Genomic DNA, 115,343 nt, shown 5'->3' with positions numbered 1-115,343 from the left:
GTCTTTAAATTTAAAGACATTGTTGGTTCCGCTGGCTACAGTAGGAGGAACTCTGCTGTTTTCTGCCATCGGAGGTTTCATTTTGAGCCGTTGGACTTCGTTCGAGTGTATGGCAGTGGGAAGTGGTTTCGCTTATTATTCCCTGTCGTCTATTCTGATTACGGAAATAAAGTCGGCTTCCATAGGAGTACAGTTGGCTACCGAATTGGGAACCATTGCCTTATTGGCCAATATCTTCCGTGAGATGACAGCCCTTATCGGTGCTCCGTTGTTCCGTAAATACTTTGGTGAGCTGGCGCCTATTTCGGCAGCAGGTATCGGTTCGTCTGATGTCTCTCTGGCTACTATAGCTCGTTGCTCGGGACAAGACGCAATACCGGTGGCTATTGTGCATGGTATTCTGATAAATATCAGTATGCCGTTCTTTGTATCGCTGTTCTGCCGGATGTAGAAGCGTTGGAAGGGACGGATGAAAATGTGGGCTTACATGTAGTGTGCATGTAAGCCCACATTTTTTGTTTGTATGGGGATAAGTCTATTTTCTTTTATTCCCCGAAAATGGTTCTTTAAATTTCATTATTTATAGGGATAAATACAATTACGGTAATCGGTAATTTTGAAAATGAAAACAAGGTGGATAATTTTTTTACAACCTTGTTTTTGAAGCCTCATGGATTTACTGTATTTACAAGATGATGAACCCTATGAAAGCACATATATTACAAAATACAGCTAAACAACTGTTGTTGGATTTATTGAAAAATGATGTCCTGTTGACAGATCAGGATGTCATGGACAGGATGGAGGAAATTGTAAATACACATAAAAGAAAAGAGTGTGTACATCCCTTGAATTTTAGTCCGGTAGTGATAGACGATGATTGCAATATAGTGTTTCCTGAATTCAGTGATACTCCGTTGAAAATGCAATACTTATGGAAGACAATTTATATTTTTCTTCTTTTAAAAAAAGATGGGGTGAATTTTAACAAACTTTCTTTTTATAAAGATGACTTGTATCAGATTTATCAGTTTGTATCCAGAGAAAAGAATGTGGATGCCCGGAAAATAAATAAAACATTAGAGCGGCTGGCTTTGAAAGGTTCTAACGTCCCTCATGAAATCTGTTCCCGGATTCGCAGTATCTTGAGGAAAGTTGTACCGAAAGATGTTTTTCCGTACTATGATATTATGGTAAAGCGAGGTGGGGTACACTTTGTGCACCTTGATCGGTCTCTGCTGATAGTTAATAATGAGAAACTTTCTGAATTTCGGGATTGACAATGAACTGAATAACCGGAATATAAAAAATATCGGGGCTTGATTTTGTGACAGCCCCGATATTTATAAAAATCTGATAGTATTATTTAGGGATATTCAGTAAATGTCCCTAAAACGTAAGATGGCCTATAAAGTCGATAGAGTATAATCACTTTATATGCCATTATTCTTGCCCTTTTTCTGTGTTTTTCCATATAATCCTATCTGTTGGACATGACGTTTTGGAAGAAGTCTGATGACCTCTTCTGATCCTGTCTGTAAATTCATGTCATGCCGCTTTATCCGATCGGTTTCTGATCTTGTCTATCATCAGTATGGCATTTGCCGTATGTATTCCAAAGAAAATCCACAGGATTTCCGTCTTCCTGTTCCGTGCCTTTATCCTTGAGAGAGAATAATGCTGCTTTTGAGTGCCGAAGCTTCCTTCAAGGCGGGTGGCCCTTTCTTTTGAGAGTTCACTTCTGAGTACCTTCCTCAAGGACTCATCCTTTGCTGCCCTTCCCTTGCGCACAAATGAAGTGGATATTCCATATTTCGTACAAAACTTTCTGTTGGCATTATTGGCGTATATGGAGTCTGCAGCCACACATTTTACCCTCACATTCATGAGCTTCTGCTGCATACGGATACAGTCTTTCAGGCGTATACCTTCATTGAATGCCTTGAACGAGAGGTGTTCGATGAATGATATACCGTCTATCTGTATGTTGTTAACCTTTGCACCGAATTCAACAGATTTTGTTTCCTTTCCTCTTACTATTGGACGTACATAATGACGGTCAATACTGACGATGCGGTCACTGACTTTACGTCCTTCAAACATTTCCTTTTCCTGTACAAGAACCTTTCTGATGATGGAAAGACGCTTATGGTAATCCTGGGTATACCGGAGCAAGGCTCCGTACTCGCTATGAATCTCATCCCTCTGTATAAGGAGTTTTTCAAGAAGTCTGATCATACGGCGCTTGAGCATTCTTGTCCTTGAAGCCTTCCTTTTTCTTTTCTTACAGTAGGACAGATAGGACTCCGCTACATTCTTGTATTTGTTGCGGGGACGTCTTATGCCAAGCTCCCCACAATGCCTGCAGATACATCTGTAGAGCCATTCGAGGCTTTCCCATAGGAGTTTCATGTCCGTAGGGAAACGCATGTGACTTTCATAACACGTAGCATCTGTCATGCACACGTGAAGGTTCTCAAGATATGGTTTCCAGTGTGTGGCCAGTATCTCCTGAAGGGATTCAATGTCAAGACGGGATGCTATCTCATTACGGATGGCGCTTACTATCTTGTAGTTGGTTATGGGGGAAGACGGATCTATCATGATTCCGCAGAACATCTGGTAATGTATGTTCCCGTTAAGATGTTCCACCAACTGTCTGTCAGAGAAGCCGGTGTACGCCTTCAGGACCATGAGAGCAATCTTTGCTGAAGGACTGAATACGTTCCTGCGTCCAAGACGATTTTCAGACAGACCTATGGTCTTTACCATAACTTCAAAAGGGAAAACTGAATGAAGCCTGCCAAGTTCACTCTCATTAAAACTCTTGCGATATTTTTCCAGAATATCAAATTCTGTAAAACCCAAAGTAGGGTGAATTTCCGAAATATTTTGTATCTTAGCCATATCTTAGTTGGGGAATTTCCCCCGTTTTGGCTGCCAAACCTTATTTGCGGGGGAATACCTAAAGATACAAAAAAGCCAACTAATTTGCAACATTTTGTGTATGAATTAGTTGGCTAATTTTATACTATTTACTGAATGTCCCTATTTATGAGTGCTCCTGGCAGGAGCGAAAAACTTTATCTTGGTTATCAGTTAAAATAACCGTAGGATTTCCATTTTAAATACAATTTTATCGCACCGTATATTTTACCTATCATCATCGAACATGTGAATACGGTAGCATACATCATGGAAGTGCCATTTAGCAGTAGTGTAAGTACAATAATGATAAAAATTGAACTGCCTGTGGCATCACCTGCTTTGTCTCCAAATAAATCGGAATATGGACTTTCTTTTGATGTAAGATCTTGATGACCTTCAAAATGAGAGGGATTGCTTTTGGCAAGTGCCTGTTGGTTTTTAGATGGTAATATAGAAGCTACTGAAATCCAGGCATTGGGTAACTTATATATAAACATACCGATGAAGAACAAAAGAGAGAGCCACCACGATCTTAATATATGATGGTTCAGGTTATGCTCTGTTACGGTTGCTATCATTTTATTGTTCCATCCATACATTTGCATTGCCGTTATATCAGTCATATTACACATGGTATAGAATATGAGTATAACCAAGCATACAAATAAGAATAATGAAAACAGCGCTATAAGTAATAGGGATGTAATTTTTTTTGTTTCTCCTTGTTTGTATCCTCCACCTATCACATTTGTTTTTACGATTGTTGTTATAGTATATAGCAGGCATAAAAAAATCATGGCATAGCCTAAGGAACCCGTTCCAGCTATGAGAAAATTAAGGAAGTTGCATGGTATTTTAGTGAGCCATGAGAAAATGTATTTATGCATGAATCCATCCGATGGTAATATTTGCTCCTTGAGCAATGTTTCTGTAATCATTTCACCCAAGGAGGAGCCTTTGATAAAAATTCTTACGAACCAGTTGTTGTCCTTATATTTTGCGGTTGCTTCTTTTATCAATGATGACAAATCCATCAGGCCAGCTTGTAACCCATTTTGTTTGGCTTTTAACTGCATGTGCAGGTACTTGTCGGGCATGGAAATATCAATCAGACTCATAACTCCCGAATCATTTCCAACCTGTAAAAGTCCGAGGTCCTTAATAAAAGTTACCCAATAAATATCCTCCTCATCTATATCCGATGGCTTATGGGTGTCTATATATTTTTTATAAGGCTCTTCATCCAGTTTTTTTATTATCTGGCTGTTGTATTTTAAAATATCTCCTTTGTCAACAGACTCTACAGTCCAAAGAATCAGAAAGGCATCAGTATTTCCGTATGCCTGATTAATCATCGTATAATCTTCCGGCGACAATATATTGGCATTATCAAATATTAATGCCATTTTCTTACTGCCGATAGAATCGGAACCGAATTTATTCTGTGAATTTAGTTCGCCTGATGTATCTTCTTTTTCTGCTGTCAGGTCATTGCTGTGGCTGTCGGTCTTGTTTCCCTTGCTCACGAGAGTAAGATATTTGGATGATACATACGCATATTGAGTTCCGTATTTTATTTTTGCCCAACCGTCATTTATATTTACGACATTTACTTTTTCATTATTATAAAGTGCTCCTAATTTGGGAGCATCGGAGTCTGGTGTTGCCCTTACATTCAGGCTGGATTTGATTTTTACTTCATAAAGATCGTATTGTATTTCCGTTCTTTCCGTTTCTTTATGACAGCTTATGCACGACTCTAACACCAATAATGAGCAGAGTATGACAATTTTTGTTATGGAATAAAACAGTCTTGACATAATGAAATATTTTGGTTTCTTGAATGATTAAAACATAATTCTATCAGTTCATCAAAATCTTTGCTGCAACTGTTTTGAATTGCGGCATGGCCAAACCGATAGGAGCACCTATGTATGTAGGGTCGCAAATCAGATATTTCTTCTTGTCCAGCATTATATAATCGCCCTCTACCGGTTCGTCGAAGCAGACAGCTGTAGCAATATGATTGGGATAATCCAGTAATACTACATCCAGGTTGAGCAGGGTGCGTACCAGATAAGAATATAGTACAGAACGGTCTTCGCAGTCGCAATAAGGATAGTAGAACAATTCATCGACAAAGAATGGCTTTTCATATCCAAACTGCTCATGATCTGTCTTGTATTCGAATGCGGTCTGTACGAAGTTGATTAGCATATTGGCTGCTTCTACCTGAGATTTTCCTTTGATTAATTCTTTCAAGTTCGAAACGGCGCTTTGTTCAACTGTTTCGCTTACCGGTGCATTTACATAAACTGAAAAATCGCATTGCGGATAATTCCGATAGAAACTGATCAGGTCTTCATTTACCTGTGAAATCACCTTCATATCCGGGTATTTTTTGGCCTGTAAAGTCTTAGCTTTAATCTTTCCATTGAAGTCGGGCCTTTTTAAAAATCCCATGGACACCATGTACTGAGATTCTGCAAAATTTTTACCGTAGGTATAAATAGGAGTTCCATTTTCTACCTTTTTCCCCCATTTATAATACTTTTCTCCATCGATAGTCAAATATGTTGTAGCATAAATCAAATCGGTTGAAGCATACAACAATCCTAATTCCTTTCCGATTCTGGCCATCTTTACTTTGTATCCCGACTGGCATAAGATGAATGCCTGTAGCAAAGTAATACTGTTGTTGTCTGCAGAAGGCAAGAGTTTGGTAGCTACAGTTTGGGTCAACATCAGATAAGCATAGTCGTTCAAAGAATAATTGTCTTTTATATGCAGACAGGTATTCACCAAGGTACGGTAGTCTTTTTTACTTAACACTTCCCATCCGTCTGCGATTTCCCGCTCTGTAATTCCTTTTAAGTGTATACAGTTTTTCATTGATACTCCAATTTTGCAGGGAATGCCATAGAAATTGAAGGCCAGGGCTTCTTTTTCTGTCAAATCCGGTAGCGGATCTTTCTCTTTGACAGGCTTATTCTCTTCCGGGATATCAACTGGTTTAGGCTTTGGGGTGACAACAGGAATTTTCTGAATAGTATCTATCGGGATATGTACAGGCTTTACGGAAGGGTTGGGCTTATTGATTACAACAGGGCGGACTGGTTCCGGACGTTTGGGTCTGCTTTCTGTCTGTTCACTGTTGTAGGATTTCCAGTTTTCTTTCAAAAATTGAATAAATTCTCGGTTCTGTTCGCTCACAAAATCAGAAAATTCTTTTTGCTGCTGTTTGACGAACTCTTCAAATTCTTTCATTTCTGCTTCAATGCTTTGAGCACAAAGCATTTGTGGAAACAAGAAACAGATTCCACAAAGGAATAATGTTTTTTTTCTCATAATAAATCCCTATAATTTTACTTGTCATTACTGCTTGTCAGTGGAGAAACTTTCCAATCTACAATTAGTTTGTTTTGGTTTACTCCTTGTATCTGCGGAATAATTCTGACTATTCCTGTTGCTTTTTCGCGTGACAGGTCGTACATGATATTGCTCTGATAGTTATCCAGTACAGAGCTGATATTTGACTTTAAAAAAGAATAAGAGAACAACTGATCGGCCAATCCGACCACATATGCAGGCCAGAAAGCATATTTCATGTTATTCCCTTGTTTTACAGAACAATCATAGGCAGATGAATCTTTATACCAGCATCCCTTTTGTGGAGTGATTATGCGTTGTCCGTCGAATGAAGAGTTGATGACAGGATAATTCAGGTTTCCTTTTATTTCAAAACCGTCGGAACACTCTTCATTAGAGCCCATTTGTATCTTTATTTTATAATCTTTCTTTGCATATTTGTCGTCGGTATAAAGAACCATCCATTCACTTTGGGATGAGAAGGAAGAAAAGTCGGTATTGTCCGAATTCTGTTTCCCGGTACTGTAAAACTTAACTTGAACCAGAACTTCCCCAAACAAAGTTTGGTATTCGTTTATAATTTCGCAGGAAGAAGCTTCAAGCTTATGATTCATCATGATCAAGGATATTATCTTGTTGGAATGTCTTTCTACATTGTTGACAGATGATTCTGTAGATGAAAAAATATCTGAAAGCATCTGAATCTTCACTTGATTCTGAAGAGTAAACAGCCATAAAGCACGTTGAACGGCTTGTTCGCGTCCGTCTTCCAATGTCATACATGGATCTGAAGAAGAAATTACCACTCCTTCTCCCTGTGCAGTATACACCCATTCGGGTAATGAGTCACGTTGTCCGGTTACCCAATTTTCCTGCATATCTTGAGCATATAAGCACACTTCAGAAAAAAGAGAACATACACACCAAAGAAAGAAAAAGAATTTCAACCGCATAGATTCTATAAAAAAACAGATAGGTTGACAACCCATGATAATGGCTGTCAACCTATTTATAAAACATTTTAATTATTGTAATTTGCTCATTTCTTCTTCGAATACTTTTTTGAATTTTTCGTATTCAAAGTCGATTCTCAACTTGTCATCACTTTTAATTCTGTTTGCCATAGCTTCCATGATTTCATTTCCTGCCAATTCTACAGCTACATAAACCTTGTATTTGCCATCAGGAGTTTTCATGGTTTTTTCGCAGATAACGCGGACACCTGACAATTCCTGGCTTACAACCTGGCGTCCCAATGACTGATAACGGCTTTTTGCCTCTTCGTTTTCACCCTGCTGGTAAGAAGAAGAGTAATTGTCTGTTACCGCCTGCACCTTGATGTTGATGGCTTCTGCCAAGCCGGTACGTGCTTCTGTCATTGCTTTTTTCTTGGCAATATTCATATCGGTAGAAAGTCCCATTGCGCTGGCTCTGAAATATTCATTGTTTGTCATGAATTCCGGTCCGGAGCAAGGTACAATAACTTCAACATCTTGCGGAGTTTGAGTTACGGCCTGAGTACTGCCACATCCTGTTAAGCATGCTACTCCTAGAGCAGCCATTGCTATCATGCTAATCTTTTTCATAATCATATCGTTAGTTAATTATTCGAGATTTCTTATTTTTATATTTTCCCCAGATGCTGCCTTCAATTCCAATAAGGCAACTTTCGACAATTTGGGGACTTCTATCATTAATTCTGTCGGCACATTTGGCACAATCAGTGCTTTAACTGCGTAGGTACTTGTATCGGAACCCAACTTAATCCGCTCTATTTTTGCCTGTTCACCGTTTTCGTTTACGATGCACTGATTTAAAGCATATAGGCGGAGCGATACATCGTCATTGTTTACATTGATGATTTTACAATGTACTCTCGATTTGCTTCCCATGACAGAAAGGTGTGAGAATTCTACGAAAACTCCATCAAACCATTCCCATCGTGCAGGCTCCGGCTTTGCAGGCTTTGGTTCAACCTTAGGGGGATTGTTTTCCTGTACAGGAGGTGTGCTCGGTTGTGAGGGGAGTGGAGACACCTCCGGAACCTCTACGCTGATAACAGGCGAAGAGGGCTGAGGCTTTGGATTTTCCGGGAGATAATCTCTTACGGGTATCTCTCCACTTGTATCTATCTTCAATGACTTCAGCTGGGCAGGCAATCCTTTCTTCAACCGCTTTAGAAGTTCGCGTGCAACCATCGCTTTTGCCTGTGCCAGCGATTTGTTTTCGGGAACCAATGTCCGTACATCATTCAACGAATAATTCAGCAGAGTAGCATTGGTACGGTTGTCCAATATGCTGACAGATAATGTAGAGAAATATTCAACCATATTGTACAATTCGCCGGGAACCAAAGCTCCTTTCTTCAGATTGTTCTCCAGTGTTACTATAGCATCGGCCTGTCCAGGTGCTTCTACTATATCGAAATAGTTATTAGTCAGCATGCTTTTAACGCTTGTAGCCAGGCTGCGCAATTCATCATTACGGGTCTGAATGTAGGCGGTCAGTCTCTTTTGTTCGAGATTGACAGTCAAAGTAGCCTCCGGCATCATTGCCAAAGCCTTTTTGAATAAGACAGAATATTTGCCTTGAGTCAGTATCTTAAATGCATCCATTGCCAATGATACACGTACTTCCTGTTGTGCCTGCTTTGATGTAATGTTTCTGATATAGAACTTGGAAGTTCCATATTCATCTGTCGGTGCAGGTAAAGAAACATCACCTTCGTCCGACAAGAACTTTGCCTGAAGTACGATGTTCTTTAAAGGTCTGTTGTTTCGCAATACACGAACTTCAATCGGGTTCTCTATTCCCTGAAATGCTTTCCCGTTGATGGTAGCCGGAGAAACTGACAAAGTAACCCCGTTGAACGCACCGATCAAGGAAGCATACACTTCTGTTCCCAAATTGATGGTGTTTCCGCTGTACGAACATCCCAGTTCCATGTGGATGACAGGCTGAATCGCTTCCCATGCTTTGATTAGCAAGTCGATACCCGACATGATGTCTCCCTGTTCGATCATGGAGTTACCACGATACCAGAAAGCAAATCCGTCTTTCACCGCCTTTTGGCGTCGGGCTTCCATGTATTCTTCATAATCGAAGCGGTTCAGTTCGTAATAAACCCAATATTCGTTGCCGTTTTCCCAAGAATCTACCATACGATACTTCTCGATATTGGCCTGGACAGCAGAACGAATAGTTTCTGCATAAAGTTCTTTTATTGTGCCGTTGTCTTCGATTGTGTTTAACAGCGACGTAGAAGAAATCTGTATGCTGATCTCGGATGCCAAGTCGGCCAACGCTCTTTCCTTTGCCTTGCTGATATAACCCTTTTCAGAAGTTTTTGCCATACCAACCCCTGCGTAACCAAACTCATTGACAGGATGTTGTCTTACCCAGGAGGGAGCATTCTGTGCATGAGCAAGCAGGCCGATAAATCCTAAAACAAGCAGTAAGTATTTTAGTTTCATACTTTAAAATTTAATCGATTGTAACGTAAATCGTATTACCGTCAATTCGGATTTCACAAGAGATACCCTGTTCTTCCAGGAAGAATGCCAGGTTGTCTGCATACGTAGAAGCATCCAGCAGAAGTCCGTCTGAATCGTGTGTAGGAATCTGTATCGTATCGAAAATCAGGCTTTCTGCTACAGATCCCTGAATATGATAACGTCCGCCTTGTGAGGTTTTACGTACCCAGTTACGGATCAGCGAAGCGATACTTACATTGCTGCCTCCTACACGGTCGTTCAAGGTATTGATAGACGAATCCGACAAACCAACACGCAATGCTACCGTATTACCCTTGGTCAGCTTTTTGGCAAACTCTATGGAAATGTCTTTCAGGAAGCCGGACAACACATCTTGTGTTGCATAGGCGCACAAGCGGTCGAGCTCTGTGGTTTTGAAACGGTTGGTCCATCCGGAGCGGGAAGCCAATGTACGTCCGGTAGAAGTTTCGCGTGCAGACATAATCAGTGAAACTCTGCTGCCCGAAGGCGAAATATCTTTCTTTATGTCTACAATGACGTATACATCTGCTCCTGAATTGTTCAACAACTGACGGTCGTTCGAATCAGCATTGTTTGCTTCCCAGTCTAAAGACCGTTGTGCCATATCGGCCCGGGTTTCTACGCTGATGGTATTTACATGAAGCTGTTTGAATCCATTGTCTACCGCACTTACCGCCATACGCAAATCGAAGTCGGTGCTTAGTATTTTAGCGTACGACATATTGGTGTTCCGCTTGTAAGGAACTACCATGATGGTAGGCAAAGGAATCTCTTCCTGTGTTTCTTCCATTGTTCTGTTTTCCAACGGATTCTCCATCACCCTGTTTCGTACCATATCTTTGATGAGTGCATCAATAAGTACTTCCGCGGTTACTCTTCCTTTGTATAGGCCAGAAGACAGTTTTTCCGGTTTACCTTCTTCGGTACTGTTTCTGATGAAAAGCTGGTAACGGGATTTGAAGAACTGGTCTATATAATACGAATTCTCCTTTTCCAGGAAAGGCTTTCCATTGTTTATCCCGTCTACTCCATTTATAAACAAGGCGTTGAATATTGATTTTAAGGCATTATCGTATACCTCTTTTTTCTTTTCCGCCAGCCCCGAAGCATTTATTTTGGCAACGTTTCCATCGTTGTTGATACAAGAAACATCATTGGAGTATATTTCCTGTGCGGATAAACTGAACATGCCGGATAACAGCATGCAAAAAAATGCCAGATATCTCATTATGAATTAATTATTTTTATAATATGACTGAAAGTAGATTAGAATTCCCAAAATTCTTTTGCTCTGGAAACAACGATCAGTTTTGTTCCTTCTTGAATTTTCTCAAAGATTTCCTCATCTCCTTTGGTTACTTTGCACAACGAACGGTTAGGGCTTAGTACTTCTTTCACGTTCAATTGTCCAATTTCTACTTTCGAAATTTCTCCAGCAATATCCATTTCAGCAAAAACAGTGAGTCTTTGACCCTTCATAATACCTTTTGCTGTTCCTAAATCGATGAACACGGTTTTAGCTTTTTTCTTTTTTACCTCTTCTACCTGTACAATTGTACCTTCCATTTTAAAGTGCTCATCTACAAAATCCTCCATACTGTATTTAACATAGTCTAATGTCTCAAGGATGGCTTTTTCCTTAGTATCTCCAGTTCCTCCGGTCAGCCCTTCATGACTAAAGGTTTTGGTTCCTTTCAATGTTCCGTTTGATGGGTCTACGACTTTCAATGTATAAGAAACACTTCCTTTGTAATAGATTTTACCATCACTGTCTTTTTTCTGTGTAGCTGTCATGGATGCAATCTGACCTTGAATCAAATATTTGGCTCCCAAGGTCGTCATTTCTTCACTTCTTGCAGTAACATCTCCCATGGCAGATTCCTGCTGTCTGCGTAATGCTTCTTTCTTCAATGCTTCATCAGAATCTACGTCAATCAGAATAATACGTTTCATCTCATGAATACCTTCAATCACTTTGCTGCGTAAAGCTTCTGCCATTGTTTTTGAGATATTGCTGGAATGGGAAAAATAGTCAATATACACTTTTTCTTTTCCTTCTTCTGCATTTTGTGCGTACGTATACGATGCGATAATTCCCAAAACGATGAACAACAAAATTCTTTTCATATGCTTTTCCTTTTTAAAATTATTTTGAAAAATCATCTTCAGAAGAAACATAAAATAAATATTCTTATGTTCCTTTGTATAAAATTTACTATTATTATGAAGCGAAGTAAACAAAAAAACATACATGCACATTTCGGAAACAAGGTTGTTTTGCTATTTTAAAAACCTTGTGTAGGGAGAATAATGCTTTGATGTTATTTATATTTAGGAATACATACAATGATTAATAGAGGGTTGGGCTGAAAGAGGGAATTGGAAAATTGAAATGAATTGATATTTCCGGCGGTAATATAGGATATATATGCGAAACTGAAGAGTTTGTTTTTCTGATACTGCAGAGGAGGAATCTGAAAAGCAGCCCCCGACCATTGTAAAGTTCATGGTCGGGGGCTGCTTTATATAATAAGAATAAATTTTACCGGGGTATAACCTGTTTACAGATTGTATTATGCTTTTTGGTTTGCTGTTTACACCGGGAACTGTATATGCAATATCGTTCCTTTTCCGGGTTGGGATTCTATTTGGATAGTACCTTGAAGCTGGTGGATACGTTCTTTTATGCTTCGGAGTCCTAATCCGGATTCCAGTTCATTTTCCTCTACCAGAGTGACGTTAAAGCCTACTCCGTCGTCTTCGAAAATAATTTCAATTTGTCCGTCTTGCCGGCTGGTGGTAAGATACATGTGTTGTGCATGTGCATGCTTGATGGTATTGGAAACAGCTTCCTGTATGATGCGGTATACTTCCAGAATCTTTTCGGGAAGAAGAATGACATTTTTTACTTCCGGTGAAATATAGGAACTTATTTGAGGACTTCCCAATAAATTCAGTTTCTCGGTATATAGCAAAAGCATATCGTACAAGCTGATGTGCTCAAATTGAGGTGTAGACAACTGATGGGAAAGGTTACGTACATTTTTGCGTATTTGAGTAAGCTGTTCTGACAGTTGCTTCTGTTCGGATTGGTTTATCTGCATGTGAATAGAAAGAAGTTCATTGCAGATTCCGTCGTGCAACTCCTTGGATATACGGTTGTTGCTGTCTTCCAATCCCTTGAGGTATTGTTCTGTCATTTTTTTACTCATTTCACTGGCCAAAAGTCGGCTCTTGGCTTCCTTCTCTTTGATTTCTCCTTCGAGTTCCATCTGCTTCAGGCGGAAAGCAATCTTGCGTTTGCGCATGTGAATCATCAGGATAGCCGACAATAGCAGGACAAGTACCAATATACCGGCAATGGTATAGGTACGTATCTGATAACCGGTTTTTTCGATGGCTCTTTTCTCGTTTAGGCGGCTTATCTCAAGATCTTTCTCCTGTGTCTCCAGTTCTGCCTGAAATCCGGCAAGCCTTTTGTGATATTTGTCTTTTTGTCGGGCAATTTCCTTTTCATAGGCTTCTTTAGCCAATGAGGCAGATGTGGAAAGATTGTTCCGCTGTGCCTCTATCTCCGACAGAAGCAGCAGTGATTTGGAAAACAGTATATTGAGAGAGTCGGCTGTCCGGTAGAAGTCTGTTGCACTGGCAGCATAGCGGTAGGCTTGTATCAGTGAGTCTGTATTGTGGAAAAGGATGTAGCCGTACAGATAGTCGAAGTTGGCTTTGTTTTGGGGATTTTGGGGCAGGTCGCGATATCGCAGAGCCTTCCGGCAATACTGGAGGCTTTCGGCGATGCGTCCCGTCTCCTGAAGAGCTTTTATATGGTGGGTATAAAGATAAAACCGAATGCTTGCCGGAGAGTTTTCGCGCAGACAGGCTTCGGCTATCCGGAAGGTGTCGAGTGCAGCCTGGTAATAATGAGTGTTGCTCAGAAAGATACCGTGATTGCACAGACGTCCGAGGTAGTTGGTATGAGTCTTCATGGAGAGGGTATCAAGAGGATACGAAAACTGTTTGCGGGAGATGATAATGGCTTTGTCATTTTCATCCATGTCATTGTATAATGTGGACATGTTGGAAATGATGATGGAAGCAAGGTTGTAGTTTTGCTGGTTTTCTGCAATCTTCAATGTCTTCTGGTAAGAAGCAATGGCTTTGTCAAGCATAAAGAGGCGGCGGTAGATGACTCCTGACAGATTGTAGGCTTCCGACATCAGCGAAGAGTCGTTGAGTGCGACGGATTGTTCGATGGCTTGGTCGGCTGTTTCTTTGGCTTCCTTTATCTTGTTGTCCAGCCACAAGCCGTATGCCAGTTCGTAGGTCGCCATTGCTTCCAGCTCTTGTATTCTTTTCAGTGTTTTCGCATCGCGGATGGTTTCTCTCATCTTGGTAATTTCCTTCCGTATCTGTGCTATCAGCAGACGGGATTGGGGGAATTTATTTTGCGCATCAAGGTAGATGGCATACGTTACGTCCACATCCAGCGCTTCTACGGGATGGGTGTCGTAATCGATTTGTGTATGGGCAAGAGTATAGATGGAGTCTACCTTGGCGTATTCTCCGTTGTTGGCGTACGCGTCCATTTGTTTCACAAAATCCTGTGATATAGCCTGTGTGATACCTGTGCAAAAAAGCAGGATCAGTAATAAAATGTTTTTCATACTGTAATCCATCCTTTAATAAAAGCCATTCGCATGAGATGAGAAACATTGATGGCTCCGCTTTTCAATAATATGTTTTTACGCATCGTGTCGATGGTGTTTTTACTCAAATTCAATTCCTGTGCAATTTCATCGGAAGTCAGTCCGCGAGAGAGCATGTTGATGATTTCGTTTTCACGCGGGCTGGGGGTATAGCTGACCGAGTCGGCCGCAGAATGGTCTCCCAAAATGGAAAGTACCACATTGAGGGCAGAAGACGAATAGAACTTCTTTTGCTCCTCCAGTATCGAAGCTATCGCTTTACTTATTTCTTCTGTCTTGTCACTTTTGATGACGATACCCGATACTTCTCCTTTTATAAGAAGCTTGATAATCCAAAACTCCGTATGCATGGTATATACAATGACCGGAATGTGTATCTCTTTTTTTCTGAGGTAGGCCAATACATCCAACGCTGTCTTGTCGTGGAGCTCATAGTCCAGAATCAGAAGATCGGGGATGGTGTGAGTAATGTATTGGTAAAGTTCCGAATAATGATGCCCGGTGGTGATGCAATATTTCTTTTCTGTTGCAAGCAACTGTGCCAGTCCTTCGGCTACTACCGGATGATCGTCGAGTATATATAATGTAGGCTGTGTCATGAGCTTGTTTTTTCTTATTTTTACAAAGATGGGTAATTTTGTCAATTTATACAAATTAATGCATATAAACAATTGTAGTCTTTGAAGAAACTGAAATAAAGATTTGAACTTGAAGTGCACCCAAAAAGATTTTGGAAAAAACTCTTGAATTCTTGTATCAAATAATTAGGATATGTAAAACGAATCTTTTATTTTTGTTCAGCTATAAAAAATGAATACATATTAACTTAAAACATAAAATCATGGAAAATGAAGAATTGATTAAACAGTGTGCGGAAAAAGCACAGAAATGGCTGACACCTGCTTACGATGCCGAAACACAGGCTGAGGTAAAGCGCATGCTGGAAAATCCGGACAAAACAGATTTGATTGAAGCTTTTTATAAAGATTTGGAATTTGGTACTGGTGGTTTGCGTGGTATCATGGGTGTAGGCTCAAACCGTATGAACATCTATACAGTAGGTGCTGCCACTCAGGGCTTGTCTAACTATCTGAACAAATGTTTTGAAGGAAAGAAGGATATTTCTGTAGTTGTAGGTCACGACTGCCGTAACAACAGCCGTCTGTTTGCCGAAATCTCTGCAAATATCTTCTCTGCCAATGGCATTAAAGTATATTTGTTCGAAGATATGCGTCCTACTCCGGAAATGTCGTTCGCTATCCGTCACCTGGGATGCCAGAGCGGTATTATCCTGACTGCTTCTCACAACCCGAAAGAATACAACGGATACAAGGCATACTGGGACGATGGTGCACAGGTATTGGCTCCACACGATAAAGGTATCATCGAAGAAGTAAACAAGATTTCTTCGGCTTCTGAAATTAAGTTTGAAGGAAACAAGGAACTGATTCAGGTAATCGGTAAGGAAATTGATGACGAATACTTGCGTCAGGTACATACTATCTCTATCGATCCGGAAGTAATCAAACGCCAGAAAGATCTGAAGATTGTGTACACTCCGATCCACGGTACAGGTATGATGCTGATTCCGCAGTCATTGAAATTGTGGGGATTCGAAAATGTACACTGCGTACCCGAACAGATGGTGAAGAGCGGCGATTTCCCGACAGTAGTTTCTCCGAACCCGGAAAATGCAGAAGCGTTGTCAATGGCTATCGACCTGGCTAAAAAACTGGATGCAGATATCGTAATGGCTTCAGACCCGGATGCAGACCGTGTAGGTATGGCTTGCAAGGACAGCAAGGGAGAATGGGTATTGGTAAATGGTAACCAGACTTGCTTGATTTTCTTGTATTACATTATCAAGAACCGCATTGCAATGGGTAAGATGAAAGGCAACGAATTTGTTGTGAAGACCATTGTAACTACAGAATTGATCAAGGCAGTAGCCGACAAGAATAATATTGAAATGATGGACTGCTACACAGGTTTCAAATGGATTGCACGCGAAATCCGTCTGAACGAAGGTGTAAAACAGTACATCGGTGGTGGAGAAGAAAGCTACGGCTTCCTGGCAGAAGACTTCGTGCGTGATAAAGACGCTGTTTCTGCTTGTTCATTGCTGGCAGAAATCTGCGCATGGGCAAAAGACCAGGGCAAGACATTGTATGATATCTTGATGGAAATCTATGTAGAATACGGATTCTCTAAAGAAGTAACTGTCAATGTAGTAAAACCTGGTAAGAGCGGTGCAGACGAAATCAAGGCCATGATGGATAACTTCCGTGCTTGTCCGCCGAAAGAATTGGGTGGCTCGAAAGTGGTTTTGGTAAAAGACTACAAGTCATTGAAGGCTACTGATGCAGAAGGCAATGTAACCGACTTGCAGATGCCGGAAACATCAAATGTACTTCAGTTCTTTACAGAAGACGGTACAAAAGTTTCTGTACGTCCGTCGGGTACAGAACCGAAGATTAAGTTCTATATGGAAATTAAGGGTGAAATGCAGTGCCCGAAATGCTATGCCGGAGCTGATGCTGATGCTACAGAAAAAGTAGAAGCAGTGAAGAAATCATTAGGCATTTGATAAAAAGACTATGTAGATTTTTTTTCATAGTAAAAATTTAAGGTTAGGAAAGCTGTGCCACGTGAGTGGCGCAGTTTTTTTTTGTGTATAATGTTCTGTTCTTGTTCCCTGCCATAGGAAAATGAATATGATACAGGTCGTGTACAATAATCAGCGGTGTCGGCTGTGTATTCGGCGCAGTCGGCCGTAAAGACGACGGTGTCATTTTTATATCCGACGACGTCGGACGGAGTATTTCCCTGTCAGAAGAAAGTGTGTATACAGATTTAAGGTTGGATGAACCGGAATACCGTTTCCGAAATGTCTGCAATAATTTGTGCGTTTGTCTGGTCTGTTTCAGAAGAGTTGCAGACAAATACAGCCAATGTGTAGTAAGTACCGTCAGGCAGCAATATGAATCCTACATCGTTGCATCCAATCATTTCTCCTTTTTCATTCCGGTCTCCGGTTCCTGTTTTATGCCCTGTGCGTATCGATGTACCGGAAAAAGGCTTTGGGATACGGTCTTTCCCCGTTTCGCAAGTCAGCATGGTCTCCTTGATGAAATCCTGATTGGTTAAAGTAAAAAGCTGGCATTCTATAAGCTTATTGGCCAGACAAGCCGCAGCAAGAGGAGAAGTCCAGTTTTGGTAACAAAGGTTCAAGTCGCGGTGCATATCCTCTTCGGTTGCACAAATCCGGAAGTCATTAATCCCCAGTGAACGGATATACCGGTCGGTTGCTTCAGTTCCTCCTGTATATTCGAACAGGATATCACAGGCATTGTTGTCACTCAGTTGTAGTGTATAAGTCAGCAGTTCTCTGATTGGGAGGCTGATATTGCCTTGCGGATACTTGTCGCGCAAGGGACTGTAGGTATTGGGATGCAATTGCTCTTTACGGATATAGACCGGTGTGTCGAGCGAAAGCCCCTGCTTCTCAATATAGTTGATTACGGCCAATGCCTGATGCAGTTTGAATACACTCATCATGGGGTATTGTACATCGTTGTTTACGGTCAGAGTATCCTGTCCGTTGATGATAACAGCCACTCCGACCTGTGCTTTTTTACTTTTGATAAGTTGGCGGATTTGCTGTTGCAGTCTGCTCTGTTGTGCCTGTAAGCCGGAAAGACACAAGATTGTGCTGAATAAAAGGAAGAATATGCGCATTATTTATTTTTTTATATATTTGTTTTGGCAAAGGTATATTTATTTACTCTAATAAAGTGCTGTTTCACTTTCATATAGAGTGGATTGGATAAAATTTTTTTGAATAAAGTTTTCCAAAGTATAGATTTTTTGTCGTTTTTATATTGAAAATACTTGAATTTTATCTTGCCGGTAGGTTCGTATTTTCAAAAATTTTATCTTTGTATAACATAATAGACATATTTATGGAAGAGTATATTTTAACCGTTTCGATGACTGCTGAATCCCTTTATCGGGTATTTGAAGATGCTGTACGTATGGCTTGTGCCGGATATTATACGCCGGATCAAATTGATGCATGGGTAGAGAGAGCCGATTTACAACACTGGGAATCTCTTTTGGAATCCGGTTTGCATTTTATAGCAGCCAGACATATTTTGTCGGACGAAATCGTAGGCTTCATTTCGGTAGATTCTAATGGTTATCTGCATGACTTGTTTGTTGACCCTTTACACCAGTGTAGAGGAGTGGGAAGCCTTTTGCTGTATACAGCCGAAAAATTTGTCGTAGAATGTAAGTCTATTATGTTGGATGCCGAAGTAAGTCTTCCGGCTCGCCGGTTTTTTGAGAAACGGGGATTCCATGTACTGTGTACTCAAGAGGTAGATGTATTGGGAATAAGACTTGATAATTTTGTAATGCAAAAGTCCTTGGTCCTTCAGGGAAATGCTGAAAGCTATGACGAATTGTTGAGGCTTTGGGAAGTTGCCGTACGGCATACTCACCGTTTTTTGAATGAAGGGGATATTCTGTTCTATAAGTCAGAGATAATGAATCATTATTTCCCGATTCTTTCTTTATACATTATATATAATAGATTGGGCAATGCCATTGCTTTTATGGGACTGTCTGATGAAAAGATTGAAATGCTTTTTGTACACCCCGACGAACTCCACAAAGGATATGGCAGCATTTTGATTGATTATGCGGTACGCGAGAAAAATATATATCGTGTAGATGTAAACGAACAAAACCGGGAGGCTTTGGCTTTTTATTTGCATAAAGGATTCCGGATTGTGGGACGGGGCGAGGAAGATGATTTCGGTAAACCTTATCCTGTTTTATATTTAAGCGCGGAAAGATAACAGAAATGTTATATGATGTGCAGCGGGAGTAAATTTTCTATAGTTGTTTTAGAATGGATAATTTTCAAGGAATAGTATTAGGCAAGCAGAAAGACATGGAAAAGGAATTTCAGTCTTTTTTTATTCGTAACTTTCCGAAAGTGAAGAATTTTGCTAAAATGCTGTTGAAGTCTGAAGAGGATGCAGAAGATGTATCCCAAGATATCTTTCTGAAACTGTGGATGCAGCCGGAAATATGGCAGGGGAAAGAGGAGGCAGACAGCTATATTTATTCCATGACGAAGAATCTGATTCTGGACCGTTTTAAACATATCAGTGTGGAGCGGGAATATCTGAATATAGTAGTCCCCGATACCTTGCTTTCCGAACTGATGGGGGAGGATTATGTCCTCGAACAAATGTATTATAAGGACATCCAGTTGCTGGTACGCCTTACTTTGGAGCATTTGCCGGAGAAGCGGGTGCAGATTTTCAAGATGAGCCGTTTTATGCATTTGTCGAATAAAGAAATAGCGGAACGCCTTGATTTATCGGTCCGTACGGTGGAACATCAAATCTATTTAGTTCTTGCAGAATTGAAAAAAGCAATTTTTTTATATTTTTTCTTGAGTTTATTTAAGTAGTTGGTCTCGGTTATTCGTCTTATAAGTGAAAAGCACTTAAAATAACTGTTTAAATGAAAAATTGTATAAGACGAATTGTAGAGACCTTTGTCCGGAATGACTATTCGGAACAGACCAAGAAAGAGGTTTGGAAGTGGTTTGCGGACGAAGAGCATGCAGAGGAAAAAGAGCAGGCTTTACATATGTTATGGGAAAAAGCCGGCATGGAGAGTGCTCCTGCAAACATGAACGATTCGCTGAAAAAGATGAAGCAAAATATAGGGTTTCAAACGGAGACTCGCCGTAAGAAGCTCCTTCCTTCCTGGATTTGGCAGGCTGCTGCAGTTTTCTTTTTTGCCGTATCAACCGTGTCTATCACCTTGATGATTTATTTTAGTCGGATAGAAGATGTAGATCTGATAGAAAACTACACTCCGGTAGCTGATTTGCGTCAGGTGACCTTGCCCGATGGCACTGAGGTTATTCTGAACTCAAAGACTACCTTGCTGTATCCGGCTCAGTTTAAAGGAGACACAAGAAGTGTGTATTTGATAGGGGAGGCAGACTTCAAAGTAAAACCGGACAAAGAACATCCGTTTATTGTCAAGTCGAACGGTTTTCAGGTTACAGCATTGGGAACAGAATTTAATGTAGAAGCATATGCCGATGACGATTGCCTGACTGCTACCTTGCTGTCGGGAAGTGTACAGGTCGATTTTAATAATTTGCAGTCGCAGGTTATTCTGAAACCCCATGAACAACTTGTTTTCAACCGTAGCACCAAAGAACATCAGGTACATTGTCCCGATATGGAAGAGGTAACAGCATGGCAACGGGGAGAATTGATTTTCAGTGAAATGTCATTGGAAGACATTATCACCCGTTTGGAACACAAATACCCATATACCTTTGTATATAGTCTTCACAGCTTGAAGAAAGACCGGTATACATTCCGTTTCCCGGCCAAGACAACTTTACCTCAGGTAATGGATATTATAACACGGGTTGTGGGAGATATGGAATATCAGATAAAGGAGAACAAGTGTTATTTGATACAAAAAAAGAGATGACTTAAATATTAACCTTTAAAAACAAGAAAAACACGCCTATGATAAAAAGTATCCGGGAAGAGGCCCCAATTCTTCCCGGATATGAAATCTACATTCTTAAAGAATTAGCGTTTACTTATTTCTACGCTATGCAACGGTAAAATGAAGTAATAATCAATTAACTAATACTTAAGAAATGCCAACAAAAATACAAAATATAATGAATAAGCAGACAAGAAATAAGGTTCTTTCATTATTTTTATGTTTGCTTCTTGCTCCGGGTGCTACTTTTGCACAGCAGGACAAAAAAATTACTATTCAGAAGCAGAATATTTCTGTAATAGAAGCCTTGAAACAAGTAGGAAAACAGACTGGAATGTCTGTAGGTTACAACAATTCTCAGTTGAAGGGAAAAGAGAAAACCAATTTGAGTTTGCAGAATGTAGCCTTGGAACAGGCACTGGAAACTATTCTGAAAGGAACAAACTATACTTATCAGATTAACGGTCAGTATATTCTGATTGTAGAAAAAGCACAGAACTCAAACGCAAAACTTCAGAAAGTATCTGGTACTGTTGTAGATGCAAACGGTGATCCTCTTATCGGTGTAGCTATTCAGATAAAAGGTACTACTACCGGAACCATTACAGGTATTGATGGTGATTTTGCATTGGATGCACGCAAAGGTGATGTACTTGTAGTTTCTTACATCGGTTATGCTACTCAGAATATTACTGTGGACAAACCTTCTTTGGCTATCCGCATGAAAGAAGATACAGAGGTGCTGGATGAAGTCGTTGTAACAGCATTGGGTATTAAGAAAGAAGCAAAATCTTTGTCTTACAACGTACAACAGGTAAACAATAGCGAAATTACCCGTATCGCAGATGCCAACTTCGTAAACAACTTGAACGGTAAGATTGCCGGTGTAACCATTAACTCTTCTTCTTCGGGTGTAGGTGGTTCTTCACGTGTGGTAATGCGTGGTGCCAAGTCTTTGAATGGTAACAACAACGCATTGTATGTAGTCGACGGTATTCCAATGTTGGATATGTCTGCAGCTAACGGCCAGCCTTCGGATGCTTACGAAGGAGCCGGACTTTCCGGAGACCCTATCTCTGGTATCAATCCGGAAGATATCGAATCAATCTCTGTATTGAGCGGACCTTCGGCTGCTGCTCTTTATGGTAGTGCTGCCGCAAACGGTGTAGTAATGGTAACTACCAAGAAGGGTAAAGAAGGACGTACATCAGTAACTATTTCTAACAATACTACCTTCTCTTCTCCTTTGGTTCTCCCGGAATTCCAGAACACATACGGACAGAGCGAAACTGGTAGTTTCTATAGCTGGGGAACAAAACTGAAAACTCCGAGCAGTTATGATCCGAGTGATTTCTTCCAGACTGGTGTCAATGTAACAAACTCTGCCAGCCTGTCTACCGGTACTGCAAAGAACCAGACTTATGTTTCTTTGGGTACAACAAATGCCAACGGTATTATTCATAATAACGATTATGAACGTTACAATGCAACTGTTCGTAACGTAAGCAAGATGCTGAAAGACAAATTGACTCTTGATTTGAGCTTTATGATGAGTGAAATCAAGGAACAGAACATGACCGCTCAAGGTTTGTACTTCAACCCGTTGGTTCCGCTTTATCTGTTCCCTGCAGGTGATGATTTTTCTAAGATTCAGGCTTATCAGCGCTATGATGTAGAACGTAACTTGCTGACTCAGTACTGGCCATACAGTGACGGTCTGTCTTTGCAGAACCCGTACTGGATTACCGAACATATCACAATGCCTAATAACAAGCATCGTTATATGGCTACTGCATCATTGAAGTACGATTTTGCTAAGTGGATTAACGTAAGCGCTCGTGTAAAAATGGACCGCAACAATGAAACTCACGAACGTATGTACGATGCGGGTACCAATACGTTGTTTGCCTCTAAATATGGTTTCTATTCTAAGAGCAACATCGAAGGAAAGCAGGTTTATGGTGAATTGTTGGTAAATATCAATAAGTATTTCGCTGATAATACATTGAACTTGACTGCCAACATCGGTGCCAACTTCGAAGATAACAAGTATCAGTCTGACTATTTTGGTGGTAAACTGAAATCAGTAGCCAACTTGTTTACTTTCGGTAACGTAGATACAACTGAAAAGAATCTTGCCAACCAGTATGGATACAACATTAAGAAACGTGCCGTATTTGGTAGTGCACAGTTGGGATATAAGTCAATGGCTTATTTGGATGTAACAGCCCGTAACGACTGGTCTTCTACCTTTAAAGGTACAGCTACCAATTCATTCTTCTATCCATCTGTCGGTTTGTCTGGTATCTTTACCGATATCTTTAAATGCAGTACCGATATCATGCCGTATATGAAGGCACGTATTTCATACTCTGAAGTAGGTAACTCTCCTGACGTATTCCTGGCTATTCCGACTTATGCTTTGGTAGACGGAACTCCGGTTACCCAGTCTCGCCGACCGAATGCAAACCTGAAACCGGAACGTACCAAATCATGGGAACTTGGTTTCAACTTTGTATTCTTTAAAAACAAATTGAAATTGGATGCTACTTTGTATCAGTCTCGTACTTACAACCAGTTCTTTGAACGTACTTTGTCTTCTACAACAGGATACAAATCGGAAGTAGTAAACGGTGGTCGTGTTGATAACAAGGGTATTGAAGTTTCTTTGCGTTACGATGATCAGTGGGGTGACTTCGGATGGAGCTCATATTTGAACTACTCTCTGAACAAGAATAAAGTGGTAGAATTGCTTCGCGACTACGAAGATCCGTTCACTCATGAAAAGACTTCATTGAACTGGATTGATATGGGTGGTACAAGTATGTACAAGATGATTCTGACTGAAGGTGGTTCTATCGGTGATATCTATGTCAATACATTGCGCACAGACGAACACGGAGCTATTTATGTACACCCGGTAGATCAGGTAGTTGTTCCTGAATACGATAACTTTGTGAAGGCTGGTAACAGTGCTCCTAAGTACAACTTGAGCTGGGGTAACACCTTCTCTTACAAAGGCTTGTCTCTCGGATTCCTGTTGACTGCACGTGTAGGTGGTATTGTTGTTTCTCAGACTCAGGCAGTGATGGATTCATACGGTGTATCTCAGGCTTCTGCAGATGCTCGTGATATGGGTGGAGCAATTGTAAACGGTCGTCCTATCGATGCACAGAAATATTATACTACTGTAGGTGGTGCCGGTAATACTGGTGGTATTGGTTCTATGTATGTATACAGTGCAACCAATGTCCGTTTGGGTGAACTTTCATTGGGCTATGATGTTCCAATCAACAAGTATGTAAGTTGGATTCAGGGACTGAACGTATCATTCATTGGTAAGAACTTGTTCTTCCTGTATAGAAAAGCACCTTTCGATCCGGAACTGACTGCAAGTACTGGAACTTATTTCCAGGGAATCGACATGTTTATGTCGCCAAGCTTGCGTAACCTGGGATTCTCTGTGAAAGTACAATTCTAATCAACCTTAAAACTATAGAACATATGATTTCTAACAATATAAAATCTTGGAGAAAATTCTCTTTATTGGGATTGTCTTTGGCTTTGATGAATACATCATGTATTGATTATATGGACAATGTGAATCCCAATGAAGTTACAGAAGAAATGATGGGAGTGGACAACCTGAAAACAGGTGCGTTTTTCTCTCAGATGTTGCGTCGTGTAGTAATTATCAAAGATGGTGAGATGATGGACTCTGACTATCAGATTGCGCAACAATTGTCTCACGACCAATATGCAGGATATATAGCAGCAACTTTGGGTAGTACTGCACACAATGGACAGTATATTTTTCAGGAAAGTTGGGTAAATGCTACTTTCGACTATGCTTTTACTGGAATTATGGCTCCGTGGCAGAATATTCATAAGATTGCTACAGAACAGGGATTAGAGGAAGTCGATGCATTGGCAACAGTGGTAAAAGTTGCTGGTATGCACCGTATTGCAGATACTTTCGGCCCTATTCCTTATGTAAATTATGGAGCATCCAATCAATACGATCCGCTTGATAAGATTTATGAAAAATTCTTCGAAGAATTGGGCTCTGCAATCGAAATCTTAGGAAACTATGTGAGTGGTAACAGTAGTGCAAAATTGATGAGCGACTACGACTATATCTATGGTGGCAGTGTGGCTCAATGGGTAAAATTTGCCAATACATTACGTTTGCGTCTGGCTATGCGTGTAGCTTACGCCAATCCTCAACTGGCTCAGGAACAGGCAGAACTGTCTGTAAACAGCCCTTACGGATTGATTGAAACAAAGGCCGATCGTGCAGAGTTAAATCATGGTCTGTTATCTTACCACCATCCGTTGCAGGAAATTGCCTACAACTTTAATGCAGGTGACTGCCGTCCTTGTGCTTCTATTGTAGCCTATATGGATGGATTGAACGACCCTCGTATCAGTAAATATTTTACACTGACAGGAGATGGTGGATATAACGGAGTACGTATCGGTATCTCTACTTCAAACATGGCTAATTATCAGGGTACAAAAGTTTCTAATCTGAATATGGATGCCAGCACTACTCCGGTAGTATGGATGACTGCTGCTGAATCATTCTTCTTGCGTGCAGAAGGTGCCTTGAGAGGATGGAACATGGGTGGTGATGCTAAGACTTTCTACGAACAGGGTGTACGTGTTTCTTTCGAAGAAAATGAAGCTGGTTCTGCAGACAGTTATTTGGCAGATGATACTTCTACTCCGGAGGCATACGAAGATCAGGTAGGTAGCGACAACTATACATTCAGTACAGAGGTCACTCCGGCATGGGATGAGGCTGACGATTTCGAAGGTAAACTGGAACGTATCATCACCCAGAAGTGGATTGCATTGTATCCAGACGGTCCGGAAGGCTGGAGCGAATACCGTCGTACCGGATATCCGGAACTGATTCCTGTAGTAGTAAACGGAAGTAACGGAACTATTGATACTGAATTGCAGGTACGTCGCTTGCCGTATACTCGTGATGAGAAAATCAACAATGCAGAAGGTGTAGCTAGTGGTATTGCTGCTTTAGGTGGTGCTGACAATGGCGGTACTAAGCTTTGGTGGGACAAACGTGATCGTTAACCGAAAATATAACTCTAAATAAAACAAACGACTATGAAACTTAAACTTACAAGTATATTGGCTTTGGGTATCGGGCTTGCGGCTTTCTCCAGCTGCGATACAGAAGTGGAAAAGCTTGAAATACAAAAGTTGAAAACATACGATGAACAGTATTATGCGAATATCCGTGCTTACAAGCAGAGCAATCATGAAATGAGTTTCGCTTACTATGAAGCATGGTCTCCGATTGAAGGTGTGGAAGGTAGTAAAGATCCGGCTTCATGGGGAGAACGTATAATGGGACTTCCAGATAGTATCGACATTGTGAATTTGTGGATGGGTATTCCTACTCCAGAAACACATCCGGTAGCATATAGCGACATGAAGTATGTACAGGAAAAGTTGGGTACTCGCTTTGTGATGCATGCCGATGCTTCTCACTATCGTCATGTCTTTACTGTTGACGGTGTGGAATATGATATGGGTGGATCTCCAAATCCTTCGGATGAAGTGATGGCCGCTTATGCCAAATGGATTGTCAATCAGGTATTGGAACCGGGATTGGACGGTGTAGACGTAGACTATGAAGGATGGAATGGTAATGATATGTATCGTTTGACTGTAGAACTGGCTAAATATTTTGGTCCTCAAGGTTCTATTCCAAACAAACTGTTGATTATTGACTATTTTAATAGTGTTCCTCCAAAAGATTGTATTCCTTATTGTGATTATTTTGTACAACAAGCTTATAGTAATCAGGTAGGCTTCCTTACTCAACCTGCAGGATTCCCACCTGAGAAAATGATTTATTGTGAAACTTTTGGTGTATTCTATCTGGACGGTGGACGTTTGCTGGATTATGCTCGCTGGGAGCCGGAAGTAGGCCGTAAAGGAGGATGTGGTGTGTTCTTCTTAGGACGTAACTATTATTCTTCTTCTGGTATTCCTTACAACGAATTCCGTCAGTCTATTCAGATTATGAATCCTTCTATTAAAGAATAATAAACAATAAAAAGACTATGATGAATATACATACATTAAAGACTCTTTTATGGGGAAGCTTGCTTACCTTTTCTATGTTTAGCTGTGCAGAAGGGGATAGCTTCGATTATAATAAGAATGTGGTGTTGGTTTCGGGTACTGAAACCAACCCGGTTGTGAAATTTGTGGTAGAGGATACTCCTTCTTCTTATGCGGTAACAGCTACATCTACGAATAAAGTAGATGAAGATGTAAGAATCAAATTTGGTATTGATAATTCTTTAGTCAATGCTTACAATGAAGCGCATAGTACTAACTATTATCCTGTACCAGATGGTACTGTAGAAATAGAAAATCAGGATGTGGTGATAGAAAAAGGCAAGACTTTTTCTACACCGGCTACTGTAAAGGTGATTTCTACAGAAGGTTTGGATGAGGGACGTGTATACGTAATTCCTGTAACAATCCAACAGTCTGATGGTTTGGAGGTATTGGCTCCTTCAAAAACCATTTATTTACAGATTTCCCGTATCCTTCATTTTACTTCATTGAATATAAGTAATACAAACATGTATAGCAATTTTATCTTCCCTGATGATAAGATGCAATCTTTGTCTAACTTTACTTATGAAATTAAGTTCTATTCAGAGCAATGGCACTCTATCGCTCGTTTGTGTGCGTTTACTTCAAAAGATGAAAGCCGTTCAAGTATGTTACGCTTTGGTGAAGCTGGTATGGATGTAAACTGTTTGCAGTGGGTTTGTCCAACTGGTAGTGTTCCTTCTGTTACTCGTTTCAGTACAAATCGTTGGTATACTTTATCATTGACATACGATGGTAGTAAATTCTCTATGTATGTAGATGGTGTACTTGATGCACAAGGAGATGGTGATGGTCAACCTGTAGATTTCCAGCGTATTGAATTGGGTATGTCATGGACAAGTTATCCGTCTTCTCAATATTTTAGAGGACGTATCGCAGAAATGCGTGTTTGGAACCGTGCATTGACTCCTGCTGAATTGCAAATGGGACTTTGTGGTGTAGATCCAGCTTCTAATGGCTTGGTTGCTTACTGGAAGATGAATGAAGGAGAAGGACATATTTTCCATGATGCAACAAACAATGGCTATGATATGGACTGGTCTAATACTTGTCGTGAAATTAGAGAAGGTGCTGGTTTGACCTATGGATTGGATTATAGTCAGTATGTAGCATGGGATGCTGATGATATAAATAAATGCGTTCAGTGATTAAGTTTTCAAGTCTGAAAGCGAGGAGAAAATTGAATAATATATTGATTTTTATCCTCGCTTCCATTAAACAAAGAATATAACTATGAAAATTACAAAATATTTATGGTCTGTATCATTGCTTCTTGCCGGCATGTTTGGCTTTCACTCATGCGATGAAGAAACATATGATGTAACAGGTAATCCTGATAATTTGATTTTTTTGAAAACAAATTCTAATTTTGATATCTCGCGTTTTCCAACAGGTGGTGCAGAAACTGTAAGAGGGGATGAAGTAGTAGTAAAAATCCCTGTATTTGCAACTCGTCCTGTGGATGGAGAAGTTTCTGTTTCTGCAGAGATTGATGCAAGTTTAGTCGAGCAATATAATACTGCTAATTCTGTAGAATATTCTTCTGTGGATGAAAGTTTGATTGTATGGAAAAAAAAGACTGTTAAATTTTTACCGGGTGCATATGTCGCTTCAGACTCTATAGAATTTTCAATACCAAAAGAAAGTTGTGTGAATTTTGAAGAGAAATCATATCTCATACCGGTTCGTTTGACAGAATCTTCTGGCTGTAATATATCTTTAAATAATAGATATAGCTATGCTGTAGTGACTTGTGAATATACTTATATTGACTCTGAAGTTCAAGAAATGCCTGGAGTTGAGTTGACAGATAAATCTTATTGGGAAGTGACCTCTGATGATTCCTCTGCAGATTTATCGGTTTGTTTGGATGGAGATTTAGCTTCTTACACTACTTTTGGTCAGTTGCAAAACCCGACAGTAACGGTTGATTTGAAGAGTATAATGCATATTCAAGGTGCAAAAATATATACAGCAAATGGTTTTTCTGCTTATTTGAGTAATTTATCTTGGAGTGTAAGTTCTGATGGTGAAAGCTGGACGGATATTTGCGCTTTAACTGATCCTACAACTACTTCTGATGGGTATCGTATGGCATTATTGGGAACTTTTGATGCACGCTATTTGAAATTCTCTCTTAAATGGAGTTGGGGAGGATGGGGAGGTAGCTTCCGTCAATTGGGTGAAATAAGTGTTTACGTAGCAGAATAAAAAATCTAAAATAAGCAGAATGTTATCTTAGGTATAACATTCTGCTTGTATCTCTCTTATGAAAAAGATACTTTTTTATATAATTGCAATATTGTATTTTGTGAATGCCTATTCACAGACTTTTTCTGAAAGTCTGAAATTCCAGGAACGTTCTTTCGATTTTGGAAAGATAAAAGAGAAAGATGGTCTTGTTTCTCATGAATTTACATTTCAGAATGTAGATAAAAAACCGATAGCTATCAGCGGCGTATCCAGCGGATGCGGTTGTGTAAAGTTTGAATACCCTAAATATCCTATTAAACCGGGAGCAAGCGATAAGGTGAAGGTTTATTTTAATCCGGCCTATCGTCCTGGTTTCTTCAGCAAAGAAGTAGTGGTGATGACAAACGATAATAAAAACTATACCCGTATCTGGGTAAAGGGAACCGTAGAGCCCTATGAACATCCTGTTTCGGAGCGTTATCCTTATGAATATGGAGAAGGACTTTGGATGAACTTTGAAATAATGGCTTTTGGTTATATGAATGAAGGGGATAAAAAGAAAATGGATTTGAAGTTTGCCAACGATACAGATAAAGAGATGAAGCTTTTCTTTATTATTATAGATGGTAATACTGATGTGACGTTTACAAGTCCATATACCATGAAACCCAAGGAAGAAAAGACAATGCAGGTTACCTATAGTTATTCGGGAAAGTTCCCTCGTGTAACCAATGTCTATCCGGTAGTGAACGGAAAGACATTGGATAAACCGCTCAAGGTAATGTGCAGTAAACCATAAGAATCAATGAGAAAAAATAGTTTGTATTTTTAGGGCTATAGGTATCTATCGCATAGATAAGAAGATTGTTGTTTTTTGAGTTCAGGTTGATGCTCCCGGGAATAGATGAAAATCTGTTTCCTCGGGAGTTTTTTATTGGATTTAGTAATCTATTGGGGGAATAAGAAGAGAAGGTCTGTGAGTATAGTTTTCTGTGAAAAAATGTATATTATTCCGTATAAATCTTTATCTTTGAAAATCTAAGTTGATAATCGATGATTTTTGGGGGTTCTTCCGTACTTAAAGAAAGTAGGTTTATAAGAAAAGTTGTAGAGATAAGATGAAAAAATCCAACCGGTATCATATTTAGACAAGAACTGTTAACCTTTTACTAAATACATATAAATATTATGAAACACGTAAACAGATTTTATCTTCTTTTGGTAGGAATCATACTGATTTGTTTTTCGTCATGTAAGGGTAATGAAGATATACCTGATACAGGATCGAAAAGTGATGATTGTGAGCTTTTGTCGTTCTCCGTTGCCGGTAATCTTAATGGCTTGGACAAGGATCTGAAATTTACTTATGATGGAGATACAAAGACTTTTTCGTCGATGTATCTGAAATGGATTGATAGAGACGAACCTGAAATGATGATACCGGAGTTTGAAACCAATGGCGCAAAGGTTCTGGTGAATGGAAATGAAGTGGTATCCGGAAAAACAAAATTGTCTTTTGCCGACGATTTTGTAATGACCGTGGTAGCAGAGAGTGGAAAGACAAATGAATATACTGTCTCTTTGAACTGTCCGCAGATAAATAGAGAACTTGCTGTGCTTCACTTTAAACCGGAGGTAGAGATTACCAGTAAAGATGATTATGTAGATACAGAAATCCAACTCTACGACAATACACCGGAATCTACAGGCGAAGGATGGTGGAATAGCGACGAGCAGGGAACCGTTGAAATGAGAGGTAGAGGAAATTCTACCTGGATATTGCCCAAAAAGCCGTTCCGTATCAAGTTTCCTAAAAAGTTCAGCCCAATCGGATTGAATCATGCTAAAGAGAAAAGCTGGACATTGTTGGCACAGGATATGGATAAGTCTTTAATCAGAACACATATCGCATTCGAATATTCCAAGATTCTTTATAATCCGTCTGAATCTTATCATCACGAAAAGGCTGTACTGTTTACTCCGGCATCAAAATACGTGAATGTGTATATCACCGGATATTATACCGATGCGTCTACCGGTGTTAGATCTTATAAAGACGGGGAGTATCTTGGTGTGTATCAGATGAGCGATCAGGTGGAACAGGCTCCGGGACGTATTGAGGTAGAAGATCTGGAAGCTTCGGATGGTGCTGATCCAACTAAAATAACCGGCGGGTATGTGATAGAAACAGACTTGCATGAAGGTATTCATTATTCTGCACAAAAGAGAATTAAGATGAGATATAAATACCCGAAGGATGATGATTGTGATCCGGCTCAGTATGAGTATATCACCAACTTCATCAACGAAGCAGAAAGGGTATTGTATAGTGAGAATTTTAAAGACCCTGTAAATGGCTGGAGAAAATATTTCGACGAAAAGACACTTGCCGATTTTATAATCATAAAAGAGTTTGTGGGCGACCTTGATGGATATACAAGTACGTATATGTATAAGCGCAGAGGGGTGGATAAACTGTTTTTCGGTCCGATATGGGACTGCGACAAAGGATGGGATAATGACAAGCGTGTACCACAGTGGAACTATCCTCCTCTGGAAAGCCTGATGATTTATGCCGGCTTCTGGATGCCTGCATATGTAAATTATGATTGGTTCCAAAGATTATGGGACGATGAAACATTCAGACAGTTTGTGGCAAACAGATGGGCTTCCAAGAAAGCTGAACTTCAGGCTGTAACCGAAAAGGTGCTTGAAGAAACTCCTGTAAAAATGGGTAAGGCTATTGAAGCGAACTTCTCCGTATGGCCTTTCTATTATCAGTTCAGCCAGGAGGCTAAGATGCCGGCAGAAACTTATACTAAAGAGCTTGAAAGAATCAAGGAACTTTCGGAAAAGAGAGGAGCTCTTTTGGACAGATTGTTGAAGTAAGGTAAGTGTGATAAAACAGTGAAAATAAATTACCCGCCATTGATGAGGTTTGTATCAGTGGCGGGCTTATTTTTTGATTTAAACAAACTTGCTTCTTTGCTACAATTGGGCAAGGAAAGATTCCGCCTGTACCAATGTTTCCGGTTTTCCGATATCTATCAGATGGAGATGTTCGCTCAGGTATCCTCCAATGCGTGCATCTTGGCATGCTTGCAGGTAGAAATCCATAATGGAGAATTTACCCTGCCATCCTTGCTTCATATAGGGAAAGAGAGAAGGGGAGAATACATGGATTCCGCTGAAGGCATATTCACGGTGTTTGTCTGGATTCACTGTAAATCCTTCGGGTTTGGTTTGCCCTGTACTTTTGTTTACCCATCCACAAAGATTTTTGTCTTGATCGAAGAGCAGGTAGCGTGTAGTTTGTCGGCGGCTGGCTAGCAGAGTAGCTTGGTTGCCGCTGTGAAGATGATATTCGTACAATGCTTTCAGATCGGTATCCGAAAGGATATCTACATTATGTACCAAAAACGGTTCTTCTCCGGTAAAGAAAGAAGAAGCCTTTAAAATTCCTCCTCCCGTATCGAGAAGGCAGTCGCGCTCGTCGCTGAGGTGAATAGTGAGACCAAAATTCTGGTTTGCCTGCAGGAAATCGATAATCTGTTCTCCAAAATGGTGGATGTTGATGACTATTTCCGTACATCCCGATGCTTTTAGCTTTAAAATGACGTGCTCCAGCATCGGTTTGCCTGCTACCGGCACCAAGGCTTTGGGCATGTGGTCGGTCAGGGGTTTGAGCCGGCTTCCAAGTCCGGCTGCGAAAATCATAGCTTTCATTATGGGAGGGGTTCTAAAAGTTGTCTAATTTGTTGTTCACGGTGAATCAGTTCAATTCGTATTCCGAATTTCCGGTGCAAATGTTCGGCCACGTGTTGGGCAGAATATACCGACCGATGTTGTCCGCCTGTGCATCCAAAGCAGATGCTGAGGTGGGTGAAGCCTCGCTCCAGATAGCGATGGACATGCTGGTCGACCAATGCATCGACATGTTGCAGGAAGGTGGTGATTTCTCCGTCTTCTTCCAGAAAACGGATTACCGGTTCATCCAGTCCTGTAAGCGACTTGTATTGCTCGTATCTGCCCGGATTGTGAACGGCACGGCAGTCGAATACATATCCTCCTCCGTTTCCACTCGGATCTTCGGGGATGCCTTTGCGATAAGAAAAGCTCATGACACGTACCGTAAGCTTCTGTTTATTCCGTTCGTAGGCAAACTGTTTGAGTTCGGTGAGATTCTTCAGTACTTCGCACAAGTATGGATACTCCTCGAAGCCTTCGGAAAGCAGCTGGCGGAGGTTTTCGATGGCATAAGGAATGCTTTGCAGAAAGTGAGGCTTCTGTTCGAAGTATCCTCTGAATCCGTAAGCTCCCAATACCTGCAAAGTGCGGAAGAGTACAAACTGGCGCAATTCGGCAAGGAAGGTTTCTTTTTCGATACTTATATAGTTTTGCAACGTATGGAAATACTCTGTAATCAGTTCCTGGCGCAGTTCTTCCGGATATCTGGCTTTTGCCTGCCATAGGAAAGAAGCCACATCGTAGTAGAAAGGTCCTTTTCTTCCTCCCTGGAAATCGATAAAATAAGGCTGTCCGTCTTTTATCATTACATTGCGGCTTTGGAAGTCGCGGTACATGAAAGTAGAATATTCCTGTTTCAGAAGACGGTCGGCCAGGCGTTCGAAATCATCTTCAAGACGGTTTTCCTGAAAATCCACTTGTGTGGCTTTCAGAAAGCAGTATTTAAAGTAGTTTAAATCCCATAGCACACTGCGGCGGTTGAATTCCGGTTGCGGATAGCAAATGCTGAAATCCATACCCTGTGCTCCTTCAAACTGAAAACGGGGAAGCAGGCGAATGGTCTGTTTCAGTAGTTCTCTCTCTTCTGTTCCGAAGTTTCCGCTTTCTCTGCCTTGTGCAATTACATCGAACAGCAATGTATTTTCCAAATCGTCTTGGAGGTAGCAGTTTTCGTCTTCCGATACGGCATAAACACGGGGGACTGGAAGTCCTTTTTCTGCGAAATGGTGCGACATATAGAGAAAGGCATGGTTCTCTTCTACAGAAGTGCCACACACTCCGATAAGGGTAGGATTACCCTGCAAGCGGAAATATTGGCGGTTGGAACCTGCTCCGGCCAGTGGTTCGATGCAATCCGGTTTATGTCCGGTATGTTGTAGATATAAATTTTCCAATAATGCGTAGTTCATGTGTATTTTTCTTTTTGACACAAAGATAGCGAAAGACGAGCGCAGTGCCAAAGCAAAAAGCTTGCTTTTGTGCTCAGGCAATGCCGAGTCGCCTCCTATCTTATGAAAAAGATAGCGAAAGGCGAGTGCAGACGCAAACGGCAAATGAAGTTTGGATGAAACCACATAAAACCCACCAAGAGGGTATCTTATGTGGAAAGGAGATTTTTGAGTCCTTGATCTCAAAACCGATGAGCCAACTTTAAAGGCAAGCAGGTATAAAGCGGAGGCAGGGAAGAACCGGAGCGGTATATAACAAAAAAGTCTGAACATCACTGTTCAGACTTCGTAGCCCGTGGGGGAATCGAACCCCCCTTTCAAGAATGAAAATCTTGCGTCCTAACCGATAGACGAACGGGCCATCCTTTTGTTGCACCTGTAAAGGTTGCTTATGTTTTGGTAGCCCGTGGGGGAATCGAACCCCCCTTTCAAGAATGAAAATCTTGCGTCCTAACCGATAGACGAACGGGCCATCCTTTTGTTGTGTCGAGCGTGTTTCTCAATCACGGGTGCAAAGGTACGGATTATTTTTAAATCTGCAAGCGTTTGGGAGAAAAAATATCGATAAAAAGCAAAAAAAAGTGCATTTTACCCCTAAATGTGGCTTTTAAGAGGGTAAAATGCACTTTATACTTTACTTTTCTTGAGAAAAAAGTCGGTGAAGATTATTTATTCTGCACTATCTTCTCCCAAACTTTTGGCGATATCCTGATCGGTCAGTGTATAGTTTACCAGGTTACCGGACAAATATTGGTCGTATGCAGTCATATCTATCAGTCCGTGTCCCGACAAGTTGAATAGAATGACTTTCTCTTCTCCTGTTTCCTTACACTGGTTTGCTTCGCGGATAGCAGCTGCAATGGCATGACATGATTCCGGTGCCGGAATGATACCTTCGGCGCGTGCAAACAGACAGCCTGCTTCGAAGGTTTCCAATTGTGGAATGTCGACTGCTTCCATTAATTTATCTTTCAATAATTGCGAAACGATGACACCAGCTCCATGATAGCGCAAGCCGCCGGCATGAATATTGGCTGGGGCAAAATTATGTCCTAACGTAAACATAGGCAGAAGAGGAGTGTATCCGGCTTCGTCGCCGAAGTCATAGCGGAATTTTCCTCGTGTCAGTTTCGGGCAGGATGCCGGTTCTGCTGCTACATAGCGTGTCTGTTTTCCTTCAAGTATGGTATGGCGCATGAATGGGAAACAGATACCGCCGAAGTTCGAGCCACCTCCAAAACAGCCTATAATTACATCCGGATATTCGCCTGCCATTTCCATCTGTTTTTCAGCTTCTAGACCAATGATAGTCTGATGCAGGGTAACGTGGCTCAGTACCGAACCTAAAGTATATTTACAGTTGGGTGTGGTACGTGCCAGTTCGATGGCCTCGGAAATAGCTGTACCCAGTGAACCCTGATGATTGGGATACTTGGTAAGGATGTCCTTTCCGGCGCGGGTAGACATGGAAGGCGACGGAGTAACCTGTGCACCGAATGTCTGCATAATGCTGCGTCGGTACGGTTTCTGCTCGTAGCTGATTTTTACCTGATATACGGCAGCTTCCAGTCCGAAGACTTTGGCAGCATACGAAAGCGCTGCTCCCCATTGTCCGGCTCCGGTTTCTGTTGTAATGTTGCTCACACCTTCCTGTTTGCAATAATAAGCCTGAGCCAGGGCTGAGTTGAGCTTATGAGAACCGATGGGACTTACACTTTCATTCTTGAAATAAATATGTGCCGGTGTACCCAATGCTTTTTCCAGTCCGTAAGCACGTACCAGTGGAGTACTGCGATAGTACTTATACATTTCGCGTACTTCTTCGGGTATTTCAATCCATGCATCGGTCTGGTTCAATTCCTGATGACAGAGTTCTTTTGCAAATATAGGGTAGAGGTCTTCCGGTTTCAGAGGTTCTTTGGTAGCCGGATTCAGAGGCGGCATGGGTTTGTTTTTCATGTCTGCCTGAATATTGTACCAGTATTTGGGAATTTCGTTTTCCGGTAAAATGAATCTTTTCTGTTTATCACTCATATTAGCTTACATTTTTGATTAATTCGCCAAATGTAAGTAAAAATATGTTCTTATACAACGCTTTTTTCTTTTTCGAGGAAAACTTCTTCTTCTTGCGGGGGAGTGAGTGAATGAAGTTTTCTGGAAGATTTTATTGCTTCACAAAAACGTGACTTGTATCGAAGGCTTACGATACAAGTCACGATGGCCGATGATACAAGTATCGTTGCCTGTCGATACAAGTCACGTTTTTAAAGAGAATAGGTCACATGTTTTTTTTCTTCGTTTGTAAACAATTTTGTATTGTTTCTGGTTATTTTTGTAGCAGGCAGAATAAAACACTGGTCTTAAAAAAGTAGTAATTATGGAAAAATTGGAAGATTATCGTTCGTATCAACAGAATTATTCCGAATCTAAGTTGTGGAATAAGATCTCTTCGGTAGCTCATAAAGCGGGTGCAAAAGTAGTCTATGCAGTGCTATTATTATATTATGTGGCTACTGGTAAAGATGTATCTTGGGCAGACAAGGCCAAAATATACGGTGTGTTGGGCTATTTTATTCTTCCGCTGGATGTGGTTCCCGATTTGGCTCCACTCGTAGGGTATACTGATGACCTGACTGCTTTGCTATGGGTATTGCATACTGTATGGTCTAATGTGACTCCGGAAGTAAAGAGCAAGGCCCGGGCAAGGCTTTCCAAATGGTTTGGAGAGCTGAGTGAGGAAGAGTTAAAACTCTTTTAGCACAAAGCCTTGACGAGTTCTGTTTTTGATATAGGTAAAGGAAAATGGATAAATGGATAAAACAAAAGGATATTTCTTTGTTTTATTCTGTTTTTCGATAACTTTGCGTTGCTTTGACTAAAAGTACGGATATGAGTTATTGGAATAAACCGTCTTGGGAACATAAAAGTTTGGCATGGCCAAGCGTACACAGGCTGATGGGGTGGGTAATGGGTGTTACTTATCTGTCAGCCTTGGTGTTTTTGGCCTCTATAGTCTATGAACATGGGTTCCGGATTTCGGAAGCAGAAGAAAATTGGCTTCAAGGTATTTATAAGACTGTATGGGGTATTTTTCTGATTAGTACAACCGTACAGATTGTTTTCCGTCAGGAAGAAGGAAAATCTAAATTTACGGGATGGGCATGGGTGTTGTTTGCGCTGCTTTATCTGACTTTGCTTCCGGTTGTGTTTCATCGTCCGGATCAGACGGAGGGGGTATATGGAGTGTGGATGTTTTTTCATCATCCTTACTACCGTATGGCCATACTCTTCTTTCTGTCCCTGTTTTATTTGTCCAGCAGTCTGGTCCGTCTTTTGGGAAGACGTACCAATCCGTCTTTGATACTGGCTGTCAGTTTTCTGGTACTTATCTTGATCGGTTCCGGTCTTTTGATGCTTCCCCGATGTACGTATCACGGTATATCCTGGCTGGATGCTCTCTTTACAGCTACCAGTGCCACTTGTGTGACGGGACTTGTGACGGTAGACGTTTCTTCTACCTTTACATTGGGCGGTCAAATCATAATTATTCTGCTTATTCAGATTGGCGGACTTGGAGTGATGACACTGACCAGTTTTTTTGCCATGTTCTTTATGGGAAATACTTCGCTTTATAATCAGCTTGCAGTAAGAGATATGATCAGTTCCAATTCGTTGAATTCTCTTCTCTCCACCTTATTATATATATTAGGATTTACCTTGATGATAGAAGGGATTGGGATGGCGTTGATTTGGTTGAGTATTCATAATACAATGGGGATGACACTCGATGAAGAACTTTATTTTGCTGCTTTTCATTCCATTTCTGCTTTCTGCAATGCCGGTTTTTCTACATTGCCCGGAAATTTGGGAAACTCTCTGGTTATGCAGAATCATAATCTGCTGTTTATTACTGTTTCTTTCCTTATTATATTAGGCGGAATCGGGTTTCCTATTTTGGTAAATTTGTGCAGAACGGTGATGTATTATTTGCGTTATTGGAAATGGAAACTGTTCGGTCGTTCGTCACGTTTCCCCAAGCAGGTACATTTGTACAATTTGAATACCAAGATTGTATTGATTATGACAACTGTTCTGCTGGTTGTGGGTACACTTGTGATTCTGGTCTACGAATGGAATCATGCTTTTGCCGGTATGCCGGTATTGGATAAATGGGTACATGCTTTCTTCAATGCGGTTTGTCCGCGTACTGCCGGATTCTGTAGTGTAGGACTTACCACTCTTTCTACCCAGACTGTACTGTTTATGATTGTGCTGATGATGATAGGTGGAGGAACACAGTCTACTGCCGGTGGTGTAAAAATAAATGTGTTTGCTGTGATTCTGCTTAATTTGTGGGCTGTGATTCGAGGTTCGGAGCGGGTTGCTATTTTTCACAGAGAACTTTCTTCGGAATCTGTCCGTCGTTCGCATGCGGTGTTGAGTTTGTATCTGATAGTAGCTTTTGTTGCAGTGTTTGCCATGACCCTGATAGAACCTGAAGCTTCTGTGATGGCAATCGTGTTTGAATGTGTATCGGCTTTAAGCACAGTAGGATCTTCGCTCGATCTGACTCCTTTGCTAAGTCCGATGGGAAAAGGCGTTATTATTTTCCTGATGTTTGTGGGAAGAGTGGGAGCCTTTACGTTGCTCTTGGGACTGGTGAAGCAGGAGGCAAAGAAAAATTATAAATATCCGAAAGACGATTTAATAATAAACTAAGATATGAAATACATTGTAATAGGTCTTGGAAATTATGGTTCGGTTCTGGCGGAAGAACTGACTTCGCTGGGACACGAAGTGATTGGTGTAGACCAGAATGCACAGAATGTAGACCGGATGAAAGATAAGGTGGCTACTGCGTATGTGGTAGATGCTACGGATGAGGCTGCGCTGACGGTATTGCCTTTGCAGACCGTGGATGTGGTGATTGTGGCCATCGGGGAGAATTTCGGAGCTTCAATTCGTGTGGTTTCTTTGCTGAAGAAAAATAAGGTGAAACATATTTATGCCCGTGCATTAGATGATATACACAAGTCGGTGCTGGAAGCTTTCTCTATAGACCGGGTATTGACTCCCGAAAAGGATGCTGCATATATGCTTGTGCGCCTGCTTGAACTGAATATAGAAGTAGAATCTTTTCAGATAGACGAGGAACATTTTGTGTTTAAGTTTGGCATACCTCGTAAACTGGTCGGATGTCAAGTCAACGACTTGAAAGAGGATGAAGACTTTAATCTGAAGCTGCTTGCTTTGGTTCGTGGAAAAATGGTGAAAAACAGTCTGGGTATCTCTGTGTTGGAAAAAGAGGTCGACAATGCTTTTCCGGAAGACTATACCTTGCAGGCAGAAGACAGATTGGTATGCTATGGCTTGTATAAAGACTTTGTGAAGTTCTGGAAATCGATCGGGAAATAATCAATTTTATAGTCTTACAGGCAATATTGGGAATGTTTCTACGCGTTAATTTAAGTTTCATATAAAAACGGATAGGAAATAATTTGTATTTTTGTCGGCATATGAGCAGAATAATAGCAATAGATTACGGACGAAAACGCACAGGCATAGCCGTGACAGACCCCATGCAGATTATTGCAAGCGGGCTGACAACTGTTCCTACTCATCAGCTGATGGATTTCTTATTGAAATACATGGCTCAGGAACCGGTAGAACGCATCATTGTGGGGCATCCTAAGCAGATGAACAATGAAGATTCGGAAAATATGAAGAATATAATTCCGTTTATCAATCAGTTGAAGAAAAAATGTCCCGATATGCCGGTAGAACTGGTAGACGAACGGTTTACCTCTGTATTGGCACATCAGGCCATGCTGGTCGGTGGACTGAAAAAGAAAGACCGTCAGAATAAGGCTTTGGTCGACGAAATCAGTGCAACTATTATTCTTCAGTCTTATCTGGAATCGAAAAAATTTTAAATTAAAACATAAAACAATGATTTTACCTATTTATGTATATGGCCAGCCTGTATTGCGTCAGGAGGCTGAAGATATTACACCAGACTATCCAAACCTGAAAGAGTTGATAGCAAATATGTTTGAAACAATGGATCGTGCCGATGGAGTAGGATTGGCTGCTCCCCAAATCGGACTTCCTATTCGTGTGGTTGTTGTCGATCTGGATGTACTTTCTGATGATATGCCTGAGTTTAAAGGGTTCAGACGTACTTATATCAATCCGCATATCCTTGAAACAGACGGAGAAATGGTGTCTATGGAAGAAGGATGTCTGAGTCTGCCGGGTATTCATGAAAGTGTGAAACGCCCTGATAAAATCCATGTCACTTATCTGGATGAAAATATGACACCGCACGACGAGTGGGTAGAAGGTTATCTGGCACGTGTCATGCAGCATGAGTTCGACCATTTGGACGGAACTATGTTTATCGACCATCTGTCGGCATTGCGTAAACAAATGATTAAAGGAAAGCTGAGCAATATGCTGAAAGGCAAAGCACGTTGTGCTTACAAGGTGAAGACAATCAAATGATAAAAAAACTTTTATATATAGTATGCGCATTCCTCCCTTTATCACTCTCTGCCCAAATCAATACGGACAGAGTGATGACTATCGGGCGGAATGCTCTCTATTTTGAGGACTATGTCCTTTCTATCCAGTATTTTAACCAGGTAATCAGTGCAAAACCTTATCTGGCGGAACCTTATTTTTACAGAGGGCTTGCCAAAATGAACCTTGACGATTTTCAGGGGGCAGAAGCCGACTGTTCGGAAGCAATAGACCGTAATCCGTTTGTGGTCAATGCTTATCAGATTCGGGGAATATCGCGTATCCGTCAGAAAAATTATAAGGGGGCTATACAAGATTATGAGAGAGCTTTGAAACTGGAACCTGAAAATATCAGCCTGTGGCACAATCTGGCATTATGCCGGATGCGCGAATCGGATTATACACAGGCAAGGGCCGATTTGGATACCTTAATTCGTATTTCTCCCCGTTATACCGATGCTTATTTGATGCGTACAGAGGTTTCCTTGAAACAGAAGGATACGTTGTTGGCGATGACCGATGCCGATAAAGCCATTGAAATGGACCGGTATAATCCGGATACATGGGCTTCTCGGGGTATGTTGCTTTTGCAGCGTTCCAAGTATCAGGATGCCGAATCGGACTTGACGGAGGCTATCCGACTGTCTGTCCGCAATGCAGGGCTTTATATTAATCGTGCCTTGGCTCGTTATCATCAGAACAATTTGCGCGGAGCCATGAAGGATTACGATATCGCACTGGATATTGACCGTGATAATTTTATCGGGCATTATAACCGTGGATTGCTTCGTGCGCAGGTGGGAGATGACAACCGTGCAATTGAAGATTTCGACTTTGTGCTGTCGGTGGAGCCGGATAATATGATGGCTACATTCAACCGGGGATTGTTGCGTGATAAGACCGGTGATTATCAAGGGGCTGTAAACGATTTTTCTGCAGTATTGGATGAATATCCCAATTTCCTGGCCGGTTATCAGTATCGTGCTCAGGTGTTGCGTAAGATGGGTGAACTGCATCGGGCAGAAGCCGATGAGTTTAAGGTGCTGAAAGCTCAGCTGGATGCGCAGAATGGGGTGAAGAAAACACAGACGGCGTCGGCCGACAAGACTCGTAAGAAGTCGGATAAAAACATGAACAACTATCGTAAGATTATTGTGGCCGATAACGAAGAAGAGGAATCCAAGTACAAGACCGACTACCGTGGACGTGTACAGGATAAGAATATCACGATTCTGCCACAGCCGATGTATGTGTTGAGCTATTATGAGCGTCAGGAAGAGGTGAAACGTCAGGTAAACTTCTCGAAGTATATCGACGACTTGAACAACCGCCATGTGCTTCCGCAGCGTTTGCTGATAACCAACAACGAGGCTTCTCTGACAGAGCAGCAGGTAAAACAACATTTTGCCGCTATCGACGAGGGGTCGGCTGCAATTATGGACGATCCGGATAATGCACTCCATTATTATAGACGTGCATTGGATTTCTATCTGGTACAGGATTTTGACAGTGCATTGAAAGATCTGGATGATGCTATAGAACGTGATTCTACTTTCTTTCCGGCCTATTTTACCCGTGCAGTGGTACACTATAAACAGATAGAGTTCCGTAAGCGTGATGTAGGCTATGAGATAGAAGGTTTGAATGATAAACAGCCTCAGGTACGTGGTATCGACTATGCTGTGATTCGGGACGATCTGGATAAGGTCATCAGTCTGGCTCCCGACTTTGTATATGCGTATTATAACCGGGCCAATATCCTGGTATCTATGAAGGATTACCGTGGGGCATTGGTAGACTATAATAAGGCCATTGAACTGGATAGCCGTTTCTCTGATGCGTACTACAACAGGGGGCTGACCAATATTTTCCTGGGTAACAACCGACAAGGTATTCAGGATTTGAGTAAGGCTGGCGAATTGGGTATATTTACAGCTTATAATGTAATTAAGCGCTTTACGACTCCGGCTGAGTAACATTAATTGAAAAAAATGGATATTTACTCAAAAAAATAGTTACTTTTGCAATTCAATAATAGACAAAACATAAAGATTATGATTAAGATAACTTTTCCTGACGGCTCGGTTCGTGAATATAACGAAGGAGTAACTGGTCTGCAGATTGCAGAAAGTATCAGTTCACGTCTGGCACAAGATGTGTTGGCTTGTGCGGTAAACGGTGAGACTATCGACTTGACAAGACCTATTAACGAAGATGCTGAATTCGTTCTCTATAAATGGGAAGATGAACAAGGTAAGCACGCATTTTGGCACACCAGTGCGCATTTGCTGGCAGAAGCATTGCAGGAGCTTTACCCGGGCATTCAGTTCGGTATAGGTCCGGCTATCGAAAACGGATTCTATTATGATGTAGATCCGGGAGAAGCTGTGATTAAAGAAGGCGATTTGGCTGCTATCGAAAAGAAAATGGCTGAACTGGCTGCCAAGAAAGAAGTATTGGTACGTCAGAGCATTGCTAAAGAAGATGCATTGAAAATGTTCGGCGAAAGAGGGGAAACTTACAAGTGTGAGTTGATTTCTGAACTGGAAGACGGACATATTACAACATATACACAGGGTGCATTTACAGACCTTTGCCGTGGTCCGCACTTGCCTTCTACTGCTCCTATCAAGGCTATCAAACTGTTGTCGGTTGCCGGGGCATATTGGAGAGGACAGGAAGACCGTAAGCAGATGACTCGTATCTACGGTATCACCTTCCCGAAAAAGAAGATGCTCGATGAGTATCTGGCTATGCTGGAAGAAGCAAAGAAACGTGACCACCGTAAGATTGGTAAGGAAATGGATTTGTTCATGTTCTCGGATACAGTAGGTAAGGGACTTCCGATGTGGTTGCCGAAAGGTACTGCGCTGCGTATCCGTCTGCAGGATTTCCTGCGCCGCATTCAGGCTCGTTACGATTATCAGGAAGTAATGTGTCCGCCTATCGGAAACAAATTGCTGTACGTAACTTCTGGTCATTATGCTAAATACGGTAAGGATGCATTCCAGCCTATCCATACTCCGGAAGAAGGTGAAGAATACTTCCTGAAACCGATGAACTGTCCGCATCACTGTATGATTTATAAGAACACTCCGCGTTCTTACCGTGATCTGCCTTTGCGTCTTGCAGAATTCGGTACAGTATGCCGTTACGAACAGAGTGGTGAGTTGCACGGATTGACTCGTGTACGTAGCTTTACTCAGGACGATGCACACATCTTCTGTCGTCCGGATCAGGTAAAAGACGAGTTCTTGCGTGTAATGGATATCATTTCCATTGTATTCTCTTCAATGGGACTTGAAAACTTCGAAGCTCAGATTTCTTTGCGCGATAAAGTTAACCGTGAAAAATATATCGGTAGCGATGAAAACTGGGAAAGAGCTGAACAGGCTATCGTAGAAGCTTGCGAAGAAAAAGGCTTGAAAGCAAAAGTAGAATATGGTGAAGCTGCATTCTATGGTCCTAAACTGGACTTCATGGTGAAGGATGCCATTGGCCGTCGCTGGCAGTTGGGTACTATTCAGGTAGACTACAACTTGCCTGAACGTTTCCAGTTGGAATATATGGGTTCAGACAATCAGAAACATCGTCCGGTAATGATTCACCGTGCACCGTTTGGATCTATGGAACGCTTTGTGGCTGTGCTGATTGAACATACTGCCGGTAAATTCCCGTTGTGGCTGACTCCGGATCAGGTAGCTATCCTGCCTATCTCTGAAAAGTTCAACGATTATGCTAATCAGGTTCGTCTGGAACTGAAGAAGAGCGATATCCGCGCTATTGTAGACGATCGTAACGAAAAGATTGGACGTAAGATCCGCGATAATGAAATGAAACGTATTCCTTACATGCTGATTGTAGGTGAAAAAGAAGCCGAAAATGGTGAAGTAGCCGTACGTAAACAGGGTGAAGGAGACAAAGGAACGATGAAAATCGAAGAATTTGCAAAAAATATTGCGGAAGAAGTTCATAATATGATAAATAAATGGTAACTTTGCAACCGTTTGCAGGAGAAGGACATCTTTCTCCTGTAAACGGAACAAAGAATAATATATAATTAAAACAAAAGACAAACAAGGAAGAAAAGTATTTTTAATGAAGAATGACACTTTAAAAGGGCAACACCGAATCAATGAACAGATTCGCGCCAAAGAAGTCCGCATTGTGGGCGACGATATTGAATCAGCAGTTTATCCAATCGCTCAAGCTTTGAAAATGGCAGAAGAGCATGAAGCTGACTTAGTAGAAATTTCACCCAACGCTGTTCCTCCGGTTTGTAGAATTATAGATTATTCTAAATTCCTTTACCAGTTGAAGAAACGTGCAAAGGAACAGAAGGCAAAGCAGGTGAAGGTGAACGTGAAGGAAATCCGTTTCGGGCCTCAGACCGACGAACACGATTACAACTTCAAACTGAAGCATGCCATTGGTTTCTTGCAGGATGGAGATAAGGTAAAGGCTTATGTGTTCTTCAAAGGACGTTCTATTCTGTTCAAAGAACAGGGTGAAGTACTGTTGCTTCGCTTTGCAAACGACCTGGAAGAATATGCAAAGGTAGAACAGATGCCGCTTTTGGAAGGAAAGAGAATGACTATCTCATTGGCTCCTAAGAAACCGGGTGCTCCTAAAAAGAACGGATAAGTTGTCTCAGACAAATGAAAGAGAGAGTGCGTAACGTGCCGGTATAGTACGTTGCCACCGTTAATAATAATAATTAAAATTTTAACAAGATGCCAAAGGTAAAGACTAACTCCGGTGCTAAAAAAAGATTCGCTCTTACCGGAACAGGTAAAATCAAGAGAAAGCACGCTTTTCACAGTCACATTTTGACTAAGAAAACTAAGAAGCAGAAAAGAAACCTTGTTCACTCAGGATTGGTACACAGTGCCAACATGACTCAGGTGAAAGAACTGCTTTGCATGAAGTAATCTTCAAAAGCGTACACGTATCATTAAAATTATTAACCGAATGCATTAGCCTCAAGTCCGGTTGTAAAATATCGGCGCTATCATTCAAAAAAGAATTAAAACTATGCCAAGATCAGTAAATCACGTTGCTTCAAGAGCAAGAAGAAAGAAAATTTTAGGTTTAACCAGAGGTTACTTTGGTGCAAGAAAAAACGTTTGGACCGTTGCTAAGAACACTTGGGAAAAAGGTTTGACTTATGCATACCGCGACCGTAAGAACAAAAAACGTAACTTCCGTGCATTGTGGATTCAGCGTATCAACGCAGCTGCTCGTCTGGAAGGTATGTCTTACTCTAAGTTGATGGGTGCATTGCACAAAGCAGGTATCGAAATCAACCGTAAGGTTTTGGCTGACTTAGCTATGAACCATCCAGAAGCATTCAAAGCTGTTGTTGCTAAGGCAAAAGCTGCTTAATGCGGTATACGGTATAAAAAGTATAGAAAAGAGATGTTTATTTTTAAACATCTCTTTTTTTATTTCTATGTGTTTTTTTTGTTGCTGATGTCTTTTGAAAAGCTGTCATTATGATGTTTTTCTTAGACGAAAGCTGAATGGAAGAAAAGGTTTTTCCGATACATATTCCGCAGATTAAAAATTAAAATGTTCTGCTATTAATTCGGGTAAAATTTTGTAGAACCAAAAAAATATAATATATTTGTAATACAAAAATGAAGCCGTACTTGCAGAATCGGGAAACTCATCAAATTTATAAGAAATGCCGAGACAAGCTTCATCTTCCAATGGCGGGCCACGCCTTCGGGTAGCATTTATGCCGGTGGATTACAAAGGAAGAGGGCACTCAAATCCTGTTTTTCGGAGTTTCGTCACGCCTCGGGTGCGGCTTCTCCTTATAAAGCGAAGAATTTTGTATTGAAATACATGATTCTTCGCTTTATTTTTTGTATGATCTAAAAATAGAAGCATAGAAAGACTCTTTCCGAAATAAAGTAATATGATTGAGAAAATGAAAGTGAAGGCAATTTTTCTGGATGTAGATGGAACTTTAATCAGTTTCAAGACGCATAAGATACCTCAGACGACAATCGATGCGCTGACTAAAGTACATGAGAAAGGGATGAAAATTATTATAGCGACAGGTAGGGGAGCTACCGACTTGCTGGAACTGGAGGCGATTCCCTATGATGCCGTCGTTTCGTTGAATGGTTCTCGGTGTGTGCTTCGCGATGGTACTGAGATTGTTTCTTATCCCATTGGTCGGGAAGACTTTCATACAGTCCTTCATCTTGCCGAACAGTATGGTTTCCCATTGGCTTTGGAGGTGGAAAAAGGGATACTTGTGAATGATGTGAATGATACAGTGATTGCTCTTTCCGAACTGACGAATCATCCTGTACCTCAGGTTGTAGATATTGTGAGCGAATTTGATGCTTGTACGTGTTGTCAGCTTTGTATTTACTGTGGGGAAGAAGTTGAAAAGGAAATAATGAATCAACTTCCGGGATTGGCTGTTTCGCGCTGGAATCCATATTTTGCAGATGTAAATGCGACTGGTGTAAACAAGGCATCCGGAATGGCTGATGTGGCAGCTTGTTTAGGCTTTTCTTTGGATGAGAGTATGGCTTTTGGAGATGGAGGAAATGATATTCCCATGCTTAAGGCTGCCGGTATAGGTATCGCAATGGGTGGTGCATCGAGTCGGGTAAAGGAGTGCGCTGACTTTATTACAGACGATGTAGATGAAGATGGTATCTTACATGCTCTTGTGCATTTTGGCATTATTGAATAGCAGATAATAAGGCAAACTGTTTTTTGTTGTATTGTAGGTTTGTGAGATTGCCTGACAATAGAAGAGGATTATGGAAAGGTTTACCTGTTGTATATGTCTGTATATGCAACAGGCAAACCTGCAAGTGGTGTTACTGCTATTATCAAAAGTATTTGAGAGTAATTCAGGGGAGTACCGGTAAAATGGATTCTATCTTTTGCTCAATATCATCGGGCAGTCGTGAAAAGAAGTCAAGTCCTGTAATTTTTTCTATGGAATCTACCGTAACCAAGTACTTGTCCAGTTTCTTATGGTCAGCTTTGTTTTCGAACAGGAAGCCCATAGCGATAGGATTCTTCCGATTGTATATCAGAACAACCTTAAAGAAGCGGTTGGGCACGGCTACCTTGTTTCGTCCGATACGTTCGGGTTTGGCTTTGTCGTAAATAGGACCGCAGGCGATGTACACTGTACCGTATTTCTTTGCCCATTGCCGGCAAGCTTCTTCCAGGTCTCCCCAGTCGTCGCGGTTCAGTTTTCTGTTTTGCGGGCAGATGTTGCTCATGTAGAAAGACTCCTGCATGGCCTGTTTGCTCCATTTCATATCAGCAGCTGGTGCCATATGTCCCCGGTCGTATCCGGAATTGGTATAATCGGCATGTTCTACACGTGGTTCCGGCAAATCGGGGTCGGGAAGAAATTTATTTTTTCTTTCCTCCTCTCCTGTAGTTTCCTGGCGTGTCAGTTCCCACGCTACCCAGTTAGGTGTCTTGTAGAAATTATTGTACGAAATGGTAAATGCTGTACGTTGCAGTTTTATTTCGTTCCGTTTTTTCAGGCTGACCGGTATTTCAAGGTGCGAAGCTATCGTTTTTTCTCCAGATTGTCCCTTGTTTTTGAGTTGTTCGACAGGAACATTCGGAACCGCTTCCTTTACTTTTTCTATTGTCTGCTCGGCACGTTGCTTCCATGTTTCTGCTGCAGGAAGCTTTTGCTGATACTGATAAAAGAACAGTGCTCCTCCAACAAGAACTATCAGCAAGATAAAACCTTGTAGAGAACCGGTTGAATTGTTTTTTCTTTTACTCATAGAATTATATTAGTTTAAAGCGCATTCGGAAAATTCCCTCTTTATAATCTGAACTGATGATATGAAATGTACCGATTTCTGATGTATTTTCTACATGCAGACCGATGCAGAGACATTCATCGTAATCTCCCACATGGACGATTCGTACAGTTTCGGAAGCTCCTTCGGGCAGGCGCTTCAAGTCGAAACGTCCCAATGCTTCTGCCTGTGTAATAAATTCGGTAGTTACCGGTAGATGACGGGCGATCACTTCGTTTACGGTGCGTTCTATACATGCAATTTCTTCTTCGGAAGGAGCCTGTGGCAACGCGAAATCCAATTTGCTCTTTTTTCTTTCGATATGCGCTGAGACAGCCCGTCCACATCCGAAAAGATTGACCATTGTGCGGTTTACTATATGTTCGCATGTATGCATAGGAGGATACTCCTGCTTGTTGTGTTCGTTCAGTTCCATTTTTTATATTTTTAGTGAGTATGGGCCAAAGTTAATCATTTATATGGAGATGTGTACTATCTGTATGAAGACAGAATCTCTGTCTATAACAAAACGGATATACCTGTTTATTCATTCTTTTTCTTTGTTCTTTTTCTCCAGTAACATATTCATGAAGGCGGAACTGATGATACCGGTAGGGATAGCAATCATAGCGATACCAATAAGACTGATGATACTGCTGAGTAACCGTCCCAGTGGAGTAACCGGATAAATGTCTCCATAGCCCACGGTAGTAAAGGCAACGATAGCCCACCAGAATCCATCGCCTATGTTTTCGAAAGCTTGGGGCTGTGCATTTCGTTCGATATAATACATTAATATGCCGGAAAATCCAAGCATGATGCCACAAGCCGTATAGGAAGTAATCAGTTCATCTTTTACCTGATTAAGTACACTGCCTATCATTTGGAAAGAGCGGGAATAACGTATTAGCTTGAAAATAATTAATATATAGGCTAAAACTACTAGATGAACATGCGGAGAGTCGTTGTAAAAATATATAATGACGAATGGTAGTATAGCCACAAAGTCGATTATTCCGTAAAAAGAAAACAGGTAATGCAGCCTGGCCCTCCATGCACGTTTATACTGAATATATTGTACTGGAGCGGCTGCAATCCGTAATCCGTATTCTATTGTAAAGATTAAAGAAGCCAGATAGTTGAAAGTATAAAGCCATGAGCGGTATGGCATAGACTCGTCAAAAGAACTGCAGACAACAGAAAAAATAGAGCCTATGATGAAAAACAGTACAAAATACCGGAACCATTTTTTCATTAGTTGTTTATGGATCGTTCGATAGAGTTTTTCATGGCGTATCAGATGAGGTATTTTTTCTATAATGGGAGGTAAAGGGTTATTAGTATATTTCATGTCTGAAAAATGTAAGGTTAAAGATATAAATCAAATTATATACAAATATAAAATTAATTTTTGTATATAGCTTGATGGAAAGAATTTAGTATTGATAAATGGATATAGAATAAGTGAAATGATGTTTTTAGCAGTAATGAGTTTGGGGTAAATTGAGTATGGGCATAAAAAAAGGAGTACCGCTGTACTCCAACCTTTTGTTAACCTTAAATCTAATACTATGAAAAACACATTGCAAAGGTATAGCTTTTTATTGAATCGGCAAACTTAACTAATAGAAAAAGCTGTTGTGTAACATGATTTAACAATACTGTTCTTATATATTAAATTTATTGACAATATGGCTATACTGTTTCAGGAAAGAGTAAAGATTTTCTCAATAAAATATATTTGCTTATCAATTGTTTTTTGCAGATATAAACATTTTTACGTATTTTGCATAAAATATTAAGAACATCATTATCATGAAACTGAAAAAGCATTTTTTACTTCCTTTGATGTGTGGCTCTCTTCTTTTCAATGTGAGCTGTACAGAAAAGCCTGTGCCCGGTAGTGTGAATCTGATTCCTCAAGTACAATCTGTGGAGTTTCAGCGTGGATCTTTACCGTTGAATTCACTTCAGACTATTTGTACATCGGAAGAGTGGAAAACTGTAGCCGAACAGTTTATGCAGGATTTTAAGAATCATGCCGGTTGTGTATTACAGTGGAGCGACAATTCGGAATCATCTGTTCGTATTGAAAAGTCGACGGAACTTTTGGGAGAAGCTTATGTGTTGAAGGTTACGGCAGATGCTGTAATCTTACAAGCTGGTACTGAACAAGGTGTTGCACGTGCACTGACTACTCTTTATCAGTTGCTGTTGACTGCAGAAAACAATGAGTTGCCAGCTTTGACCATTCAAGACCAGCCTCGTTTCAGTTATCGTGGTTTGATGCTCGACTGTAGCCGACATTTTTGGACAGTAGACGAATTGAAGAAAACAATCAGCCAAATGGCTTTCTTTAAGTTGAATACTCTGCATTTGCATCTGACCGATAATAATGCATGGCGTCTTGCTATGGATAAATATCCGGAGCTTACTGAAAAAGGAACCTTTTATGCCGATTATCCTGAACTGTCTGGTAAATTCTATACGAAAGACGATTTAAAAGAGGTGGTTCGTTATGCTGCCTTATATGGTGTTGAGATTATGCCGGAAGTCGATTTACCCGGTCATAGCACCGCATTGTTGGCTGCGATGCCTCAACTTTCCTGTAATGGGGGTTCATTTGAGGCCTATCCTGAAGAGATGCCGGTGAACGAACGTAAGCGGGGAAATGAAAACATGATTTGTGTGGGAAATCCGGCTTCTTATGCGTTTGCCGAAGAGGTAGTCAATACCTTAATCGAGATATTCCCATCAAAATATATTCATCTGGGAGGCGATGAAGTGCCTACTCACGTATGGGAAAAATGTCCGAAGTGTATGGCGCTTTACAAGAAAGAAGGAATGAAGCAGCCCGGTGAGTTGCAGGACTACTTTACTCGCAAGATGAGTGAATTGGTACGTTCTAAAGGTAAGATTATGGTAGGATGGGATGAAATCAACGAACGTCATGCTGCTACGTCCGATGATGTACTTACCGTTTGGAGAGATACCGGAGAGAAACAGCAGAAAGAAGCGTTGGAACGCCATATCCCGGTCATTATGTGTCCGCAGCATGGTTGTTATCTGGACTGGGGATATGCCGGAAACTCTGTACGTAAGTCGTATGAGTGGGATCCTGTACTTCCGGGTGTAACCAAGGAACAGGAAGCTCTGATTAAAGGAGGACAAGGTGCATTGTGGACCGAACGTGTTGCTACACAGTCTCGTGTAGAATGGATGTTGTATCCACGATTGTCTGCATTGGCCGAAGTGTTGTGGAGTCCGAAAGAGCAGCGAAACTGGGACAGTTTCTATCAGCGTATTACATCCTACTATCCGGTAATGGAAAAACTGGGTATTAACTTTTATGAAGACGATGCTCTGAATGAAAAAGAGTTTGTTCCTACAGAAGAAAAACCGGCACTGATCCGTGCAGCACATATTGATACTAATATTCCTGTCAATATGCCTTATCATCCGGAATATGCCTTCGATGGAAGAAACAATTCTTTCTTCTGGGGAGGAAGTACAGTTGGTAAAGAACATTATTTTACAGTGTTGCTGACAGAGGCTACTCCTGTCAAAGAGATTGAGGTTATTACAGGTGATTCGAAAGATTATATTACAAAGGCTGATTTGATGACCAGTACAGACGGAACAAATTTTGTAACAGTCGGTACATTCGATGAATACGGACAGGCCAAAGTACAACTGAATGGTGAACCTGTCAAAGCCGTGAAGATTCAGGTCACCGGACAACATACTTGTTGGCCTATTATTAAGGAAATCATCCTGAAATAAGCATTTAATTGATAAATTGGAAAGCAGTGTTCTATTGTTGAATTGCCTGTTCGGAGGTATATTGACAATGAGGAACACTGCTTTTTACTTATCCGAAATATTGCAGATAAACTCATGGAATATGATGAAAAAAGCAGATTTCAAATCAATTCGCAAGACAGTTATGCATACATCCGTCACTGGTGTGAAAAAAACGGTAGAATGTTGTTCTGTAAATAACAGAAACCGAAAATTCTGTTTTCCTTTTGACATTACACACTGCTTTTTGTACCTTTGCAACAGGAAAAGAACTGTAGATTATGGCATTTGAAGCAACAAAAAGAGAGTGGGGCGAATTGTATGCATTTTTTCGCCTGCTCGCAGACGGATATGTATATGCCGGAACTCCGGAAGGAAAACGGAATGAATCGCTCCGTATACCGGTAGCAATGGTACAGCGTGAAGAACACGATGGCACACGCCGTTATATTGTGGAGAAGGATACGATTCATATTGTAGGAGAGAATATGGATAAGCGTATTCCACGTGAAGATTTTGATACGGTAGCTGCATTGGTGCTGGACAGCGTACGTCAAAGCAGAGAAGATGAAGTGACTTCTGCCGATGGGGTAGAAGAGTTTCTGGATGAGATTGCTTTGTTCGACCTGGAAGCAAAGACAGACGATCGTACTGACTTTAGTGTGGCCTTTTATAGTACGGAGGCTCCTCTTACCGGATTCTGTGTTCGTTCACGTCTGGGAATGATGATTCCTCTGCTGGATGGCGGACGTTCGGCTAATTTCAAATTCGAACAGACAGGTGTAAAATTTGCCGTACCTACTGTAAATAAAATCAATGCAGAAGGCGAGGAAGATGATGTAATCAGCCGTATGCTGATGATTGAACGTTTGGGAGGAAATCTGAAGTATAACGATGTGGCTGATAAGATTTTCAGAAGCAATCTTTCGATGATTGATCTTCATATGGGACGTCTGTTGGCTGAGATGACCCGACTCATGTGGCTCGACGGTATTACAAAGGTATCGGAACTGACTGAAGAACTGAAGAAGTTGAATCCACTGAAGATAAAAGATGAGCTTATCAATAAGCACGGATTTTATGAATATAAGGTGAAAGAATTGCTGCTGGCATTGGCTGCCGGCATGCGTCCTGCCAAGTTGTACAACGGAACAGATTCTGCCATTGCAGGTTTTCTGCTGGTGACAGGAGACGGACAGGTGATTTGCTACCAGCGTGCTTTCCGTCAGACTTTTGCCGACTTCCTGTTCTACAATACACGCCTGGAAAAAGGTTCTACAGAAAAAGACAAATATGGCTATCTGGAACGTGAAAACGGGGTGTATTATTTTAAACTGAATTTGAAAATAGGATTATTGAAACGATGAGTTGTGAATCAACAATCAATAAGAATACCGGGAGCATTGCTTTCGGTATTTTATTTGCACTTAGTTTGTCGCATTGCACAAACGATATGTTGCAGTCAGTCATCATGGCGGTTTATCCGCTGATAAAGGATGAACTGGTGTTAAATTTTACACAGGTAGGTTTGATTACCCTGGTCTATCAGATAGCAGCTTCTGTATTTCAGCCAGTTGTAGGTTTGATTACAGACCGCCATCAGAAAGTGTGGTCTCTTCCGGCTGGTATGACTTTTACTTTTATCGGCTTGCTGTTGCTGGCATGGGTGCATCATTTCTGGATGGTTCTGCTGGCGGTAGGGTTGATAGGAATCGGTTCTTCCATTTTTCATCCTGAAGCATCGCGGCTTACTTATCTGGCTTCAGGGGGTAAACGGGGACTTGCTCAGTCTTTGTTTCAGGTAGGAGGCAATCTGGGTGGTTCATTTGGTCCGTTGCTGGCAGCTTTGGTTATTGCTCCTTATGGCAGACAGAATGTGGTCTTTATTGCTTTGCTGGCTTTGGTAGGAATGGCTATTATGTGGCCTATCTGTCGTTGGTACCGTTCGAAATTGAAAGAATGGGATGAACGGCGGAAACAGAATCGGGGAGTACATCATGAGATGCCTTATTCATTGAAGAAGACCATCTTTGCCATTGCAATTATTATTGTGCTGATATTTTCCAAGTATATCTATATGGCCAGTTTGAGCAGTTATTATACTTTTTATCTGATTCATAAATTTGGTGTATCGGTACAGGATTCCCAACTTTATCTGTTTATCTTCCTCTTTGCAACAGCTGCCGGTACATTGGTAGGTGGTCCGCTGGGTGATAAGATTGGTCGTAAATGCGTGATTTGGGGGTCTATTTTGGGAGTGGCTCCTTTCAGCATGCTGATGCCGTATGTAGGACTTCCGGCTACAGTGGTTCTTAGTTTTCTTATTGGTTTTATCCTGTCTTCTGCCTTTCCTGCCATATTGGTCTATGCACAGGAACTGCTTCCATATAAGCTGGGACTTATTTCGGGTATTTTCTTCGGCTTTGCCTTTGGAGTGGCAGGTATTGCATCGGCTGTGTTAGGCAACTTTGCCGATGTGTATGGTATAGAATACGTGTATAAGGTAGTAGCCTTTACGCCGCTGTTGGGATTCGTTGCTTGCTTCTTGCCTAATTTGAAGAAACACTAAACTGTATCCCGAGTATACTGAATCAAGAAATATATTGAATAGCTGAAGAGATAGAAGAAAAGCCTGCAATTTTGTACTGCAGGCTTTTTTTATAAAGTTTTTCTAAAAGAATCAGAATCTCTGCGGAGGCTTATTTGCCGATTTTTATTTTCAAAATTTTGCCACCGTATGCAGGCAGTGTAATAGCAACCGGTTTATTTGCTGTAAACGAAATGGTTTCCTTCTGACTGTCGAGCAAATTGGTAGCAGTAATGCTTTCGTATTCCAGCATGTTCAGATACTCAAATGCATGTGCCGGAAGATTGATGGAAACCTGTGCCGGAGTTTCGTCGAAGTTGACTGCAATGAGCAATACCTCATTCTCCTGTTTACGGAGAAAAGCATACTGTCTGTGCTCGTTCATCTGCCATCCTCCCTGATTTACGTACATCAAATCGAAGAAAGCACCTTCGCGAAGTGCTGCTTCCTGATTACAGAGGTTAAGCAGGCGGCTATAGAACTTGCGCAGTTCTTTCTCTTTTGGACTAAGCAGATGGGTATTGTAGCGTCCGTTGTTGCTCCAGCGGTACAAACTGTTTACACTCCAATAGTCGAAGATGGTAGTTCGTCCGTCTCTTCCGCTAAATCCTTCCTCGTCCATACCCGGTTCTCCCAGTTCCTGTCCGAAATAGATCATCATCGGATTCGTATTCATGCAAGCCGATACGATAAGAGCCGGAAGCGCCTTGAACGGATTGCCGGCAAAGAAGTCGGAAGCAATACGCTGCTCGTCATGATTTTCAAGGAAGTTGAGCATGTGGCTTTGAATGTCGTTTACACTTTGCCAGCATGAGGTAATAGCAGTAGCAGAGCTGTACCCACAAGTGATGCCTCTCAGTGTGTCGTACAATCCTACCTTATCGTACAGATAATCGAATTTTCCGTTGAACAGATAGTTGCGGTATTCGTTCGGATTGTAGACTTCGGCAATAAATATCAGGTTCGGATATTTGGCTTTTACTTCCGGAATTGCCCATCCCCAAAACTCGCACGGAACCATTTCTGCCATGTCGCAGCGGAAGCCGTCAATTCCTTTTCCTGCCCAGAACAGAAGAATATCTTTCATCTTATGCCAGGTGTCTGGAATGGGTGAAAAATGATTTCCTGTATTGTGAATGTAATCTGTTCCGTAGTTAAGCTTTACTGTTTCGTACCAGTCGTTCCGGTTAGGGTAGGCATCGAAACGGTTGTTTCCCGTAGCTTTGGCGGGTGATTCATAGTAATCTCCCATACTTTCATTATGAAGGTCTATTTCTCCTTCCAGTTTTTGTCCGGGGATGTAATAGAAATTGTTGTCGGGAGAGAAAGCTATATTAGGATTATCGGTTTCTCCCAGATCTTTCACTCTTCTGGGTTTGGCAAGCGACTGGTATTGGCGGGATACATGATTCGGCACAAAATCGATAATGACTTTCAGACGGTTGGCATGTGTACGTTCAATCAGGGTTTCAAACTCCTTCATGCGTTGATTGACGTTTACAGCCAAATCGGGGTCTACGTCATAATAATCTCTGATGGCATAGGGAGAACCCGCTTTTCCTTTTACGATAGAAGGGTGATTGCGAGGGATACCGTAAGCTGTGTAGTCGGTTTGTGTAGCGTGTGCAATGACGCCGGTATACCATATATGTGTGGTTCCCAATTTTTTTATTTCCTGCAGGGCCTGATTAGTGAAGCCCGCCATCTTTCCGCAGCCGTTTTCTTGTAACGAGCCGTTATAAACGGAGGTTGGTTTGGAATTTCCGAACAGTCGGGTAAAAACTTGGTAAATAATAATCTTTTCCATTTCTATATGTTTATTTTTTGTACTCTTTTAAAAAATCTAATGTGGCAAAATAACCGGCACTGAATATCTCTTCGGCTCTGTCTAATTCGTGATTGCCGTATTTTTCCAGTCCGTCGGGGGCTATTACCCAATCGGCCTGCTCCAGTTCTGTCAGACTGTTGGACTGGAACATAAAGTGATATGCCCGTAGTGCAATGTGGATGATATCGTTTTTGTACTCATCGGTCATCAGTTTGTATACGTTTAAGGCAATCACTTCATCGCACAGGTCGCGTATGGGGCTGATAGGAATATTCATAAATACTCCACCATCTACGTAATGTGTACCCTGAATGGGAATAGGAGGAAATAAAACAGGAATGCAGCAGGAAGCTGCAATACGCTTGGTTATCTCTCCTTTGGTAAAATGTACACTTTTCCCATTGTCGAAGTCGGTTGCTGTAATAATGGTTGGAATAGACAAATCTTCTATCCGTTTGGCCTTCAGGTTGCTTTTCAGGAAATCGATGAAATAATCCATTTTCATCAGACTGTCTTTACTGGGTCTGATTTTGGCCAGATCCGTAAAGGTGCGTTGCGAAAATAATTGGAGAATTTCGAAAGGCTGTTTACCGTCTGCAATAAAGGCGCTGACAATGGCTCCTGCACTGGTTCCGGAGAGTATGTCCGGGCGGATTTTGTTCTCGAATAAAGCTTGAAGTATTCCCAAGTGTGCAATCCCTTTGATAAATCCTCCGCTTAATGCGAATCCTGTCTGATATTTTTTACTTCCCATAAAAATGAATAGTTGATTTGTGTCTGTAGCAAAGTTATTTTTTTCTTTTCTTTTTCAAGATAATTTTTGAAGATAATTTTTGTTCTTCTTCATTTACGGTAAATCCGACTAAAAGCCGTACCTTTGTATGCAGAATGAATAAAGAAAACGAATGGGAAAAGGTAAATTAGCAAAGTTTGCAGATATGGCGGAATATCCGCACGTGTTTGAATATCCATATTCTGTAGTGGATAATGTGCCGTTTGAAATGAAAGGCAACTGGAACCGTGATTTTTTCAAAAATGACAATCCTATAGTTCTGGAACTGGGATGTGGACGTGGAGAATATACGGTAGGGCTGGCTCGCCGTTATACTGATAAGAACTTTATCGGGGTAGACATCAAAGGCGCACGCATGTGGACAGGAGCTACTGAGGCTTTGAACGAAGGATTGAAGAATGCAGCTTTTTTACGGACAAACATTGAGATTATCGATCGTTTCTTTGCTCCGGGTGAAGTGAGCGAGATTTGGTTGACATTCTCGGATCCGCAAATGAAGAAAGCTACCAAACGTCTGACTTCTACATATTTTATGAACCGCTACCGGAAGTTCCTGCAACCGGACGGACTGGTACATCTGAAAACAGACAGTAACTTCATGTTTACCTATACCAAATATATGATTGAAGAGAATCATTTGCCGGTAGAATTTATGACGGACGACTTGTATCATTCCGGACTGGCCGATGATATCTTGAGTATACGTACTTATTACGAACAGCAGTGGCTGGACCGCGGACTGAACATCAAGTACATCAAGTTCCGCCTGCCGCAGGAAGGGGAGTTGAGAGAGCCTGATGTGGAAATAGAGCTGGATGATTATCGCAGCTACAACCGTAGTAAGCGTAGTGGACTGAAAACAAGTAAATAAACGATATTATGACTCTTTATCCGAAATTGATTCTTGATGCACTGGCCACAGTGCGTTATCCGGGAAACGGTAAAAATATAGTTGAGGCTGAAATGGTAGCCGATAACTTACGTATCGACGGGATGAAAGTCAGCTTTTCACTGATTTTTGAAAAGCCGACAGATCCTTTCATGAAATCGGTAGTCCGTGCTGCCGAAACTGCTATTCATACGTATGTATCGAAGGAAGTAGAAGTGACTATTGCTACAGAAAGTAAGCAGGCGGCGCGTCCGGAGCCGGGCAAAATGCTTCCGCAGGTAAAGAATGTGATTGCTGTATCTTCCGGTAAAGGAGGAGTAGGTAAGTCGACAATAGCAGCCAATCTGGCGGTAGCTCTTGCCAAATTGGGATATAAAGTGGGTTTGCTCGATGCGGATATTTTTGGTCCTTCCGTTCCCAAAATGTTCCAGGTAGAAGATGCCCGTCCGTATGCAGAGACTGTAGATGGTCGCGACCTGATTGTACCGGTAGAAAAATATGGTATTGAACTGCTTTCTATAGGTTTCTTTGTCGATCCCGATCAGGCTACTTTGTGGCGTGGCGGTATGGCAAGCAATGCCTTGAAACAGTTGGTAGGTGATGCAAAATGGGGAGAGTTGGATTATTTTATACTTGATACTCCTCCGGGTACCAGTGATATTCATCTGACTTTGCTTCAGACGCTTGCTATTACCGGAGCGGTAATTGTCAGCACACCTCAGCAGGTGGCTTTGGCCGATGCGCGCAAAGGTATCAATATGTATATGAACGACAAGGTCAATGTGCCTATTCTGGGACTGGTAGAAAACATGGCTTGGTTTACTCCTGCCGAATTGCCGGAAAATAAATATTATCTGTTTGGAAAAGAAGGAACCAAGCGATTGGCCGAGGAACTGAATGTACCTTTGTTGGGACAGATTCCTATTGTACAGAGTATCTGTGAAAATGGGGATAAAGGAACACCGGTAGCTTTGGATGAAAATTCTGTAACCGGACAGGCATTCATTGAATTGGCTCGTAATGTGGTAGAGCAGACCGAAAAGCGTAATGCAGAACAGGCTCCTACACAGATTGTGAAGACACATAAGTAAACCTGAACAATCGGAATCCTGATGAATTCGTAGTCGGGAGCATTGGGGAATCCAAAGAGAATATATGAAATCAGCCAACCTGTTTATGAATATGGGTTGGCTGATTTTTTATTGTATACTGTCTTGATGCGAGTACTCATTACTCCTTACAGGTAGTAAGTTCACTCCTTATTGGTGAGTACTGTACTCATTCTTGGAAAAAACTCCACTACTTTCAAGTGAGTACTGGAAATGCATCAGGAAACATACTTTTCCGGAATTATAACTTATCTGATTGGTGTATTGTCGGCGGACAGAGAAAGACTGATTCCTACTTGTTCGCAGTCCGCTCCCATAGGAGGATTCTGCTTGTAAAGTTCGACATCTACTTCTTCTATGGCAGGAAAATCATGCAGCAGGCGGTTGGCTATGCGATAGGCTACATGTTCCAGCAACTGTGAAGAGATTTGCATCTCCTGCTTTACCGCTTCAAATACTTCGGCATAATTTACTGTACCTTCCAGGCAGTCGGTTTGTGCGGCCCGGCTGAAGTCGGTTTTTAAACGGAGGTTGACAGTGTATTCGGCACCTACACGGTTTTCCTGTGGGAGAACACCATGAAAGGCATAGAGTTTGAGACCTTTTAAGTGAATGTACATATCAGTAAAAATAGATGAGATGGATTCTTTTCTATCTAAAAGAGACTAATAAATAAAGGAGTTAAGTCAGCAGATAAACTTCTGTGTATGTAAAACTCTGACTTAACTCCTTTTTGTATCATTAAAGTGATTCGGCTTCTGGGATTATCCGCAACGTGATGAACCGCAAGTCTTGCAAATCAGGCATCCTTCCTGATAAACCAGCGTTTCATTTCCACAGTTCGGACATTTTACTCCACGTGCTTCGGTTCCGTCTTGAACGTATTTTTTCAAAGCACGTTCTACACCGTTCTTCCACGTGTTGATATGTTCGCTGTCCAATTGCAGAGAACCAACCAGTTTGATAACCTGTTCAATCGGCATGCGGTAACGGAGAACTCCCGAAATCAGTTTGGCATAGTTCCAGTATTCTTTGTTGAACTTTTCAGACAAACCTTCAATCGTCATCTTATATCCGCGCTTGTTTTCGAACTGGAAGTCGTAACGCTTGTTGCCTTCTTCGTCGTAGTTCTTGATGATACGTCCGGTAGTCACCGATTTAGGCAACAAGATACCTTCTTCATCATCCTGCAAACCGGTAAAGATTTCGTAAGGACGTCCGTCGAGCAAACCTACAAAAGCAACCCACTTCTCTTTGTTATTCTGGAAGCGTACTACATCCGCTTCAAGTACACGCGGACGTGTTTCTACTACCTGAGGTGGTTTGCAGTGGCACTCTTCTTCTTTATTTTCTTTTTTCTTGGTTGAAATCAGCACACCGGCACGCGAACCGTCGCGGTATACAGTACATCCTTTACAGCCAGAACGCCAAGCTTCTACATACAGGCGGTTTACCAGATCTTCGTCTACGTTGTTAGGAAGGTTGATGGTTACACTGATAGAGTGGTCAACCCATTTCTGGATACGTCCCTGCATCTTCACCTTCATCAGCCAGTCTACATCATTGGAAGTAGCCTTATAATAAGGTGATTTTGCAACCAGGTCGTCGATTTCTTCTTGAGTATAACGTTTGTCTGGATCGTATCCGTTTACCTTCATCCATGTCAGGAATTTATGGTGGAATACGATGTATTCTTCGAATGCGTCTCCTGTTTCGTCTACGAAATCGATGCGTACGTTTTCATCATTCGGATTTACCTTACGGCGGCGTTTGTAGACAGGCATAAATACCGGCTCGATACCGGAAGTAGTCTGAGTCATCAGACTGGTAGTGCCGGTCGGTGCAATAGTCAGACAGGCAATATTGCGTCGGCCATACTGTCTCATTTCTTCGTACAATGCCGGATCTGCTTCTTTCAGACGATTGATAAACGGGTTGTTTTCTTCTCGTTTTGCGTCATAGATTTCGAAGGCTCCACGTTCTTTTGCCATGTTTACAGAAGAGCGGTAAGCTTCAAGTGCTACAATCTTATGTACATTTTCTGAGAATTCGGTTGCTTCTTCTGTTCCGTAGCGTAAGCCCATTGCAGCCAGCATATCTCCTTCGGCTGTGATACCTACACCAGTGCGGCGTCCCAGTCCGGATTTACGGTAAATCTTTTCCCACAAGTGGCGTTCAGAACCTTTCACTTCATCACTTTCAGGGTCTGAATCAATTTTTTCCATGATACGTTCAATCTTTTCCAGCTCCAGATCGATGATATCGTCCATGATACGCTGTGCCAATGCAACATGCTTCTTGAACAAGTCGAAATCAAAGTAAGCCTCCGGAGTAAACGGATTGACTACGTAAGAGTATAAGTTGATAGCCAGCAGACGACAAGAGTCGTATGGGCACAAAGGAATTTCACCACATGGATTGGTGGAAACAGTACGGAATCCTAAGTCGGCATAACAGTCGGGTACAGATTCACGGATGATAGTATCCCAGAACAATACACCCGGTTCTGCAGACTTCCAGGCATTGTGTACAATCTTTTTCCACAATTCAGATGCATTGATTTCTTTTGTAACCTGTGGATTCTCTGAATTGATTGGATACTGCTGGGTATACATACGGTTTTCTACCGCAGCTTGCATAAATTCATCATCCAATTTTACAGAAACGTTAGCGCCGGTAACTTTTCCTTCTGTCATCTTGGCATCGATGAATGATTCGGAATCGGGATGCTTGATGGATACACTTAACATGAGGGCACCTCGACGTCCGTCTTGTGCTACTTCACGGGTAGAGTTGGAGTAGCGTTCCATGAACGGAACAAGACCGGTAGAAGTCAATGCAGAGTTTTTTACCGGTGAACCTTTCGGACGGATGTGTGAAAGGTCATGACCTACACCGCCACGGCGTTTCATTAACTGAACTTGCTCCTCATCAATGCGAATAATTGCTCCGTATGAATCGGCTGATCCATCTAATCCGATTACAAAACAATTTGACAAAGATGCTACCTGAAAATCGTTTCCAATACCAGTCATCGGACTGCCTTGAGGAACGATGTACTTGAATTGATCAAATAGATCGAAGAGCTCTTTCGGGCTGAGTGCATTAGGATATTTAGCTTCTATTCGAGCTATTTCATTGGCCAAACGCCAATGCATATCCTCCGGTGATTTTTCGTAAATGTTTCCAAAGGAGTCTTTCACTGCGTACTTGTTTACCCATACGCGAGCTGCCAGTTCGTCTCCTTTGAAATACTGCAATGAGGCTTCATAGGCTTCATCGTAGCTGTAAGTTTGCTTTTCCACTTTATATAATGAATTTAGTCTGTTATTACTTATGTTTTTAATTTAGGTTTAAAGTTAGTGTAGAGATTTTGCTTATTAATAACAAACCGCTGCAAAGCTAAAGATGTTTTTCTAATTGACAAAATAAAATGAGAAGAAGTTATTAACAGGTCTCATGGTTTTCCAAAATGAAATATTAATATTCTGATTATTAGTTATATGTAAAAATGAATATTTTGAAAAGTTTTCCATTTTGAATCACTGTATAGAAAATATCCTTATTATTAAACTTTTGAAAATGCTGCTGGAAAAACTCAGATAAATTACTATCTTTGTAGAAAATGATATAATGAATGATAATTATGGAATCGATAAAAAACAGACGTACAATACGTAAGTATCAGTCTAAGGATATTCCGGCCGAACTGCTGAATAGCTTGCTGGAGGAATCTTTCCGGGCTTCTACTATGGGGAATATGCAGTTGTATAGTGTAGTGGTGACTCGTGATCAGGAAATGAAAGCGAAGTTGGCTCCGGCTCATTTTAATCAGCCAATGGTGACTTCGGCTCCGGTTGTGCTGACCTTCTGTGCAGACTTCAACCGTTTTAGCAAATGGTGTCGTCAGCGTAAGGCGGAACCTGGTTATGACAATCCCATTTCTTTTCTGAATGCAGCTACGGATGCGTTGCTGGTTACTCAAAATTTTTGTACATTGGCAGAGGAAAATGGTTTGGGAATTTGCTATTTGGGAACTACCATTTATAATCCCGATCAGATTGTGAAAGTGTTGGAATTGCCTGAACTCGTTATGCCGGTTGCGACTATTACTGTGGGCTATCCGGATGAGTGTCCTGAACAGCCCGACCGTTTACCGCTTACCGGTATTGTGCACGAGGAAACTTATCATGATTATACTCCGGAGATGATAGATGAGATTTATGCATATAAAGAATCGTTGCCCGAAAATAAGCGTTTCGTGGAGATTAATCATACAGAAACTTTGGCTCAGATATTTACGGATATCCGCTATAAGAAATCAGACAATGAACTGATGTCGGAAACACTGAGAAGAACTCTCAAGGAACAAGGATTCGAAAAATAAGCAATATTCCAAGGCTCATGCATCATGGTGTATGGGCCTTTCTTATGAGAATTTGCAGATAGGATCCTTTTTCTAGAAGAATAAGAAGGAGAGAAATTTACGGATAAGAAAGAAGGTATCGGAACCTTTGTCGATGTCTCGATGAGTTCCTTCACCTTCCCGATGTTTTCTTATCAAGGGATTTGTTATTTCTGTCTAAGACCAGCTTCAATTTTTTCTATTTCAGCTTTGAAAGCCTTGTCTACTTCTACCTGATCTTTTACGATTTTACAAGCATGGAGCACTGTTGCGTGGTCTTTATTTCCAATCAGTTTTCCAATCTTGGAAGAAGAAGTATCTGTATGCTTCTTTGCTAAATACATGGCTACCTGACGTACTTGCACTACTTCACGCTTGCGAGTCTTGGTATGGATAGTAGATGCATCGACCTTGTAATGGCTGCATACCTTTTCGATGATGTCTTCTACACTGAGCGGTTTTACTTCTGCACAGCGTACTGCTTTCCGTACGATACGTTGTGCCAAATCCAAGTCGATTTCACGCTTGAACAGGATAGACTGAGCCAGCAATGAGTTTACAATACCTTCCAGTTCACGTACACTTTCGTTTACGTTTTCCGCGATATAGCAAATCACAGATTCAGGAATAGTCAAACCGTCACGACGAATCTTATTGCGCAAAATGTTTTTACGCAATTCTACATCCGGTTTTTCCAATTCGGCTACAAGTCCCCATTTAAAACGGGTAAGCAGACGGTCTTCCATACCCTGCAACATAACAGGAGCACGGTCGGAAGTAAGAATCAACTGCTTGCCGTTCTGGTGCAGATGGTTGAAAATGTGGAAGAATGTATTCTGTGTTTTGGTAACTCCTGCAAACTCCTGAATATCATCAATAATCAGTACGTCAATAGTTTGATAGAAACTGATGAAATCGTTGAAGTGGTTGGTACGTACGGAGTCTGTATACTGAACCTGAAACAAGTGTGCAGATACGTACAGTACACGTTTTTCCGGATACAGTTCTTTGATACGAGTACCAATGGCATTGATCAAATGGGTTTTTCCTACCCCTGACGGACCGTACAGAAACAACGGGTTGAATGTACGTGCAGGGTTCTGTGCTACTGTTTCAGCTACAGTGCGTGAAAACTCATTACTGTTTCCTTTGATGAAGTTCTCGAAGTTGTAGTTCGGGTTTAGATGTGGATCTAAATCCTGTACAGCTGGAGCTTGTAAAGGATTAGGTGCTTTATTACCGTTATGGATAGGAGCCTGTGCAGGTAAAGCCTGTGAACGTTTTGTTCCTTCTATGTTGATGGTAATATGGTTGGTCTTGTCTGTAAGTATAGAATACATCAACTCAGTACCTTCACCTATTTCTTTATAGATAGCGGTACGGAGCAACCCCACATATTTTTCTTCCAGATATTCATAAAAGAAAGGGCTGGGAACGCCGATTGTCAAAGCTTTGTCCTCGTATTTCAAGGGGACAATAGGCTCAAACCAAGTTTTAAAGGCTGTCGGATTAACGTTGTCCTTAATAAAGTTTAAGCAACGTTGCCACAATACAATAGCCTGATTGTTTTCAATCATATTTACGTCGTTATTAATAAAGCAAATCTTCTACAGTTGCAAATGTCGGAATGAAATTTTAGAAAAACAAATACATTTTTCTTTGCTTTTTTGCTTTTAATTATATTCTATTGGAGTTCAATGGGTTATTAAAGTATGGATGATGTTTTTTAAATGAAAGCTCTTGCATATCTCCAATGCTTTGTAAATTAGAATTTTACTTAATATTGGAAATGTCAGATAAATAATCACCCACTGTTTAATGTGTTGTTAATTAGTGATTTATTAAGATAGTGTAATAGAGTGTATAAGCGGGTGATTATTTAGATATAATCTATATAAGCTTTGTTATTTATCTTTTTTTCCAAACAATGAAAAGTGTACGTAACGTTTAGGATGTGCCTTTAAATCTTCTAATAACGCTGCTGCATTTGCTGTGCTGGCGTTCAAATTATAATACAATGCCGAGTCGTTCATCAGTAATCCTAAAGAGTTGTCTTTGCGGTTTAATTTCTCTGTCAGCAAGCGTACATTGTTCAGTGTAGAGTCTACTTTCATGAAAGTAGATGCATAGTTTACGTCCTTCAGGTTATTGGTGATAACTTTCAGGTTTTGGGTAATTTCAGTTACATTATTTGTTAGCTTTGGTACATCGTTGCTCATCAAGGTGTTTAACTGGCGGCTGGTTGCATTAAGTGAAGCGGTCAGCTGCTCTGCATTGTGCAGAGTGTTCTCCAAAGCCGGATCGCCTAACAATTTGTTTAGAGAAACTAAGATCGAGTCGAGTTTCGGCATCATCTGCTTCATCTGTGGAAGCAGTGTCTTTTCTGCCTCTCCTAAAATTCCGGTGTTGGCTATTCCGGGGAGAGTGTCTTTTTCTGCATAATAGGTTTGGCTGTCGAGATTGAAATGTAAGTTCATCTTAACTGTACCCAGCATTTCGGTGATCAATTCTGCGTGGCTGCCTGTTGGGATTTTCATCGCTTCGTCCAATTCTACTCCTACAACCACATGGCCGGGATTCTGGAAATTATATTCAATGTCGCGTACAATACCGATTTTAAATCCATTGGCAAATACCGGACTGGATTTTGCCAATCCATTAATGTCGGAAAATTCTACATAATAGTAACTTTCTGGCTTGAATGTGTTGATTCCTTTCAGGTAGTTGAAGCCAAAGAAAAGAATAAGCAGGGAAGCGATACCTGCCAAGCCGATTTTTACTTCTTTTTTCATCTTGTTGTATTGTTCTGGTTTTATTTGTTCTTTTTAAATTCTCTAATAGCTTGGTTTATATTCATTTTTTCTCCGTCTTTGAACGCGATGATAAATGCATCTTTAAACTTTGCATCTACTTTGCTGCGTTTCAGACGTAGTATCTTGTTGTAGTCGGTACTTTCACCGTACGTATATTTGTAGATACCTTTTTCTTTATATCGGTCTACGGGAGATAAGCCTTTAAATTGTCTGCTGTTCTTAGGCAACACCTTGTCTGATGTCAGGATTTGTATCTTGAATACCGGTTTGCCGGAGGTATTGCTCTTAGAACTTTGAGAAATTTCTTTTGGTTGGGCTGTTTTTGCTGCTTGTGCCGGTTTGGTATTGGTAGTTTTCGGCTCTACTATTACGATATCCTCTTCTACTTCTACCGGTTGAGAAGAAGTGAGAACTCCCGGAGAAGAAGTCTTCTTGTTTGCTTTGTAGTTGACAAATGCTTGGTAAATACTCTGTGCCAGCATGCTCGAACCGTTGCTTGACAGGAGGTAAGCTTCTTCGTTTGGATTGGTGATATAGCCTAATTCGACCAATACACTAGGCATCGATGTTTCCCGAAGGACTAGAAAACCAGCCTGATGCACTCCTTTGTCTATTCTGCGTGCTTTGTGTCGGAACTGTTGCTGAATCAGCTGTGCAAAGTTGACACTTTGAGCCATATTCTTGTCTTGCAGAAATTCGAAGATGATGTAACTCTCGGAAGAATTAGGGTTGAATCCTGCATATTGTTTCTGATAGTCATCCTCGATAAGGATAACGGCATTTTCTTTTTGTGCCACTTCCAGATTTTCCTGTGTACGGTGCAATCCCAATGTATAGGTTTCCGTTCCACTTACTCTGCTGCTTCGGGAAGCAATCGAGTTGGTATGGATTGAAATGAAAAGATCGGCCTTTGCTTCGTTTGCAATCTCAGCCCGGCGGTGAAGCGGTACGAATACATCAGAACTTCTGGTGTATACCACTTTAGTATCCGAATGATTGTTCTGAATCAGTTTCCCGAGTTTAAGTGCCACACTGAGGTTGATGTTCTTTTCTTTTCCCCGTCTTCCTACCGCTCCCGGGTCATGTCCTCCGTGTCCGGCATCGATTACCACGGTAAATTTTTTAGGTGACGCGGCATGTATTGCATTTTCCGGAATAAAGATCCATAGGGAAATGCAGATAATATATATTGTGTAAACTATGTTATTCCTCATATTAGGGGACAAAGTTAATAGATTTTTTACAGACTTTTGGTGTTAGAGGGAGAAGAAATACTTTTTATAAGCGATAATGTCTATAAAAACCAATAAAAATACTATGGCTTTGTTGGCTTTTACGTATTTTTGCCGATAAAATGAACATTTTGTCATGTTGAGATTTATAAAAAACTGGACACTGCCGCTGGCGATGCTTGCCGGAGTGATTGGATATTTCTGTTTTTCCGAATTGGATTTTCTGGCTCCTACGAAGCCTGTAGTAAAAGTTGCAGTGAGTTTCCTGACTCCTTTTCTGATATTTTCTCAGTTGTTGCTTACCTTTTGTAAAGTAGAGGTGAAAGAGCTGACTCCTAGAGGCTGGCATGGATGGTTGCTTTTGTGTCAGTTGGTTTCGGCTGCTGTAGTAGCCGGAGTGTTGTATACCTGTGCATTGGATGAAGCCTGGCGTGTAGCGTTAGAAGGAATGTTGGTTTGTCTGATTTGCCCTACGGCTACAGCAGCAGCTGTGGTGACCGGAAAGTTAGGAGGAAATGCAGCCGCACTGACGACGTATACGTTAGCTTCCAATTTGCTGGCGGCTGTTTTTGTTCCACTTGTTTTCCCTTTGGTGGAGCCGTCGACAGTCGAGTTTATGACTGCATTTCTTTATTTGCTGGGTAAAGTATTTCCCTTGTTGCTTTTCCCTTTCTTTCTCGCTTTGCTGTTGCGGCATTTCCTTCCTTCGGTGCATCGTTTTCTGGTAGGCTTGAAAGACATGGCATTTTATCTGTGGGCGGTAGCACTTACTATTGTCATGGCACAGACCACCCGTTCGGTGGTAGAGGGAGATGTGGCTGTCTCGGAAGAAATATTGATAGCTACCCTTATCTTAGTGGTTTGTGTGTTGCAGTTTGCTGTCGGGAAGTGGATAGGAGGCCGCTATCAGGAGCGTATTAGCGGGGGGCAGGCATTGGGACAGAAAAATACAGTATTGGCTATTTGGATGGCTTATACTTATCTCAATCCGGCATCAGCTATTGCTCCCGGTAGTTATGTATTGTGGCAGAATCTTATCAATAGCTGGCAGCTTTGGAAGAAAAGGAAACAAGAGGAACAATAAAATATTGCCGGTCTGACAGTATTTTGTAAGTAGGATAGGGGCAATAGACTTCTTCTCTTGCGTTTATATTGAAAGAAATGGGCAACTGCTTTCGGTTAAGGGAGTAAATAAACCTGAAATCAGGAGCAGAAGCCTTGAAGAAAATAAACCTTAAATCGAAAAAAACAATGAAAGAAAGTGAACTTTGCAAAGACATGCCGTCTCATTATGCGGCCTGTCTGCACGCAGACTGTCCTTGTGCGGCATCTTGTCTGCATCAACTTGTGTATCAGCCACTGATGGAAAAAGAAGCTGTTTTCTACCTTATCAGTCCTCTTCGCTGCACCAAAAATCAGTCGTGTGTCTATTATCGCAATGCAGAGCCAGTGCGTTATGCGTTCGGTTTTAAAGGTATGAAAGAAAAGATGTATCCTGCCCAGTATCGTAAATTCATGTCTGTGCTGACAGCGTATTTTGGGTATAATCCTTATTTCGACCGCAAAAAAGGAAAACGTCCGATTTCTCCTAAAGAACAGGAACTCATTTTGCAAACGTTGAAAAAGTTGGGAATAGAAGAACCTTTGGAGTTCGACCGTTACGAAAATCGGGTCAATTGGAAAGACTGATACTCCTTACATGTAAAAACTGCACTCATTGCCCGAAAAAAATACACTACTTTCAGGTAGTGAGTGCAGTTTTTACATGTAAGTACTGGCGAGTATTATAATCGTGGCTTGCCATACTCCGGTTATATTCGTGCTATGGTATCTTTGGCTTAAAAACCAACTGCCCTATAATTGAAGAGACAACAACTATAAAAGATATTGAAATTTTTATCAAATGAAACTACTTCATATTTCAGATACTCATGGCAAACATAAATTATTGACCGGTTTGCCTGTTGCCGACATAATAATACATAGCGGTGATGTGGGTATGACAGGAACCGAAGAAGAAGTTATAGACTTTTTAAACTGGTTTCTCGATTTGCCTTACCGCTATAAAATCTTTGTGCCCGGAAATCACGATGATTGTCTTATGGATGCGGAGATTAGTGGGTTGGATAACAATTGTTTTATTCTTTGCAATAAAGGAATAGACGTAGAAGGTATAAAAATATATGGAGTTCCTGCATTTACTGAATATGCTATAACGGGTGAAGAGGACAAATATATAAACCTTATTCCCGATGACATAGATGTTCTCGTTACCCACCAGCCTCCTTATGGTATTCTTGACTATTCAGACGGTGTACATTATGGGTCTGTCTTGCTGTTAAAGCGATTGATGGAAATTAAGCCGAAATTACACTTGTTTGGACACATACATGATGCATATGGTATTGAAAAAGGACAATATACACTTTTTTCAAATTCCTCGGTTATGGACAATAATTATCAATTAAAACACAAAGCGAATTTATTGGTTATAAATAGAACTGGAAATGTTTGATGTATATTTCCTGTTATTTTAGGAATAAAAGACTAAAAGAGAAACAAAGAGTTTTGTGTTGTCTTGTTGTGTAAATCATTGTGTTTCAAAATATTTTGTTATATTTGTGCTTGGTATTATAACAAATTTATACAGATTTACTATGAAAAAGGCTATATTTTTAGCATGTGGGATATTGTGGGGTTGTACAATAACCATGCAGGCAGAAGACCTGCCCTATAAGAATCCAAAGCTCTCTGTAGAAGAGCGTGTAGAGGATTTGCTGAAGCGAATGACAGTGGAAGAAAAGTTCTGGCAAATTTACATGATGCCCGGAGATTTGGATGCCGGAAAAGAACGCTTTAAAGATGGTATTTTCGGGTTCCAGGTAGCTACTGTCGGATCGTCCGATCCGCAAATGCGCCAGATGCTTCAATACAATCCGAAGATGACAGCGGCCGAAACCGTAAAAAAAGTGAACCGCATTCAGCGCTATTTTGTAGAAGAGACTCGCTTGGGTATTCCTGCCATTATTTTCGATGAAGCTTTGCATGGACTGGTGCGTGGAGGAGCAACTGCATTCCCGCAATCTATCGCCTTGGCTGCGACATTCGATACTACGCTGGTCAGCCGGGTGTCTACCGCCATTGCCCGTGAAACAAAAAGCCGCGGAATCCGACAGATTCTTTCTCCGGTGGTCAATCTGGCTACAGATGTACGCTGGGGACGTGTAGAAGAGACTTATGGTGAAGATCCTTGTCTTTCGGCCGATATGGGAGTCAGTTTCGTGAAGAATTTCGAACGAATGGGTGTGATTACTACTCCGAAACATTTTGCAGTCAATTCCGGTGACGGTGGACGTGACAGTAACCCGATTCATTATACGGAACGTTTTCTGGAAGAAACTCATCTGGTACCGTTTAAGGCTTGTTTCCAGCAGGGTGGTTCCCAGTCGGTAATGACTGCATATAATATGATAGATGGTACACCTTGTACGGCTAATTCCTGGCTTACTATCGATAAGCTCCGTAAAGAGTGGGGCTTCGACGGTTTTACTATTGCTGATGCCGATGCGGTAGGTATTATTCATAAACTGCACCATACTATTAATAATTGGGAAGAAGCTGGTGCTACGGCTGTGAACAATGGACTTGATGTTATTTTCCAGACTACTTATGAAGAGCATGAACCTTTTTTGGAAGCATGTCGTAAAGGGTTGATAACGGAAGAGGCTTTGAATAGAGCAGTACGTCAGGTCTTGAAGGCTAAGTTCCGTTTGGGATTGTTTGAAAATCCGTATATGGATGAATCGGAAGCCGACCGCTGGAATGCCTGTGCAGAGCATCGTGCCTTGGCTCAGGAGGCTGCTGCCCGTTCGATGGTATTGCTGAAAAATGAAAACCAGCTGTTGCCTTTGTCGCGCGACTTGAAGCGTATTGCTGTCATTGGTCAGGATGCTGCAGAGGCTCGTTTAGGTGGATATAGCGGTCCTGGTGTAAATAAAGTCAGCATTGTAGAAGGATTGAAAAAAGAACTGGCCGGTAAAACGGAGGTTGTCTATGAAGAGGGCTGCAAGCGTATGAATCCGCAATGGCTGACTATCCCGGAAAACTGCCTTTTTCAAGAAGACGGAACCTCAGGATTGGCTGCTTCTTATTTCAAGAATATCCGTTGGGAGGGAACTCCTGCTTTGAAACGGAATGATAAGGCTGTGCAGTTTTCGTGGACGCTCTTTGCTCCGGATTCTTGTCTGGCAGTAGACTGGTTCTCGGTAGAATGGAACGGAAAACTGAAATCGCCGGTTTCAGGAGATTATCAGATTGGTCTGGAAGGAAATGATGGATATCAGTTATGGATTGATGGTAAAAAGGTAATCGACCGTCCCGAAAAGGCTTCTTTCCGTACCGAAGTTGTTCCTTTCCGTTTGGAAAAAGGAAAAGAATATGCAGTAAAAGTCCGTTTCTATGAAAATACCCGTAACGCCCGTATCCGTTTGGTATGGAATGTAGGAGTACAGAATGAAGATGCTTCCATTGAAAAAGCAGTGCGTGCTGCAGCTTCGGCTGATGTGGCTGTTGTGGTGGCAGGTATCGAGGAAGGTGAATTCCGCGACCGTGGCTATCTGACCTTGCCGGGACGTCAGGAAGAACTTATCAAGCGTGTGGCTGCTACCGGAAAACCGGTTGTGGTAGTGCTGGTTGGTGGTAGTGCTGTAGTGATGTCCGAGTGGTTGGATAAAGTACCGGCAGTGCTGAATGCCTGGTATCCGGGTGAAGCTGGTGGTGCTGCAGTAGCTGATGTCTTGATGGGGGATGCCAATCCTTCCGGAAAACTGCCGATTACTTATCCGATAGATGAGGCTCAGTTGCCGTTGAACTATAGCCATAAACCTACCGGAAGAAGCGATGATTATCTGAATCTGACAGGTGAGCCTTTGTTCCCCTTCGGTTATGGATTGAGCTATACTGAATTCGAATACAATAATCTGAAAGTGCAGCCTTCTGGTAAACATACTTATAATGTTTCATTTACAATCCGTAATGTCGGAAAATACAAAGGTTATGAAGTGCCTCAGCTTTATTTGAGAGACAAGGTTGCTTCGGTTACCCAACCGATAACCCGTCTGATTCATTATGCAGCTATAGAATTGAATCCGGGAGAAGAAAAAACGGTTTCTTTTGTGGTTAATGAATACGACCTTTCTATGTTGGACAAGTCGATGAACCGGGTGGTAGAGCCGGGTGATTTCCGTTTGATGATTGGCCGTTCTTGTAAGGATATCCGTTTGCAGGAAGTGATTAATGTAAAAGAATAAACGTATAGATTATGTTTTAAAAATATGGAGACTATTTCAATTTTCAATTTGAGATAGTCTCCGTGTTTTTTGTCTGTTGTTGGCAATTGCTGCTCCAAGATTATTCTGATAATTTTCCTTTCTTGATTTCTGTAAGGTAAAAACGGAAGAAAGCATCTTTTATTTCATCACGGACACGGTGAAATTCCGAATCAATGAATTCTGCTGTTCCGGTAGCGTGCGAAGGATCGTCGAAACCAATATGAAGTCGTTTTCCTACTTTGCCGATGAATGCAGGGCAGTTTTCGTTTGCACCTCCACAGACTGTAATCACATAATCCCATTCTTGGTTGAGGTGTGTATTTACATGTGTCGGTTTGTGTGAGCTGATATCTATTCCTGCCTCTTTCATAACTTCTATGGCTTTTGCATTGACTTGTGTAGCAGGTTCTGTACCACCGGAATAAACTTCAATGTTTTTATCGAAAGATTGTAGGAATCCATGTGCCATCTGGCTGCGGCAACTGTTTCCTGTGCAAAGAATCAGTACTTTCATATTTGTGCTTTATGTTTTGGTTATTTTTATATCGAAGGCAAAAATATGAATAAAAAATGATACACAGAAAAAGTGCTCATATGGTAAAGTAACCGCTTTGCAGATAACAGATTCTTGAGGGGTATATTGGGGAGAGATGAAATATGTAATACTTTTGAAATAATAAGGCTCTATTTATTATAAATAAGGTGGAAAATTGTATTTTCTGGCTTTTTAAGTCTGTTATTATACTGCTGTTTTATTAATTTTGTATTTGCGCGATTGTAAGGAGTTGAGGGGGATTCTGCGTGCGTTTATAAGATTATTTCTGATTTTAGTTATTATTTGTTGCATTAGTTAAAATGGATTTATTTAAAAGAAAATGAAGAGTTGCTGAAACTTTGATTATCAATGGGATTTCAAAAATATTTGTGTCGGCTGGCAGCATATTTTATGAGACTTATGAAATGAGGTGTGAACATTTTGATTTTTTAGCTGTTTTATGAATAGTGTCTTGATTGAAGCAGACACTGCAATAGGTATTTTTAATTGGTATAAACACAAAAGATTTTTATTTGAATTTTTATGATTAAAAAAGGGCTATTCTTGGCTTGCATAATGTTTGCAAGTATTTCATGTACGGAACAGTTCGAGAATAACGGGGATATTGGTAATAGTAGAGGGAATGAAGCTGTTTTCAGACTTTATTCTGCTGGTTTTGGTAATGCAGCCACACGGAGTGGCGAAACCGCAACCAAGGCCGTTTATGATTTTCTGGACTATTATATAGTAGATGAAAATGGTAAAGTAGTGACTGATATCAAATCTAAATATAAGCCGGAAACATCTGAAATCGTTGCGGAAGGATTGCATGAAGGAAGTTACCGATTGTTGGTGTTGGGAGTAAAAGGTGATAAAGAAAGTGATGGAGCAACAGTAAATAAGGTCACAGATGTGAATGATGTGTGGCTGAGCTTTCCGGAAGACCTAAGCAAACCATTGGACTGTGAGTATTTCTATTCTGACACTCCTTTTGATGTTACTATAGTTGAATCGGAAGGCGGTAAACAGGAAACCATATTGAGTGAGGAAACTGTTACGCAACATCGAATTGTTGGTAAGGTGAAGTTTGATTTTGACTTCGAGAATATGTATATAGAATATTCTGTGACTGAAAATGTGGCAGATGTAGAAACTCCGAGATTTTATACTTCGATGACGGCCAACAAGCAGTTTTCCGGGGAGAGCAACCGGGTACTGAATGATCTGAACCTGCTGGATGGAAAAGAGTATCTGTTTATGCCAACTGTTGAAGGAAGTGCACTGAATGGAGAAATAGGAATGGAGAGCCGGACGTATACAGGAGGGACCATTTCGCAGACATACGGATTTAGTGGGATAAAGGTGCTTCCTAATCAGATTACAACTGTTAATACGGACGTAAATCATCCGGAAGATAATAGAGGAACCATGTTTATATCTTCAGTTGCATACAAGCATGGCAATCATAAAAAGATTCTTCAGGACGATGAAAAGAAAGGTGTGTATACAGATAAGTCTCAGCGTTCGTTTAATACATCTAATCCTTTACAATTGTCTGTGACAGATGAAGGACAGTTTCATATGCGTTTTTATTCTCCGCGTGATTTAGGGCATGTAACTGTGAAGGCCCTGATTCCGGAAGTAAGTAATGAATGGATGGATTTTGCTTATTTGGATACTATCCCTGCTTTTGGAGATGCATATGTGGATGTTCCTATGCTGAAAAAGCCGACTGTATGCAAAGGAGAAAGCGGACGTTTGATAAATGTACAGAAACTTTCTGTCGCACAGTTGAAAAAGGCACAGTTTAAAATAGAGTCTCCTGAGGAATATTGGAAAAAAATAGAAAAAATCCAGCATGGTTGGACAATATATTGGGGACTTTACGGAGGTGATCCTGACAGACCCGACGGTGGGCCTGTAGGCAACTGGATGGGGATACGTCCGGTACACATTCGCGAATCAATCGCCTTGTTCCTCAATTTTACCTATATGATAGACATGCCTGAGCACGAACAGATTTTGGAGGAAAATAAAGATAAACTCTATGACGATAATAAGAATCCTATCGAAGTAGAGAGGGTCTTGCAGCAGATGAGACAACGGCGCACTTTGCAGGTTGGATTGGTTTATCCAGGTAATGGTGTGGGAGGATTAGGAGGAGGAACCACATTTGGAGCTTATCAGTCTGCCTGGTTCGATCATTACTCCAGTACTTATGCATGCAGTATCATGTTTCATGAATTGGGACATGTGATGGGATACGGGCACAGCAGTTCGTTTACTTATGGTCCTTGGGCAGAAAGCTTGATGAATAATTTTTATGTCAATAATCTGTATCAGATGCCTATTGACTCAAAAAGCTATTTGAATAGTTCAAGTAATCCAAACAAGTATTAATGTTTAAATTGTTTAGAAAGTGATAAGATTGGTTTATATAAAGAATATAATAGCTGCAATATTTCTTTTGGGAATTATGCAGTCTTGCAATAATAATGAATTGTTTTCCGAGAAAGCAAACAATGGAGTGGTATCCGGTCAACTGTTGGAAAGCAGAACTTCTGAAGAAGGAGGTGAAACTTCTTATTTTGCAGGAAAAGTGACTGCGGTAGCATTTGATGCTGATGGAGTAATTGTAATGGTTCGTGAGAACATTCAGGTAGACCAGAATGGTAAGTTTAGTGTAGTAATCGGAACAAAGGCTAAGAAATGTTATTTTATAGCCAATGCTCCCAAAGAAGTGATTCCTAATTTGGGAGTAACTGAAACAGAGTTCAAAAATATGGTGATGACTGGTCAGTTGGATAGTACTTTAGATCCGGTTATGTTGGGAGGTATTGATATGGACTCGTATCATTGGGAGCCGATTGTAATGCAACGCTGTGTAGCCCGGTTGGATCTGAAGATGCAGGTTTCCGGAGTTTCGGTAAAACGTATTACTGTAAAAGGTGCTGCTGACAGAAGTTTTCTCTTCCCTCATGAAACTGAAACTCCGGAAGACCTGCAATTGACAGATTTTGTGATGGATTTTACTGATGCCGCTCTGACTGATAGTAAGAACCGGTTAATGTATCTGCATGAACAGCAGACTGGAACTCCGGAAGTGGTGATGGAAGTGACAGTAGATGGCCGTATGATGGAACTGAAAGAAAAGTTGCCTGAAAAGATAAAAAGAAACAGCTTGTATACACTGAAAGTGTATGGAAGTGGGGCAAAACTGAACATACAGGTTGCAGAAAATGACTGGGAGAGCGGTCAGAATAATGAATCGTCTGTGATTACATTGGCAAAAGTAAATGTGGAAAGTTCACATTTGGATGGTGCAAGAGTAAATGAAAAAGGCGATACTGTATTCATTCCATATAGCGATAAGACTCTTTCTTTGGCAATAAATACAGAAGAAGGAATGACTGTAAGAGCAGAGGGAAGTCTTGATTTGGTTGAAGTGTCTGTGGCACAGAATGCAACGCGCGGTAATGTGGCGTTAGATAAGTTGACTATGGTGAATGTCACAAGCAGACTGAAAAGAATCGGAATGCCTTTGCAATATTCTTACTTGGAATCATTGGATAGTAACGGAGTGATGAAGGGACGTATTGTATTGGTTTTCGAACCCAATCCTGTGCAGATGACTGGTGCTCTTTCATTTTTGGAGGATACATCTCATGATTTTGACCGCTATATTGATGGTGAGTATGCACGTCTTATCTTGCCGAAAGGTATGAAAGCGGAACTGGAGTTTGGAGCAGGTGAAGACCAGTGGGCCATATTAAAAGAAACGGAAACAGGAAGTGATACTTTGAGACTGTTGGGAGGATGGAAACCCAACGATCCAAAAGCGGACGGAAGAAAGCAGGTAGTCACACTGAAACTTAGCAAAGAGGATGGCTCTGATATGGAAACTTATACGATAAGTCGTTTAAATTATGGACTTCCAGTAGTGGAAGTTGCAGGAAACTGGTGGTGTAAGTATAACCTTAAAGGTACTGCTAACGACTTTAATGACCAGATATTGGCTAGTGCAGATCCGGTAAAGGAGGGCAGCCTGCTGGATTATCTGAAAGATTGCTCATTGGAAGATCTTAAAGCTGTGATGGGTGACCAGTATCAGGGAGGAAACTTGGAAGGATTGCCTCTTACATTGTCTGACGGAAAATTTGAATATTCAGGATTCAAGTCGAGTGTATCGGTAAATATCAATGCACAGGGTAAGCAAATGGTTCCTTCAGGATATGAAATGCCCTCCCAAAATGATTTTAGAAGACTGGTTAATTCGACTGATGCTAAGCTTGGATACGAACCAGCTGTTTATAATAATAATTTGAGTGGTGTTGACAGTCTCAGACTGAATTATAACCACGGTAACCGTTCTGTCAGCATTGATAACGTAGTATACGGAAAAGTGGGTTTTTATGATTTCTGTGAGGTGGCCTCTGCAAGCGATAACAGCAAGCATGTCGTTCTTTTCGGTTGGGGACACCAATGGGAGGCTGGTACTGGAAAAATCAGTACGGATGATTTCATTTTTGCAGTTAATAATGGAACTTCAACAGTATGGATGATGGAAGGCTGGTTTGAGGATATGAGAGGTAACTGGTTTAAAACTTCGACCCAGAACAATGTGAAGACCAGAACTATCAGATGTAAGAAGTCACCTGTAGAATATATTTATAAATGAATTGACGAATGATGAGATATAAATTGTGGTATGTCGTTTCGACATTGTTGTTGGTGTTGGCTGCATGCAGCAATGAAGATACAGTAATAACTAAATCCGGAGGTAAGCTGTCGAGAGTTTCCATGGATTTTCCGGCATCTTACAATGTAGATAATATAAAGTACTTTTATTTTGAGAATGGAAAATTGGGTTCTTCAGGTTCAGTACAGCCGACAGGAACAGACCTGAAACTCCCTTTGGAAGGAACCGGTACTCTTTATGTGATAGCGAATGAGGGGAATAAAACCTCCTCATTCGTGGGTAGCGGAATGACAGAGGAAGCTTGGCAGGATGCTACTATTGATTTGGATGAATCGCAAAAGCCCTTGAACTTTATAATTGGAAAGGTTGCAGTCGAAGATAATGTCGCAGAGTATTCTGCTGTAATGAAGCGGGGGGTGGCCCGTTTCGATGTGACTTATGCTTTTCCTGGTACTAAGGTCAGAAGTCTTACTCTGAAAGGGATGGCAGGAAAATCGTATCTGATAGAAAAAGTTCCTTTTTCGGTACCATCAGATGTTGAAAATGTCGACCTGAAAGTGGAAGGTGAGGCTATAACCGGAGAAGATCAGACAGGAGTAATATATGCTTATGAGCAGATAAACCCTGAAGCAACAGTTGAAATTGAGATGGCCGACGGTAAGGTGCATTCAGCAAAACTTCCGGAACAGATTCTGCGTAATAAGGTTTATACGTTACAGATCGGTCGTGATGGTAGTCTGCACAGTATAACTGTAGATGAATGGACGAAGGAAGAGGATGAAATTCTTGCTCCGGATCGGGAAAGCTTTATTACGGTAAACGAGAAGCTGAGTGTGTTGAACGACAGAGCTACCATTTTGCCGGATGCGCGAGGAGTCTCTGTAAGTTACTTGTCTGGAACATTTGACCTTGCGCTGAATTGTGGTGAGGAACTGGAATATGTGGACGGTGGAAACGGAGTGATAGAAGTCACTCCTGTCAATCCGGAAGCTTCCAGTTTGGCAGAAAGAAATGTCTTCAGAATTGCAAAAAAGTTGTTGGCTCCTAATGCTCCTCAGCAAGAAGCAAAACTTCAGTTCAGACGCAAAGGATTTTCGGAGGTATACGATGAAGACTGTCTGACTGTGGTTTTGGAGAAAAATGATGATACTTTAGAGGGTATGCTGGACTTCAATAACGAGACTTACGGATATGATTTCGGTCGTTATATTGACGGAACTTTAGGTACGTATACTGTTGGTGAAGGCAAGACTTTATCTGTAGATGTTCCTCAGTCGAATCCTTGGCTTAGAGTTGTGCGGTCTGAAGAAAACAGAAACCAATATGAAATACAGGCCGGTTGGAAGCCTAACGATCCGGAAGCTGACGGAAGAGAACAGTCTGCAAAGTTGATTATAACTGACCGTAACGGAAACAAACAGGAATATACCATAAAGAGAAGAAATTTTGGGCTTCCTGTAGTGTATGTAGCAGGAAACTGGTGGTGTAAGTATAACCTTAAAGGTACTGCTAACGACTTTAATGACCAGATATTGGCTAGTGCAGATCCGGTAAAGGAAGGCAGCCTGCTTGATTATCTGAAAGATTGCTCATTGGAAGAACTTAAAGCTGTAATGGGTGATCAGTATCAGGGAGGAAACTTGGAAGGATTGCCTTTGACACTGTCAGGTGGTAAATTTGAGTATTCAGGATTCAAATCGAGTGTATCGGTAAATATCAATACGCAGGGTAAGGAAATGGCTCCTCCGGGATATGAGATACCTTCCCAAAATGATTTTAGAAGACTGGTTAATTCGAATGACGCTAAGCTTGGATACGATCCGGCTGTTTATAATAATAATTTGAACGGTGATGACAGCTTCAGACTGAATTATAACCACGGTAACCGTTCTGTCAGCATTGATGACGTAGCATACGGAAAAGTGGGATTTTATGATTTCTGTGAGGTGGCCTCTGCAAGCGATAACAGCAAGCATGTGGTGCTTTTCGGTTGGGGACACCAATGGGAGGCTGGTACCGGAAAAATCAGTTCGGATGATTTCATTTTTGCAGTTAATAATGGAACTTCAACAGTATGGATGATGGAAGGCTGGTTTGTAGACATGAGAGGTAACTGGTTTAAAACTCTTGTACAGAACAATGTGAAGACCAGAACTGTCAGATGTAAGAAGTCACCTGTAGAATATATTTATCAATAGAGTTTAAACGAATGAGATATAAATTGTTATATGCTGTGTTTTCATTGCTGCTTGTATTAGTTGCTTGCAGCAGTGAGGATGCGGTAGTAAATAAAGAAAACGGTAAGATGTCGAGAGTGCTTTTGAATATTCCGACATCGGAACGGTTGGAAAGTGTTAAGTATTTATTTTTTAAGGATGGTAAACTGAATAATACAGCTTCTGTATCACCGACAGGGGGAGAGTTGAAATTGCCGCTGGAAGGAGCCGGTAATCTTTATCTTGTTGTGAATGAAGGTGGCAAACTGTCTTTTTCTGCAGGTAGCGGAATGACGGAGGAAGCTTGGCAGGATGCTACTATTGATTTGGATGAATCGCAAAAGCCTTTGAACTTCATAATTGGAAAGGTTGCAGTCAAAGATGATGTCGCAGAGTATTCTGCAGTAATGAAGCGGGGAGTGGCCCGTTTCGATGTGACTTATGCTTTTCCTGGTACTAAGGTCATAAGTCTTACTCTGAAAGGGATGGCAGGAAAATCGTATCTGATAGAAAAAGTTCCTTTTTCGGTACCATCGGATGTTGAAAATATTGACCTGAAAGTGGAAGGTGAGGCTATAACCGGAGAAGATCAGACAGGAGTAATATATGCTTATGAGCAGATAAACCCTGAAGCAACAGTTGAAATTGAGATGTCCGACGGTAAGGTACATTCAGCAAAACTTCCGGAACAGATTCTGCGTAATAAGGTTTATACGTTACAGATCGGTCGTGATGGTAGTCTGCATAGTATAACTGTAGATGAATGGACGAAGGAAGAGGATGAAATTCTTGCTCCGGATCGGGAAAGCTTTATTACGGTAAACGAGAAGTTGAGTGTGTTGAACGACAGAGCTACCATTTTGCCGGATGCGAGAGGGGTTTCTGTCAGTTACTTGTCTGGAACATTTGACCTTGCGCTGAACTGTGGTGAGGAACTGGAATATGTGAATGGAGGAAATAACTGGGTGAAAATAACTCCTGTCAATCCGGAAGCTTCCAGTTTGGCAGAAAGAAATGTCTTTAGAATTACCAAGAAGCTTGTAGCTCCTAATTGTCCTTTGGAAGATATGAAACTTCAGTTCAGACGCAAAGGATTGTCGGAAGTATACGATGAAGACTGTCTGACTGTGGTTTTGGAGCAGAATGATGATACCTTAGAGGGTATGCTGGACTTCAATAACGAAAATTACGAATGTGATTTCGGTCGTTATATTGACGGAACTTTAGGTACTTATACAGTAGGCGAGGGTAAGACTATGGCTTTGGAAGTATCAGAATCAAATCCTTGGATAAGATTGGTACGTTCTGAGGAAAATAGAAATTCTTATATTATACAGGCCGGTTGGAAGCCTAACGATCCGGAAGCTGACGGAAGAGAACAGTCTGCAAAGCTGATTATAACTGACCGTAACGGAAACAAACAGGAATATACCATAAAGAGAAGAAACTTTGGATTGCCGGTAATTCTTTTGAATGATATATGGTGGTGTAAATTTAATGCGATTGGAAATTCCAGAGACTTCAATGATCAGATATTGTGTGCGGAGGATCCTACAAGAGCTTCAGGACAGACTGTATTGGAGTATTTGAAATCTTGCAGTAATGAGGAGTTCTTGAAAGTTTGGAACTCTGCTTATGGAGGAACTTCCGGACAGGCTATGACCGCAGTATACAGTAACGGGAAGTTTACTTTGGATGGTTATAATTCGGATGAATCGCAGCATATTAACCATCAGGATCCTAAATCATTGTCTCCGGAAGGATATGAAATACCGACTTTTGATGATTATAAAAGGATTTTAGGAACTTTTGCGGTTCCAACAAGTCCGGCTCCTTTTAATCCTAGTAATGGTGGTGCAGACTATCGAAGTGAAATCTTTATGGATAAAAGAAATGAAGTACTCATCGGAGAACAAGCGATGTCGGATATTAGATTTATTACCATCAGCAGCCTGAAAGGAAAAGGAACTGAACCTCTTACTTTATATGGAGTAGGATGTCAGTGGAGTGGAAGTGGTATTAATCATAACTGGCTGTTGTTTGCCAATTATAATCCTTCTACTACCGGTTGGTTGTTTAAGCCTACTAATGCTAATTTGGAGCATAATGGGGCAGCTGCTAATAATACCCGTATCGTGAGATTTAAGAAATCGGCGGTTGAATATATTTATGGCGTGGAGTAATACATTCAAAATACTTAATGAATGATAAAAAACAAATAGCCTGAGAACAAAACTTGTCGGCTGATTGTCTAAGAGAGTGAAATCACGACAAGTTTTGTATTTTCAAATAAGGTATTATTTTTTTGTATTAGAATTGTATTTTTATTAAACAGATTAGAATGTCAATTATGAAAGAGATGTATGTAAAACCAGAAATTCAGATAATGGAAATTGAAGCTGAAGGTGTGTTGTGCAGTAGTTATAGTGATGGTGATCCCGGGGCGACTGCTCCTGATCTTGATTGGGATGATTCATGGCCTTCAAGTAGCATCTGGTAAATAGTGTACAAAACTTACTGATTTAGAATGTTGATTTATGGATAAAAAGATATTTTGGGGTATTGGAATTTTGTCTTTGACTGTAGCATTGGGGGCTTGTTCCGATAATTACGTAGATTTGGGGAATGGAGAAGAGGAGATTCCGGGAATTGAGCCACGTGAAGTGGTTTTCTCGGTGAAAAATTTTGAGCCGGACGATCGTTCAAGAACAAATTTGGAAGTAAACGAAAGTGGAGTGACTTTTACATGGGCTAAGGATGATATGCTCGGTATTTTCCCGTCACAGGGCGACCAGGTTTCATTTGCAATGGAAGCAGGAGCAGGTACGGCAAATGCAGTATTCTCTGGCGGAAGCTGGGAATTAAAAAAGAGTTCTACTTATTATGCGTATTATCCTTTCAGCAGAAAATATTTTGATGGACAGAGTTCAAAGAATGAAATATGGGTGAACTATAAAGGCCAGTCGCAGGATGGAAATAATAGTACGGCTACTGTAGGAAATTATGATTTCATGAATGCGGCCAGTACTTCTCCTGAAGAGGGACGCCTTGTGTTTGAATTCTCTCATTTGGGAGCTTTGGTTCAGCTGACGGCGCTTGTTCCTGAAAGAATGGTTGTAAAAAAGATGTCTCTTGCAACAGAGAATGAGGAATTTCTGATAGAAGGACATTATAATCTGGAAGATGAGAGTCCTGTTTATGTGGCGGAAAAGAAAGGCAAGGTACTTAGCTTAGCCATGAAAAATGTAGAGTGTGAAGCGAATACCTCTGTTATTGGATATCTGATGGTGCCTCCTACAGATTTGACAGGAAAATCTCTTACTGTCAGAGTATACGATGACCGGAACAAATTGTATTCTTATACATATCCGGCAGCAGGTGCTTTCAGAGCTGGAAAGTCTTACAGATTAAATGTAAGAGTTACAGAAAGCACAGAAAACCCGGATGATCTATACGATAAGATGGAGTTGAGCTGCAATATGGATGCATACCTGAAAGAGAATGCTAATTTAGGAGAAAATCTGAATGTATCTGTCTTTGCAGACTGGTATAATGAGGGAGAACTTCTGATGAAGCCTTTCGTAGCCGATAAAAACGGAAATCTGTCGTATACAGGTGGCACTATGTATTTTCCTGAAGACCATGATGTCACTTTATATGCTGTATATGGAAAGCTGACAAACTGGACGGAAAATCAAGATATGCCTGCAGTCTATAAGCATACAGTAAATGCGGAACAAACTGAAGCCAACTATATGGATAATGATCTTCTGTATGCAGCAAAGAAAGTCACATCGGATGGTAAAAATTCAGAAATCCTGTTTTCTCACGTATGTTCTGGTGTAAGAATCGGAGTAAAGGCTGCTGCTGGAACCAATGTAGCACCGGAAAAACAAGTCACTGTGACTTTGAATAATTTGTGGATGGCGGGTAATCTGAATATGAAGACTGGTGAGATGACACCGGATTCAGGTTCGCAGAAAGGTGCTGTAAGTTTGGGTAAAATAAATATGCTGGATAGCTTCGGAGATAATGAAACATATGCCAAGGCTACTGTAATACCTCAGAAACTGGAACGTGGTACAGAACTGTTTACCGTGAAAAATGGTAATAAGGTGTTCAAATACACAATTGAGAAGTTGAACGGATTGTCATTGGAACCAGGTAAGATTCATACGTTTGAAATCGAAATAGATGGTGATAGTGATATCTCAGTTTCAACATCGGTACAAGACTGGGAAGTTGGTGAGACAATTATTATTGATACCGATAAATAAGAAATACTTTAAAACGGTAAAAGGATATATCTTTTTAATCTGTACTCCATGTACGGAGATAAACTTGGAGAATGTGGGAATAAGTTTTTTATTCCCACATTTTTTATTTTTTGTATGAGATTTTATTTTTTCAGGATAATGATGGTTACTGCTGTAATAATAAGGGCAATACCGGCTGCAATAGTCAGTGAAAAAGATTCTCCGAATACAGCGATGCCTACGATAACGGCAGTTACCGGCTCCATTGCACCTAATACAGATGTCTGAGTTGCCCCAATGTGCTTGATAGCCTCTACTAAAGTCAGATTGGATACTACGGTCGGAATAATGGCCAGCATCAGCAGATTGGTCAAGGTGGAAAGGTCTGGAACTGACTGGATGTTTCCGGAGATACCCATACCTGACCAAAGTACAATTGTTCCGACTAAAAACACATAAAAAGTCAGCTTTAGTCCCTGAAGATTTTTATTTTTCCGCTGGCCTACGGCTACCAGATAAAGAGCATATCCTACAGCAGAAAGTAATACGATGATCACTCCTGCCAAACTGGCTTTACCTCCTGGCTCGGTATGCGAGAGTGCGTATACTCCTGCTATAGCCAGAAGAATAGCCGATATTCTCCATTTGGAACTTTTCTCACGGAAAAATACCATCATTACCAGAGTAGTGATGATAGGATACATAAAATGAAGGGTAGTAGCTATACCCGACGGCATGAACTTATATCCCCAAAGTAGAAAGACGGATGATATAAGGTAGAATATTGCCAGAAGTAATAATGGAGCCAAGTCTGTTTTTTCTATGTGGAACGTACTTTTTCTGGCTTTGAGCAGAATGGCCAGAGAAAGGGTTGCAAAAAGAAATCTGTACGACAGTACGTTCATAAAATCCATACCGTGTTGCATTGCAGGAATGGCGAACAGCGGGATAAGTCCGAAAGAAGCGGACGATAAAATTCCGTAAATAAATCCGTTAAGTTTGTTCATTGTATAAAATTATATAAAAAACGGTTGCAAAGGTACTTAAAAAAATGCAATGTTGCGATGTCCGGCAAAGGCTGGATTTTGGGGATAGTTGGTGAAATCTTGACCGATATGCAATGTAGCAGGAATAAAGAAGTGATGGTGGGTATCGGATTCTTTAATCGGCGTCGTTGATTGTAAAGACGACGTCGTTGGCTGTACAATTAGCGACGGCAGTTGTACAGCCAACGACGGCAGATTGAATCTGTAAATAGATTCGTGTTATAAAATGGCATTAAACAGATAGCCGGACAAGATGATGAAAAAAGCTACTGTACCGAAAAATATACCTATCAGTTTCCATGTCATTACTTTTTTTAGTAAAGTTGCTTCCGGCAGCGACAGGCCTACTACTGCCATCATGAATGCAATGGCCGTACCGATAGGAATGCCTTTGGCTACAAAAACTTCGACTACAGGTACGATACTGGCTGCATTGGCATACATCGGGACAGCCAGAATCACAGAAAGAGGTACGGCATACCAATTGTCTTTCGACATGTATTGTTCGAAAAATCCTTCCGGTACAAAGCCGTGCATGAAAGCACCGATACCAATACCTATCAGGATGTAGACAAGTACTCCGCTTACTATTTTCCATGCATCACGGATGATGGTGGGGAGTCGTTTTATAAAAGTAGTATGGTCTTTTTCCCATTCTCCGGTCTGAGCGGATGAGTTGGCCTGGATTTGTTTCACCCATTCGGTAAGGTAGGGAGTAAGTTGCATACGCCCAAGTACAAAGCCTCCTATCACACCCAGCAGAATACCGCTGATGACATAAATAAGCGTTACCTTTAGTCCGAAAGAGCCAAGAAACATGGCTACTGCAACCTCATTTACCAGTGGTGAAGTAATGAGAAAGGCGAAGGTAACTCCTAATGGGATACCGCCTTTGACAAACCCGATGAACAGCGGGATGGAAGAGCAGGAACAAAACGGTGTGATGGCTCCGAATAGTGAAGCCAACAGGTATTGCAATCCATACATCTTGTGGGTAATCAGGTAGTTTCTTAAGCGCTCTATCGGAAAATAGGCGTTGATGATTCCCATCAGAATGCTGATGAAAAACAGCAGAATAAGAATTTTGATGGTATCGTAAAAGAAAAAGTTTACGGCCGCTCCGACAGAGGTATTGGCATTCAGACCGAATATTCCGTAAACAAGCCAGTCTGCAAAATCTTGTATCATGTTTGTTATAATTTAATTCGTTGATATACGAACAATAATCCGACAATAAAAGCGGCAGACTCACAATGATGTGCTTGTTACTGCCGCCTGTAGTTAAACAATTCAGCTTATCAGAGACCCAAGAGTTTCTTTACATCGCTTTCTGTAGGAACTTGTCCTTTTATCTTTACCATTTCGTCGACAACTACGGCAGGAGTTGTCATGATGTTGTAGTTCATTATCTCCATGATGTCGTCTACCTTGGTCAGTTTCACATCCAGATTGTTTTCTTTGATTACCTTTTCAATCACGTTGTAGGTCGACTTGCATTTTGCACAGCCTGGTCCCAATACTTTTATTTCCATATTTGTAAAATTTATATTAGTTATTCATTCTGTTTATAGATACATCATCCAGCAATAGTATATGCCTACGAGGAGGAATAGGATACCGACAATGTGTTTCATCCACTTCTGTATTTTTTGCATCTTTCCGTAAAAGTTGCCCATTTTTTGCACACTGAATGCCAGTATCCATGCAACGGCAAGCACCGGTATGGAAGTAGCAATAGCAAAGATGACAGGCAGCAGATAGCCGGCTGTAGCTGTGGCAGACATGGGTATCAGCATGCCGAAATAAAATACACCGCTTGTAGGGCAGAAAGCCATGGCAAAGAGTATACCTATCAGCAGGGCACCCCATCCGCCTTTTTTAGCAAGTCCTTCTGCATTCCCTTTAAATCCGAACTGAGGAAGATTTATTCTGTCGCCCAGGAGCATAAATAAGCCTATGACAAGTAACAGCGGACCGAGGAGGAGTTCTCCCCATGTACCGATGGTCTTTTGGATACCAAACATGCTTGCTCCCTCTTTCAGAACCAGTATCAGTATCACTCCCAGCAGGGTGTACGAAAGGATTCGTCCTAAGGTATAAAGCAGTCCGTTGCGGAAGATGCGTTTTCTGTCTTCGATGTCTTTGCCGATGAATCCGATTGCAGCAATGTTGGTTGCCAGCGGACATGGAGAAAGGGCAGTGAGCAATCCAAGCAGAAATGCAGTCAGGGCAGGAGTGGAACTATTGTCCAGTAGTGTCTGTAACCAATCCATACACGTCTTTTATTTTAGCATATTTTGGACTGTTTTTACTATTTCGCTTTTGAATGTATCCGGCGATTTACGGGCATTTCCAAAAGCGAATTTGGTCATGTTTTCATCACTCTCCTGTCCGTCTTTATATTTTACGATGAACAATGACGACCAGGTGACTTGGTATTTTTCCGCTATCTTCTCATTTTCCTTTTTGCTGATATCGATACTTTTGAATATTACATTTCCTTTTTTCATCTGTTCGGAGAAATTGGCCTCCATCGCTTCTCGAGTATTGCTTTCGATAGCCATACAGGTAGCGCAGCGCTGTTTGCCGTGAAAATACAATACTTCTACACGGTCTTGAGTAGTTGCATGCTGGTTGCCGGAGGAAGCTTCTTGTTGGCTTTGAATTCCAGTTTCATTCTTTGAATTAGAATTCAGGCTGCATGATGCTGCCATCAGACATACAGACATAAGAAATAAAATCCTTTTCATAGTTCTTCAATATTTTATTATTAGTAATTCGCAAAACAACGAACAATGTGGGTAAAAAAAGAGTTTGCTTATTTACAGCAACTCTCTTTTTTGCATATTGGTTGTCCAAAGAAACCTGCAAACATCTTTTGGGCGGTTTCCCAGTTTTCCTTGTTGATACAATATCTTACTTTGGGGGCTTCAATCTCTCCTTGAATAAGTCCTGCATCCTTCAACTCTTTCAAATGCTGTGATACGGTAGCTTTGGCAATAGGCAGTTCTTCATGGATATCTCCAAAAAAACAACATTCCTGCTCTGCCAGAAACTGAAGTATGGCTATGCGTGCAGGATGCCCCATCGCTTTGGCAAAACGGGCTATCTTTTCCTGCTCATCCGAATAGTTCTTTTTACTCATATCAATGTTTTGTTTGTTGTTCGCAAAATTACGAATATGTTTGATTTGTGCAAAATAAATTGTAGTTTTTCTGTTTTCTGGTGCAAGGATAAAGAATGCTTTTTCTTGAGTATTTGATGAATAACAGTTTCTCGGTCTTTCTATTTATCACTTTTATCGTTATCTTTGTATATATAATTATTGTTTAAAAGGAAATGTTATGACACTAATAGATGGAAAAGCTGTTTCTGAACAAGTGAAACAAGAAATTGCAGCAGAAGTCGCTGCTATGGTTGAGGCAGGACAGAAACGTCCTCATCTGGCAGCCATTTTGGTTGGTCATGATGGTGGAAGCGAAACATATGTTGCTGCCAAGGTAAAAGCCTGTGAGGTATGTGGCTTTAAATCGACTCTGATTCGTTATGAAGAAGATGTTACAGAAGAAGAGTTATTGGCTAAAGTACGGGAACTGAATGCCGATGCCGATGTCGATGGGTTTATTGTACAGCTTCCTCTTCCCAAACATATATCTGAGCAAAAAGTGATTGAAACCATTGATTATCGCAAAGACGTAGACGGTTTCCATCCGATAAATGTAGGCCGTATGTCTATCGGCCTTCCTTGCTATGTATCGGCTACACCGAATGGAATCTTGGAGTTGCTTCGCCGTTATCAGATTGAAACGCAAGGTAAGAAATGTGTAGTGCTGGGACGAAGTAATATTGTAGGAAAACCGATGGCTGCACTCATGATGCAGAAAAGTTATCCGGGAGATGCTACGGTAACGGTTTGCCATAGCCGCAGTAAGGATCTGGTAAAAGAATGCCGTGAGGCGGATATTATTATAGCTGCACTGGGACAACCTAATTTTGTCAAGGCTGATATGGTGAAAGAAGGTGCGGTAGTGATTGACGTGGGTACAACACGTGTTCCGGATGCTTCTAAAAAGTCGGGATTCAAGCTTACGGGAGATGTGAAGTTTGATGAAGTGGCTCCGAAGTGTTCTTTCATCACTCCTGTTCCGGGAGGAGTAGGACCAATGACAATTGTTTCATTGATGAAGAATACCTTACTTGCAGGAAAGAAGGCTATTTACGGATAACCTTTGGCAAATGAAAAATTGGATAAATAAAATAAGTAAACGGCTGTTGTGGGTGGCTTGGCTTCTACCTGCAACAGCCGTTTCTGCGCAGACAGACAGCCTTTCGCTTTTGTTTGTAGGCGATTTGATGCAGCATAAAAGACAGATTGAAGTCGCCTCCCGCCCGGATGGGAGTTTCGATTACAGCACTTGTTTCCGTGATGTGTCTTCTGAAATCAGAAAGGCCGATTTGGCTATAGCCAACTGGGAGGTTACATTGGGAGGAAAGCCTTATACAGGTTATCCTGCTTTTAGTGCACCGGATGAATTTTTGCTTGCAGCCCGTAAGGCTGGCTTTGATGTTTTTCTGACAGCGAATAACCATTGTTTGGACAGAAGGGGTAAAGGTTTGGTGCGTACACTCGACAAGATGGATTCTCTGCGGGTATTTCATACCGGCACCTTTCGCAATCAGGCTGAACGGGAGAGGGAATATCCCTTGCTGGTAGAACGGAAAGGATTCCGGATTGTTTTTCTGAACTATACTTATGGAACCAATGGCATACCGATGAGCAGTCCGAATGTAGTGAATTATATTAACCGTTCTCAGATACGGAATGATGTTTTAAGAGCACGTCTGATGAAACCCGATGCGATTATAGCTTGTATGCACTGGGGAATAGAATATCGTTTGCTTCCGGAACAGTCGGAACGGGAGTTGGCGGAATATCTGCTCAGTTTAGGGGTAGATCATGTCATAGGCTCTCATCCTCATGTGCTGCAGCCTATTGAGGTAATAGATAACGCGAAGACACCGGAAAGACATGTGGTAGCCTATTCATTAGGGAATTTTATATCGAATATGAGTCAGCGCTATACTGATGGTGGGGCGATGCTGAAATTGGTATTGAAAAAAGTGAATGGAAAAACGCGTCTTGCAGATTGCGGATATACTTTTGTGTGGACTTCAAGACCGAATTTGAATGGTAAGAATCAGTTTTTACTGTACCCTTCGAATAGGAAAGAGCTGAATGGCTTGGAAAAAAATAAAATGTTTCTTTTCCTGCAAGATGCTCGTAATCTGTATGATAAGCATAATAAAGGAATAAAAGAATATTTTATTGAATAAAAAAAGAAGGCAAAATGTTTGCAGAATAAAAAAAAACATATACCTTTGCAATCGCTTTTCGGAAGATAGTCAACATGGTGACTATAGTTCAGTCGGTTAGAGCGTCAGATTGTGGTTCTGAATGTCGTGGGTTCGAGTCCCACTAGTCACCCTCTCTCTTCCGTAAGCCAAGTTATCAAATATGGTGACTATAGTTCAGTCGGTTAGAGCGTCAGATTGTGGTTCTGAATGTCGTGGGTTCGAGTCCCACTAGTCACCCGGCTTAATGAAAGGTTCTCTGAAATACAGAGGACCTTTTTTATTTTTATATTTGCCGCTTCGGTTTTTCTTCATATCTTGGTGCCGGTTATAAAATCTATTTACTATGGGTTTGTTTAAGCAGAAAGTTTTATGTTTTATCTTTTTTATTGTGGAAGTGTGTGGTGGATACGGACAAAATGCTCAATTTGTAAATCCATTTATTGGAACGGGTAAGTGTAACGTATCTACTTTGTGGGGGAATTATGGAGGTACTTATCCGGGAGCTGCGGCGCCGTGGGGAATGGTTCAGTTGACTCCTGAAACCAGCATTCGTCCTTCGGAATCCGGTTATTATTATGAAGACAGTTCAATACGTTCATTTTCTTGTCTGCATCACTTGAGTGGTTTTCCTAATGGCTCTTCCGGATATTTGCATTTGGCCTTTTTGAAAGGCAGGGTGAATAAACTCGCTTCGGATTTTTCAGGACGTGCTTTTTCTCATACCAAAGAGCAGGCAATTCCCGGTTATTACGGTGTTTCTTTCACAGATGGTGACCGGGTAGAAATGACGGCATCTGTACATTCAGGTCTGTTTCGCTATAGTTCTTCTTCGGATACAACAACAGTCGTAATCTGGGGAGCCGGAAATTTAAATATTCGGGATTCTCAGACAGTAATGGGAAGCTTTATGCATTCACTGGTTCATTTTCAGACTCCTTTTTATGCTTATGAAATAAAGAACGATACGGCTTATCTCCATTTTGCGGGAAAGCATGCAGAGAGGCAACTGATGGCTGCAGTATCGGCATCTGCGTCAGGAGTGGAAAAGAGTGAAATGAATCGCGTGGTAGAGATTCCGGGATGGAGTTTTGAGCAACTCAAAGCACAGACTTATGATGCATGGAACCGGGAGTTGTCGTGTGTAGAAGTACAGTCTGATGATGTTGACGCTATTTGTCAATTTTATACAGCTTTATATCATTCTTTTCTCTATCCTAATATCGTATCCGATGCAGATGGAACTTATAAGGGCAGGCAGGTTGCTTGGGGGCGTATGTATGGTAATTTTTCTCCGTGGGATACTTTCCGCACCTTGCATCCATTGCTTTCTCTTTTGAAACCGGACAGACAAAAGGAAATGATTTGTTCGTTGATGGAAGAATATGAGAGCAACGGAATGTTTCCTCGCGCTCCTATGACAGGATTGCACTATGCCCCTCTGTTGGTAGATGCTTGTTTTAAAGATGCAGCTGATGTAGATGAACGGAAGTTGTGGGATGCTTTGATGGCGTATCAGCAAGCGGAGTTTGCCGGAGTCTTCGGAAAAGAGTATAATCAGCGTGGTTTTATAGATGCATCGTTGGAAAAAGCAGTCAGTGTAACTACCGAGTATGCTTACGATGATTGGGTATTGGGACGATTGGCAGAAAAGGTAGGAGAAGATGCAACTTCTTATTGGAAGCGTGCACGAAATTATCAAAATCTGTTTGATGTAGAAACCTGTTTCTTGTTGCCAAGGGAAAAAGATGGCTTCTTACGGAAAAGTGGTGAATTGGGCTTTCAGGAAAGCACCAAATGGACAGCCTCCTGTTTTGCTCCTCATGACGTAGCAGGACTTATTCATCTTTGGGGAGGTGATTCTTGTTTTGTGGCTTGGTTGGAACAAGCGTTTGACAAAGGTCGTATTGTTTTTGATAACGAACCGGTGTTTCATTATCCTTATCTGTTTACATGGGCTGGTCGTCCGGATCTTACCCGTCGTTATGTACATCAGATATTAAGAGAGAGTTATAGCAATACCCCCGGTGGATTGCCGGGTAATGACGATTTGGGTTCGATGTCCAGTTGGTTTGCATTTAGTGCAATGGGTATTTTTCCTGCTTGTCCAGTCTCGGATGAATATTTGCTGACTGAACCCTTGTTTGATAAGGTGCGGATTTTTCGTTCTGGAAATATAGAATTGGAGATTAAGAAAAATGATACAGCCTTTTCTTCAGACCGGTTACCATTTGTTTGCCTGGGTGGAAAACGCATATCAAGGTGGTTTGTGTCGCATCATGAATGGATGAGGGAAAAGGTGATATCTTTTGAAGAATCAGATTCTTCGGGAAAGAAGAGTGTTCAGAAACGACCGTATTCTCTTACACAAGATACTCCGGAGTTTGAAGTTTCTTCTGTACGACTGGCAGATTCCGTGATGTGTTCAGGCGGTCTTAATGCGTTTCTGTTTACGGTGAAGAATAAGGGGAGTATTGGTTCGTATTTGGCACAAACAGCTCTTGAAAATCGCTATAATGCGTCAAAGAGGATTTTATTGGAAGCAAATCAGGAGAAAACAGATACATTGACTTTTTCATTGTATAGAGAAGGCATTCATACACTTTCTTTTGCGGGTAGAGAGTATACGGTGCAGGTTTTGGATTCTGTCCGAAGAACCTCTCCTTTGCTTTGTACTTCCGTTTCCCTGCCTTCTTTGTGGAAGTCCGGTGAGCAGGTAGAAGGCCTGTTTGTTTGTAAAAATGTGTCCGGAAAGCGCGGAACATATTCAGTACCTTTGTATTTAGGTAATACGCTGGTTGAAACTAAATCTCTGATCTTGGAGCCGGGAGAAGAGCAAACGCTCTGTTTTTCTTTGTGTGTAAATAGAACCGGTATGTACAAGGTGCGGTTGTTGGATAAAGAAAAGAGGGTGAAAGTCTATTCAATGGCGCAGGAAGCATGTGTATTGGATTTGGACTATGGTAGAAGAAAAGGGCAATGTATACCCGATAATTCTGGGTTTGAAAATAACGGAACGGCTTGTGGTGATTTGCAATGGGGGACAAATTATGTACAGACAGGGGAAGGCTCTTACATTACTTTACCTGCTACGGAGAGTCTGATGGAAACAAGGGGAGGATTGACGCTGCTGACTTGGATTGCCCCTCAGGCGCCTGTTAAGCCACATACTTATGCTGATTTCTTCACGAAAGGGGATTATACGTTAATGAAAATGGAGGGGCCTCAGTCTTTGGTCTTTTTTGCCGGAGGATGGGGAAGAGGTATGTGTGAAGTTCGTGTTCCTTCCGATTGGTATACAGCCTGGCATCAAATTGCTGGTGTATGTACGGGAGATAGTTTGAAGCTTTATATTGACGGTCGTTGTGTACAGGAAATCGCCGTGTCGGGTAGATTGGAAGAAACTGAAGTTTCTTGGAATATCGGCCGGAATGCCGAGATGCCATTCAGTCGATTTTCGGATATGAAGTTTGGTAGAACACGTATTTACGGAGCGGCTTTATCTGATGATGATATTGAAGCTTTATATCATGCTGAAAAGGATTGTTTCCGGTAAAACATCTCTATGGATAAAATGTAGAAAGAGCTGATTATTATTTGAATATCCGTGAATCAGTTTTTTGCATATTCTAAATATTTTATTATATTTGCAAAAAAATATAAATAACGGTATATGAAATTACGGACAGTTGGCAGATTAGGGGTTATCCTTTCCATTATCTTATTCTGTATAGGAATAGGAGTGTATAGCTTTACCCAGTTAAGCTTGGTCGACAAGGGGAAAGATATACACCTTGCTGCTTTTGTTCCTCGTAATTGCATGGGGGTGCTGGAAACCGATAATTTCGATTATTTCATGAATGAGTTTCCACAGACGGCCTATGCCGGTCAACTGGATACTCTGCAAAGAGCGGGGCTGTTAAAATCTGTATTAGGAGGTCTTTCCCGCTATACAGACAGTCCGGCACACGACTGGTCCAATCAGGTAAACCGAATGATGATTAGTTTTCACGAGCCTGGTTCTTCACGTAATCTGGTTATCTATTTCCAAATGAACAATTCTCAGGAGGCATTTGTGAAGTCAGTTCTGCAACGGACAGGACATCCGTTTGAGGCCAGAAAGGAGAAATATCGGGGAGAAGACATCTGGGTATATCCGGTAGACAATGGAGATTTTGTTTCCGCATATATGGAAGATGGGTTATTGGCACTCAGTTATCAGAAACGATTGATAGAACAGGTGATTGACGCTTCCAAAGATCAGACTTCTTTAGATACAGATGAGTCTTTTAAAGCTATTTACAGTCCTAAATCGTCTAATTTTATGACGCTGTATACTCATTCTGCCTCTGTTCCTTTGCTGGATAAACCGGAGTCAACCCAAGTCTGGAGTGAATTTGATATCCACTTGAATAGTGAAGTGTTATATCTGAGTGGCTTTATGTATGAGCCTGATTCTTGTTTTCAGTCTTCTTTACTTCGTCTGGAACAGGTGAAGCCTTCTTATGAATCGGAAAGCATGCTCATTGTGTCCGGTCAGAGCCGGATTGATTCTTGTGTCAGTCAGATCGCTTCTATTTCCTATCATTCTCTGTTTGATGAATGTATCTCCAATCTTTCTCGCGATGCCTCTTATATGATGGTAGCCGATATGGATAAGGTAGCCGGTCAGATAGATAAGTATGCCCCTTATTTACCTTTGTTTATTAAAGATCATATTTATCTGTTCCGCTCTTTTATTCTTTCTGTACAAATCACAAAAGTGGGTAATAAGCTGTCTCACATCTTTGTCTTTACTTACAAAGAATAAAGTTACCGGAGTCTGTTTTTGTGGAAATGTGGGGCGGCCTTGAACTGGAAGTAGAAAAGAGACACCACAGTCAGCATAGCTCCAAATAAATAAGCCATCCGGAAACTGGCTATTTCGGCAATATATCCTCCAGTCAACATTCCGATTCCAAGTCCTACGTCCCATGAAGTAAGATATGTACTGGTTGCAGTTCCCCGCTGATTATTGGGAGCCAGATTGACAAATACGGTATTGTATGCCGGAAACATAACTCCAAAGCCGATACCCAATAGCAGGGAAATGAGAAAGAAGAGAATGGTGACAAACGTCTTGTTCCATTCTATCAGCCATCCGCAAGCTGTCAGACTGAAATAACACAGGCAGACTAAATATAAGCCGGCATGAATCACTTGGGTGATTTTCCCTTTGTCGACCAGGCGGCCGCTGAACAGTCGGCTGACAGCCATTCCAATAGCCATTAAAGTGAAGAAAAATCCGGTTTCGGCTGTAATCCCGATTTGCTGGGCATACATGGCTACATAGTTGGTCGTCATTCCGTAAGGAATAGAAAGCAACAGAAGACTGAGGCTGGCAGGCAGTCCTTTGATAAGTATAAACCGGTCGAGTGAAATAGGCTCTCTTTTCACCGGTGGCTTATATGGTGTCTTTACTAAACTTGCACATAGAAACCCCAATATGCATGCGCCCAGCGAATAAGAAAAGATAGTGATATAAGATACTCCTGCATTATGTAGAAACAATCCGATCATAGGACCTATAGACATTGCCAGATTGTTGGCCAGTCCGTAATACCCCAAACCTTCCCCTCTGCGTGAAGAAGGCATAATGTCGATTACTATTGTGTTGCCCCCAACAGTAACCATTCCGAAAGAAACTCCATGTACAATGCGGAAAATGATAAACAGGGTAAGTAATCCTGCTATCATGTATCCGCCAAATATCATCATAAAAATGAAGTAGGCGAACAAATACAGAGGTTTTCTGGCAAAGGTATCCAGCAGATAGCCGGAAAATGGCCGGATGCATAAGGAGGAAATGGTGTAGCAGGACAATACAAATCCAATAGCTGTATTTGAAGCTTGAAATACCTCCGACAAGTAGAAAGGAAGAATCGGTGTAAGTAGCCAGAATCCGAAGTAAAGAAGAAAGTTGGCCGCTAAAATAAAGCAGTAGCTAGGGGTAACCAAACGTTCTTTAGGCATAGCACATGCATTGAAAGTGAATAAGAAAAAGGTAAGAGTATGTCAGAAAAAGGAAACATACTCTTACCTTTGGAGTAAAATAAATATTGTGAAATAGGCTTATTAATTTGCCGCTTCGAACTCTTCCAGGAATCGAGTATCGTTTTCAGAGAACATACGCAAGTCTTTCACCTTGTATTTCAAGTTAGCAATACGTTCAACTCCCATACCGAATGCATAGCCGGTATATTCCTTGCTATCTATACCGTTAGCTTCAAGTACAGCAGGGTCTACCATACCACATCCCAGAATTTCTACCCATCCTGTATATTTACAGAACGGACAGCCTTCGCCGCCGCAGATGTCGCAGCTGATATCCATTTCGGCACTAGGTTCTGTAAATGGGAAATACGACGGACGTAGACGGATTTTAGTTTGAGGACCAAACATTTCCTGAGCAAACTGGAGCAATACTTGCTTCAAGTCGGTAAACGATACATTCTTGTCGATGTACAAACCTTCTACCTGGTGGAAGAAGCAGTGTGCGCGGTAGCTGATAGCCTCGTTACGGTATACACGTCCCGGACAGATGACGCGGATAGGAGGTTTGGAAGTTTCCATTACGCGGCTCTGTACAGACGAAGTGTGTGTACGGAGGATAATGTCCGGATGGCTTTCAATGAAGAATGTATCCTGCATATCGCGTGCCGGATGGTCTTCTGCAAAGTTCATGGAAGAGAATACATGCCAGTCGTCTTCCACTTCAGGTCCATCGGCAATAGTGAATCCCAGACGGTTGAAGATGCTGATGATTTCGTTACGTACAATACTCAGCGGATGACGTGTACCCAAATCTACAGGATAGGCTGTACGTGTAAGGTCGAGTTCTGCTGCACCGTTATCCTGGTTTTCGAAAACCTCTTTCAGTGCTGCAATGCGTTCCTGTGCACGGTTTTTCAGTTCGTTCAACTTCATACCTACTTCCTTCTTCTGTTCGGCAGGTACATTACGGAAATCGGCCATCAAGGCATTGATAGCTCCTTTTTTACTTAAGTATTTGATACGTAAAGCTTCCAACTCTTCAGCGTTGTTGGCTGTTACACCTTCTATTTCTTGAAGTAACTGCTCTATTTTTGCTAACATATTCTTTTTAAACTTTATTTTCGTAAGCGCAAAGGTAATTATTTAAACTGAAATTTTTTCTTTTCATTGGATAAAAAGAAAAACTCCTTCTTAAATTTGGTCGAATGAAAGAAAAAATAGGTACTTTTGTAGCCGATTTTTCAGAAAATAAGATGAAAAAAATAACTTTTGGATGCTGTTTGCTAGCACTTATGGCTTCTTGCGGAGGAGGTAAAAAGAATGTGGATTCCTTCGAGTCATTAACAAAAGAAATTGATTCGCTTCAACTGGGGACGGATCAGATAATGTATGCAGATACGGGGGTTGTAATAGAAGAACAGGTTCCGGTGACTGCTGATGAAAGTTTTGCCGATTTTTTCTACAATTTTGCGTCGGATGAAGAATTCCAGCGCTCACGTATTATTTTCCCAATTTCCTATTATAAAGGAAAAGAAGTAATACGATTTTCGAAACAAGATTGGAAATACGATGCATTGTTCAGTCGGCAGACCGCTTATACTGTTTTGTTCGATAATGAAGAAGAAATGGAAATGGAAAAGGATACCAGTGTACATAGTGTACAGGTAGACTGGATTTATTTGAACAAGAAAAAAGTAAAGCGATATTATTTTGAACGCGAAAATGACCGTTGGTTTCTGGAAGCCATGAACCTGGAGCTAATCGTAAGAGATGATAGCAAAGGAGAAGATTTCCTTTCTTTTTACGAACATTTTGCCAGCGATTCTGTGTTTCAGCGAGAGCGGCTGCATAAGCCCTTGCTGTTTGTGACTGCCGATCCTGAGGATGAGTTTCAGATTTTGGAAACGACTTTGGATGAGGGACAGTGGTTTGCTTTCCGTCCTCCTATGATGAAGGATAAACTGACCAATGTGCGTTACGGACAGAAAGAGACAATGGAGTCGGAAACTAAAATTGTAGAATTTAAAGGGTTCGGAAACGGTTTCAGCAATGTGCTGTATTTTGAGCGTCGTAACGGTATCTGGAAGTTGATGAAATTTGAAGACTTAAGCGATTAAAGACCCATGAAAGACTTATACAATTACTCTTTGCTTCCGCACAATACATTTGGTATGGATGTACAGGCTGCCCGTTTTGTAGAATATACATCGGTGGCCGAACTGATAGCTTTCCTGAGAGACAACAAAGAGGAGCTTTCATTTTTACTTCATATAGGTGGAGGCAGCAATCTTTTGTTCACTCAAGACTATAAGGGAGTAGTGCTGCATTCAGCCATAAAAGACTACTACATAGTAAAGGAAACTGAAACAGAAGTGGATATTTGTGTAGGAGCCGGAGTGGTATGGGATGATTTTGTGGCATATACCGTATCGAAGGGATGGTATGGCGCAGAGAATCTTTCGCATATTCCCGGTGAGGTAGGAGCATCTGCCGTGCAGAATATCGGTGCGTATGGAGTTGAGGCAAAAGACCTGATTGTAGAAGTCGATACAGTAGCAGTAGCCGATGGCAGTATCCGTCATTTTACAAACGAAGAATGCCGGTATGCCTATCGTGACAGCATTTTCAAGAAAGAGCTGAAAGGACAGTATATTGTGACACATGTCACTTATCGTCTGAGTAAACAGCCTGTATATCATTTGGAGTATGGAAACATACGTGCCGAGCTGGAAAAGGAACAAGGTGAATTAAGCCTTGAACAACTTCGCCGTGTGATTATCCGTATCCGTACAGCAAAACTGCCCGATCCTAAGGTGATGGGAAATGCAGGCAGTTTCTTTATGAATCCCGTCATTCCTGTTTCTCAGTTTGAGGAGTTGAAGCGGAGTTATTCCGATTTACCTTCTTACCCTGCTGCAGAAGGTTGGGTAAAAGTACCTGCCGGATGGCTCATAGACCGTTGTGGATGGAAAGGAAAGACGATGGGACGTGCCGGTGTACACAGCAAGCAGGCGTTGGTCCTGGTCAATTGCGGAGGAGCGACCGGATGCGAAGTAATCCGTCTCTCACAAGCCATTGTCGATTCGGTGAAAGAGAAATTTGGTATCGCCATCCATCCGGAAGTCAATTTTATTTAAAAACAGAATCAAGATGAAGATTACAATATTGGGCAGTGGAACCTCTACAGGAGTGCCTCAGGTAGGCTGTACGTGTGAAGTCTGTACCAGTACCGATCCACGGGACAATCGGTTGCGCTGTTCGGGGCTGGTAGAAACAAATGGAGTGCGTATTCTGATAGACTGTGGTCCCGACTTCCGTCAACAATGTCTTCGTCTGAAAGATTTTCAAGCCTTGCATGGAGTACTTATTTCTCATGAACACTACGATCATGTAGGGGGGCTTGATGATTTGCGTCCATTTTGCAATTATGGCGATGTGTCTGTATATGCAGAAGACTATGTTGTCGACCGCTTACAGGCTCGGATGCCTTATTGTTTTACAGAGAAATTGTATCCAGGTGTGCCTCGTATAGCCTTACAGCGTGTCTCTCCGGGAATTCCTTTTCGGGTTGAGGCTTCCGAAAGTGCTGTGGTAGAGGTGATACCTATCCGCGTGATGCACGGTAAACTTCCCATATTGGGCTATCGTATCGGGAAAATGGCCTGGATAACCGATATGCTTTCCATGCCCGAAGAGTCGTACCCGTTGTTGGAAAATTTGGATTGTTTGATTATCAATGCGCTGCGTATAGAAGAACATCCTACTCATCAGTCTTTGAAACAGGCACTTCAGCAGGTGGAAAGGATTGCACCCAAAGAAACCTATTTTATTCACATGAGCCATCATCTGGGGTTGCATCAGGCTGTAGAGGCAACCTTGCCTTCTCATGTGCATCTTACCTACGATAATCAGGTGATTTCTCTTTGATTTTAATTAGCTTTATAATCCCTTGTATAAGGTTGATTCCTTTTTTATAAGCCGTAATACGATATAATCGGCGTTGCCGTTTGTCGAGCCGACGGCGTTGGCTGTATAGCCGACATCGCCGTTTTTGTAATCGACGACGTCGGCTACAGTCTGTTTCAAGTCTCGGGCAATGTATTGTCCGTGTATTTATATGCCCGGTTTTATTTTCAGTGACTCTTTGCACAATCCGTTCAAACCACACTCGCTGCATTTGGGAGAACGGGCCGTACACACATAGCGTCCGTGCAGAATGAGCCAATGATGTGCTGTAGGAATCAGTGCTTCGGGGATGTGTTTTACCAGATGTTTTTCCGTAGCCAGCGGAGTTGTACAGGTCTTGGGAACAAGTCCGATGCGATGGCTTACACGAAACACATGCGTATCTACTGCCATGGTGGCCTTGTTGAATACCACACTCTGAATCACATTGGCTGTTTTCCGGCCCACTCCCGGCAGTTTGATGAGCTGTTCCAGTGTATCGGGCACCTCACTCTGAAAATCCTTCACAAGCATTTGTGCCATTCCCACCAGATGTTTGGCTTTGTTGTTGGGATAGCTCACGCTGCGTATATACTCGAATATAACCTCCGGTGTGCTGGCTGCCAGTGATTCGGGGGTAGGAAAATCGCGGAACAGGGGAGGGGTAATCATATTCACACGTTTGTCTGTACACTGTGCACTCAGTATTACTGCTATCAGCAGTTCAAACGGATTGCTGTAATGCAATTCGGTTTCTGCTACCGGCATAGTGGCTTGGAAATATTCTATGACTTTATTGTAAAGTTCTTGTTTTCTCATAAATTATCGGGCTTCATTTAGTAGTGATTTAGTACCATTTCTTATGCTTGAAGTAAAAATACACGGCTGTACCTACTGCCAGCATCAGTATCCAGGCAAATAAATATCCGTATTTCCATCCCAGTTCGGGCATCCACTGGAAATTCATTCCCCAGATTCCGGCCAGAAATGTCAGCGGAATGAAGATGGTCGATACAATCGTCAGCTGCTTCATGATACCATTCATACGCTGGTCGTTGTTAGACAGATAAAGGTCTACCATCGCGGAAAGTAAATCCCGGCATCCTTCCAGGGTTTGCAGTACGAATTGCAGATGGTCGTTTACGTCGTTGAAGAAAGGCCGGTTGGCTTTATGCAACAACTGGTTCTCTTCATGGAGCAACTTGCTCATTTGCTCTTTTAGAGGGAAAATACATTTTTTTATCAGGCGATAATTCTTACGGTATCGCTGTATTTCTTCTATTCCCGGTTGTGCGTCTGCGGCAGATGGAAATGGTGACAAAAACAACTCTTCCAAATCTTCCAGCTGGTCTTCCATTTCGGAGATGATGGACATAAAACTGGCCATGACACTGTTCAGAATAACACTCAAAAGGAAATCCGATTGGCGGTTGCGTATCTTTAATACATTCTTTTCCAGTGCCGTATGAATTTCGTTAAAAAAATCGGTTTCACTTTCTGTAAAAGTGAGGACAAAATCTTTTCCTTGTACAATGCAAAGTTGTTGGGGCACAAACTCCTTACTGTCGGCTGTCAGCAACTGTTTTAGGATAACCACATTATATGTATCATGTTCTTCTATCTTGGTCAGATGTTTTGAGTTCAAGATATCCTGTATTGTAAGAAAGTCGATACAGAAATGCCTGCAAATCTGATGTACCATTTCCGTATTTTGCAGTCCGTGTACCTGAATCCAGTTGATATGGTCTTCTTTGAGCGACGGAATAATCTTTTCCAGATTGTTCTCCTGAAAACTTTGCACTTCTTCTGCATTGTAGCTGCATAGGTGCAGGTGGGTAGGAGTATCACTTGCTCCTATATAGTTCAGCTTTTCGCTGAGCAGGTTGTTTTTTGTCATGGCCGGTAGGGATTTAGTCTATTCGTATAAGCGATACTTCTTTCTTATCGATGTACTTGTCGAATCGGAAACCGGGCATTCCCAGTGCAATACCGGCGTGAATTTTTCCTTCAATCCCCAGCAACTTCTGTACTTTATTTTGTCTGTCCATTCCGGCAGCACTGCATACGAATCCGGTGTAGAAGTGAGCCACTCCTTCTGCTTCAGCCATGAGAGAGGCATTCTGATACGCTAGATTACAATCCTGACATCCAAACCGGGCTTTCTTTTCTGTATAGAAGAAAATAGCAGCCGTAGCTCCTCTCAGAATACCGTCGTTTCCTTTTTCAAATTCGTCATTCAGTTGTCTGAAAACCGGTATATAGCGGTAGCCGGAAGGCATCATAGGTTTCAGTATCCATTTGACCAGCGGATTATCTACTATGTTTACAATAGACATAAAAGTACCAATAGTCAGTCGGCTGATGGCAGTCAGTACTTCGGGATTGGTTACCATCACCATTTTCACCTCCTGTGCGTTGGTTGCAGTAGGAGCACGATGGGCCGCTTCCACGATACGTTGCAACAACTCTTCGGGTATTCTTTCTTTAGAAAAAGCACGGTTGGAGCGTCTGGATTTGATAAGAAGTTCTACCTGATCGGCATTTGGAAGTTGGCTACGGTCAAAGCTATGTACCTTGTCTTCCGGAAACTCTGAATGACTGATGGAGTTGGTAGGGCAAACCGCTACACAATGTCCGCATGCGATACAACTGTCGGCACATACTTCAATCTGTTTTTCTGCATTGAGTGTGAACAGTGCAGAAGGGCAAATCCGTACACATTTCTTGCATCGGATGCAGGTCTCGTGGTTTATATGGATATTTGTCATTGCATTACGAATATAAAAGATTTCCAATTGATAATATAAGTGGTCACTCTGTAAAAGAGAGAAACTCTTTCTTGCAAAAATAGTATTTTTATTTGTATTTCGGAATATCTCTGTGAGGCTGACTTCTTGGAAAAAATACTTGAAAAGAGTTTCAATATTTTGTGATCCGGTCATCTTTTCGTATCTTTGCAGCCACAAAAAAAGAGAACATTTACATACGATGCCGTGAATAGCGGCCGTGTATTCTAGAACACCACGTAAAAAACAGGAGCGATGAAAAAAGAAAATCTCGTATCAGTACCTTTCATGGTCTTGGGTATTGTGTTTTGTGTCTGTCTGGTGGCAGCCAATTTGTTAGAGACCAAAGTTGTTCAGTTAGGTCCCATCTCTGTAACTGCGGGACTGATTGTTTTCCCTATTTCTTACATTATCAACGATTGCATAGCCGAGGTCTGGGGCTTTAGAAAGGCACGTCTTATTATCTGGATGGGCTTTCTGATGAATTTCATGGTGGTAGCCATGGGACAGATTGCCGTGGCTTTGCCTGCTGCTCCTTTTTGGGAAGGCGAAGAAGGCTTTAACTTCGTGTTCGGTATGGCTCCCCGTATTGCAGTAGCCAGTCTGACTGCATTTCTGGTAGGTTCGTTTATCAATGCTTATGTGATGAGCCGGATGAAGGTAGCTTCGCATGGCAAGAACTTTTCGGCGCGTGCCATTCTTTCGACAGTGGCTGGCGAGAGTGCCGATTCCATTATTTTCTTCCCGTTGGCATTCGGCGGGTTAATGCCAGTAAGTGAATTAGGAAAAATGATGTTGGTACAGGTTGTACTGAAAACATTGTACGAAGTGATTATCCTTCCAGTCACCATCCGTGTGGTAAACTATATCAAGCGGGTAGACGATAGTGATGTGTACGATGAGCACATTTCATACAATGTATTGAAAATTAAAGATATTTGAGACAAATGAACAACGAATCAGCTTTGGTAGTGTTTAGCGGAGGTCAAGACTCTACCACTTGCCTTTTCTGGGCAAAGAAGCATTTCAAGAAAGTATATGCCCTTAGTTTTCTGTATGGGCAAAAGCATGAAAAAGAAGTAGAACTGGCACGTGAAATTGCACGTAAGGCAGATGTGGAATTTGATGTGATGGATGTGTCTTTCATCGGACATCTGGGCAGAAACTCTCTGACGGATACCACTATCCGCATGGATGAAGAAAAGCCCGAAGGCTCTTTTCCCAATACCTTTGTGCCGGGACGCAATCTGTTTTTCCTGAGTATAGCAGCGGTATATGCCCGTGAACGGGGAATCAATCATATGGTTACAGGGGTATCGCAGACGGACTTCAGTGGGTATCCCGACTGCCGTGATGCTTTTATCAAGTCGCTTAACGTGACACTTAATCTGGCGATGGAAGAGCAGTTTGTCATTCATACGCCACTGATGTGGATTGATAAGGCACAAACTTGGGCATTAGCCGACGAATTGGGAGTACTCGACCTGATACGTCACGAAACGCTGACTTGTTACAACGGTATTCCGGGTGACGGATGCGGACACTGTCCGGCTTGTAAACTTCGCCGTGAGGGATTGGAAAAATATTTGTCAACTAAACAAAAGAATTGAAGATGGAAAGAAAAGATGAACTGACAATATTGGGTAAGACTACCGCTTACAAACAGGATTATGCTCCTGAAGTACTGGAGGCATTTGTCAACAAGCATCCGGAGAATGATTACTGGGTACGTTTCAACTGTCCGGAATTTACCAGCTTGTGTCCGATTACAGGGCAGCCGGATTTTGCCGAAATCCGTATCAGCTATCTGCCGGATATAAAGATGGTGGAAAGCAAAAGCTTGAAACTGTATCTCTTCAGTTTCCGTAATCATGGTGATTTTCATGAAGACTGTGTCAATATCATTATGAAAGACCTGATTAAACTGATGGATCCCAAGTATATTGAAGTGACTGGAATCTTTACGCCACGTGGAGGTATTTCCATTTATCCATATTGTAATTACGGTCGTCCGGGTACAAAGTACGAGGAGCTGGCAGAATACCGTATGCGTAACCACGATCTCTGATACAGGAAATATCCATAGATAAATAACTTCACTTTTTTTGTTCCGGGCAGTACGAAGAAGAAACATCGCATTTTTTGTGCATGTTTTCTCTTCTCTCCCGGAATAATTTTTATTTTATCACTACTTCTCCCTCTTTTCCTGCATATACTTCATATTGCAGCGTGAACTCTGCTGCCGTATAGAATTTTTTCCGATAGTCTGATTCTAACGAAAAGTCCTTTATGATGCGATAGCGTCCTGGTTTGAAGTGAAAACGCCCATAAGGCAAACGGTATTTCCAATTGGATATGATGTGTCCTGGAGGAAGTACAACAGCCAGATCTTCCGTTATCTTGGGATAAGAGATTTCTTTCCATTGATTGTCCTGAAAGATACTGATGGTATAATCGGTTTCGTTTCCACAAATCAAGGTCTGGTCACTGTGATTATGAATGGTGAGTAAGAGGTTTTCTTCAGACGGAATGGCTCTCATGTCTACATACAAATTGGTCAGTTCTGTACGGTCGGGGATGAGTTCGCACCGGTTCCAGTCAATTATAATACTTCGGGTGTGCGCTTCTATAGCTTTTTGTATAGAACACTGAGGTTGAGACAATGAATAAAAGGTCTTGCTTATGCTACACCGTCCAATAGGTTCGTAACCGATCTGCCGTTTAAAGTGAATCCATAGAGTGTCTTTCTCTCCGGCAGCAATAGTCACAGAGGAGGTATCGGCCTGATTTACTTTGACTGGTTTCCACTGGTTGTGTATATAGTGCATCAGTTGATAAGTCTTGTCGGTACGGACTGGTAGTACACCATTATTTTCTATTGTGAGATACGATACAGAATCGTATACCAGTTCGGCATGCAGGCGTATCTGCTCCGGTCTGATGCTGTCTGCAGTAGACATGGCCGGCTTCGTGCCAGTTGTGTCATCCTGTAATTCCTTTGATAGCAACAGGGAAAAGGTCTGTTTGCGGGGAGACTGTTTGCAGCTTGCAAACAGTATTCCCCATGCTGTAAGGATGAATAATGCGTATTTCATAAGCACAGAAATTGGATTTGTTCCTGAGACTTTATGTAAACTTATGAGTAATTACAGGCTTTTTTGAAATCTGAAGGTCAGAAATTAATGACCTTATCTATTTTCAGTATTCTGCTGCTTTCTCCATCTACCAGCTTATATTGTATCTGTCGGATCCCACCTGTCGGATTGGCATTACTGTCTCCTTCCTTATAGATGGGGAAACGCTGGCAAAATGTATTTTCCACAATGGCCATTTCATCATGTCCCATATATCCTTTGCTTACCTCATCGTTTTCCGAGATGTCTGGTAAATACACCTGACTTACAGATTTTCCATTATTTACAGAATATCCGATTAGTTTCCCGTAACTGCCGCTGCCATCCGAAGTAAGATAGACAAATAACTCCGGATAGCTGTCAATATTCAAATCACCTATTTCGGCATTGACAACTGTATATCCGGTAATATCATGATATAATGTTTCGTTGGAAACACTTAAACCGGAAGGTTGGATGATAAGGCTGTCTCCTTTTGTATTGACTTTAAAGGAAATATTACTTCCGGGGTATGTCAGTTCCGTATTGAAACTTATTTCCTGTTTTACAGAATCAATACCTTCTTTGACTGTTGTGTCGGAGGCACTACTTTTCTCATTCTTGCTGAAAGAGCAGGACATCAGTAAGGCACATAATACAAATGAACTTAGTTTCTTCATAATTTTCCTGATTTTATGATCAAACAATATTTTTATTCGATATCTGCTGTTATGTTATTACATATCTGCTGGATTTCATTAATAAGTCTTGAGACGTGAAACCCGTCGCAAACAGCATGATGTACCTGGATAGAAAGAGGTATAAGATATTTATCATCTTGTCGGAAATACTTTCCATAAGTAAAAATAGGCAATAAATAGCTTCCATCCGCAAAGATATTCAGATTGAAACCGGTAAATGTAGCCCATGGCAGTGAAGAGATGGGAAAGGTGTTGGCAGGTATGCCAGGCTTAGCATCTATATCGTAATTTGCGCCAAACATTTCGATATCCCGTTCATAGCTGGAAAGGAAAGCCATGAGATTGTCATTCCATTCTGTCCACAGATTGGAAAAGGTTTCATTTTCCTTATGGAACACTGTATAACATGGCAATAAGGTATCCCATACCCCCAGTTCCCCTTTGTCATTAATAGCGGTTCGGAATTCTTCGTGATTGTTTACTGCTTTTGTTAATGCATAAATCAGAAGAGGGTAGAGTTTGGTATGATGCTTGTTTTTGAATGTTATAACCTTGGAGATATCTATGTTTACGGTAATGCTATATGTACAGCGTATCTGATTGAAATAATGATCAAAATAGGGTTTTCTCTTCCAAGTGTCTTTCTCTATAAGTTTAAACATAAGAATTTTTCTTTTATAAATGTGGTGACTTTAGGATCATGAAAATGTTTTTCATGGTTTAGCATTTAGTTCAGCGTATTCAGCTTGTATTTCAGGGAAATCATGAAATATCCTTGCAGCTGTTTTTCGTATTTTTCGCTGAAAGCAGTTGCAGAGGCATATCGCTGGAAGTCTTTTTTCTGACTCAAAATATCGGCCCAGTAAAAAGAAAGTTCTGCGCGTTTTTCTTTCAAGAACTTATAAATCAGCTTCATGTTCCAAAGCAGCTCATTTTCGCTGTCTCCTTCTATACCTGTACCACTGCGTATGTTGTAAGCTGCATCGGTATCAAATTGTATGTGCCAGGGCAGATTGATAGAGATGTATGAGTTGACAGTATACATACGCGTATAAGTATTGCTTTGGTTCAACAGGTTTTTAGACTGTTGGAAATTCCAGTTGCCGGATAAATCAATGTTTCCCCATTTGGGAAGATAAGAAAAATGAATCTGGCTATGAATACCCGATGCATGGGTTACACTTTGTTTCATATCTCTGTTGCCTTCTTCATTGATTAAACTGGTGTGGCGATTGAAATTTCCTCCTCCGTTGACGAAAAATCGGAACGATTTAATCTTCTTGTCATAGCTGGCATTACCGCTTATGTTCCAGTTGCCGTTGATATTGACTGGAAAAGTTTCTCTGATTCCCGTTTCCGGATTGTAAAGAGTAGCCCGTGTGATACTGTTGAACTGCTGAGAAGCCATAAGTGAGACCATAATTCCTTTTTTGAAATTATTGAACATCACATTAAGCCCCTGCATATATAGCGGTCGGAGATTAGGATTGCTTTTTCTTATATATAGAGGCGAACTGTAATCAGTAGGTGCAAGCATATCTGACAATGAAGGTTGTCGTGTACCTCCGCTATAGTTTATGACAAAATAATTGTCTTCTTTCCGGTAGGTCAGATTGATTGAAGGTCTCCATTCTACCGACCATGCCATTGTATCTATTTGGCTTTGCCCGTTTTCCTGTTTTAGGGTGCGTCGTTGTGGGTACATTTGTAAAGAAGCCCGTATCCCCCAGGCTTTTCCCTGATATTGGAACTGCATGGCCAGCAGATGCTTCAGTTTTTTACTCTCGCTTTGGTTACTCAGACTATCTACAAACAGTTTTTTATAGTCTGGTGGTAACGGTTGCCCTTGTATATAGTCTTTTAAAGGCGAAAAATCATAAGTGTTTTGCTCTCCGTTTTCTTTTTCCAGTCCTATGCCATAGGAAAACTGGAGTCGGATTTTAGGACTGAATACGTGTGTATAAGCCAGTTTTATTTCCTGCTCATGGGTAGTGTGAGGAGATTCCTGATACTGGTTGCTCCGATAGACAGAGTCGTTTCCGTAGATATCGGTTACCCGGAAATAAGTTGTTTGTGCCTGTGTATACAAATAAGAATGGTTCCGGTTTTGAGACGACTGGACTGAAAGACTCAGATTGTTTCCTTTTTCATTGAGCTTGCGGGTAATACTCCCTCTCAGGAAGTAAGATAGATTTCGGTTTTCTGATTGATTATCTTGTCTGTTTTCGTTGATACGACTCTCCTTTTTTATCTTTTCTATATGGTTAAATGGATGTACCAGATCTACTTGGGGATTTTCTGTAAATGTGGCATTTCTTCCCATACTTTCACTGCGGTTTTTCCCATAGTTGAGGTTTCCGCTTAGGGTAACAGTTGTCTTTTCATTGATATTCCATCTTACATCGGCTCCTCCCTGAATATTATGGTTACGGCTTCTGCTTTGAGAAGACGCTATGCCGTACTGTGTGCTGTTTGTAAGATATTGTTCGCTATACGAAGACGATTCACCTCCATCCCGTCCATTCGAATAGTTGATATTGCCGGAAACCTGTAAATCTTTGCTGAAGCTCTTGCTGATATTGCCACCGATATTGTTTGATATATTTCCTTTGTAAGGAGTATTATGAAAGCGGTTGGTTGAATTTCCTATCAGACTGAGATTGTCTCCTTTGTCTGTAAACCGGAAGAGCTGTCCGTTAATATCTTTTTTCCTGTGAGTTCCATATCCCACCTCGGCAGTAGCCATGAGTGTATTGTTCAGTGCTTTCTTAGTCTTTAAGTCGAGCACATAATTCTTGTTATTCGATTTAATGCCTGTTGCCTTTTCTTCTTCGGAAGCTTTATCATAAACCTTCAGTTGCGAGATAAAAGAAGCCGGCAGGTTTTCAAGTGCCACCCGATTGTTTCCTTTAAAAAACTCTTTTCCGTTGACCGTTATTTCGTTGATACTATATCCGTTGTAGCTCAGTTTCTTTTCCTTGGCATCGTAACTCAGTCCCGGTATCCGTTTCACCAATGCCTCCAGATAAGCACCTTCGGGAGTAGGGAAGGCGTCAGCATTGAATACGGTAGTATCTCCTTTTTGCTCCGACGGTTGTAGGGGAGCCGTAACTACGACTTCTTTCAGATGAATGCTGGCATTCTTCATTTTAATAGTACCTACATTATATGTATCCTTGTTGCCTGGCAGTGTATAGAATTTCGATTCACAGCCCATATACGAGGCTTTCAGTAAATAAGTTTGTTGAGGCTTTCGGGTAAAATACAGCTGAAACTTCCCTTGTTCGTTGGTTACTCCACCTTTAATGAATGTTGAATCCGGTAAGAGAAGCACTGATATACTGGCATAAGGCAATGGATTATGACTCTCTTCTCCTCCCGATAAAATGACTTGTCCGGTGAGGGTTTGTTTCTGAGCCCATGAGGTATATGACATGAATAGAGCCAGAAGAAGGGTAATAATCCATTTTAATCTTTCCATACGTTGTTTCTACATTCGCAAATGTACTAAAAGATTTGAAGACATAAATGTAAATATTGTCTTATCTTTTGATAAAGTTGGCAGAGCAGGCAGCCAAAATGGCAGTCTTTGTCTGATAAAATCTTTTATTTCGTTTTGGCACGCCATTTGTTTAAAGATAGGCGTGACGCTTCGGTGCACAAAGCAATTAACTAAATGTTGAATAAAAATAAAAATAGATACAATTATGGGAAAGATTATTGGTATAGACTTAGGAACAACAAACTCATGTGTAGCCGTATTCGAAGGTAACGAACCTGTAGTAATCGCTAACAGCGAAGGTAAACGTACAACTCCTTCTGTAGTAGGTTTCGTAGACGGTGGTGAACGTAAGATTGGTGACCCTGCAAAACGTCAGGCTATCACAAACCCGACTCGTACAGTTTACTCAATCAAACGTTTCATGGGTGAAACTTACGATCAGGTAGCGAAAGAAGTTTCTCGTGTACCTTATTCAGTAGTGAAAGGTGATAACAATACTCCGCGTGTAGATATCGACGGACGTTTGTATACCCCACAGGAAATCTCTGCAATGATTCTGCAGAAGATGAAAAAAACTGCTGAAGACTATTTGGGTCAGGAAGTAACAGAAGCTGTAATTACCGTTCCGGCTTATTTCTCAGACTCTCAGCGTCAGGCTACAAAAGAAGCTGGTCAGATTGCAGGTCTGGAAGTAAAACGTATTGTAAACGAACCGACTGCAGCTGCATTGGCTTACGGTGTAGACAAGTCTAACAAAGATATGAAGGTAGCTGTATTCGACCTTGGTGGTGGTACATTCGATATCTCTATCCTTGAATTTGGTGGTGGTGTATTCGAAGTATTGTCTACTAACGGTGATACTCACCTGGGTGGTGATGACTTCGACCAGGTAATCATCGACTGGTTGGTACAGGAATTCAAGAACGATGAAGGTGCAGATCTGACAACAGATCCGATGGCTATGCAGCGTTTGAAAGAAGCTGCTGAAAAAGCTAAGATCGAATTGTCTTCTTCAACTTCTACAGAAATCAACTTGCCGTACATCATGCCGGTAGCTGGTGTGCCTAAGCACTTGGTTAAGACTTTGACTCGTGCTAAATTCGAAGCTTTGGCTCACAACTTGATTCAGGCTTGTCTTGAACCTTGTAAGAAAGCTATGAGTGATGCAGGTTTGAACAATGCAGATATCGATGAAGTAATCTTGGTAGGTGGTTCATCACGTATCCCGGCTGTTCAGAAGTTGGTTGAAGATTTCTTCGGAAAAGTACCTTCTAAGGGTGTAAATCCGGACGAAGTGGTAGCTGTAGGTGCTGCTGTTCAGGGTGCCGTTTTGACAGACGAAATCAAGGGTGTAGTTCTTTTGGACGTAACTCCGCTGTCAATGGGTATCGAAACAATGGGTGGTGTGATGACAAAATTGATTGATGCCAACACTACTATTCCTTGCAAGAAGAGCGAAGTGTTCTCTACTGCTGCTGATAACCAGACAGAAGTTACTATCCATGTATTGCAGGGTGAACGTCCGATGGCAGCACAGAACAAATCTATCGGTCAGTTTAATTTGACAGGTATTGCTCCGGCTCGTCGTGGTGTTCCTCAGATTGAAGTAACATTCGATATCGATGCAAACGGTATCTTGAAAGTATCTGCAAAAGATAAGGCTACAGGTAAGGAACAGGCTATCCGTATCGAAGCTTCATCTGGTTTGAGCAAAGACGAAATCGAACGTATGAAGGCAGAAGCTGAAGCAAATGCAGAAGCTGATAAGAAAGAAAAAGAACGTATCGATAAATTGAACCAGGCAGACAGTTTGATTTTCTCTACAGAAAATCAGTTGAAAGATCTTGGCGACAAGTTGCCGGCTGATAAGAAAGCTCCAATTGAAGCTGCTCTTCAGAAACTGAAAGATGCTCACAAAGCTCAGGATTTGGCTGGTATCGACGCTGCAAGCGCAGAATTGCAGAGCGCATTCCAGGCTGCAAGTGCTGAAATGTATGCTCAGACAGGTGCACAGGGCGGTGCTCAGGCTGGTCCTAACGCAGGTCAGGCAAACAACGGTGCTCAGAATGATAAGAGTGATGTTCAAGATGCTGACTTTGAGGAAGTCAAGTAAGAATAGAACTAATAAGTTAATTGAAATGAGGTATAATTTTCATGGTTATGCCTCATTTTTTTTATTTATAAAATTATGAGCAAGGAATTTCAAAGAAAATCAAAAGAGGATAAACCAGTAGTGGCAATATGTTATGACTTTGATAAAACTTTGTCACCTGATGATATGCAAGCTCAAGGATATATCCAGTCGGTAGGGTATGAAGTCAAGTCTTTTTGGCAAGAGTCTAATGGGTTAGCCGAAGAAAATGACATGGATCAAAATTTGGCTTACATGTTTACAATGCTTCGGACTGCACATGGAAGATTTGTATTTAATAGAAAAGCTCTAAGGGATTATGGTGCGCAAGTACAGTTATTTCCTGGCGTTGAAACTTGGTTTAAGCGTATAAAAGAGTACGGGAAAGGTAAAGGAGTGATTGTTGAGCATTACATCATTTCATCAGGTCTGAAAGAAATGATAGAAGGGACAAAAGTTGCAAAGGATTTTGAAAAAATTTATGCCAGTTCGTTTTATTATGATAAACAAGGGGTTGCTCAATGGCCTGCACAAGTTATAAATTACACCAGTAAGACACAATTTCTTTTTAGAATAGAAAAAGGAACATTGGATGTAAATGATTCTGCTGTTAATGATTATTTTGAGCCTGAAGATATTCGTATTCCTTTTAGAAACATGATTTATATAGGTGACAGTGATACTGATATACCATGTATGAAACTTATTAATGCTAATTCTGGTCATTCAATAGGGGTTTTTAATCCGGAAACTAAGGATAAGAGAAAAGTATATAAGATGATGGAGGACAAGAGAATTAAATATTTTGCTCCAGCAGATTATACAGAAGACTCAGAATTGGATCGATTAGTAAAAGCAATTATTGATCAAACTGCTTCAAATGAAAAGCTTATGTCTTTACATTATCAAAATAAAAAAGAACAGGCAAATCAGAATGTAAATATGGTGAGTTTGGAGAATAAAGAAAAAGAGAAACTTATTATGGATTTGGAAAATAGCAATAGTTTTAAACAAACTCATTCTATAATTTTAAAACTTAAAAAAATAAAGAACTGGAGTTCAGAAGAAAAGAAGCAATTAAAGCTTATTGCAGAAAAGAATAAGCAGATTTCTTGTATAATGAAGGATAGCGATGTTTCGGAGTTTTATGATTCAATATCTTGAAATAAAATTTTGAACAGAGTCAAATAAACTCCGTATAACTATAAGCTATACGGAGCCTCTTAGCGCTTCTACCACTTTTATATCAGCAGGAAGCCATTGTACGGTGTGGAGTTGCTCTTTCAGCAGCCAC

92 protein-coding genes and 4 tRNA genes (1 of these 96 running past the window's edge) are annotated in these 115,343 nt (G+C 41.3%); 54 read left to right on the top strand and 42 right to left on the bottom strand.

From position 1 onward, the window contains the following. A protein-coding gene (locus WKU26_RS05940; protein WP_340321263.1) for a lysine exporter LysO family protein crosses the window boundary here: on the top strand, positions 1–451 show its 3' portion. The gene continues 170 nt to the left of window position 1, outside the view; the window shows 451 of its 621 coding nt (coding positions 171–621); its start codon lies off the left edge, out of view; the stop codon is at positions 449–451. 253 nt (positions 452–704) lie between these two features. Next, positions 705–1,280 carry a hypothetical protein gene (locus WKU26_RS05935; RefSeq protein WP_340321262.1) on the top strand — a complete coding sequence of 192 codons (576 nt, stop codon included), beginning with the start codon at positions 705–707 and terminating at the stop codon, positions 1,278–1,280. A gap of 268 nt (positions 1,281–1,548) precedes the next feature. Here WKU26_RS05935 and WKU26_RS05930 read toward each other — a convergent pair whose 3' ends face one another. The 10 genes from WKU26_RS05930 to WKU26_RS05885 all read right to left on the bottom strand — a co-directional run bounded on the left by WKU26_RS05930 (position 1,549) and on the right by WKU26_RS05885 (position 15,117). After that, entirely contained in the window at positions 1,549–2,907 is a 1,359-nt protein-coding gene (locus WKU26_RS05930) for a transposase (RefSeq protein ID WP_340321261.1), read from the bottom strand. Between the two features lie 188 nt (positions 2,908–3,095). Next, positions 3,096–4,748, bottom strand: a complete 1,653-nt coding sequence (locus WKU26_RS05925; protein WP_340321260.1) for an SH3 domain-containing protein — start codon at positions 4,746–4,748, stop codon at positions 3,096–3,098. 43 nt (positions 4,749–4,791) lie between these two features. Further along, positions 4,792–6,276, bottom strand: a complete 1,485-nt coding sequence (locus WKU26_RS05920; protein ID WP_340321259.1) for a hypothetical protein — start codon at positions 6,274–6,276, stop codon at positions 4,792–4,794. Positions 6,277–6,293: 17 nt separating this feature from the next. After that, a complete protein-coding gene (locus tag WKU26_RS05915; protein ID WP_340321258.1) occupies positions 6,294–7,175 on the bottom strand; it encodes a hypothetical protein in 882 nt (293 codons plus the stop codon). A gap of 147 nt (positions 7,176–7,322) precedes the next feature. Continuing rightward, positions 7,323–7,883, bottom strand: a complete 561-nt coding sequence (locus tag WKU26_RS05910; RefSeq protein ID WP_340321257.1) for a hypothetical protein — start codon at positions 7,881–7,883, stop codon at positions 7,323–7,325. An 18-nt stretch (positions 7,884–7,901) separates the two neighbouring features. Further along, positions 7,902–9,770, bottom strand: a complete 1,869-nt coding sequence (locus WKU26_RS05905) for an LPP20 family lipoprotein (protein WP_340321256.1) — start codon at positions 9,768–9,770, stop codon at positions 7,902–7,904. Between the two features lie 10 nt (positions 9,771–9,780). Then, on the bottom strand, positions 9,781–11,001 hold the full coding sequence (locus tag WKU26_RS05900) for a DUF6175 family protein (RefSeq protein WP_340321255.1): 1,221 nt from the start codon (positions 10,999–11,001) through the stop codon (positions 9,781–9,783). Positions 11,002–11,078: 77 nt separating this feature from the next. Continuing rightward, complete coding sequence (locus WKU26_RS05895) at positions 11,079–11,939, bottom strand: penicillin-binding protein activator LpoB (protein ID WP_340321254.1); 861 nt, start codon at positions 11,937–11,939, stop codon at positions 11,079–11,081. A 467-nt stretch (positions 11,940–12,406) separates the two neighbouring features. Then, entirely contained in the window at positions 12,407–14,476 is a 2,070-nt protein-coding gene (locus WKU26_RS05890) for a tetratricopeptide repeat-containing sensor histidine kinase (protein WP_340321253.1), read from the bottom strand. Beyond that, positions 14,473–15,117: a response regulator transcription factor gene (locus WKU26_RS05885; protein ID WP_340321252.1), complete on the bottom strand. Its 645-nt coding sequence runs from the start codon at positions 15,115–15,117 to the stop codon at positions 14,473–14,475. The genes WKU26_RS05890 and WKU26_RS05885 overlap by 4 nt, the downstream gene beginning before the upstream one ends. 242 nt (positions 15,118–15,359) lie before the next feature. Between WKU26_RS05885 and WKU26_RS05880 the strand changes: the two genes are divergently transcribed. Next, entirely contained in the window at positions 15,360–17,105 is a 1,746-nt protein-coding gene (locus WKU26_RS05880; protein ID WP_178265496.1) for a phospho-sugar mutase, read from the top strand. A gap of 266 nt (positions 17,106–17,371) precedes the next feature. Here WKU26_RS05880 and bla read toward each other — a convergent pair whose 3' ends face one another. Next, complete coding sequence (gene bla, locus WKU26_RS05875) at positions 17,372–18,256, bottom strand: class A beta-lactamase, subclass A2 (protein WP_340321250.1); 885 nt, start codon at positions 18,254–18,256, stop codon at positions 17,372–17,374. 224 nt (positions 18,257–18,480) lie between these two features. Between bla and WKU26_RS05870 the strand changes: the two genes are divergently transcribed. The 10 genes from WKU26_RS05870 to WKU26_RS05825 all read left to right on the top strand — a co-directional run bounded on the left by WKU26_RS05870 (position 18,481) and on the right by WKU26_RS05825 (position 32,314). Then, the gene (locus WKU26_RS05870) at positions 18,481–19,380 is read left to right on the top strand and encodes a GNAT family N-acetyltransferase (protein ID WP_340321249.1); all 900 of its coding nucleotides are present in this window, start codon (positions 18,481–18,483) and stop codon (positions 19,378–19,380) included. Between the two features lie 53 nt (positions 19,381–19,433). After that, positions 19,434–20,003, top strand: coding sequence for an RNA polymerase sigma-70 factor (locus WKU26_RS05865; protein WP_340321248.1), 570 nt, complete (start codon positions 19,434–19,436; stop codon positions 20,001–20,003). 53 nt (positions 20,004–20,056) lie between these two features. Further along, a complete protein-coding gene (locus tag WKU26_RS05860) occupies positions 20,057–21,052 on the top strand; it encodes a FecR family protein (protein WP_340321247.1) in 996 nt (331 codons plus the stop codon). Positions 21,053–21,251: 199 nt separating this feature from the next. Further along, on the top strand, positions 21,252–24,554 hold the full coding sequence (locus WKU26_RS05855) for a SusC/RagA family TonB-linked outer membrane protein (protein WP_340321246.1): 3,303 nt from the start codon (positions 21,252–21,254) through the stop codon (positions 24,552–24,554). A 23-nt stretch (positions 24,555–24,577) separates the two neighbouring features. Next, positions 24,578–26,170, top strand: coding sequence for a SusD/RagB family nutrient-binding outer membrane lipoprotein (locus WKU26_RS05850; RefSeq protein WP_269877600.1), 1,593 nt, complete (start codon positions 24,578–24,580; stop codon positions 26,168–26,170). 33 nt (positions 26,171–26,203) lie between these two features. Further along, positions 26,204–27,151, top strand: a complete 948-nt coding sequence (locus WKU26_RS05845) for an endo-beta-N-acetylglucosaminidase family protein (protein WP_178265491.1) — start codon at positions 26,204–26,206, stop codon at positions 27,149–27,151. Between the two features lie 17 nt (positions 27,152–27,168). Then, positions 27,169–28,380: a DUF1735 and LamG domain-containing protein gene (locus tag WKU26_RS05840; RefSeq protein ID WP_340321245.1), complete on the top strand. Its 1,212-nt coding sequence runs from the start codon at positions 27,169–27,171 to the stop codon at positions 28,378–28,380. Between the two features lie 85 nt (positions 28,381–28,465). Next, positions 28,466–29,443: a BT_3987 domain-containing protein gene (locus WKU26_RS05835; protein WP_340321243.1), complete on the top strand. Its 978-nt coding sequence runs from the start codon at positions 28,466–28,468 to the stop codon at positions 29,441–29,443. A 58-nt stretch (positions 29,444–29,501) separates the two neighbouring features. Further along, on the top strand, positions 29,502–30,224 hold the full coding sequence (locus WKU26_RS05830) for a DUF1573 domain-containing protein (protein WP_340321241.1): 723 nt from the start codon (positions 29,502–29,504) through the stop codon (positions 30,222–30,224). A gap of 389 nt (positions 30,225–30,613) precedes the next feature. After that, positions 30,614–32,314: a CotH kinase family protein gene (locus WKU26_RS05825; protein WP_340321240.1), complete on the top strand. Its 1,701-nt coding sequence runs from the start codon at positions 30,614–30,616 to the stop codon at positions 32,312–32,314. Positions 32,315–32,413: 99 nt separating this feature from the next. Here WKU26_RS05825 and WKU26_RS05820 read toward each other — a convergent pair whose 3' ends face one another. From WKU26_RS05820 to WKU26_RS05800, 5 genes are all read right to left on the bottom strand, one after another. Continuing rightward, a complete protein-coding gene (locus WKU26_RS05820; protein ID WP_340321239.1) occupies positions 32,414–33,151 on the bottom strand; it encodes a nucleotidyltransferase family protein in 738 nt (245 codons plus the stop codon). Further along, positions 33,151–34,581: a RapZ C-terminal domain-containing protein gene (locus WKU26_RS05815; RefSeq protein ID WP_340321238.1), complete on the bottom strand. Its 1,431-nt coding sequence runs from the start codon at positions 34,579–34,581 to the stop codon at positions 33,151–33,153. Before WKU26_RS05815 ends, WKU26_RS05820 begins: the two co-directional genes overlap by 1 nt. A 328-nt stretch (positions 34,582–34,909) precedes the next feature. Then, positions 34,910–34,981 (bottom strand) — tRNA-Glu (locus WKU26_RS05810). A 36-nt stretch (positions 34,982–35,017) separates the two neighbouring features. Then, positions 35,018–35,092: transfer RNA gene (locus WKU26_RS05805), tRNA-Glu, on the bottom strand. Between the two features lie 197 nt (positions 35,093–35,289). Further along, on the bottom strand, positions 35,290–36,654 hold the full coding sequence (locus WKU26_RS05800; RefSeq protein WP_178266630.1) for a TrpB-like pyridoxal phosphate-dependent enzyme: 1,365 nt from the start codon (positions 36,652–36,654) through the stop codon (positions 35,290–35,292). Between the two features lie 343 nt (positions 36,655–36,997). On the opposite strand from WKU26_RS05800, the gene WKU26_RS05795 reads away from it, so the two are divergent. From WKU26_RS05795 to WKU26_RS05745, 11 genes are all read left to right on the top strand, one after another. Beyond that, the gene (locus WKU26_RS05795; protein WP_178266629.1) at positions 36,998–37,378 is read left to right on the top strand and encodes a YkvA family protein; all 381 of its coding nucleotides are present in this window, start codon (positions 36,998–37,000) and stop codon (positions 37,376–37,378) included. 131 nt (positions 37,379–37,509) lie between these two features. Continuing rightward, positions 37,510–39,339, top strand: a complete 1,830-nt coding sequence (locus tag WKU26_RS05790) for a TrkH family potassium uptake protein (RefSeq protein WP_445323218.1) — start codon at positions 37,510–37,512, stop codon at positions 39,337–39,339. Positions 39,340–39,342: 3 nt separating this feature from the next. Next, positions 39,343–40,035 (top strand): potassium channel family protein, encoded by a 693-nt coding sequence (locus WKU26_RS05785; RefSeq protein ID WP_340321237.1) that lies wholly within the window; start codon positions 39,343–39,345, stop codon positions 40,033–40,035. Positions 40,036–40,136: 101 nt separating this feature from the next. Then, the gene (gene ruvX, locus WKU26_RS05780; protein WP_269877576.1) at positions 40,137–40,553 is read left to right on the top strand and encodes a Holliday junction resolvase RuvX; all 417 of its coding nucleotides are present in this window, start codon (positions 40,137–40,139) and stop codon (positions 40,551–40,553) included. 16 nt (positions 40,554–40,569) lie between these two features. Beyond that, positions 40,570–41,124 (top strand): peptide deformylase, encoded by a 555-nt coding sequence (gene def / locus WKU26_RS05775; RefSeq protein ID WP_340321236.1) that lies wholly within the window; start codon positions 40,570–40,572, stop codon positions 41,122–41,124. After that, complete coding sequence (locus WKU26_RS05770) at positions 41,121–43,118, top strand: tetratricopeptide repeat protein (protein ID WP_340321235.1); 1,998 nt, start codon at positions 41,121–41,123, stop codon at positions 43,116–43,118. The genes def and WKU26_RS05770 overlap by 4 nt, the downstream gene beginning before the upstream one ends. 78 nt (positions 43,119–43,196) lie before the next feature. Continuing rightward, positions 43,197–45,137, top strand: a complete 1,941-nt coding sequence (gene thrS / locus WKU26_RS05765; RefSeq protein ID WP_340321234.1) for a threonine--tRNA ligase — start codon at positions 43,197–43,199, stop codon at positions 45,135–45,137. Positions 45,138–45,240: 103 nt separating this feature from the next. Further along, complete coding sequence (gene infC, locus WKU26_RS05760; RefSeq protein WP_178266622.1) at positions 45,241–45,786, top strand: translation initiation factor IF-3; 546 nt, start codon at positions 45,241–45,243, stop codon at positions 45,784–45,786. Between the two features lie 89 nt (positions 45,787–45,875). After that, positions 45,876–46,073: a 50S ribosomal protein L35 gene (gene rpmI / locus WKU26_RS05755; protein WP_340321233.1), complete on the top strand. Its 198-nt coding sequence runs from the start codon at positions 45,876–45,878 to the stop codon at positions 46,071–46,073. Between the two features lie 103 nt (positions 46,074–46,176). Further along, positions 46,177–46,527 carry a 50S ribosomal protein L20 gene (gene rplT, locus WKU26_RS05750; protein ID WP_007560377.1) on the top strand — a complete coding sequence of 117 codons (351 nt, stop codon included), beginning with the start codon at positions 46,177–46,179 and terminating at the stop codon, positions 46,525–46,527. A gap of 550 nt (positions 46,528–47,077) precedes the next feature. Beyond that, positions 47,078–47,860, top strand: coding sequence for a Cof-type HAD-IIB family hydrolase (locus WKU26_RS05745; protein WP_340321268.1), 783 nt, complete (start codon positions 47,078–47,080; stop codon positions 47,858–47,860). Positions 47,861–48,023: 163 nt separating this feature from the next. On the opposite strand, the gene WKU26_RS05740 is transcribed toward WKU26_RS05745, so the two are convergent. From WKU26_RS05740 to WKU26_RS05730, 3 genes are all read right to left on the bottom strand, one after another. Then, positions 48,024–48,929: a DNA/RNA non-specific endonuclease gene (locus WKU26_RS05740; RefSeq protein ID WP_340321232.1), complete on the bottom strand. Its 906-nt coding sequence runs from the start codon at positions 48,927–48,929 to the stop codon at positions 48,024–48,026. Positions 48,930–48,933: 4 nt separating this feature from the next. Next, a complete protein-coding gene (locus WKU26_RS05735; RefSeq protein ID WP_269877563.1) occupies positions 48,934–49,383 on the bottom strand; it encodes a hypothetical protein in 450 nt (149 codons plus the stop codon). 111 nt (positions 49,384–49,494) lie between these two features. Next, positions 49,495–50,298, bottom strand: a complete 804-nt coding sequence (locus tag WKU26_RS05730; RefSeq protein WP_340321231.1) for an ion transporter — start codon at positions 50,296–50,298, stop codon at positions 49,495–49,497. Between the two features lie 464 nt (positions 50,299–50,762). Between WKU26_RS05730 and WKU26_RS05725 the strand changes: the two genes are divergently transcribed. From WKU26_RS05725 to WKU26_RS05715, 3 genes are all read left to right on the top strand, one after another. Beyond that, a complete protein-coding gene (locus WKU26_RS05725; RefSeq protein ID WP_340321230.1) occupies positions 50,763–52,730 on the top strand; it encodes a glycoside hydrolase family 20 protein in 1,968 nt (655 codons plus the stop codon). A gap of 299 nt (positions 52,731–53,029) precedes the next feature. Beyond that, a complete protein-coding gene (locus WKU26_RS05720) occupies positions 53,030–54,115 on the top strand; it encodes an HpaII family restriction endonuclease (RefSeq protein WP_340321229.1) in 1,086 nt (361 codons plus the stop codon). Continuing rightward, positions 54,112–55,317, top strand: coding sequence for an MFS transporter (locus WKU26_RS05715; protein ID WP_340321228.1), 1,206 nt, complete (start codon positions 54,112–54,114; stop codon positions 55,315–55,317). Before WKU26_RS05720 ends, WKU26_RS05715 begins: the two co-directional genes overlap by 4 nt. Before the next feature lie 130 nt (positions 55,318–55,447). On the opposite strand, the gene WKU26_RS05710 is transcribed toward WKU26_RS05715, so the two are convergent. Next, positions 55,448–57,142, bottom strand: a complete 1,695-nt coding sequence (locus WKU26_RS05710) for an alpha-amylase family glycosyl hydrolase (protein WP_340321227.1) — start codon at positions 57,140–57,142, stop codon at positions 55,448–55,450. 10 nt (positions 57,143–57,152) lie between these two features. Next, positions 57,153–57,917 (bottom strand): patatin-like phospholipase family protein, encoded by a 765-nt coding sequence (locus WKU26_RS05705; protein ID WP_340321226.1) that lies wholly within the window; start codon positions 57,915–57,917, stop codon positions 57,153–57,155. A gap of 151 nt (positions 57,918–58,068) precedes the next feature. Here WKU26_RS05705 and trmB point away from each other — a divergent pair, with 151 nt between their 5' ends. After that, positions 58,069–58,827, top strand: a complete 759-nt coding sequence (trmB, locus tag WKU26_RS05700; protein ID WP_178266610.1) for a tRNA (guanosine(46)-N7)-methyltransferase TrmB — start codon at positions 58,069–58,071, stop codon at positions 58,825–58,827. 8 nt (positions 58,828–58,835) lie between these two features. Continuing rightward, the gene (locus WKU26_RS05695; RefSeq protein WP_178266609.1) at positions 58,836–59,936 is read left to right on the top strand and encodes a P-loop NTPase; all 1,101 of its coding nucleotides are present in this window, start codon (positions 58,836–58,838) and stop codon (positions 59,934–59,936) included. Positions 59,937–60,202: 266 nt separating this feature from the next. Here WKU26_RS05695 and folB read toward each other — a convergent pair whose 3' ends face one another. Beyond that, positions 60,203–60,574, bottom strand: coding sequence for a dihydroneopterin aldolase (folB, locus tag WKU26_RS05690; protein ID WP_340321225.1), 372 nt, complete (start codon positions 60,572–60,574; stop codon positions 60,203–60,205). Positions 60,575–60,718: 144 nt separating this feature from the next. Then, positions 60,719–63,259 carry an adenosylcobalamin-dependent ribonucleoside-diphosphate reductase gene (locus WKU26_RS05685; protein WP_340321224.1) on the bottom strand — a complete coding sequence of 847 codons (2,541 nt, stop codon included), beginning with the start codon at positions 63,257–63,259 and terminating at the stop codon, positions 60,719–60,721. A 341-nt stretch (positions 63,260–63,600) separates the two neighbouring features. On the opposite strand from WKU26_RS05685, the gene WKU26_RS05680 reads away from it, so the two are divergent. Next, positions 63,601–64,341: an NADPH-dependent oxidoreductase gene (locus WKU26_RS05680; RefSeq protein ID WP_340321223.1), complete on the top strand. Its 741-nt coding sequence runs from the start codon at positions 63,601–63,603 to the stop codon at positions 64,339–64,341. 185 nt (positions 64,342–64,526) lie between these two features. Here the strand turns inward: WKU26_RS05680 and dnaA are convergent, their stop codons facing one another. The 3 genes from dnaA to WKU26_RS05665 form a co-directional block, all read right to left on the bottom strand. Continuing rightward, on the bottom strand, positions 64,527–65,936 hold the full coding sequence (gene dnaA, locus WKU26_RS05675) for a chromosomal replication initiator protein DnaA (protein ID WP_340321222.1): 1,410 nt from the start codon (positions 65,934–65,936) through the stop codon (positions 64,527–64,529). Positions 65,937–66,263: 327 nt separating this feature from the next. Then, complete coding sequence (locus tag WKU26_RS05670; RefSeq protein ID WP_340321221.1) at positions 66,264–67,151, bottom strand: MlaD family protein; 888 nt, start codon at positions 67,149–67,151, stop codon at positions 66,264–66,266. A gap of 20 nt (positions 67,152–67,171) precedes the next feature. Then, positions 67,172–68,386 (bottom strand): N-acetylmuramoyl-L-alanine amidase family protein, encoded by a 1,215-nt coding sequence (locus WKU26_RS05665; RefSeq protein WP_340321220.1) that lies wholly within the window; start codon positions 68,384–68,386, stop codon positions 67,172–67,174. Between the two features lie 154 nt (positions 68,387–68,540). Here WKU26_RS05665 and WKU26_RS05660 point away from each other — a divergent pair, with 154 nt between their 5' ends. From WKU26_RS05660 to WKU26_RS05645, 4 genes are all read left to right on the top strand, one after another. Continuing rightward, positions 68,541–69,488, top strand: a complete 948-nt coding sequence (locus tag WKU26_RS05660) for a bile acid:sodium symporter (RefSeq protein ID WP_178266602.1) — start codon at positions 68,541–68,543, stop codon at positions 69,486–69,488. Between the two features lie 167 nt (positions 69,489–69,655). Further along, a complete protein-coding gene (locus tag WKU26_RS05655; protein ID WP_340321219.1) occupies positions 69,656–70,093 on the top strand; it encodes a DUF6078 family protein in 438 nt (145 codons plus the stop codon). Between the two features lie 214 nt (positions 70,094–70,307). Further along, the gene (locus WKU26_RS05650) at positions 70,308–70,919 is read left to right on the top strand and encodes a metallophosphoesterase family protein (RefSeq protein WP_340321218.1); all 612 of its coding nucleotides are present in this window, start codon (positions 70,308–70,310) and stop codon (positions 70,917–70,919) included. A gap of 142 nt (positions 70,920–71,061) precedes the next feature. Next, positions 71,062–73,713, top strand: coding sequence for a glycoside hydrolase family 3 C-terminal domain-containing protein (locus WKU26_RS05645; protein ID WP_340321217.1), 2,652 nt, complete (start codon positions 71,062–71,064; stop codon positions 73,711–73,713). Between the two features lie 100 nt (positions 73,714–73,813). On the opposite strand, the gene WKU26_RS05640 is transcribed toward WKU26_RS05645, so the two are convergent. Beyond that, complete coding sequence (locus tag WKU26_RS05640; protein WP_340321216.1) at positions 73,814–74,248, bottom strand: arsenate reductase ArsC; 435 nt, start codon at positions 74,246–74,248, stop codon at positions 73,814–73,816. A gap of 585 nt (positions 74,249–74,833) precedes the next feature. On the opposite strand from WKU26_RS05640, the gene WKU26_RS05635 reads away from it, so the two are divergent. The 6 genes from WKU26_RS05635 to WKU26_RS05610 all read left to right on the top strand — a co-directional run bounded on the left by WKU26_RS05635 (position 74,834) and on the right by WKU26_RS05610 (position 85,461). Further along, entirely contained in the window at positions 74,834–76,669 is a 1,836-nt protein-coding gene (locus WKU26_RS05635; RefSeq protein WP_340321215.1) for a hypothetical protein, read from the top strand. A 76-nt stretch (positions 76,670–76,745) separates the two neighbouring features. Further along, a complete protein-coding gene (locus tag WKU26_RS05630; protein WP_340321214.1) occupies positions 76,746–78,947 on the top strand; it encodes a hypothetical protein in 2,202 nt (733 codons plus the stop codon). Between the two features lie 8 nt (positions 78,948–78,955). After that, positions 78,956–81,166, top strand: coding sequence for a hypothetical protein (locus tag WKU26_RS05625; RefSeq protein WP_340321213.1), 2,211 nt, complete (start codon positions 78,956–78,958; stop codon positions 81,164–81,166). A gap of 11 nt (positions 81,167–81,177) precedes the next feature. Further along, positions 81,178–83,367 (top strand): hypothetical protein, encoded by a 2,190-nt coding sequence (locus WKU26_RS05620; protein ID WP_340321212.1) that lies wholly within the window; start codon positions 81,178–81,180, stop codon positions 83,365–83,367. 167 nt (positions 83,368–83,534) lie between these two features. Then, complete coding sequence (locus WKU26_RS05615) at positions 83,535–83,684, top strand: hypothetical protein (protein WP_340321211.1); 150 nt, start codon at positions 83,535–83,537, stop codon at positions 83,682–83,684. A gap of 37 nt (positions 83,685–83,721) precedes the next feature. Continuing rightward, positions 83,722–85,461 carry a fimbrillin family protein gene (locus tag WKU26_RS05610; RefSeq protein ID WP_340321210.1) on the top strand — a complete coding sequence of 580 codons (1,740 nt, stop codon included), beginning with the start codon at positions 83,722–83,724 and terminating at the stop codon, positions 85,459–85,461. A 122-nt stretch (positions 85,462–85,583) separates the two neighbouring features. On the opposite strand, the gene WKU26_RS05605 is transcribed toward WKU26_RS05610, so the two are convergent. The 6 genes from WKU26_RS05605 to WKU26_RS05580 form a co-directional block, all read right to left on the bottom strand. After that, complete coding sequence (locus tag WKU26_RS05605) at positions 85,584–86,447, bottom strand: DMT family transporter (protein WP_340321209.1); 864 nt, start codon at positions 86,445–86,447, stop codon at positions 85,584–85,586. Between the two features lie 258 nt (positions 86,448–86,705). Then, on the bottom strand, positions 86,706–87,674 hold the full coding sequence (locus tag WKU26_RS05600; protein WP_340321208.1) for a permease: 969 nt from the start codon (positions 87,672–87,674) through the stop codon (positions 86,706–86,708). A gap of 110 nt (positions 87,675–87,784) precedes the next feature. Continuing rightward, positions 87,785–88,018: a thioredoxin family protein gene (locus WKU26_RS05595; RefSeq protein WP_340321207.1), complete on the bottom strand. Its 234-nt coding sequence runs from the start codon at positions 88,016–88,018 to the stop codon at positions 87,785–87,787. A gap of 33 nt (positions 88,019–88,051) precedes the next feature. Further along, positions 88,052–88,759 (bottom strand): aromatic aminobenezylarsenical efflux permease ArsG family transporter, encoded by a 708-nt coding sequence (locus WKU26_RS05590; protein ID WP_178266794.1) that lies wholly within the window; start codon positions 88,757–88,759, stop codon positions 88,052–88,054. A 9-nt stretch (positions 88,760–88,768) separates the two neighbouring features. Next, entirely contained in the window at positions 88,769–89,236 is a 468-nt protein-coding gene (locus WKU26_RS05585; protein ID WP_340321206.1) for a nitrophenyl compound nitroreductase subunit ArsF family protein, read from the bottom strand. Between the two features lie 68 nt (positions 89,237–89,304). After that, positions 89,305–89,631 carry an ArsR/SmtB family transcription factor gene (locus tag WKU26_RS05580; RefSeq protein WP_338158953.1) on the bottom strand — a complete coding sequence of 109 codons (327 nt, stop codon included), beginning with the start codon at positions 89,629–89,631 and terminating at the stop codon, positions 89,305–89,307. A gap of 199 nt (positions 89,632–89,830) precedes the next feature. Here WKU26_RS05580 and folD point away from each other — a divergent pair, with 199 nt between their 5' ends. The 6 genes from folD (at position 89,831) to WKU26_RS05550 (ending at position 96,648) form a co-directional block, all read left to right on the top strand. Further along, positions 89,831–90,712 (top strand): bifunctional methylenetetrahydrofolate dehydrogenase/methenyltetrahydrofolate cyclohydrolase FolD, encoded by an 882-nt coding sequence (gene folD / locus WKU26_RS05575; RefSeq protein WP_178266797.1) that lies wholly within the window; start codon positions 89,831–89,833, stop codon positions 90,710–90,712. A 10-nt stretch (positions 90,713–90,722) separates the two neighbouring features. After that, positions 90,723–91,820 carry a CapA family protein gene (locus WKU26_RS05570; protein WP_269878869.1) on the top strand — a complete coding sequence of 366 codons (1,098 nt, stop codon included), beginning with the start codon at positions 90,723–90,725 and terminating at the stop codon, positions 91,818–91,820. Between the two features lie 77 nt (positions 91,821–91,897). Then, a tRNA-His gene (locus WKU26_RS05565) sits at positions 91,898–91,971 on the top strand. Positions 91,972–92,004: 33 nt separating this feature from the next. Then, positions 92,005–92,078, top strand: a tRNA-His gene (locus WKU26_RS05560). 106 nt (positions 92,079–92,184) lie between these two features. After that, positions 92,185–95,394, top strand: coding sequence for a GH92 family glycosyl hydrolase (locus WKU26_RS05555; protein WP_340321205.1), 3,210 nt, complete (start codon positions 92,185–92,187; stop codon positions 95,392–95,394). A gap of 117 nt (positions 95,395–95,511) precedes the next feature. Next, a complete protein-coding gene (locus tag WKU26_RS05550) occupies positions 95,512–96,648 on the top strand; it encodes a hypothetical protein (RefSeq protein ID WP_340321204.1) in 1,137 nt (378 codons plus the stop codon). Positions 96,649–96,650: 2 nt separating this feature from the next. Here WKU26_RS05550 and WKU26_RS05545 read toward each other — a convergent pair whose 3' ends face one another. Next, positions 96,651–97,850, bottom strand: coding sequence for an MFS transporter (locus WKU26_RS05545; protein WP_340321203.1), 1,200 nt, complete (start codon positions 97,848–97,850; stop codon positions 96,651–96,653). A 102-nt stretch (positions 97,851–97,952) separates the two neighbouring features. Beyond that, positions 97,953–98,972, bottom strand: coding sequence for a phenylalanine--tRNA ligase subunit alpha (pheS, locus tag WKU26_RS05540; RefSeq protein ID WP_269878866.1), 1,020 nt, complete (start codon positions 98,970–98,972; stop codon positions 97,953–97,955). A 152-nt stretch (positions 98,973–99,124) separates the two neighbouring features. Here pheS and WKU26_RS05535 point away from each other — a divergent pair, with 152 nt between their 5' ends. Genes WKU26_RS05535 through WKU26_RS05525 form a run of 3 tightly spaced genes read left to right on the top strand, consistent with a single transcriptional unit; the run spans position 99,125 to position 101,798 of the window. Beyond that, a complete protein-coding gene (locus WKU26_RS05535; protein ID WP_340321267.1) occupies positions 99,125–99,988 on the top strand; it encodes a DUF4348 domain-containing protein in 864 nt (287 codons plus the stop codon). Positions 99,989–99,994: 6 nt separating this feature from the next. Continuing rightward, on the top strand, positions 99,995–101,008 hold the full coding sequence (gene murB / locus WKU26_RS05530) for a UDP-N-acetylmuramate dehydrogenase (RefSeq protein ID WP_340321202.1): 1,014 nt from the start codon (positions 99,995–99,997) through the stop codon (positions 101,006–101,008). Positions 101,009–101,021: 13 nt separating this feature from the next. Beyond that, positions 101,022–101,798: an MBL fold metallo-hydrolase gene (locus WKU26_RS05525; RefSeq protein WP_340321201.1), complete on the top strand. Its 777-nt coding sequence runs from the start codon at positions 101,022–101,024 to the stop codon at positions 101,796–101,798. A gap of 186 nt (positions 101,799–101,984) precedes the next feature. Here WKU26_RS05525 and nth read toward each other — a convergent pair whose 3' ends face one another. From nth to WKU26_RS05510, 3 genes are read right to left on the bottom strand one after another with little or no spacing between them, the layout of a single operon-like run. Continuing rightward, entirely contained in the window at positions 101,985–102,635 is a 651-nt protein-coding gene (gene nth, locus WKU26_RS05520; protein WP_178266805.1) for an endonuclease III, read from the bottom strand. Positions 102,636–102,663: 28 nt separating this feature from the next. Next, positions 102,664–103,713: a magnesium/cobalt transporter CorA gene (gene corA, locus WKU26_RS05515; protein WP_269878862.1), complete on the bottom strand. Its 1,050-nt coding sequence runs from the start codon at positions 103,711–103,713 to the stop codon at positions 102,664–102,666. 13 nt (positions 103,714–103,726) lie between these two features. Next, positions 103,727–104,584 carry a nitroreductase family protein gene (locus tag WKU26_RS05510; protein WP_340321200.1) on the bottom strand — a complete coding sequence of 286 codons (858 nt, stop codon included), beginning with the start codon at positions 104,582–104,584 and terminating at the stop codon, positions 103,727–103,729. Positions 104,585–104,857: 273 nt separating this feature from the next. On the opposite strand from WKU26_RS05510, the gene WKU26_RS05505 reads away from it, so the two are divergent. Genes WKU26_RS05505 through queF form a run of 3 tightly spaced genes read left to right on the top strand, consistent with a single transcriptional unit; the run spans position 104,858 to position 106,670 of the window. Beyond that, positions 104,858–105,544 carry a queuosine precursor transporter gene (locus WKU26_RS05505; protein ID WP_178266808.1) on the top strand — a complete coding sequence of 229 codons (687 nt, stop codon included), beginning with the start codon at positions 104,858–104,860 and terminating at the stop codon, positions 105,542–105,544. A 5-nt stretch (positions 105,545–105,549) separates the two neighbouring features. Beyond that, on the top strand, positions 105,550–106,212 hold the full coding sequence (gene queC, locus WKU26_RS05500; RefSeq protein ID WP_178266809.1) for a 7-cyano-7-deazaguanine synthase QueC: 663 nt from the start codon (positions 105,550–105,552) through the stop codon (positions 106,210–106,212). A gap of 2 nt (positions 106,213–106,214) precedes the next feature. Beyond that, entirely contained in the window at positions 106,215–106,670 is a 456-nt protein-coding gene (gene queF, locus WKU26_RS05495) for a preQ(1) synthase (protein ID WP_178266810.1), read from the top strand. 109 nt (positions 106,671–106,779) lie between these two features. Here queF and WKU26_RS05490 read toward each other — a convergent pair whose 3' ends face one another. From WKU26_RS05490 to WKU26_RS05475, 4 genes are all read right to left on the bottom strand, one after another. Next, entirely contained in the window at positions 106,780–107,697 is a 918-nt protein-coding gene (locus tag WKU26_RS05490) for an immunoglobulin-like domain-containing protein (RefSeq protein ID WP_340321199.1), read from the bottom strand. Positions 107,698–107,774: 77 nt separating this feature from the next. Next, the gene (locus WKU26_RS05485; protein ID WP_340321198.1) at positions 107,775–108,395 is read right to left on the bottom strand and encodes a PliI family lysozyme inhibitor of I-type lysozyme; all 621 of its coding nucleotides are present in this window, start codon (positions 108,393–108,395) and stop codon (positions 107,775–107,777) included. Positions 108,396–108,427: 32 nt separating this feature from the next. Then, positions 108,428–109,078, bottom strand: coding sequence for a type A chloramphenicol O-acetyltransferase (gene catA / locus WKU26_RS05480; protein ID WP_269878855.1), 651 nt, complete (start codon positions 109,076–109,078; stop codon positions 108,428–108,430). 65 nt (positions 109,079–109,143) lie between these two features. Continuing rightward, positions 109,144–111,897, bottom strand: a complete 2,754-nt coding sequence (locus WKU26_RS05475) for an outer membrane beta-barrel protein (RefSeq protein WP_340321197.1) — start codon at positions 111,895–111,897, stop codon at positions 109,144–109,146. A gap of 226 nt (positions 111,898–112,123) precedes the next feature. Here WKU26_RS05475 and dnaK point away from each other — a divergent pair, with 226 nt between their 5' ends. Next, positions 112,124–114,031 carry a molecular chaperone DnaK gene (gene dnaK, locus WKU26_RS05470; RefSeq protein ID WP_340321196.1) on the top strand — a complete coding sequence of 636 codons (1,908 nt, stop codon included), beginning with the start codon at positions 112,124–112,126 and terminating at the stop codon, positions 114,029–114,031. 75 nt (positions 114,032–114,106) lie between these two features. Then, positions 114,107–115,213: an HAD family hydrolase gene (locus WKU26_RS05465; RefSeq protein WP_340321195.1), complete on the top strand. Its 1,107-nt coding sequence runs from the start codon at positions 114,107–114,109 to the stop codon at positions 115,211–115,213. The last annotated feature ends 130 nt before the right edge of the window (positions 115,214–115,343 follow it).

The organism is Phocaeicola sp. HCN-40430 (assembly GCF_037890285.1).
GTDB classification, from domain to species: domain Bacteria; phylum Bacteroidota; class Bacteroidia; order Bacteroidales; family Bacteroidaceae; genus Phocaeicola; species Phocaeicola acetigenes.
This window is presented reverse-complemented; position numbering and strand designations above follow the sequence as displayed.

Bases quoted from the DNA above. Each gene is read 5' to 3' on its own strand.
- WKU26_RS05505 (WP_178266808.1), top strand. From the start codon at position 104,858: ATGAAAAAAGAAAATCTCGTATCAGTACCTTTCATGGTCTTGGGTATT.
- dnaK (WP_340321196.1), top strand. From the start codon at position 112,124: ATGGGAAAGATTATTGGTATAGACTTAGGAACAACAAACTCATGTGTA.
- WKU26_RS05820 (WP_340321239.1), bottom strand. From the start codon at position 33,151: ATGAAAGCTATGATTTTCGCAGCCGGACTTGGAAGCCGGCTCAAACCC.
- WKU26_RS05550 (WP_340321204.1), top strand. From the start codon at position 95,512: ATGAAATTACGGACAGTTGGCAGATTAGGGGTTATCCTTTCCATTATC.
- WKU26_RS05825 (WP_340321240.1), top strand. From the start codon at position 30,614: ATGAAACACGTAAACAGATTTTATCTTCTTTTGGTAGGAATCATACTG.
- WKU26_RS05545 (WP_340321203.1), bottom strand. From the start codon at position 97,850: ATGCCTAAAGAACGTTTGGTTACCCCTAGCTACTGCTTTATTTTAGCG.
- WKU26_RS05475 (WP_340321197.1), bottom strand. From the start codon at position 111,897: ATGGAAAGATTAAAATGGATTATTACCCTTCTTCTGGCTCTATTCATG.
- WKU26_RS05835 (WP_340321243.1), top strand. From the start codon at position 28,466: ATGAAAATTACAAAATATTTATGGTCTGTATCATTGCTTCTTGCCGGC.
- WKU26_RS05900 (WP_340321255.1), bottom strand. From the start codon at position 11,001: ATGTTCAGTTTATCCGCACAGGAAATATACTCCAATGATGTTTCTTGT.
- WKU26_RS05695 (WP_178266609.1), top strand. From the start codon at position 58,836: ATGACTCTTTATCCGAAATTGATTCTTGATGCACTGGCCACAGTGCGT.
- WKU26_RS05535 (WP_340321267.1), top strand. From the start codon at position 99,125: ATGAAAAAAATAACTTTTGGATGCTGTTTGCTAGCACTTATGGCTTCT.
- WKU26_RS05905 (WP_340321256.1), bottom strand. From the start codon at position 9,770: ATGAAACTAAAATACTTACTGCTTGTTTTAGGATTTATCGGCCTGCTT.
- WKU26_RS05800 (WP_178266630.1), bottom strand. From the start codon at position 36,654: ATGAGTGATAAACAGAAAAGATTCATTTTACCGGAAAACGAAATTCCC.
- WKU26_RS05915 (WP_340321258.1), bottom strand. From the start codon at position 7,175: ATGCAGGAAAATTGGGTAACCGGACAACGTGACTCATTACCCGAATGG.
- WKU26_RS05650 (WP_340321218.1), top strand. From the start codon at position 70,308: ATGAAACTACTTCATATTTCAGATACTCATGGCAAACATAAATTATTG.
- WKU26_RS05895 (WP_340321254.1), bottom strand. From the start codon at position 11,939: ATGAAAAGAATTTTGTTGTTCATCGTTTTGGGAATTATCGCATCGTAT.
- murB (WP_340321202.1), top strand. From the start codon at position 99,995: ATGAAAGACTTATACAATTACTCTTTGCTTCCGCACAATACATTTGGT.
- WKU26_RS05715 (WP_340321228.1), top strand. From the start codon at position 54,112: ATGAGTTGTGAATCAACAATCAATAAGAATACCGGGAGCATTGCTTTC.
- WKU26_RS05665 (WP_340321220.1), bottom strand. From the start codon at position 68,386: ATGAGGAATAACATAGTTTACACAATATATATTATCTGCATTTCCCTA.
- ruvX (WP_269877576.1), top strand. From the start codon at position 40,137: ATGAGCAGAATAATAGCAATAGATTACGGACGAAAACGCACAGGCATA.
- WKU26_RS05595 (WP_340321207.1), bottom strand. From the start codon at position 88,018: ATGGAAATAAAAGTATTGGGACCAGGCTGTGCAAAATGCAAGTCGACC.
- WKU26_RS05605 (WP_340321209.1), bottom strand. From the start codon at position 86,447: ATGAACAAACTTAACGGATTTATTTACGGAATTTTATCGTCCGCTTCT.
- WKU26_RS05935 (WP_340321262.1), top strand. From the start codon at position 705: ATGAAAGCACATATATTACAAAATACAGCTAAACAACTGTTGTTGGAT.
- WKU26_RS05910 (WP_340321257.1), bottom strand. From the start codon at position 7,883: ATGAAAAAGATTAGCATGATAGCAATGGCTGCTCTAGGAGTAGCATGC.
- WKU26_RS05770 (WP_340321235.1), top strand. From the start codon at position 41,121: ATGATAAAAAAACTTTTATATATAGTATGCGCATTCCTCCCTTTATCA.
- WKU26_RS05705 (WP_340321226.1), bottom strand. From the start codon at position 57,917: ATGGGAAGTAAAAAATATCAGACAGGATTCGCATTAAGCGGAGGATTT.
- WKU26_RS05830 (WP_340321241.1), top strand. From the start codon at position 29,502: ATGAAAAAGATACTTTTTTATATAATTGCAATATTGTATTTTGTGAAT.
- WKU26_RS05855 (WP_340321246.1), top strand. From the start codon at position 21,252: ATGAATAAGCAGACAAGAAATAAGGTTCTTTCATTATTTTTATGTTTG.
- WKU26_RS05465 (WP_340321195.1), top strand. From the start codon at position 114,107: ATGAGCAAGGAATTTCAAAGAAAATCAAAAGAGGATAAACCAGTAGTG.
- WKU26_RS05655 (WP_340321219.1), top strand. From the start codon at position 69,656: ATGAAAGAAAGTGAACTTTGCAAAGACATGCCGTCTCATTATGCGGCC.
- WKU26_RS05640 (WP_340321216.1), bottom strand. From the start codon at position 74,248: ATGAAAGTACTGATTCTTTGCACAGGAAACAGTTGCCGCAGCCAGATG.
- pheS (WP_269878866.1), bottom strand. From the start codon at position 98,972: ATGTTAGCAAAAATAGAGCAGTTACTTCAAGAAATAGAAGGTGTAACA.
- WKU26_RS05920 (WP_340321259.1), bottom strand. From the start codon at position 6,276: ATGAGAAAAAAAACATTATTCCTTTGTGGAATCTGTTTCTTGTTTCCA.
- folD (WP_178266797.1), top strand. From the start codon at position 89,831: ATGACACTAATAGATGGAAAAGCTGTTTCTGAACAAGTGAAACAAGAA.
- WKU26_RS05610 (WP_340321210.1), top strand. From the start codon at position 83,722: ATGGATAAAAAGATATTTTGGGGTATTGGAATTTTGTCTTTGACTGTA.
- WKU26_RS05795 (WP_178266629.1), top strand. From the start codon at position 36,998: ATGGAAAAATTGGAAGATTATCGTTCGTATCAACAGAATTATTCCGAA.
- thrS (WP_340321234.1), top strand. From the start codon at position 43,197: ATGATTAAGATAACTTTTCCTGACGGCTCGGTTCGTGAATATAACGAA.
- WKU26_RS05845 (WP_178265491.1), top strand. From the start codon at position 26,204: ATGAAACTTAAACTTACAAGTATATTGGCTTTGGGTATCGGGCTTGCG.
- WKU26_RS05600 (WP_340321208.1), bottom strand. From the start codon at position 87,674: ATGATACAAGATTTTGCAGACTGGCTTGTTTACGGAATATTCGGTCTG.
- WKU26_RS05890 (WP_340321253.1), bottom strand. From the start codon at position 14,476: ATGAAAAACATTTTATTACTGATCCTGCTTTTTTGCACAGGTATCACA.
- WKU26_RS05570 (WP_269878869.1), top strand. From the start codon at position 90,723: ATGAAAAATTGGATAAATAAAATAAGTAAACGGCTGTTGTGGGTGGCT.
- WKU26_RS05870 (WP_340321249.1), top strand. From the start codon at position 18,481: ATGGAAGAGTATATTTTAACCGTTTCGATGACTGCTGAATCCCTTTAT.
- WKU26_RS05580 (WP_338158953.1), bottom strand. From the start codon at position 89,631: ATGAGTAAAAAGAACTATTCGGATGAGCAGGAAAAGATAGCCCGTTTT.
- WKU26_RS05660 (WP_178266602.1), top strand. From the start codon at position 68,541: ATGTTGAGATTTATAAAAAACTGGACACTGCCGCTGGCGATGCTTGCC.
- corA (WP_269878862.1), bottom strand. From the start codon at position 103,713: ATGACAAAAAACAACCTGCTCAGCGAAAAGCTGAACTATATAGGAGCA.
- bla (WP_340321250.1), bottom strand. From the start codon at position 18,256: ATGCGCATATTCTTCCTTTTATTCAGCACAATCTTGTGTCTTTCCGGC.
- queF (WP_178266810.1), top strand. From the start codon at position 106,215: ATGGAAAGAAAAGATGAACTGACAATATTGGGTAAGACTACCGCTTAC.
- WKU26_RS05745 (WP_340321268.1), top strand. From the start codon at position 47,078: ATGAAAGTGAAGGCAATTTTTCTGGATGTAGATGGAACTTTAATCAGT.
- WKU26_RS05620 (WP_340321212.1), top strand. From the start codon at position 81,178: ATGAGATATAAATTGTTATATGCTGTGTTTTCATTGCTGCTTGTATTA.
- rpmI (WP_340321233.1), top strand. From the start codon at position 45,876: ATGCCAAAGGTAAAGACTAACTCCGGTGCTAAAAAAAGATTCGCTCTT.
- WKU26_RS05790 (WP_445323218.1), top strand. From the start codon at position 37,510: ATGAGTTATTGGAATAAACCGTCTTGGGAACATAAAAGTTTGGCATGG.
- WKU26_RS05485 (WP_340321198.1), bottom strand. From the start codon at position 108,395: ATGAAGAAACTAAGTTCATTTGTATTATGTGCCTTACTGATGTCCTGC.
- WKU26_RS05785 (WP_340321237.1), top strand. From the start codon at position 39,343: ATGAAATACATTGTAATAGGTCTTGGAAATTATGGTTCGGTTCTGGCG.
- def (WP_340321236.1), top strand. From the start codon at position 40,570: ATGATTTTACCTATTTATGTATATGGCCAGCCTGTATTGCGTCAGGAG.
- rplT (WP_007560377.1), top strand. From the start codon at position 46,177: ATGCCAAGATCAGTAAATCACGTTGCTTCAAGAGCAAGAAGAAAGAAA.
- WKU26_RS05525 (WP_340321201.1), top strand. From the start codon at position 101,022: ATGAAGATTACAATATTGGGCAGTGGAACCTCTACAGGAGTGCCTCAG.
- WKU26_RS05510 (WP_340321200.1), bottom strand. From the start codon at position 104,584: ATGACAAATATCCATATAAACCACGAGACCTGCATCCGATGCAAGAAA.
- WKU26_RS05710 (WP_340321227.1), bottom strand. From the start codon at position 57,142: ATGGAAAAGATTATTATTTACCAAGTTTTTACCCGACTGTTCGGAAAT.
- dnaA (WP_340321222.1), bottom strand. From the start codon at position 65,936: ATGATTGAAAACAATCAGGCTATTGTATTGTGGCAACGTTGCTTAAAC.
- nth (WP_178266805.1), bottom strand. From the start codon at position 102,635: ATGAGAAAACAAGAACTTTACAATAAAGTCATAGAATATTTCCAAGCC.
- WKU26_RS05850 (WP_269877600.1), top strand. From the start codon at position 24,578: ATGATTTCTAACAATATAAAATCTTGGAGAAAATTCTCTTTATTGGGA.
- WKU26_RS05615 (WP_340321211.1), top strand. From the start codon at position 83,535: ATGAAAGAGATGTATGTAAAACCAGAAATTCAGATAATGGAAATTGAA.
- WKU26_RS05670 (WP_340321221.1), bottom strand. From the start codon at position 67,151: ATGAAAAAAGAAGTAAAAATCGGCTTGGCAGGTATCGCTTCCCTGCTT.
- WKU26_RS05585 (WP_340321206.1), bottom strand. From the start codon at position 89,236: ATGAAAAGGATTTTATTTCTTATGTCTGTATGTCTGATGGCAGCATCA.
- WKU26_RS05645 (WP_340321217.1), top strand. From the start codon at position 71,062: ATGAAAAAGGCTATATTTTTAGCATGTGGGATATTGTGGGGTTGTACA.
- WKU26_RS05865 (WP_340321248.1), top strand. From the start codon at position 19,434: ATGGATAATTTTCAAGGAATAGTATTAGGCAAGCAGAAAGACATGGAA.
- WKU26_RS05860 (WP_340321247.1), top strand. From the start codon at position 20,057: ATGAAAAATTGTATAAGACGAATTGTAGAGACCTTTGTCCGGAATGAC.
- WKU26_RS05930 (WP_340321261.1), bottom strand. From the start codon at position 2,907: ATGGCTAAGATACAAAATATTTCGGAAATTCACCCTACTTTGGGTTTT.
- WKU26_RS05630 (WP_340321214.1), top strand. From the start codon at position 76,746: ATGCAGTCTTGCAATAATAATGAATTGTTTTCCGAGAAAGCAAACAAT.
- WKU26_RS05740 (WP_340321232.1), bottom strand. From the start codon at position 48,929: ATGAGTAAAAGAAAAAACAATTCAACCGGTTCTCTACAAGGTTTTATC.
- WKU26_RS05490 (WP_340321199.1), bottom strand. From the start codon at position 107,697: ATGAAATACGCATTATTCATCCTTACAGCATGGGGAATACTGTTTGCA.
- folB (WP_340321225.1), bottom strand. From the start codon at position 60,574: ATGTACATTCACTTAAAAGGTCTCAAACTCTATGCCTTTCATGGTGTT.
- infC (WP_178266622.1), top strand. From the start codon at position 45,241: ATGAAGAATGACACTTTAAAAGGGCAACACCGAATCAATGAACAGATT.
- WKU26_RS05730 (WP_340321231.1), bottom strand. From the start codon at position 50,298: ATGAAATATACTAATAACCCTTTACCTCCCATTATAGAAAAAATACCT.
- WKU26_RS05840 (WP_340321245.1), top strand. From the start codon at position 27,169: ATGATGAATATACATACATTAAAGACTCTTTTATGGGGAAGCTTGCTT.
- WKU26_RS05925 (WP_340321260.1), bottom strand. From the start codon at position 4,748: ATGTCAAGACTGTTTTATTCCATAACAAAAATTGTCATACTCTGCTCA.
- WKU26_RS05880 (WP_178265496.1), top strand. From the start codon at position 15,360: ATGGAAAATGAAGAATTGATTAAACAGTGTGCGGAAAAAGCACAGAAA.
- WKU26_RS05815 (WP_340321238.1), bottom strand. From the start codon at position 34,581: ATGAACTACGCATTATTGGAAAATTTATATCTACAACATACCGGACAT.
- WKU26_RS05555 (WP_340321205.1), top strand. From the start codon at position 92,185: ATGGGTTTGTTTAAGCAGAAAGTTTTATGTTTTATCTTTTTTATTGTG.
- queC (WP_178266809.1), top strand. From the start codon at position 105,550: ATGAACAACGAATCAGCTTTGGTAGTGTTTAGCGGAGGTCAAGACTCT.
- WKU26_RS05735 (WP_269877563.1), bottom strand. From the start codon at position 49,383: ATGGAACTGAACGAACACAACAAGCAGGAGTATCCTCCTATGCATACA.
- WKU26_RS05625 (WP_340321213.1), top strand. From the start codon at position 78,956: ATGATGAGATATAAATTGTGGTATGTCGTTTCGACATTGTTGTTGGTG.
- WKU26_RS05720 (WP_340321229.1), top strand. From the start codon at position 53,030: ATGGCATTTGAAGCAACAAAAAGAGAGTGGGGCGAATTGTATGCATTT.
- trmB (WP_178266610.1), top strand. From the start codon at position 58,069: ATGGGAAAAGGTAAATTAGCAAAGTTTGCAGATATGGCGGAATATCCG.
- WKU26_RS05885 (WP_340321252.1), bottom strand. From the start codon at position 15,117: ATGACACAGCCTACATTATATATACTCGACGATCATCCGGTAGTAGCC.
- WKU26_RS05590 (WP_178266794.1), bottom strand. From the start codon at position 88,759: ATGGATTGGTTACAGACACTACTGGACAATAGTTCCACTCCTGCCCTG.
- WKU26_RS05680 (WP_340321223.1), top strand. From the start codon at position 63,601: ATGGAATCGATAAAAAACAGACGTACAATACGTAAGTATCAGTCTAAG.
- catA (WP_269878855.1), bottom strand. From the start codon at position 109,078: ATGTTTAAACTTATAGAGAAAGACACTTGGAAGAGAAAACCCTATTTT.
- WKU26_RS05725 (WP_340321230.1), top strand. From the start codon at position 50,763: ATGAAACTGAAAAAGCATTTTTTACTTCCTTTGATGTGTGGCTCTCTT.